General features: G+C 69.0%; 124 protein-coding genes, 1 tRNA gene and 1 riboswitch (1 of these 126 only partly in view). Of the genes, 52 read left to right on the forward strand and 73 right to left on the reverse strand.

The window, feature by feature from the left end; genetic code table 11:
- Nucleotides 1–49: 49 nt before the first annotated feature.
- Genes fliQ through B2515_RS09170 form a run of 14 tightly spaced genes read right to left on the reverse strand, consistent with a single transcriptional unit; the run spans nt 50 to nt 13018 of the window.
- Complete coding sequence (gene fliQ, locus B2515_RS09105) at nt 50–319, reverse strand: flagellar biosynthesis protein FliQ (protein ID WP_293875893.1); 270 nt, start codon at nt 317–319, stop codon at nt 50–52.
- Between the two features lie 10 nt (nt 320–329).
- Entirely contained in the window at nt 330–1229 is a 900-nt protein-coding gene (gene fliP, locus B2515_RS09110) for a flagellar type III secretion system pore protein FliP (protein WP_293875894.1), read from the reverse strand.
- The gene (locus B2515_RS09115; protein ID WP_163957265.1) at nt 1226–1483 is read right to left on the reverse strand and encodes a flagellar biosynthetic protein FliO; all 258 of its coding nucleotides are present in this window, start codon (nt 1481–1483) and stop codon (nt 1226–1228) included. Before B2515_RS09115 ends, fliP begins: the two co-directional genes overlap by 4 nt.
- Before the next feature lie 9 nt (nt 1484–1492).
- The gene (gene fliN / locus B2515_RS09120) at nt 1493–1792 is read right to left on the reverse strand and encodes a flagellar motor switch protein FliN (protein ID WP_293875895.1); all 300 of its coding nucleotides are present in this window, start codon (nt 1790–1792) and stop codon (nt 1493–1495) included.
- Complete coding sequence (locus tag B2515_RS09125; protein ID WP_293875896.1) at nt 1789–2727, reverse strand: flagellar motor switch protein FliM; 939 nt, start codon at nt 2725–2727, stop codon at nt 1789–1791. The genes fliN and B2515_RS09125 overlap by 4 nt, the downstream gene beginning before the upstream one ends.
- Nucleotides 2728–2731: 4 nt before the next feature.
- Nucleotides 2732–3352 carry a flagellar basal body-associated FliL family protein gene (locus B2515_RS09130; protein WP_293875897.1) on the reverse strand — a complete coding sequence of 207 codons (621 nt, stop codon included), beginning with the start codon at nt 3350–3352 and terminating at the stop codon, nt 2732–2734.
- A 22-nt stretch (nt 3353–3374) separates the two neighbouring features.
- Nucleotides 3375–6077 carry a flagellar hook-length control protein FliK gene (locus tag B2515_RS09135; RefSeq protein WP_293875898.1) on the reverse strand — a complete coding sequence of 901 codons (2703 nt, stop codon included), beginning with the start codon at nt 6075–6077 and terminating at the stop codon, nt 3375–3377.
- Between the two features lie 39 nt (nt 6078–6116).
- Nucleotides 6117–6548, reverse strand: a complete 432-nt coding sequence (locus B2515_RS09140; RefSeq protein WP_293875899.1) for a hypothetical protein — start codon at nt 6546–6548, stop codon at nt 6117–6119.
- Complete coding sequence (locus B2515_RS09145) at nt 6541–7866, reverse strand: FliI/YscN family ATPase (protein WP_293875900.1); 1326 nt, start codon at nt 7864–7866, stop codon at nt 6541–6543. Before B2515_RS09145 ends, B2515_RS09140 begins: the two co-directional genes overlap by 8 nt.
- Nucleotides 7866–8624 (reverse strand): FliH/SctL family protein, encoded by a 759-nt coding sequence (locus B2515_RS09150; protein ID WP_293875901.1) that lies wholly within the window; start codon nt 8622–8624, stop codon nt 7866–7868. The genes B2515_RS09145 and B2515_RS09150 overlap by 1 nt, the downstream gene beginning before the upstream one ends.
- Complete coding sequence (gene fliG / locus B2515_RS09155) at nt 8617–9642, reverse strand: flagellar motor switch protein FliG (protein WP_293875902.1); 1026 nt, start codon at nt 9640–9642, stop codon at nt 8617–8619. The genes B2515_RS09150 and fliG overlap by 8 nt, the downstream gene beginning before the upstream one ends.
- Entirely contained in the window at nt 9639–11321 is a 1683-nt protein-coding gene (gene fliF / locus B2515_RS09160) for a flagellar basal-body MS-ring/collar protein FliF (RefSeq protein WP_293875903.1), read from the reverse strand. The genes fliG and fliF overlap by 4 nt, the downstream gene beginning before the upstream one ends.
- A 3-nt stretch (nt 11322–11324) precedes the next feature.
- Nucleotides 11325–11687 (reverse strand): flagellar hook-basal body complex protein FliE, encoded by a 363-nt coding sequence (fliE, locus tag B2515_RS09165; protein WP_293875904.1) that lies wholly within the window; start codon nt 11685–11687, stop codon nt 11325–11327.
- Nucleotides 11684–13018, reverse strand: coding sequence for a sigma-54 interaction domain-containing protein (locus B2515_RS09170; RefSeq protein WP_293875905.1), 1335 nt, complete (start codon nt 13016–13018; stop codon nt 11684–11686). The genes fliE and B2515_RS09170 overlap by 4 nt, the downstream gene beginning before the upstream one ends.
- A gap of 271 nt (nt 13019–13289) precedes the next feature.
- Between B2515_RS09170 and B2515_RS09175 the strand changes: the two genes are divergently transcribed.
- The 4 genes from B2515_RS09175 to B2515_RS09190 all read left to right on the forward strand — a co-directional run bounded on the left by B2515_RS09175 (nt 13290) and on the right by B2515_RS09190 (nt 16229).
- Nucleotides 13290–14315: a flagellin gene (locus tag B2515_RS09175; RefSeq protein WP_293875906.1), complete on the forward strand. Its 1026-nt coding sequence runs from the start codon at nt 13290–13292 to the stop codon at nt 14313–14315.
- A gap of 227 nt (nt 14316–14542) precedes the next feature.
- Nucleotides 14543–15436: a tetratricopeptide repeat protein gene (locus tag B2515_RS09180; RefSeq protein ID WP_293876034.1), complete on the forward strand. Its 894-nt coding sequence runs from the start codon at nt 14543–14545 to the stop codon at nt 15434–15436.
- Nucleotides 15433–16059 carry an LON peptidase substrate-binding domain-containing protein gene (locus tag B2515_RS09185; RefSeq protein ID WP_293875907.1) on the forward strand — a complete coding sequence of 209 codons (627 nt, stop codon included), beginning with the start codon at nt 15433–15435 and terminating at the stop codon, nt 16057–16059. Before B2515_RS09180 ends, B2515_RS09185 begins: the two co-directional genes overlap by 4 nt.
- Nucleotides 16056–16229 (forward strand): Trm112 family protein, encoded by a 174-nt coding sequence (locus tag B2515_RS09190; RefSeq protein ID WP_293875908.1) that lies wholly within the window; start codon nt 16056–16058, stop codon nt 16227–16229. Before B2515_RS09185 ends, B2515_RS09190 begins: the two co-directional genes overlap by 4 nt.
- A gap of 3 nt (nt 16230–16232) precedes the next feature.
- On the opposite strand, the gene B2515_RS09195 is transcribed toward B2515_RS09190, so the two are convergent.
- Nucleotides 16233–16757 (reverse strand): hypothetical protein, encoded by a 525-nt coding sequence (locus B2515_RS09195; protein ID WP_293875909.1) that lies wholly within the window; start codon nt 16755–16757, stop codon nt 16233–16235.
- Nucleotides 16754–17968: a UbiH/UbiF/VisC/COQ6 family ubiquinone biosynthesis hydroxylase gene (locus B2515_RS09200; protein WP_293875910.1), complete on the reverse strand. Its 1215-nt coding sequence runs from the start codon at nt 17966–17968 to the stop codon at nt 16754–16756. The genes B2515_RS09195 and B2515_RS09200 overlap by 4 nt, the downstream gene beginning before the upstream one ends.
- 144 nt (nt 17969–18112) lie before the next feature.
- Here B2515_RS09200 and B2515_RS09205 point away from each other — a divergent pair, with 144 nt between their 5' ends.
- The 4 genes from B2515_RS09205 (at nt 18113) to ribA (ending at nt 23295) form a co-directional block, all read left to right on the forward strand.
- Complete coding sequence (locus tag B2515_RS09205; RefSeq protein ID WP_293875911.1) at nt 18113–20428, forward strand: DNA translocase FtsK; 2316 nt, start codon at nt 18113–18115, stop codon at nt 20426–20428.
- A gap of 136 nt (nt 20429–20564) precedes the next feature.
- Entirely contained in the window at nt 20565–21182 is a 618-nt protein-coding gene (locus tag B2515_RS09210) for a LolA family protein (protein ID WP_293875912.1), read from the forward strand.
- Between the two features lie 266 nt (nt 21183–21448).
- Nucleotides 21449–22240 (forward strand): exodeoxyribonuclease III, encoded by a 792-nt coding sequence (locus B2515_RS09215; RefSeq protein WP_293875913.1) that lies wholly within the window; start codon nt 21449–21451, stop codon nt 22238–22240.
- Complete coding sequence (gene ribA, locus B2515_RS09220; protein ID WP_293875914.1) at nt 22237–23295, forward strand: GTP cyclohydrolase II; 1059 nt, start codon at nt 22237–22239, stop codon at nt 23293–23295. Before B2515_RS09215 ends, ribA begins: the two co-directional genes overlap by 4 nt.
- 16 nt (nt 23296–23311) lie before the next feature.
- Here the strand turns inward: ribA and B2515_RS09225 are convergent, their stop codons facing one another.
- The 11 genes from B2515_RS09225 to B2515_RS09275 all read right to left on the reverse strand — a co-directional run bounded on the left by B2515_RS09225 (nt 23312) and on the right by B2515_RS09275 (nt 30331).
- Nucleotides 23312–23809 (reverse strand): MmcB family DNA repair protein, encoded by a 498-nt coding sequence (locus B2515_RS09225; RefSeq protein ID WP_293875915.1) that lies wholly within the window; start codon nt 23807–23809, stop codon nt 23312–23314.
- 62 nt (nt 23810–23871) lie between these two features.
- Nucleotides 23872–24555, reverse strand: a complete 684-nt coding sequence (locus tag B2515_RS09230; protein ID WP_293875916.1) for a cell wall hydrolase — start codon at nt 24553–24555, stop codon at nt 23872–23874.
- A gap of 153 nt (nt 24556–24708) precedes the next feature.
- A complete protein-coding gene (locus B2515_RS09235; protein ID WP_293875917.1) occupies nt 24709–25035 on the reverse strand; it encodes a DUF1491 family protein in 327 nt (108 codons plus the stop codon).
- Nucleotides 25036–25042: 7 nt separating this feature from the next.
- Nucleotides 25043–25498 (reverse strand): PaaI family thioesterase, encoded by a 456-nt coding sequence (locus tag B2515_RS09240; protein ID WP_293875918.1) that lies wholly within the window; start codon nt 25496–25498, stop codon nt 25043–25045.
- The gene (locus B2515_RS09245) at nt 25488–25952 is read right to left on the reverse strand and encodes a PTS sugar transporter subunit IIA (RefSeq protein ID WP_293875919.1); all 465 of its coding nucleotides are present in this window, start codon (nt 25950–25952) and stop codon (nt 25488–25490) included. Before B2515_RS09245 ends, B2515_RS09240 begins: the two co-directional genes overlap by 11 nt.
- Nucleotides 25953–26021: 69 nt before the next feature.
- A complete protein-coding gene (gene hpf / locus B2515_RS09250; protein ID WP_293875920.1) occupies nt 26022–26627 on the reverse strand; it encodes a ribosome hibernation-promoting factor, HPF/YfiA family in 606 nt (201 codons plus the stop codon).
- 50 nt (nt 26628–26677) lie between these two features.
- Complete coding sequence (gene dnaQ / locus B2515_RS09255; protein WP_293875921.1) at nt 26678–27370, reverse strand: DNA polymerase III subunit epsilon; 693 nt, start codon at nt 27368–27370, stop codon at nt 26678–26680.
- A 7-nt stretch (nt 27371–27377) separates the two neighbouring features.
- Nucleotides 27378–27983, reverse strand: coding sequence for a dephospho-CoA kinase (gene coaE / locus B2515_RS09260; RefSeq protein ID WP_293875922.1), 606 nt, complete (start codon nt 27981–27983; stop codon nt 27378–27380).
- A complete protein-coding gene (locus B2515_RS09265; protein ID WP_293875923.1) occupies nt 27980–28792 on the reverse strand; it encodes a shikimate dehydrogenase family protein in 813 nt (270 codons plus the stop codon). Before B2515_RS09265 ends, coaE begins: the two co-directional genes overlap by 4 nt.
- The gene (locus tag B2515_RS09270) at nt 28789–29382 is read right to left on the reverse strand and encodes a Maf family protein (protein ID WP_293875924.1); all 594 of its coding nucleotides are present in this window, start codon (nt 29380–29382) and stop codon (nt 28789–28791) included. Before B2515_RS09270 ends, B2515_RS09265 begins: the two co-directional genes overlap by 4 nt.
- A 130-nt stretch (nt 29383–29512) precedes the next feature.
- A complete protein-coding gene (locus tag B2515_RS09275; RefSeq protein ID WP_293875925.1) occupies nt 29513–30331 on the reverse strand; it encodes a pyruvate, water dikinase regulatory protein in 819 nt (272 codons plus the stop codon).
- 364 nt (nt 30332–30695) lie between these two features.
- Between B2515_RS09275 and hemE the strand changes: the two genes are divergently transcribed.
- The 4 genes from hemE (at nt 30696) to B2515_RS09295 (ending at nt 34444) form a co-directional block, all read left to right on the forward strand.
- Nucleotides 30696–31715, forward strand: a complete 1020-nt coding sequence (hemE, locus tag B2515_RS09280; protein ID WP_293875926.1) for a uroporphyrinogen decarboxylase — start codon at nt 30696–30698, stop codon at nt 31713–31715.
- Nucleotides 31715–32161, forward strand: coding sequence for a CopD family protein (locus B2515_RS09285; protein WP_293875927.1), 447 nt, complete (start codon nt 31715–31717; stop codon nt 32159–32161). Before hemE ends, B2515_RS09285 begins: the two co-directional genes overlap by 1 nt.
- A gap of 178 nt (nt 32162–32339) precedes the next feature.
- Nucleotides 32340–33596, forward strand: coding sequence for a transcription termination factor Rho (gene rho / locus B2515_RS09290; RefSeq protein WP_293875928.1), 1257 nt, complete (start codon nt 32340–32342; stop codon nt 33594–33596).
- A gap of 143 nt (nt 33597–33739) precedes the next feature.
- The gene (locus B2515_RS09295; RefSeq protein ID WP_414711381.1) at nt 33740–34444 is read left to right on the forward strand and encodes a TerC family protein; all 705 of its coding nucleotides are present in this window, start codon (nt 33740–33742) and stop codon (nt 34442–34444) included.
- Nucleotides 34445–34486: 42 nt separating this feature from the next.
- On the opposite strand, the gene B2515_RS09300 is transcribed toward B2515_RS09295, so the two are convergent.
- Nucleotides 34487–35209 carry a dienelactone hydrolase family protein gene (locus tag B2515_RS09300; RefSeq protein WP_293875930.1) on the reverse strand — a complete coding sequence of 241 codons (723 nt, stop codon included), beginning with the start codon at nt 35207–35209 and terminating at the stop codon, nt 34487–34489.
- Nucleotides 35210–35283: 74 nt separating this feature from the next.
- Between B2515_RS09300 and B2515_RS09305 the strand changes: the two genes are divergently transcribed.
- The 7 genes from B2515_RS09305 to B2515_RS09335 are packed head-to-tail and all read left to right on the forward strand — an operon-like array spanning nt 35284 to nt 41728.
- Nucleotides 35284–35517: a DUF6489 family protein gene (locus tag B2515_RS09305; protein ID WP_293875931.1), complete on the forward strand. Its 234-nt coding sequence runs from the start codon at nt 35284–35286 to the stop codon at nt 35515–35517.
- Complete coding sequence (gene mnmE / locus B2515_RS09310; protein ID WP_293875932.1) at nt 35517–36791, forward strand: tRNA uridine-5-carboxymethylaminomethyl(34) synthesis GTPase MnmE; 1275 nt, start codon at nt 35517–35519, stop codon at nt 36789–36791. Before B2515_RS09305 ends, mnmE begins: the two co-directional genes overlap by 1 nt.
- A gap of 54 nt (nt 36792–36845) precedes the next feature.
- Complete coding sequence (mnmG, locus tag B2515_RS09315) at nt 36846–38681, forward strand: tRNA uridine-5-carboxymethylaminomethyl(34) synthesis enzyme MnmG (protein WP_293875933.1); 1836 nt, start codon at nt 36846–36848, stop codon at nt 38679–38681.
- Nucleotides 38678–39295, forward strand: a complete 618-nt coding sequence (gene rsmG / locus B2515_RS09320) for a 16S rRNA (guanine(527)-N(7))-methyltransferase RsmG (RefSeq protein ID WP_293875934.1) — start codon at nt 38678–38680, stop codon at nt 39293–39295. Before mnmG ends, rsmG begins: the two co-directional genes overlap by 4 nt.
- A complete protein-coding gene (locus B2515_RS09325; protein ID WP_293875935.1) occupies nt 39292–40074 on the forward strand; it encodes a ParA family protein in 783 nt (260 codons plus the stop codon). Before rsmG ends, B2515_RS09325 begins: the two co-directional genes overlap by 4 nt.
- The gene (locus tag B2515_RS09330) at nt 40071–40982 is read left to right on the forward strand and encodes a ParB/RepB/Spo0J family partition protein (protein ID WP_293875936.1); all 912 of its coding nucleotides are present in this window, start codon (nt 40071–40073) and stop codon (nt 40980–40982) included. The genes B2515_RS09325 and B2515_RS09330 overlap by 4 nt, the downstream gene beginning before the upstream one ends.
- Nucleotides 40982–41728, forward strand: a complete 747-nt coding sequence (locus B2515_RS09335) for a dienelactone hydrolase family protein (protein ID WP_293875937.1) — start codon at nt 40982–40984, stop codon at nt 41726–41728. The genes B2515_RS09330 and B2515_RS09335 overlap by 1 nt, the downstream gene beginning before the upstream one ends.
- 2 nt (nt 41729–41730) lie before the next feature.
- Here B2515_RS09335 and holA read toward each other — a convergent pair whose 3' ends face one another.
- The 4 genes from holA to B2515_RS09355 are packed head-to-tail and all read right to left on the reverse strand — an operon-like array spanning nt 41731 to nt 46209.
- Entirely contained in the window at nt 41731–42750 is a 1020-nt protein-coding gene (holA, locus tag B2515_RS09340) for a DNA polymerase III subunit delta (protein WP_293875938.1), read from the reverse strand.
- Nucleotides 42747–43250 (reverse strand): LPS assembly lipoprotein LptE, encoded by a 504-nt coding sequence (gene lptE / locus B2515_RS09345; protein ID WP_293875939.1) that lies wholly within the window; start codon nt 43248–43250, stop codon nt 42747–42749. Before lptE ends, holA begins: the two co-directional genes overlap by 4 nt.
- The gene (gene leuS, locus B2515_RS09350) at nt 43247–45757 is read right to left on the reverse strand and encodes a leucine--tRNA ligase (protein ID WP_293875940.1); all 2511 of its coding nucleotides are present in this window, start codon (nt 45755–45757) and stop codon (nt 43247–43249) included. The genes lptE and leuS overlap by 4 nt, the downstream gene beginning before the upstream one ends.
- Nucleotides 45758–45765: 8 nt before the next feature.
- A complete protein-coding gene (locus B2515_RS09355) occupies nt 45766–46209 on the reverse strand; it encodes a DUF3576 domain-containing protein (protein ID WP_254288074.1) in 444 nt (147 codons plus the stop codon).
- Nucleotides 46210–46473: 264 nt separating this feature from the next.
- Here B2515_RS09355 and B2515_RS09360 point away from each other — a divergent pair, with 264 nt between their 5' ends.
- The gene (locus tag B2515_RS09360) at nt 46474–47151 is read left to right on the forward strand and encodes a hypothetical protein (protein WP_293876035.1); all 678 of its coding nucleotides are present in this window, start codon (nt 46474–46476) and stop codon (nt 47149–47151) included.
- Between the two features lie 22 nt (nt 47152–47173).
- Here the strand turns inward: B2515_RS09360 and B2515_RS09365 are convergent, their stop codons facing one another.
- Nucleotides 47174–47698, reverse strand: coding sequence for a thiamine phosphate synthase (locus B2515_RS09365; protein ID WP_293875941.1), 525 nt, complete (start codon nt 47696–47698; stop codon nt 47174–47176).
- A 21-nt stretch (nt 47699–47719) separates the two neighbouring features.
- Between B2515_RS09365 and B2515_RS09370 the strand changes: the two genes are divergently transcribed.
- Both B2515_RS09370 and B2515_RS09375 read left to right on the forward strand, forming a co-directional pair.
- A complete protein-coding gene (locus tag B2515_RS09370) occupies nt 47720–48388 on the forward strand; it encodes a YggS family pyridoxal phosphate-dependent enzyme (RefSeq protein WP_293875942.1) in 669 nt (222 codons plus the stop codon).
- Entirely contained in the window at nt 48385–49050 is a 666-nt protein-coding gene (locus B2515_RS09375; RefSeq protein ID WP_293875943.1) for an HAD family hydrolase, read from the forward strand. Before B2515_RS09370 ends, B2515_RS09375 begins: the two co-directional genes overlap by 4 nt.
- Before the next feature lie 26 nt (nt 49051–49076).
- Here B2515_RS09375 and B2515_RS09380 read toward each other — a convergent pair whose 3' ends face one another.
- Nucleotides 49077–49673 carry an ankyrin repeat domain-containing protein gene (locus B2515_RS09380; RefSeq protein WP_293875944.1) on the reverse strand — a complete coding sequence of 199 codons (597 nt, stop codon included), beginning with the start codon at nt 49671–49673 and terminating at the stop codon, nt 49077–49079.
- 62 nt (nt 49674–49735) lie between these two features.
- On the opposite strand from B2515_RS09380, the gene B2515_RS09385 reads away from it, so the two are divergent.
- Genes B2515_RS09385 through B2515_RS09395 form a run of 3 tightly spaced genes read left to right on the forward strand, consistent with a single transcriptional unit; the run spans nt 49736 to nt 51441 of the window.
- Nucleotides 49736–50332 (forward strand): SCO family protein, encoded by a 597-nt coding sequence (locus tag B2515_RS09385; protein WP_293875945.1) that lies wholly within the window; start codon nt 49736–49738, stop codon nt 50330–50332.
- 9 nt (nt 50333–50341) lie between these two features.
- Nucleotides 50342–50770 (forward strand): YcgN family cysteine cluster protein, encoded by a 429-nt coding sequence (locus B2515_RS09390; protein WP_293875946.1) that lies wholly within the window; start codon nt 50342–50344, stop codon nt 50768–50770.
- Nucleotides 50767–51441, forward strand: a complete 675-nt coding sequence (locus B2515_RS09395) for a M48 family metallopeptidase (RefSeq protein ID WP_293875947.1) — start codon at nt 50767–50769, stop codon at nt 51439–51441. Before B2515_RS09390 ends, B2515_RS09395 begins: the two co-directional genes overlap by 4 nt.
- Here B2515_RS09395 and B2515_RS09400 read toward each other — a convergent pair.
- From B2515_RS09400 to B2515_RS09420, 5 genes are read right to left on the reverse strand one after another with little or no spacing between them, the layout of a single operon-like run.
- Entirely contained in the window at nt 51417–53609 is a 2193-nt protein-coding gene (locus B2515_RS09400; protein WP_293875948.1) for a transglycosylase domain-containing protein, read from the reverse strand. The genes B2515_RS09395 and B2515_RS09400 overlap by 25 nt on opposite strands.
- A gap of 53 nt (nt 53610–53662) precedes the next feature.
- On the reverse strand, nt 53663–54058 hold the full coding sequence (gene msrB, locus B2515_RS09405) for a peptide-methionine (R)-S-oxide reductase MsrB (protein ID WP_293875949.1): 396 nt from the start codon (nt 54056–54058) through the stop codon (nt 53663–53665).
- Nucleotides 54059–54096: 38 nt separating this feature from the next.
- Nucleotides 54097–55179 (reverse strand): NAD(P)/FAD-dependent oxidoreductase, encoded by a 1083-nt coding sequence (locus B2515_RS09410; protein ID WP_293875950.1) that lies wholly within the window; start codon nt 55177–55179, stop codon nt 54097–54099.
- Nucleotides 55158–55847 (reverse strand): methyltransferase domain-containing protein, encoded by a 690-nt coding sequence (locus B2515_RS09415; protein WP_293875951.1) that lies wholly within the window; start codon nt 55845–55847, stop codon nt 55158–55160. The genes B2515_RS09410 and B2515_RS09415 overlap by 22 nt, the downstream gene beginning before the upstream one ends.
- Entirely contained in the window at nt 55844–56911 is a 1068-nt protein-coding gene (locus tag B2515_RS09420) for a type III polyketide synthase (RefSeq protein WP_293876036.1), read from the reverse strand. Before B2515_RS09420 ends, B2515_RS09415 begins: the two co-directional genes overlap by 4 nt.
- 244 nt (nt 56912–57155) lie before the next feature.
- Between B2515_RS09420 and B2515_RS09425 the strand changes: the two genes are divergently transcribed.
- A complete protein-coding gene (locus B2515_RS09425; protein WP_293875952.1) occupies nt 57156–57623 on the forward strand; it encodes a hypothetical protein in 468 nt (155 codons plus the stop codon).
- Nucleotides 57624–57688: 65 nt separating this feature from the next.
- Here B2515_RS09425 and B2515_RS09430 read toward each other — a convergent pair.
- Nucleotides 57689–57775, reverse strand: a tRNA-Leu gene (locus B2515_RS09430).
- A gap of 131 nt (nt 57776–57906) precedes the next feature.
- On the opposite strand from B2515_RS09430, the gene B2515_RS09435 reads away from it, so the two are divergent.
- Nucleotides 57907–59274 carry an MATE family efflux transporter gene (locus B2515_RS09435; protein ID WP_293875953.1) on the forward strand — a complete coding sequence of 456 codons (1368 nt, stop codon included), beginning with the start codon at nt 57907–57909 and terminating at the stop codon, nt 59272–59274.
- On the opposite strand, the gene B2515_RS09440 is transcribed toward B2515_RS09435, so the two are convergent.
- Nucleotides 59246–59995, reverse strand: a complete 750-nt coding sequence (locus B2515_RS09440; RefSeq protein ID WP_293875954.1) for an MJ0042-type zinc finger domain-containing protein — start codon at nt 59993–59995, stop codon at nt 59246–59248. The two genes, B2515_RS09435 and B2515_RS09440, sit on opposite strands and share 29 nt — an antisense overlap.
- A gap of 172 nt (nt 59996–60167) precedes the next feature.
- Between B2515_RS09440 and ftsE the strand changes: the two genes are divergently transcribed.
- The 4 genes from ftsE to B2515_RS09460 all read left to right on the forward strand — a co-directional run bounded on the left by ftsE (nt 60168) and on the right by B2515_RS09460 (nt 62980).
- Nucleotides 60168–60878, forward strand: coding sequence for a cell division ATP-binding protein FtsE (ftsE, locus tag B2515_RS09445; RefSeq protein ID WP_293875955.1), 711 nt, complete (start codon nt 60168–60170; stop codon nt 60876–60878).
- A 67-nt stretch (nt 60879–60945) separates the two neighbouring features.
- The gene (locus B2515_RS09450) at nt 60946–61764 is read left to right on the forward strand and encodes a cell division protein FtsX (RefSeq protein WP_293876037.1); all 819 of its coding nucleotides are present in this window, start codon (nt 60946–60948) and stop codon (nt 61762–61764) included.
- On the forward strand, nt 61761–62297 hold the full coding sequence (locus B2515_RS09455; protein ID WP_293875956.1) for a YdcF family protein: 537 nt from the start codon (nt 61761–61763) through the stop codon (nt 62295–62297). Before B2515_RS09450 ends, B2515_RS09455 begins: the two co-directional genes overlap by 4 nt.
- The gene (locus tag B2515_RS09460; RefSeq protein ID WP_293875957.1) at nt 62294–62980 is read left to right on the forward strand and encodes a lysophospholipid acyltransferase family protein; all 687 of its coding nucleotides are present in this window, start codon (nt 62294–62296) and stop codon (nt 62978–62980) included. Before B2515_RS09455 ends, B2515_RS09460 begins: the two co-directional genes overlap by 4 nt.
- A gap of 39 nt (nt 62981–63019) precedes the next feature.
- Here the strand turns inward: B2515_RS09460 and B2515_RS09465 are convergent, their stop codons facing one another.
- Together B2515_RS09465 and hisC are read right to left on the reverse strand one after the other, a co-directional pair.
- Nucleotides 63020–63925, reverse strand: coding sequence for a prephenate/arogenate dehydrogenase family protein (locus tag B2515_RS09465; protein ID WP_293875958.1), 906 nt, complete (start codon nt 63923–63925; stop codon nt 63020–63022).
- Complete coding sequence (gene hisC / locus B2515_RS09470; protein WP_293875959.1) at nt 63925–65019, reverse strand: histidinol-phosphate transaminase; 1095 nt, start codon at nt 65017–65019, stop codon at nt 63925–63927. The genes B2515_RS09465 and hisC overlap by 1 nt, the downstream gene beginning before the upstream one ends.
- Before the next feature lie 61 nt (nt 65020–65080).
- Between hisC and metX the strand changes: the two genes are divergently transcribed.
- From metX to B2515_RS09490, 4 genes are all read left to right on the forward strand, one after another.
- Nucleotides 65081–66196: a homoserine O-acetyltransferase MetX gene (metX, locus tag B2515_RS09475; RefSeq protein ID WP_293875960.1), complete on the forward strand. Its 1116-nt coding sequence runs from the start codon at nt 65081–65083 to the stop codon at nt 66194–66196.
- Nucleotides 66193–66636 (forward strand): GNAT family N-acetyltransferase, encoded by a 444-nt coding sequence (locus B2515_RS09480; protein WP_293875961.1) that lies wholly within the window; start codon nt 66193–66195, stop codon nt 66634–66636. The genes metX and B2515_RS09480 overlap by 4 nt, the downstream gene beginning before the upstream one ends.
- Nucleotides 66633–67223 carry a methionine biosynthesis protein MetW gene (gene metW, locus B2515_RS09485; RefSeq protein WP_293875962.1) on the forward strand — a complete coding sequence of 197 codons (591 nt, stop codon included), beginning with the start codon at nt 66633–66635 and terminating at the stop codon, nt 67221–67223. Before B2515_RS09480 ends, metW begins: the two co-directional genes overlap by 4 nt.
- 92 nt (nt 67224–67315) lie before the next feature.
- Nucleotides 67316–67723: a response regulator gene (locus B2515_RS09490; protein ID WP_293875963.1), complete on the forward strand. Its 408-nt coding sequence runs from the start codon at nt 67316–67318 to the stop codon at nt 67721–67723.
- A gap of 6 nt (nt 67724–67729) precedes the next feature.
- Here the strand turns inward: B2515_RS09490 and B2515_RS09495 are convergent, their stop codons facing one another.
- The 6 genes from B2515_RS09495 to B2515_RS09520 form a co-directional block, all read right to left on the reverse strand.
- Entirely contained in the window at nt 67730–69298 is a 1569-nt protein-coding gene (locus tag B2515_RS09495; RefSeq protein ID WP_414711379.1) for a sensor histidine kinase, read from the reverse strand.
- Nucleotides 69299–69318: 20 nt separating this feature from the next.
- Complete coding sequence (ssb, locus tag B2515_RS09500) at nt 69319–69900, reverse strand: single-stranded DNA-binding protein (RefSeq protein WP_293875964.1); 582 nt, start codon at nt 69898–69900, stop codon at nt 69319–69321.
- An 18-nt stretch (nt 69901–69918) separates the two neighbouring features.
- Nucleotides 69919–71778, reverse strand: a complete 1860-nt coding sequence (gene feoB, locus B2515_RS09505) for a ferrous iron transporter B (protein WP_293875965.1) — start codon at nt 71776–71778, stop codon at nt 69919–69921.
- 3 nt (nt 71779–71781) lie between these two features.
- Nucleotides 71782–72072, reverse strand: a complete 291-nt coding sequence (locus B2515_RS09510) for a FeoA family protein (protein WP_293875966.1) — start codon at nt 72070–72072, stop codon at nt 71782–71784.
- A 90-nt stretch (nt 72073–72162) separates the two neighbouring features.
- Entirely contained in the window at nt 72163–72816 is a 654-nt protein-coding gene (locus B2515_RS09515) for a COQ9 family protein (RefSeq protein WP_293875967.1), read from the reverse strand.
- Nucleotides 72813–73763 (reverse strand): DMT family transporter, encoded by a 951-nt coding sequence (locus tag B2515_RS09520; protein WP_414711380.1) that lies wholly within the window; start codon nt 73761–73763, stop codon nt 72813–72815. The genes B2515_RS09515 and B2515_RS09520 overlap by 4 nt, the downstream gene beginning before the upstream one ends.
- 52 nt (nt 73764–73815) lie before the next feature.
- On the opposite strand from B2515_RS09520, the gene B2515_RS09525 reads away from it, so the two are divergent.
- Nucleotides 73816–74889 carry an alkene reductase gene (locus B2515_RS09525; RefSeq protein WP_293875969.1) on the forward strand — a complete coding sequence of 358 codons (1074 nt, stop codon included), beginning with the start codon at nt 73816–73818 and terminating at the stop codon, nt 74887–74889.
- 41 nt (nt 74890–74930) lie between these two features.
- Here the strand turns inward: B2515_RS09525 and B2515_RS09530 are convergent, their stop codons facing one another.
- From B2515_RS09530 to B2515_RS09555, 6 genes are all read right to left on the reverse strand, one after another.
- Entirely contained in the window at nt 74931–75359 is a 429-nt protein-coding gene (locus B2515_RS09530) for a hypothetical protein (protein WP_293875970.1), read from the reverse strand.
- A gap of 7 nt (nt 75360–75366) precedes the next feature.
- On the reverse strand, nt 75367–75801 hold the full coding sequence (locus tag B2515_RS09535) for a TIGR01244 family sulfur transferase (RefSeq protein WP_293875971.1): 435 nt from the start codon (nt 75799–75801) through the stop codon (nt 75367–75369).
- 86 nt (nt 75802–75887) lie between these two features.
- Entirely contained in the window at nt 75888–77657 is a 1770-nt protein-coding gene (recQ, locus tag B2515_RS09540) for a DNA helicase RecQ (RefSeq protein ID WP_293875972.1), read from the reverse strand.
- Nucleotides 77658–77734: 77 nt separating this feature from the next.
- Nucleotides 77735–78301, reverse strand: coding sequence for a hypothetical protein (locus tag B2515_RS09545; RefSeq protein WP_293875973.1), 567 nt, complete (start codon nt 78299–78301; stop codon nt 77735–77737).
- Between the two features lie 2 nt (nt 78302–78303).
- Nucleotides 78304–78870 (reverse strand): ComF family protein, encoded by a 567-nt coding sequence (locus tag B2515_RS09550; RefSeq protein WP_293875974.1) that lies wholly within the window; start codon nt 78868–78870, stop codon nt 78304–78306.
- 89 nt (nt 78871–78959) lie between these two features.
- A complete protein-coding gene (locus B2515_RS09555; RefSeq protein WP_293875975.1) occupies nt 78960–80816 on the reverse strand; it encodes an ABCB family ABC transporter ATP-binding protein/permease in 1857 nt (618 codons plus the stop codon).
- Nucleotides 80817–80912: 96 nt separating this feature from the next.
- Between B2515_RS09555 and B2515_RS09560 the strand changes: the two genes are divergently transcribed.
- The gene (locus tag B2515_RS09560) at nt 80913–81143 is read left to right on the forward strand and encodes a hypothetical protein (RefSeq protein ID WP_293875976.1); all 231 of its coding nucleotides are present in this window, start codon (nt 80913–80915) and stop codon (nt 81141–81143) included.
- A gap of 8 nt (nt 81144–81151) precedes the next feature.
- On the opposite strand, the gene B2515_RS09565 is transcribed toward B2515_RS09560, so the two are convergent.
- The 6 genes from B2515_RS09565 to crtY form a co-directional block, all read right to left on the reverse strand.
- Complete coding sequence (locus B2515_RS09565; RefSeq protein ID WP_293876039.1) at nt 81152–82093, reverse strand: phytoene/squalene synthase family protein; 942 nt, start codon at nt 82091–82093, stop codon at nt 81152–81154.
- A 4-nt stretch (nt 82094–82097) separates the two neighbouring features.
- A complete protein-coding gene (locus B2515_RS09570) occupies nt 82098–82679 on the reverse strand; it encodes a TIGR00730 family Rossman fold protein (protein ID WP_293875977.1) in 582 nt (193 codons plus the stop codon).
- A gap of 51 nt (nt 82680–82730) precedes the next feature.
- On the reverse strand, nt 82731–83303 hold the full coding sequence (locus B2515_RS09575; RefSeq protein ID WP_293875978.1) for a septal ring lytic transglycosylase RlpA family protein: 573 nt from the start codon (nt 83301–83303) through the stop codon (nt 82731–82733).
- Entirely contained in the window at nt 83300–83695 is a 396-nt protein-coding gene (locus B2515_RS09580; RefSeq protein ID WP_293875979.1) for an endonuclease domain-containing protein, read from the reverse strand. Before B2515_RS09580 ends, B2515_RS09575 begins: the two co-directional genes overlap by 4 nt.
- A gap of 74 nt (nt 83696–83769) precedes the next feature.
- Nucleotides 83770–85245: a phytoene desaturase gene (locus B2515_RS09585; protein WP_293875980.1), complete on the reverse strand. Its 1476-nt coding sequence runs from the start codon at nt 85243–85245 to the stop codon at nt 83770–83772.
- A gap of 25 nt (nt 85246–85270) precedes the next feature.
- A complete protein-coding gene (gene crtY / locus B2515_RS09590) occupies nt 85271–86437 on the reverse strand; it encodes a lycopene beta-cyclase CrtY (RefSeq protein ID WP_293875981.1) in 1167 nt (388 codons plus the stop codon).
- A 78-nt stretch (nt 86438–86515) separates the two neighbouring features.
- Here crtY and B2515_RS09595 point away from each other — a divergent pair, with 78 nt between their 5' ends.
- The 4 genes from B2515_RS09595 to B2515_RS09610 all read left to right on the forward strand — a co-directional run bounded on the left by B2515_RS09595 (nt 86516) and on the right by B2515_RS09610 (nt 89193).
- Nucleotides 86516–87022 (forward strand): GNAT family N-acetyltransferase, encoded by a 507-nt coding sequence (locus tag B2515_RS09595; protein ID WP_293875982.1) that lies wholly within the window; start codon nt 86516–86518, stop codon nt 87020–87022.
- Nucleotides 87023–87073: 51 nt separating this feature from the next.
- Nucleotides 87074–87889: a sterol desaturase family protein gene (locus B2515_RS09600; RefSeq protein ID WP_293875983.1), complete on the forward strand. Its 816-nt coding sequence runs from the start codon at nt 87074–87076 to the stop codon at nt 87887–87889.
- On the forward strand, nt 87828–88244 hold the full coding sequence (locus tag B2515_RS09605) for a DUF2141 domain-containing protein (protein WP_293875984.1): 417 nt from the start codon (nt 87828–87830) through the stop codon (nt 88242–88244). Before B2515_RS09600 ends, B2515_RS09605 begins: the two co-directional genes overlap by 62 nt.
- 67 nt (nt 88245–88311) lie before the next feature.
- The gene (locus B2515_RS09610) at nt 88312–89193 is read left to right on the forward strand and encodes a MipA/OmpV family protein (RefSeq protein ID WP_293875985.1); all 882 of its coding nucleotides are present in this window, start codon (nt 88312–88314) and stop codon (nt 89191–89193) included.
- A gap of 57 nt (nt 89194–89250) precedes the next feature.
- Here the strand turns inward: B2515_RS09610 and B2515_RS09615 are convergent, their stop codons facing one another.
- Both B2515_RS09615 and B2515_RS09620 read right to left on the reverse strand, forming a co-directional pair.
- Nucleotides 89251–89985 carry an anti-sigma factor gene (locus tag B2515_RS09615; RefSeq protein ID WP_293875986.1) on the reverse strand — a complete coding sequence of 245 codons (735 nt, stop codon included), beginning with the start codon at nt 89983–89985 and terminating at the stop codon, nt 89251–89253.
- A gap of 10 nt (nt 89986–89995) precedes the next feature.
- Nucleotides 89996–90544 (reverse strand): sigma-70 family RNA polymerase sigma factor, encoded by a 549-nt coding sequence (locus B2515_RS09620; RefSeq protein ID WP_293876040.1) that lies wholly within the window; start codon nt 90542–90544, stop codon nt 89996–89998.
- 250 nt (nt 90545–90794) lie between these two features.
- Between B2515_RS09620 and B2515_RS09625 the strand changes: the two genes are divergently transcribed.
- The 5 genes from B2515_RS09625 (at nt 90795) to thiC (ending at nt 97425) form a co-directional block, all read left to right on the forward strand.
- Complete coding sequence (locus B2515_RS09625) at nt 90795–91808, forward strand: ferritin-like domain-containing protein (RefSeq protein WP_293875987.1); 1014 nt, start codon at nt 90795–90797, stop codon at nt 91806–91808.
- Nucleotides 91809–91821: 13 nt separating this feature from the next.
- Nucleotides 91822–92931 carry a ferritin-like domain-containing protein gene (locus B2515_RS09630; protein ID WP_293875988.1) on the forward strand — a complete coding sequence of 370 codons (1110 nt, stop codon included), beginning with the start codon at nt 91822–91824 and terminating at the stop codon, nt 92929–92931.
- A 227-nt stretch (nt 92932–93158) separates the two neighbouring features.
- Entirely contained in the window at nt 93159–94274 is a 1116-nt protein-coding gene (locus B2515_RS09635; protein WP_293875989.1) for a ferritin-like domain-containing protein, read from the forward strand.
- 54 nt (nt 94275–94328) lie between these two features.
- Nucleotides 94329–95312 carry a ferritin-like domain-containing protein gene (locus B2515_RS09640; protein ID WP_293875990.1) on the forward strand — a complete coding sequence of 328 codons (984 nt, stop codon included), beginning with the start codon at nt 94329–94331 and terminating at the stop codon, nt 95310–95312.
- Between the two features lie 73 nt (nt 95313–95385).
- Nucleotides 95386–95476: riboswitch (TPP riboswitch) on the forward strand.
- 50 nt (nt 95477–95526) lie between these two features.
- On the forward strand, nt 95527–97425 hold the full coding sequence (thiC, locus tag B2515_RS09645; RefSeq protein WP_293875991.1) for a phosphomethylpyrimidine synthase ThiC: 1899 nt from the start codon (nt 95527–95529) through the stop codon (nt 97423–97425).
- A 52-nt stretch (nt 97426–97477) separates the two neighbouring features.
- Here the strand turns inward: thiC and B2515_RS09650 are convergent, their stop codons facing one another.
- From B2515_RS09650 to B2515_RS09680, 7 genes are read right to left on the reverse strand one after another with little or no spacing between them, the layout of a single operon-like run.
- The gene (locus tag B2515_RS09650; protein WP_293875992.1) at nt 97478–97636 is read right to left on the reverse strand and encodes a DUF3892 domain-containing protein; all 159 of its coding nucleotides are present in this window, start codon (nt 97634–97636) and stop codon (nt 97478–97480) included.
- Between the two features lie 56 nt (nt 97637–97692).
- Nucleotides 97693–97977, reverse strand: a complete 285-nt coding sequence (locus B2515_RS09655) for a DUF427 domain-containing protein (RefSeq protein ID WP_293875993.1) — start codon at nt 97975–97977, stop codon at nt 97693–97695.
- A 57-nt stretch (nt 97978–98034) separates the two neighbouring features.
- Nucleotides 98035–98724, reverse strand: coding sequence for a uracil-DNA glycosylase (gene ung / locus B2515_RS09660; protein WP_293875994.1), 690 nt, complete (start codon nt 98722–98724; stop codon nt 98035–98037).
- Nucleotides 98725–99033 (reverse strand): alkylphosphonate utilization protein, encoded by a 309-nt coding sequence (locus tag B2515_RS09665; protein WP_293875995.1) that lies wholly within the window; start codon nt 99031–99033, stop codon nt 98725–98727. It abuts the gene before it with no gap.
- 27 nt (nt 99034–99060) lie between these two features.
- Nucleotides 99061–99492 (reverse strand): pyridoxamine 5'-phosphate oxidase family protein, encoded by a 432-nt coding sequence (locus B2515_RS09670; protein ID WP_293875996.1) that lies wholly within the window; start codon nt 99490–99492, stop codon nt 99061–99063.
- Nucleotides 99493–99535: 43 nt separating this feature from the next.
- Entirely contained in the window at nt 99536–100285 is a 750-nt protein-coding gene (locus tag B2515_RS09675) for a sulfite exporter TauE/SafE family protein (protein ID WP_293875997.1), read from the reverse strand.
- Nucleotides 100286–100339: 54 nt separating this feature from the next.
- Entirely contained in the window at nt 100340–101602 is a 1263-nt protein-coding gene (locus B2515_RS09680; RefSeq protein ID WP_414711382.1) for a S41 family peptidase, read from the reverse strand.
- A gap of 354 nt (nt 101603–101956) precedes the next feature.
- On the opposite strand from B2515_RS09680, the gene B2515_RS09685 reads away from it, so the two are divergent.
- Nucleotides 101957–102472, forward strand: a complete 516-nt coding sequence (locus B2515_RS09685) for a ferritin-like domain-containing protein (RefSeq protein WP_293875999.1) — start codon at nt 101957–101959, stop codon at nt 102470–102472.
- Between the two features lie 45 nt (nt 102473–102517).
- Here B2515_RS09685 and nadB read toward each other — a convergent pair whose 3' ends face one another.
- Both nadB and B2515_RS09695 read right to left on the reverse strand, forming a co-directional pair.
- The gene (gene nadB / locus B2515_RS09690; RefSeq protein ID WP_293876000.1) at nt 102518–104110 is read right to left on the reverse strand and encodes an L-aspartate oxidase; all 1593 of its coding nucleotides are present in this window, start codon (nt 104108–104110) and stop codon (nt 102518–102520) included.
- Between the two features lie 24 nt (nt 104111–104134).
- The gene (locus B2515_RS09695) at nt 104135–105058 is read right to left on the reverse strand and encodes an ABC transporter ATP-binding protein (protein ID WP_293876001.1); all 924 of its coding nucleotides are present in this window, start codon (nt 105056–105058) and stop codon (nt 104135–104137) included.
- A 109-nt stretch (nt 105059–105167) separates the two neighbouring features.
- Between B2515_RS09695 and B2515_RS09700 the strand changes: the two genes are divergently transcribed.
- From B2515_RS09700 to B2515_RS09720, 5 genes are all read left to right on the forward strand, one after another.
- The gene (locus B2515_RS09700; protein WP_293876002.1) at nt 105168–105401 is read left to right on the forward strand and encodes a zinc-finger domain-containing protein; all 234 of its coding nucleotides are present in this window, start codon (nt 105168–105170) and stop codon (nt 105399–105401) included.
- An 18-nt stretch (nt 105402–105419) separates the two neighbouring features.
- On the forward strand, nt 105420–106850 hold the full coding sequence (gene tldD, locus B2515_RS09705) for a metalloprotease TldD (RefSeq protein WP_293876003.1): 1431 nt from the start codon (nt 105420–105422) through the stop codon (nt 106848–106850).
- Between the two features lie 23 nt (nt 106851–106873).
- The gene (locus tag B2515_RS09710; protein ID WP_293876004.1) at nt 106874–107080 is read left to right on the forward strand and encodes a putative signal transducing protein; all 207 of its coding nucleotides are present in this window, start codon (nt 106874–106876) and stop codon (nt 107078–107080) included.
- 134 nt (nt 107081–107214) lie between these two features.
- Nucleotides 107215–107553: a P-II family nitrogen regulator gene (locus B2515_RS09715; protein WP_262828981.1), complete on the forward strand. Its 339-nt coding sequence runs from the start codon at nt 107215–107217 to the stop codon at nt 107551–107553.
- A 13-nt stretch (nt 107554–107566) separates the two neighbouring features.
- Nucleotides 107567–108934, forward strand: coding sequence for an ammonium transporter (locus B2515_RS09720; RefSeq protein WP_293876005.1), 1368 nt, complete (start codon nt 107567–107569; stop codon nt 108932–108934).
- A gap of 417 nt (nt 108935–109351) precedes the next feature.
- Here the strand turns inward: B2515_RS09720 and ribH are convergent, their stop codons facing one another.
- On the reverse strand, nt 109352–109574 hold the 3' portion of the coding sequence (gene ribH / locus B2515_RS09725) for a 6,7-dimethyl-8-ribityllumazine synthase (RefSeq protein ID WP_293876006.1). Its footprint extends 197 nt past the window's final position; 223 of the gene's 420 nt are visible here — the last part of the coding sequence; its start codon lies off the right edge, out of view; it ends in the stop codon at nt 109352–109354.

A 109574-nucleotide genomic window follows, 5' to 3' on the forward strand; every position in this document is an offset into this window, starting at 1 on the left:
GGCTGCGCCGGGCGGGCCCCTTCCCTCTCCCGGTGGGAGAGGGAGATGGTCACTTCACCAGATCCGGAATGCGCTCGAACATGCCGACCGTGAAATCCGTCAGCAGCCCGAGGATCAGGCTGCCGAAGACCATGATCGAAAACGCGACGACCAGCAGCTTCGGCACGAAGCTCAGCGTCTGCTCGTTGATCGACGTCGCCGCCTGGATCATGCCGAGGATCAGGCCGGCGAGCAGCGCGGGGATCAGGATCGGCGCACTGGCCAGCGCCAGCACCCACATCGTCTGGTTGGCGACGGTGAGGAAATAGTCTGCATCCATGACGATATCCTCAGGTCGCGAACGAATTGGCGAGGCTGCCCATGGTCAGCGCCCAGCCGTCGACCAGCACGAACAGGAGCAGCTTGAATGGCAGCGAGATGATCGTCGGCGACAGCATCGCCATGCCCAGGCTCATCAGCACCGTCGCGACGACGAGGTCGATGACGATGAACGGCAGGAACATCAGGAAACCGATCTGGAACGCGGTCTTCAGCTCCGACGTCACGAAGGCGGGGAGCAATACTGCAAAAGGAATGTCGTTGGACGAGGCATAGGGGCCGGACTTCGCCATTTCGGCGAACATCGTCACGTCCTTGATCCGCGTCTGCTTGACCATGAAGGCGTGGAGCGGCGCACCAGCGCGCTCGATCATCTGCGTGCCGGCGAGCTGGCCGGCGGCATAGGGCTGGATCGCCTGGCTGTTCATCTGGCTGATCGTCGGCGCCATGATGAACAGCGACAGGAACAGCGCGAGGCCGATCAGCACCTGGTTCGGCGGGGTCTGTTGCAGGCCCAGCGCCTGGCGCAGCACCGCGAGCACGATGACGATCCGGGTGAAGCTGGTCATCATCAGCAGGATGCCCGGCAGGATCGTCAGCAGGCCCATGATGATGAGGACCTGCAGCGACAGCGACAGCGGCGCTGCCTGCGTGCCGCCACCCGATGCCGCGCCCGCGCTCAGCTGGCCGAGCGCGCGATCCACCGCATCGCCGACGCCCGGTGCGGGCGCCGCCGCCGGTGCGGCCGCGGGTGCGGCCTGCGCGAAGGCGGGCATCGCGACCAGCAGCGCGAGCGCGATGGCGAGGATCGCCCACATCCATTTATAGCCCCGCGTCGACGCGGCGGGCGCCCGGCGCGCGGGCTTGAACAGCGCGGGGCCGTGGCCGCGCCGCGTGATCGTCGGTGTCACTGGTCCACCTTGTCGATCAGGTTGACGCCGCCGCGCCCGACCGAGACGAGCAGCCGCTTGCCTTCGAAGTCGAGCACCGCGAGGCGCAGGCCGGGCGAGATCATCATGGTTTCCTTGACCGCGATCAGGCGGTTGGTCGGCTTGCCGCCGGGCATCCGCGTCTCGAGCTTCCGCCAGGCGTAGAGGCAGCCGATCATCAGGCCGCAGACCAGCGGCAGCAGGATGACGAGCTTGAGAATATAGGACCAGAGCATGATCGCGCCTCAGTTCCGGCCGGCGGACTTGTCGGGCGTGACCAGCTCGGTCATCCGCACGCCGAAGCGGTCGCCGACCGTCACCACCTCACCGCGGCCGATCAGCGTGCCGTTGACGAACACGTCGAGCAGCTCGTTCGCCTGGCGATCCAGCTCGATGACGCTCGATTCGCCGAGCGCGAGCAGTTCGCGCAAGGTCAGCGAGGTCGAGCCGATCTCGACCGTCAGCTTGACGTCGACGTCCTGCAGCAGCCGGAAATTGGCGGCCACTCCGGCATCTAGCGGGAAGCCGCCGGTCATGTCGTTCATGCGTCAGGTCCTTCGTCGTCGAATCGGGCAAGGGAGGTAAGGCGGACGGCGGCATGGCCGTTGGAGGTGCCGACGGTGCCGCGGCCGAGGCAGTCGTTGCCGACCATCACCGGCACCTGCGCGTCGAAGCTGATCGGGATCACGTCGCCCGCCTTCAGGTTCATCAGCAGCGCCAGCGGCACCACCGGCTCGGCGAGCACCGAGCGGATCGGGAAGCGGACGTTCATCGCGGCGCGGGTCAGCGACGTGCGCCAGGCGGGGTCCGCCTCCTGCTTGTCGAGCACCTTGCCGGTCAGCGTCGGCGCATGCGGCTTGAGCGCGGTGACCGGATAGAGCAGGTCGACGAACACCGGGGCATCCTCGCCGGCGGCGATGCCGAAGCGGGTGACGATCATCGCATCGTCGCTATCGGCCGCCAGCATCGCCGCGTTCGATTCGACATGCGTCGGGGTGAAGTCGATCCGCGCCAGCGGCTCCCAGGCGGTGCGCAGCGGGCCGGCGAGCGTCTGGCCGATCTTGGTCACCATCGCGTCCGCCGCGGGCGAGAATTCGGTCGGCATCAGCAGCGGCGTCGCGCCGTTGCCGCCGAAGAACAGATCGAGCAGCTTGAGGACGAAGACGCCGTCGAGCACGCACAGCGCGCTGGCGCCCTGCGGCGACATCGTCATCGGCAGCCATGCGGTCAGCAGGTCGCCCTTCTCCGAGCGATAGTCGCCGAAGCGCTGGACGACGAGCGGTTCCGCCCAGGCGCGCACCTCGTGCCGCAGCAACGGCTCGAACACGCCGCGCAGCGACCGCGCGAGGCGCGCGGACAGATGCTGCAGCGTGTGCAGGTCGCCGAACGGATTGAGCTTGGTCGCATCGAGCCCCACCGCATGCGCGGCGGGCTGGCGATCCCGCGTCCGTCGATCAGAGGTTGCCCCGGCGTTAACCATGACCTCACTGAACAACGAAATTGGTAAAGTAGACGTTACTAATGCCGCCGAATCCCTCTTTTTGCTCGAGAACGGCGTTGATTGCCTTGGTCAGCCGCTGCTGCATCTGCAATTTGCCCGCCGAGGTGAACACCTGCTCCTCGGGCGTGTCGCCCAGCGCCAGCAGCACCGCCGAGCGCACGGCGATGTCGTTGGTCTTCATGTTTTCGATGACCGTGTCGTCGTAGGGCGTCGACACCGCGATGCCGACCTGGACGACATGGACCGAATCCTGGAGGTTCGAGGTGAATTGCGGGTCCATCGTGTAGTAATTGGACGCGAACTTGTCGCCGTTCCCGCCCGACGGCACGTGCTGGCCGCCGCTGCCGGCCGATTCGCCGCCGCCATGGCCGCCTTCACCCTCGCCGCCTGCGGCGGCGCGCTTCTGTTCGGATTTGGGCACCAGCTTGGGGCCATGGTCCTCCGGCGCCGACGCATGGCCGCCGCCGATCAGGCCGCTGCTCGCCGCATAGACGCCGGCGCCGACGCCGCCGCCGACCAGCACCAGCAGCGCGACCACCATGATGATGATCTTCATCTTGCCGCCCTTCTTCTTGGGGGCGGCGTCTTCGGGTTTGTCGCTCATCGTCGTGGGTCCTCAAATGACATCAGGCGATACGGCCGTTGGCGGCCGCATCTTTATCGGGGGTGGGGGCGCGGGCCGCGCCGGCCGGCTGGCGCCCGGTGGCGGCCTGCTGCTGCGGCTGCTGGCGCGGTTGCTGCTGGCCCGCCTGCGCCTGCGCCTGGGCGGAGGCCTGCTGCTGGCCGTTGCCCGCGGCCGACTGGCCGGTGCCGGACTGGCCGGCATGCGCCTGGCCGGCGGCGGGGGCGGGCTCGACGATCGTCTGGCCGATCTTCAGCCCGCGCTCCTGCGCGATCTCGGCGAGCCGCGGCTGCGCGTCCTCGATCATCGTGCGGGTGACCGAATCCTCCGCGGCAAAGCGGACGTGGATCGCGTCGCCCACCGTCCGCACCGCGATATCGATCGCGCCGAGCGCATCGGGGACCAGGCGGATGCGCGTGTCGTTGGCGTTGGCGGCATCGCGCAGCGCCTCGATGTGATCGACCATATGCGTCGGCCAGCCGCTCTGGCGCATGTCGAGCGTCGGCGCGCCGGCATCGGCGACCGCCGCCACCTCGCGCACCGGCGCCGCCACCGCCGTGGCGGTGATCGCCGGATCGATCGGCTCGGCACGGACCCGATCCTCCTTGCCGGCCGCCGCATGCATCGCGGCACCGAACACCTGCGCCGCCGGTGCGGTCGTTCCGGCCACCGGCTGCACGGATGCCGCAGCCTGCGGGCGCAGCGCGACGGTCTGGCGGGCGTTGCCCGACACTTCGCGCATGAACGTCTGGCGCGGCTCGACCGGCGACGGCGCGACGTCCGCCACCGCAGGCGCGACCGTCGCCGGCGCATCGATCACGGGCGCGGCCGCGACCAACACCGGCGCCGCGACGGCGATGACCGGCGTCACGATCGGCGACGCGGGCGCGACGACGGCCTCAGCCCGAACCGGGGCGGGCGCGGCCGGCACGGCAGGCGTAGCGTTCGGCGCGCTGACCGGCGCGGCACCGGTATCGGCCGCCGTGGCAGATCGCTGCGCGCTCGGGCGTATCGGAGCGACCGGAAGCGGCGGCGCCGTGAGCGCAATGGCCTCGGGCAGGAGAGGGCGTGCATCGGAGCGCGGCGGCGCAGCGACCGGCGCAGGACCGACGTCTTCCCCATGCTGCGACGGACGCGACGCCCGGATCTTCGACGCCCCGCGTGCGATCGGCACCGCTGCGGGCTCGACCATCGCTTGCGGCGCCGTCGATACTGCAGCCGGCTGCGCATCATCGGCAACCATTGTCGGTGCAGCAGGCGGCGGAGCGATGGCCACCGCGGGAGAATCGGACCGGCCCGGCGTGCGCTCACGGGCCCTGCCCGCAGTGTCCGACCGGGCGGACACCGCGGCGTCGCGCGCGTCCTGTATCTCGGGATCGGCAATCGGCGCGGCACCGTCGGCCGGAACGGCCGTGGCGAACGATGGCGACAAGGCGTCGACCGACACGCCCTCGGCCACCACGGGCGCAACCGGAGCCCGCGACGCCGCGATCCCGACCACCGGCGCCGCGTCGACCGCATCCGGTGCCGCGCGCACTGGCGCGGTGGGCGCTACGGGGCGGTCGATCGGCAGTGCGACGGGTTGCGGAGCGAGGGCAAGGATCGCCGCTCCGGGATCGGGCTGGACGAGCGGCACGATCTCTGACGCATCCCGCATATCATCCTCGTCCGATTCCACGGCCGGCGAATCAGCCTGCAGCGGCTCTGCCACCGACCGGCCGACCGGCTGCGCGGCAAGTGCGTCTCCCGCGACCTTGCGCGGAGCGGTCGCCTTGCCTGCAGCGACGTCGCGCATTATCGGCGCAGGAACGTCCGGGTTGGCATCGGCCACGACGGGGGCCAGCGGCGACGCGACATCGCCCGCGACCGGCGCGGGCAAGGTCGCATCATCGACCATCGGCCGGATGGTGTCCGCCGGAACCGCCTGACGCCCGGCAGGCCGGCCCGGAACATCCGGCGCATCCGCCATCAACAGGTCCCGCACTGGCGCCGGATTCGGGCGCGGATCGACCGATGCATCCGCGATCACCGGCGCCGTCGAAGCCACCGGCTCGCCGCCGATCGCCGGACTGACCTGTCCATCGGACTCCGGCAGGCCGTACGGGTCCGCAACGACGGACGGCACCACCGACCGGGACGGATCGCGGACGATCGCGGCATCCTGTGCAACACCGTCCTCCGCCACCACCGGCGCGGCCCCGCGCGAAGGAACCGGCACCCGCGTCACCGACTCCCCGGCAACGGCCGCATCCGGCTGCACCCCGTCCGCCGACGGCACCGGCGTGGGTCGCACCGCCGCTGCGACGACGGGCGCGGCCGTCGCCACCGCCAATGCCGCCACCGCCGTCCCGCGCCGCAGGACGGGCGCGGACACGACCGGTGCAGGAACCGTCACGACCTTCGCCAGGGCGGGCGGCACCTCCATCGGTGCGGGTATCGGAATATCGACCGCGGGCAGCCACGCGAGCGCCGGATCGATCGCCGGTGCGGCGGCGGTCGGCAGCGTCATGCCGGGGGCGGCAAACGGTTGCCGGGCCAGCGCGTCGCCGGTGTCGGCCATGGCGCCCTCCCCCGCCCCGACCGCCATCATCGACAGCGCGAACAGGTCGCCAGCGGCCGGCGATCCACCCTTGGCCGGCTGGCCGGGTACGGTCGGGGAGACGGCAGGGGCAGCGGCAGAGGCGGCGGCGGCGGCGGCGGTTATCATCGGGCGGGTCTCGTCAGGAACGAAGGTGTCCCGCGACGATTAGCAAGGATCGTGCCGTTTTGCCTTCAACGGGGACACGGGCGGCGTATCCTCCAGCGCCCGCATCTCCTTGACGAGTGCGGCGCGGCGCGCCCGCTCGAGCAGCTTCTCGATCGCGCTCTGGTCGCGCTTGGCGGAGCGGGTCGCCTCGGCGGCGCGGTTGACGAACATCTCGGCCGACTGGACGCGCATCTGCGCCGCGGCGGAGGATTGGTGGAGCCGTTCGCGGAAATGCGCCTGCGCGCCCAGCGTCGCGGCGCTCGCCATGCTGGCGGGCGTCGGCGACACCGCATCGGCGAGCGCCTGGATTCGGTTGGCGAGCGTCGTCTCGCTCGCGAACTTCTCGTGCGCCCGCACCTCTTCGGCGCGGGTCAGGCCCAGCTGCAGCGTGCGCACGCGGTGGATGCGTGCGAGCTTCTTCGCGTCAGGCACCGAACACGCCGGTCAGTTCGGCGATCGCATCGCCCAGCGGGACGTTCTCGTCGCTGCCCTGCTTGATATATTCCATCACTGCCGGATGAGCGGCGATCGCGGCGTCGATCGCCGGATCGGCACCGGGGCGATAGGCGCCCATCAGCACCAGGTCGCGATTCTCCTCATAGGTCGCAAGGTGGCGGCGCAGCACGCGCGCGGCATGGACGTGGTCGGGATGTGCGATATCGGTCATCACGCGGCTGACCGAGGGACCGATGTCGATCGCCGGATAGACGCCGCGCTCGGCCAGATGGCGGTTGAGCACGATATGCCCGTCGAGGATCGAGCGCGCCGAATCGACCACGGGATCGTTGCCGTCGTCGCCGTCGGCGAGCACCGTGTAGATCGCGGTGATCGACCCGCCGGTGCGCACGTCGGTGCCGGCGCGTTCGATCAGATTGGGCAGCATCGCGATCGCCGACGGCGGATAGCCGCGCGCCGATGCCGGTTCGCCCAGCGCCAGCCCGATCTCGCGGCCGGCATGTGCGACGCGGGTCAGGCTGTCCATGATGAGCAGCACCTTCTTGCCTTCGTTGCGAAAGGCTTCGGCGATCGCGGTGGCGCGCAGCGCGCCGCGGATGCGCAGCACCGGGCTGTGGTTGGCGGGCACCGCGACGACGACCGCGCGTTGGCGCGCCTCGCCGGCGACCTTGGTTTCGAGGAAGTCGGCGACCTCGCGGCTGCGCTCGCCGATCAGGCCGATGACGATCACGTCCGCCTGCGCCGCGCGCACCATCATGCCGAGCAGCACCGACTTGCCGACGCCCGAGCCCGCCATGATGCCGACGCGCTGGCCCTGACCGATCGTCAGCAGCCCGTTGATCGCGCGCACGCCGACGTCCATCGGCTGGAGCACGCGACCGCGGTCGAGCGGCGATTGCAGCTTGCCGGCGAGCGGCCAGGTCTGCGCGCCGCGGATCGGGCCGAGCCCGTCGATCGGCTTGCCCGCGCCGTCGACGACGCGGCCGAGCAGCGCATCGCCCACTTCCGCCTCGCCCGGAGGGCCGACGGGACGGACCGGGGCACGCGGCAGCAGCGCGGCGGGACCCCCGAGATTCATCAACAGCGTCCGCCCGTTGCGAAAGCCGATCACCTCCGCCTCGACCTTCGCGCCCGGTTCGCCGATCTCGCAGATCGTCCCCACCGGCAGCGACAGGCCGACGGCCTCCATCAACAGCCCGTCATAGGAGGACAGGCGCCCCGACACCTTGGGCGTCGGGCGGAAATCGGCGACGCCCAGCGTCTCGAGATAATCCGCGGTGAACCGGTTGAGCATCAGCGCGGCTCCAGCGGCGGCACCGGCACGCGGTCGATCGCCGCGGCGAGCTGGCCGAGCCACAGCTCCGGCCCGTCCTCGACCAGGGTCGAGGCGCTTTCGAGCACGAAGCTGCCGCGCGACAGCGACGCGTCGCCGGCGGCGAAGATCGATTTGGGCAACGATCCGTCGACCAGCGGCAGGTCGTCGGGGTGGAGCCGCAGCAGCGCCGATTCGCTGGCGTCGGCGAGCATCTCCGCCGCGACCTCGATCCGGCCGTTGAGCACCGCGGGCGCGACCCCGCATTCGCCGACCAGCCGGCCGACCAGCAGCAGCACCGTCTGGCGCAGCTGCCCGGCGATCCGGTCGCGGTCGAGCTGGTGGCCGTTGGCGAGCGCCGCGGTCAGTTCGGTGAGCAGCGCCCGGTCGCGGTCGCCGCTCTCGCGCGCCGCCACCGCCGCTGCCGCCAGCCCCTCGGCATAGCCCGCCGCATGCGCGGTCTCGACCGGATCGATAAACCCACTCGGCTCCACCTGCGTATCAAGCGGATCCCAGCCGTGGGTCGGCTTCTCGCCCCCCGGATCCGCGGGGCTGAAATGCTTGGGACCGCCCGCGGACGCGGGACGGCTGCGAGCCTCCTCGCGCTCGCCGCCCATCGCGCGTTCCAGCGTCGCCCACATGTCGCGCGGCGTGAAGCCGGCGGGCGGGGCGAATGCCGCCTGGAGCAGGTTGGCGGCGGTATCGTGACGGGCGGCGAACCCTGCGACGAACTCAGACATAATCGTCGTCGCTCGCACCCATCACGATCGTGCCGTCCTTGGCGAGATTGCGGGCGATGCCGATCATCGCCTTCTGCGCCTCCAGCACCTCGGCGAGCTTCATCGGCCCACGCGCCTCCATCTCGTCGCGGATGCCGTCGGCGGCGCGCGCCGACATGCAGCCGAGGAACCGGCCGCGCGCATTCTCGTCGACGCCCTTGAGCGCGCGCGACAAAATGTCGCCGTCGACGTTGCGGATGAGCGTGCCGAGATTCTTGTCGTCCATGTCGAGCAGGTTGTCGAAGACGAACATCGCCTCCTCGATCGCCTTGGCGACGTCCTTGTCGATCTTGAACAGCTTCGGCATTACCCGCTGCTCCGTCGCCTTGCGTGCGCCCTGCAGGATTTTGGCCGCCTCGCGCGTGCCGCCCAGCGTCAGGCCGTTGGCCGACGATCCGCCGCCGCGCCGGTTGGCGAGCACCGCCTTCAGCGTCTCGACCGCATCGGGGTTGATCGGCCCAAGCCGCGCGATGCGGTGAAGAATATCGGGCTGCACCGCGTCGGGCAGCAGTTCGAGCACCTGCCCGCCGACCGTGGGGTCGAGGTTGGCGATCATCACCGCCGCGATCTGCGGATGCTCCTTCTCGATCATCTGCGCGATCTCGCCGGCCTCGAGCCAGTCGAGGATCTCGAGCTCGCACGCCGCTTCCGGCGGGGTGATGCGGGCGAGCACGCTCTCCGCCTTTTCGGGGCCGAGCGCGCGGTTCATCACCGCCTCGATCCGCGGCCTTGGCTCGAAAGTGATGCCGGTCCGTTCGCGCGCCTTGCCGACGAAATCGTCGAGCACGTCCTCCATCTCCTGTTCGGAGACGTCGGCGACCGCGAACATCGCCGAGCCGAGCTGGCGCACCTCCTCGGGATCGAGCTTCTGGAGGATGGCCGCGGCCTCTTCCTCGCCGACCAGCATCATCAGCACCGCGGCGCGTTCGACGCCGGTATAGGTGCGCGCGGCGACGATCGGGGTGGTGACCGCGTTCACTTGGCGTCCGCCTTTATCATGTCGCGGATCGCGAGCGCGGCGCGGGCGGGATTGTCGCGGGTGAAGCCGCGAACCGCGCCGATCCGGTCGTCGACCGTCTGCGTCGCCTCGAGCCGGTCGAGGCTGACCGATTCATGCACGGTGATGCCATCCGCCGCCGGGCTGCCCGCCGGACCGGCAAGCGCCGTCGCCGACGGTTCGGTCGCATCCTCACGCTTCTTCATCAGACCCTTGGCCAGCGGCCGCACGCCGAGCAGCAGCACCAGCAACGCGATCACGATCGCCGTTGCGTTGCGAGCGAGTACCGGCAACCAAGCATTGTCGTACCAGGCCGGGCCGTCCGCATCGCCGGCGGCATCGGCGAACTTGCGGCTGATGACCGTCACCTGGTCCTGTCGCGCCTGGTCGAAACCGACCGCGCTCTTCACCAGATCGGTGATCTGGCCGATCTCCATCGCGGTACGACGCGACTTGTCGGGATCGCGCAGCAGCACCGCGACCGACAGGCGCTTGACCGAACCCGGCGTCTGGCGCGTCACCGACACTTCCTTGCCGAGGTCGTAGGCGCGCTGGAAGCTGTCGCTCTGCTTGTTGGGGTTGGGCGCGGGGCCACCGGCGACCGGCGTCGGCTCGGCAGCGGGGGCACCGCTGGCGCCGTTGGCGGCCTGCGGCGTCTGCAGCTGGCTGGCGGGCGGCGGGGTGTTCGACAGCGCGCCGGGGATGCCGCCGGGCGTTGCCGGGCCACCGGCCTGATTGCCGACCCAATTGCCGGTCTCGGCACGCAGGGCGCCCTGCTTCTCGTAGCTTTCGCGCGTCGCCTGCGTCTCGTCGAGGTTGATGTCGGCCTGCACCTCGGCGGTGAAATTGCCGGCACCGACCAGCGGCGTCAGCAGCTGGACCAGCTGCTGGCGGACCTTGTCCTCGGTCTTGCGCTGCATCTCGAGCCGGGCATCGCCGGTCGCATCGGCTCCGCCGGCGCCGGGCTTCGACAGCAATGCGCCCATCTGGTCGACGATCGTCACGCTCTCGGGCTTCATCCCCGGAACCGAGCTGGCGACGAGGTTGATGATCGACTGGACCTGCGCCTGGCTGAGCGCGCGGCCGCCCTGCAGCTTGACGACCACCGAGGCGGACGGCGAGGCGTTGTCGCGCACGAACACCGAGGCTTCGGGCGTGGCGAGATGGACGCGCGCCTCGGCGACCGCGTCGATATCCTCGATCGAGCGGGCAAGCTCGGTTTCGCGCGCCTGGCGCAACCGCTCGCCCTCGACCGCGCGGCTGACGCCCATCGGCAGCTGGTCGAGGATGGCGTAGCCGCCGGGCGCCTGCTTGGGCAGGCCCTGACCGGCGAGCAGCATCCGCGCCTTGCTGAACTGATCCTCGTCGACGGTCAGCGCACCGGTGCCGTCGTCGATATGGCTGGAAATGTTGGCCTGCGTCAGCGCGGAGGTGACCGCCTGCTTGTCGGCATCGGTCAGCCCGGTGAACAGCGTCTTCTGCGTCGGCGTCGACAGCGTCATCCACGCGAGCGCGGCGGCACCGATCAGCGCGACGAGCATGGCCATCGGCAGGCTGCGGCGGACGGCGGGCTGCGCGAGCACGCCCTTGATCTGCAACAGCGGGTTGGCGAATTTCTCGGGCAGGGCCGAGGGCGATGTGGTGGCGAGTGCAGTGCTCATCGATTACACCGGCATGCTCATGATGTCCTTGTAGGCGGACAGCAATTTGTTGCGGACCTGCAGCGTCGCCTCGAACCCGACCGAGGCCTGCTGGCGGGCCAGCATGACCTTGGCGATATCGACCGTCTCACCGCGTTCGTAGCTTTCGGACAGCGCCGACGCCTTGGTCTGCGTCGCGTTGACGTCCTTCAGCGCATCCTGCAGCGTGTCGGCGAAGCTGGTCGGCTTCGTCGCGCCGCCCGCAGGCGCAGCCGTCTCCGGCGCGCTCGCCCGGCTCAGCGCCTGGTTGCGCTCGAGGATCTGCGCGCGCAGCTGCATCACCCGGTCGACGCTCATCGCGCCGCCGACCCCGCCGATCGCGCTCATGCCGAAACTGCCCAGGCGGTATCGGCGCCGTACGGACGGGCGAGATCCTCACCCTGTTCGCGCGCCTTGGCGAGGCGGTAGCGCAAGGTGCGCTCGGAGATGCCGAGGCGACGTGCGGTCTCGATCCGGCTGCCGCCGCAGGCCGCCAGCATTTCGCGGATCGCCTGGAATTCGCTCATCTGGACGACGTTGCCGAGGGTGACGGGCGCCGCTGCCGCGGGCTCGGCCGGCGCGGCGGACGGGAACAGCTGCGTCACCGGCGCGGGATCGCGGTGGAAGGTGAAGCTGATCGGCCGGTCGAAGACGATGTGGCTCGCCTCGATCGTGTCGCCGCCGGCGAACAGCAGCGCACGCTGGATGACGTTTTCCAGCTCGCGGACGTTGCCCGGCCAGTCGTGGCGCATCAGCAGCTCGACCGCATCGGCGGTCGGCCACGGCACCAGCGCGCGCGTGCCGGCATGGCGCAGGATCATCGTCGCGGCGAGTGCGGGGATATCCTGCACACGCTCGGCGAGCGGCTTGGTCGACAGCGGAAAGACCGACAGGCGGTAATAGAGATCGGCGCGGAAGCGGCCGGCGGCGACTTCGCCCTGCAGGTCGCGGTTGGCGCAGGCGATGACGCGGACGTCGATCTTCTGCGGCACCGATGCGCCGATCGGCACCACCTCGCGCTCCTGCAGCACGCGCAGCAGCTTGGCCTGGAGCTGGAGCGGCATCTCGGCGATCTCGTCGAGCAGGATCGTGCCGCCGTCGGCTGCGCGGAAGAAGCCCTCGCCGCCCGAGGAGGCGCCGGTGAACGCGCCCTTCTGGTGACCGAACAGCAGCGCTTCCAGCATCGTCTCGGGCAGCGCGGCGCAGTTGATCGCGATGAACGGGCCGGCCTTGCGGGGCGAATTGTTGTGGATCGCGCGGGCCAGCACTTCCTTGCCGGTGCCGGTGGGCCCGTTGATGAGGACGGTGATGTCCGCCTGCGCAACGCGCTCGGCCAGCGCGAGCAGCGCCAGCGATTCGGGATCGGCCGCGGTCGGCATGTCGGGACCGGCGACGAGCGCGCGGGCGAAGCCGTTGCCGACCGCCGCATCCTGCGGGCCGAAGGCGATTCGCGCCGGGTTGCCGTCGCGCGACGGGATGACGTGCCGCGAGTCGCCGTCACCGATGATAACGGTCCGCGCCGGCGCCGGCGGCGCCTCGCCCTCGGCGATCAGGAACAGGTCGCCCGGGCCGGGCTGGCCCGTCTCGAACGAACCCACGCCGAACCCCTGGGCGCGAAGCCCCGACACGAGCGCATATTTGCGCTGCGACACCGCAGCGGAAGGAAAAATCGAACGCATGGTTATCCCCCAAGGACAGCCTGCACATGCGGCAAGAAGGGTAAACGCCGTGTTAAAACGCTTGCCGCCCGGCAAAATATTTCCGGGCGCGGCCCGCTCGCAACGCGCGCGCGCGACGCCCCCGTACGAGGGGCCCGGATCGGCGGATTGCCGCGCCATCCGCCCGCAATTTTCCGCTTAAGCCGCCGCGGGCCGGGCCGTTACCCCATTTGGCGGCTCGGCCCTCCGCTCTGGGGGCGGCGGGGAGCGCCGCAGCAATTGGAGAACCCTCATGACCGTCATCGGCACCAACATCGCCTCGCTCCGTTCGGCGAATGCTTCCACCTCGGCAAACATGCAGCTGTCGTCCGCCATGGAGCGCCTGTCGACCGGCAAGCGCATCAACTCGGCGAAGGACGACGCCGCCGGCCTCGCCATCTCGACCTCGATGAACGCGCAGGTTCGCGGCATGAACCAGGCGATCCGCAACGCCAACGACGGCATCGCCCTCGCCCAGACCGCCGACGGCGCGCTGAGCGAAGCCACGAACATCCTGCAGCGGATGCGCGAACTGGCGGTCCAGTCGGCGTCGGGTACCTATTCGACCGACGACCGCAGCAACATGAAGACCGAAGTCGCCGAGCTGCAGAAGCAGCTGATGAACATTGCCGACACCAAGTTCAACGGCGTCAAGCTGTTCGACACGGCGAACGACTCGTCCGTGAAGATCCAGGCCGGCGCGGGTTCGTCGGATCAGGTCAACCTGAAGATCAGCAAGCTCGACATGACCGGGGTCAGCGGCGTCGCCGGTGCGACCGTCGCAGCCGGTCTGGCAACCGTCGCGGCCGGCGCGCTGGTCGGCACGACCCGCACCGTCACGATGGAAGACGTGGCCTATGGCGCCAAGAAGACGGGCGGCACCGTCGCCTTCGTCACCGCCGACATCGGTTCGACGACCACGCTGGCGGCCAACGACACCTATTACACGGCGGCGACGACGGGTGACCCGACGGGCGGCGTCGACATCAGCAGCGACACCAACGCAAAGCTCGCGATCGACAAGATCGACACCGTGCAGAAGTCGGTCAACACGACCCGCGCGTCGCTGGGTGCCGGCCAGAGCCGTCTCCAGTCGGTCGTCAACAACCTGACCACCAACGTCACCAATCTGACCGACGCGAAGAGCCGCATCGAGGACGCCGACTTCTCGGCGGAAACGACGGCGCTCGCCAAGGCGCAGATCCTGAGCCAGGCCTCGACCGCGATGCTGGCGCAGGCCAACCAGAGCCAGCAGGGCGTCCTGAAGCTCCTCCAGTAATCCGGTTATCGGCGCTGGCGCTGCCCCCCAAGGGCGTTGGCGCCGACCGAGCTCTTCCCCCAAGGTCGAGCAAAGCCAGAACCCCGGTGGCCCATGGCCGCCGGGGTTTTCGGCGAATCGAACATGCGCGACTCGTCCGACGCCCGCAAAAACCTTGGCGTCGGCGTCCTGCTGCCCCACATGGGCGGCAACCGATCACGAAGGAGCATGACTTGGCCACGCTAGGAATGTCGCCAGCCGAAAAGCAGGCGGTCGAGGATTTCCGTCGCGACGTCGTCGAACCGTCGATGACGTCGCTCGTCATCATCGATTTCTGGGCGGAATGGTGCGGGCCGTGCAAGGCGCTGGGCCCGACGCTGGAAAAGGTCGCCGCCGCTTATGCGGACAAGGGCGTCGTGCTGGCGAAGATCGACACCGACAAGAACCAGTTCATCGCCGCGCAATTCCAGATCAAGTCGATCCCGACCGTCTATGCGATGTTCCAGGGCCAGCTGGTCGCGGACCTGACCAGTGCGCGTACCGAATCGCAGCTGCGCGTCATCCTCGACCAGTTGCTCAAGCAATTGCCGATTGCGGCGCCCGGCGCGGACGCCGCCGCCGAGATCGAGCCGCTGATCGCGATGGGCGAGGAGGTGCTGGCCAGCGGCGACACCGAGCGCGCGCTGTCGATCTTCGACCAGTTGGTCGAGATGGCGCCGGACGATCCCGCGGTTCTGTCCGGCCGTATCCGCGCGCTGGTCGCCGCCGGGCTGACCGACGAGGCGCAGGCGGCGATCGACGCGCTGCCCGCCGATCTCCGGGATGCCGGCATCGACCGGGCGAAGGCTGCCCTCGCGCTGGCGCAGAGCGCACCGCCGGTCGAGGATTTTGCCGGCCTGCAGGCCGAGGTCGCCGCCAGTCCCGACGATCACGAGCGCCGCTTCGCGCTCGCCAATGCGCAGATGGCGGCGGGCGACCGCGAAGGTGCGGCCGACAACCTGCTGCATATCATCGCCGCCGACCGCAGCTGGAACGAGGATGCGGCGCGGCAGCAGTTGCTCAAGCTGTTCGGGGTCGTCGGGCTGGAGGACCCCTGGGTGTCCGCCCAGCGCCGCCGGCTGTCGGCGATTCTGTTCGGATGACGACGCCCACCCGCCTCTCGATCTTTCCGCTGCCGGGGGCGTTGCTGTTCCCCGGCATGCACCTGCCGCTGCACATCTTCGAACCGCGCTATCGGGCGATGGTGAGCGATGCGATGGCGCGCGACCGGCGGATCGGCATGATCCAGCCGATGACCAAATCCGCCGCCGGTGCCGATGCGCCCGCGCTCTACGACATCGGCTGCGTCGGCAGGATCGCCGAGGTCGAGGCGCTGGATGACGGCCGCTACAATCTCGTGCTGGAGGGCGTCGCCTTGTTCCGCGTGCTGCGCGAACTCGACGTGACGACGCCGTTCCGCCAGGTCGAGGCCGAACTGCTGCCGATCGATGCCGACGATGCGCTGTCGCTCGGCCGACGATCGTCGCTGGAGCTGGAATCGCGCCGATTCGCCGATTCGCAGGGCTATACGGTGGACTGGGAAGCGGTCGGCCGGCTGGACGACGAGAGCCTCGTCAACGGCATCGCCCAGATCGCCCCGTTCGACACCGCGGCGAAACAGGCGTTGCTCGAGGCCCCCGATATCGAGACGCGGGCGGAGCTCATCATCCAGCTGATGCAATTTTTCGGCCGCCACGACGGCGAGGACAAGGTGACGCTGCAATGATCGACCCGTGGCTGCTCGAACGGCTCGTCTGCCCGGTGACGCGGCAGCCGCTGCGCTATGATGCGGCGGCGCAGGAGCTGGTATCGGACGCGGCGGGGCTGGCCTATCCGGTCCGCGACGGCGTGCCGGTGATGCTGCCCGAGGAAGCCCGGCGGCTCGCGGCGGACTGATCGCTACCGGATCAGCGCCACCGCCGCCATCAGCAGCGCCGCGACGCTGGGATAGAAGGTGAGCGCGAAGCCCAGCGCACGTGCCTCCGCGCCATCGCGATAGCCCGTCCAGAACAGCAGCCGCCCGGCGGAGAAACAGGCGGCGAACAGTGCCACCGGCACACGCGCATGATCGCTCAGCAGCGTCAGCGCGGTGTACGCAAGTCCCGCCAGCAGGACCTGCTCGGCCGTGTTGCGCAGGATCGCATTGCCCGCATCGACCCGCGGATCGACCCGGTCGCCACCGTCGATGGCGGTGTTCGACGCGAACCGCCGGCGTGCGACGACGCCGATCGCCGCCGCCAGCCACAGGCCGAGCACCAGCACGGCGATGCCCAGCGTGGCGACGCGGCTTTCCAGAGTCGCCGCGGCGCTGCGACTGTAGCCGATGATGACCGCCGCGATCGTCAGGCCCAGGCCGATGCCGATCCCGCGCGCGACGCCACCCTGTGCCTTGCGCAACGGCGGATGCGCCACCGGCTCGCTCACACCATCAGGCCCTGCAACAGCTTGGGCAGCGTCCCGCTTTCGCCGCGCGCTTCGGCCATGAACCGGTCCTTCAATGGTGGCAGTCTGTCGACCGCACTGATCCCGAACCGGCGCACCGCGCTCGCGGTTCGGCCGGGAATGCCGAACAGCCGGGTCAGGGTGTCGGTTGCCGCCGCGACCATGAACGTGTCGAGCCCCCGCCAGCGCTGGTAGCGTTCGAGCAGCGCCGGATCGCCGAGGTCGAGCCCCAGCCGCTTGCCGTCGACCAGCACCTCCGCCAGCGTCGCCGCATCGCGCAGGCCGAGGTTGAGCCCCTGCCCCGCGATCGGATGGATGCCGTGCGCGGCGTCGCCGACCAGCACCAGCCGCTCCGCCGTGATCCGCGCCGCATGGTGGAAGCCCAGCGGATAGCTCGCACGCGGGCTGGCGGCACTGAGTTCGCCAAGGAACCCGCCCATGCGCTTGGTCGCCTCCGCGAGGAAGGCGCGATCGCCCAGCTTCATCATCGCCGGACCGTCCGCGCCCTTCACCGACCAGACGATCGCCGAGCGATGGCCGATTTCGTCGTCGGGCAGGGGCAGCAGCGCGAACGGCCCCGCCGGATAGAAGATCTCATAGGCGATATCCTCGTGCGGATAGGCGTGGTGGAACGCCCCGACGATCGCGGCATGATCGTATTGCCAGCGCGCGACGGTGATCCCCGCCGCCTCGCGCGTCGGCGAATTGCGCCCCTCCGCCGCGATCAGCAGCGGCGCGCGGACGGTGCTGCCGTCGTCCAGCGTCGCGACGACGCCGGCCGGGCCGCGCACCATGTCGGTCGCGCGCGTCCGCATGCGCAGGTCGACGTGGCGCGCCGCGCTCGCCGCCTCGAACAGCGCCTTTCGCAGCAGCTTGTTCTCGTACATCGTGCCGAGCGCGCCGTCGCCCTCGTCGGGCCGGAAGTCGAGCTTGCCCGGCGCCAGCCCGTCGCTGACGCGGATATGGCGGATCGCACACCCCTGCCCCGCCAGCGCGGCGCCGATCCCGATCGCATCGAGCATCCGCCCGGTCGCGCTCGCGATCGCCGAGGCGCGCCCGTCGAACCCCGGCGCCAGCATCACCGCCGGATCGGCGGGATCGACGACGGTGCTGGTGACGCCATGCGCGTCCAGTGCGAGCGCCAGCGTGGCGCCGACCAAGCCACCGCCCAGGATGATGACGTCTGTGTCCATATCGCCTCCCTACAAGCGCAACGCATGCGTGCCAACGGCCGGTCCACATCCGGTCGACGCCCGATCCACTGCAGCCGCCTTGACGTAACGCACGCGCGGCCCGATGATTCCGCGGCATTTTCGCGACATTGAAGGGATCGGGCGATGGCGAGCCGTGCGCAGCCAGGCTTGTTGCGTGAGACGGTGAAGGCGGGGGCGGTACGCGGCGGTGCGCTGATCGCGTCGATCGCGCTGTTCCTCTTCACCCTGCTGATGGTGCTGGCGCTGGCGAGCTATCGCGCCAGTGACGCGGCGCTCAACACCGCGTCGGGCGGGCCGATCCAGAATCTCGCCGGGCCGCCGGGTGCGTGGTTCGCCGATCTGGCGCTGACCGTGTTCGGGCCGGCGGTCGCCCTGCTGCTGCCGATCGCGCCGATCGTCGCTGCGCGGCTGTGGCGCGACCAGCCGCCGGGGCGCTGGCTGGCGATGCTGCGCAATGCCGCGATCGGCGTCGCGCTGATGGCCTCGGCGCTCGCCTTCGTCTCCGATTCCTCGGTCCTCGCCCTCCCCGCCGGCTGGGGCGGCGTCGTCGGCCTGTCGGTCGCGCATCTCGTCGAATGGGGTCTCGCCTTCCTCGGCCAGCCCGGCGCCGAACGCTGGGCGGCGCGCGGCATCGGCCTGATCGTCGGCGTCGCCGGCATCATCATCTGGGCGAAAAGCCTCGAAATCGATCTCGGCGATCGCCGCTTCCGCCTGCGCCGCCTGCGCGCCGACGGCGACGACATCGCCGACGCCTATGACGATTTGGACGAAGACGAGGAGGAGGAACCGCTCCAGCTCGCGCGCAAGGTCATCGAGCCGCGCGCGGTGGCGGAGCCCGATCCGCGCCCTGCCCCGGTCATCGCCGATCGCAACCTCGCGCCCTCCGCCGCCCGGCAGAAGCCGCGCCAGCAGAGCCTCGACCTCGGCCACACCTTCGCGCTGCCGTCGATCGACCTGCTGACCCCGGCCCCGCCCGTCCCCAAGGGGACGATCGACAAGGCGGCGCTGGAACGCAACGCCCGCCTGCTCGAGAACGTGCTCGACGACTTCAAGGTACATGGCGTCATCAACGAGGTGCGCCCCGGTCCGGTCGTAACGATGTACGAACTGGAACCCGCGCCGGGCATCAAGGCGAGCCGCGTCATCGCGCTCGCCGACGATATCGCGCGCAACATGTCGGCGGTGTCGGCGCGCGTCGCGGTGATCCCGGGCCGCAACGTCATCGGCATCGAACTGCCCAACGCCAAGCGCGAATCGGTGTCGCTGCACGAACTGGTCGGCAGCCAGACGTTCGAGGATCAGGCCGCGCAGCTGCCGATCATTCTCGGCAAGAACATCGCCGGCGATCCCGTCATCGCCGACCTTGCGCCGATGCCGCACCTGCTCGTCGCCGGCACGACCGGTTCGGGCAAGTCGGTCGGGCTCAACTGCATGATCCTGTCGCTGCTCTACCGGCTGACGCCGGACCAGTGCCGGATGATTATGATCGATCCCAAGATGCTCGAACTGAGCATGTACGACGATATCCCGCATCTGCTCTCCCCCGTCGTCACCGATCCCGCCAAGGCGGTGCGCGCACTGAAATGGGCGGTCGAGACGATGGAGGACCGCTATCGCCAGATGTCCTCGGTCGGCGTGCGCAGCCTCGCGGGCTTCAACGACAAGGTCCGCGCCGCCAAGGCCAAGGGCCAGCGGCTCGGCCGCCGCGTCCAGACCGGCTACCATCCCGACACCGGCCAGCCGGTCTATGAGGAGGAACAGCTCGACTACGAACCGCTGCCGCAGATCGTCGTCATCGTCGACGAGCTCGCCGATTTGATGATGACCGCGGGCAAGGAGGTCGAATTCCTGATCCAGCGGCTCGCGCAAAAGGCGCGCGCGGCGGGCATCCACCTCATCATGGCGACGCAGCGCCCGTCGGTCGACGTCATCACCGGCGTCATCAAGGCGAACCTGCCGACGCGGATCAGCTTCCACGTCACCAGCAAGATCGATTCGCGCACCATCCTTGGCGAACAGGGCGCCGAACAGCTGCTCGGCAAGGGCGACATGCTCTACATGCCCGGCGGCAAGGGCATCGTCCGTGTCCACGGCCCCTTCGTCAGCGACGACGAGGTGCGCGGCATCGCCGATCACTGGCGCGCGCAGGGCCAGCCCGATTATATCAGCTCGGTCACCGAAGAGCCCGAGGACGGCTTCGCACTCGAAGGCGCGCCGGAGGGCGAGGATTCGGCGGAGGACCAGCAATATCGCAGCGCGATCCAGCTGGTGTGCGAATCGCAGAAGGCCTCGACCAGCTGGCTGCAACGCCAGCTGCGCATCGGCTACAATTCCGCCGCACGGCTGATCGAGAAGATGGAGAAGGACGGCATCGTCAGCCGCCCCGACCATGTCGGCCGCCGCGAGGTGCTGCGCGATACCGAAGGGCATGCGATCTAGCGTATCCCGCCTGCCCTGACCCTGCTTTCCCCTCTCCCGCCGGGACAGGGAGAGACGCCGAAGGCTGCGATGGGCGAGGGTGACGGGAACGCTCCGGTTCAGCAGGCATTCAATGCGCAAAATCCACAGGACCCCCATGATCCGACATGCCTTCGCCCTCGCCGCCGCACCGTTCGTCCTGGCCGCGCCCGCCGTCTTGCCCGCGCAGGCGTCCGGCGATCTGGCCGCGGTGCAGCGCCATCTCCAGTCGGTCGAGACGATGACCGCCGACTTCACGCAGACCGATCGCAACGGCAAGGTGCTGACCGGCACCTTCACGCTCAAGAAGCCCGGCAAGCTGCGCTTCCAATATGAGAAGGGCGTGCCGATCCTGATCGTCGCGGAGGGCGGCGCGCTGACCTTCATCGATTATTCGGTACGGCAGGTGCAGCGCTGGCCGATCCGGAATTCCCCGCTGGGCGTGCTGCTCGATCCGTCGCGCGACATCACCCGCTATGCCCGGCTGGTCCAGACCGGCAACGACCGGGTCGTCTCGGTCGAGGCGAACGACCCCAAACACCCCGAATATGGCAAGATCACGCTGATCTTCGCCCGCGATGGCGCCGCGCCGGCCGGACTCGCGCTGCAGGGCTGGGTCGCGCTCGACAGCCAGAACAACCGCACGACGATTCGCCTGTCGAATCAGCGGTTCGGCGTGCCGGTGAGCGACGGAACGTTCAAATGGAACGACCCGCGACGGCCGAACGTCCGCTGACCGATCGGCCATTCATCCACGCGACAGGTTTGCTGGCCTAGAAGGCTCGTGCGGATGTGGGGCGTCCGGGATTTTTCCCCCTGTTGCCCGGACGATAGTCACCACTTCCCGCCTGCGTGACGAACGCTAGGTCGGCCCTCGCTCCATGCCCCCGGAGCGGGGGCCTTTCTGCGTCGGCGTGTCGTGCAGGCGCGTCCGGCGACATGGGCTTCGCCCGTGCCCCGTGCCGATCGCCCGACCTTGCCCGCCCCCCGCGCCCGACCTAGATGCGGCCTGTGAAGATCGTCTCCTGGAACATCAATTCGGTCCGCTTCCGGATCGCCATCGTCGAGCAGTTCCTGCGCGAGGCCGAACCGGACATCCTGTGCCTGCAGGAAACCAAGGTGATCGACGCCGACTTCCCGTTCGAAACCTTCCGCGCGCTCGGCTACGAGCATATCGTCATCCACGGCCAGCGCATGCACCACGGCGTCGCGATCCTCAGCCGCGTACCGATCGTCGCCGACGACCGCTTCGACTGGCAGGCCAATCGCGAGGCGCGGCATGTCGGCATCCGCCTGCCCAACGGCGTCCGTCTGGAGAATGTCTACGTCCCCGCCGGCGGCGATGTGCCGGACCGCGACGTGAACCCGAAGTTCGGGCAGAAGCTCGATTTCGTCGAACGGATGACCGCCTGGTCGCAGGATCTGGCGGTGCCGACGATCCTGACCGGCGATTTCAACATCGCGCCGCTGCCGAGCGACGTGTGGAGTCACAAGGCGCTGCTCAAGGTCGTCAGCCACACCCCGATCGAGGTCGCGGCGCTCGACCGGTTGCAGGCGTCGAACGACTGGGTCGATCTCGGCCGCCACTTCCACCCCGCCCCAGCCCGGCTCCACACGTGGTGGAGCTATCGCTCGCCCGACTGGACGAAGAACGATCGCGGCCGGCGCCTCGACCATATGTGGGCGACCGGCGACGTTGCCGCGCAGGCGGTGGCCCACACCGTCTTCGAAGATTGTCGCAGCTGGCTCAAGCCGTCGGACCATGTGCCGATCATGACCGAGTTCGCCTTTTGACCGCGGCGCGGGACGTCGCGCGCGCGATCGACGCGCTGCGCCGCGGCTGGCCGATCGCGATCCAGGCGCCGGGCGAGGCCCCCCTGACCCTGCTCGCGGTCGAGACCGCCGATCCGGTCGGGCTGGCCGCATTCGCGCCCGACGGCTTTCCGCTGCTGATCTCGAGCGGGCGGGCGGCGACGTTGAAGCTGACCAACCAGCTCGCCGCCGCCGATCCGGATACGCCGGTGGTGATCGAACCGGCACCCTGGCTCGACTTCAACACCGCCGTGGCGCTCGCCGATCCGCAATTCGATCTCGCGACGCCGCTGAAGGGCCCGTTCCGCACCGCGGCGGTGACCCGGCCCGTCGCGAGCCTTGCCGCGATCCGGCTGGCGCGGATCGCGGGGCTGCTGCCCGCCTTCGTCATCGACGGCGCGGACCCCGAACTGACGATCACCCCCGCCGGCATCGACGGGCATCAGGACGCCGGGACATTGCGCCTCGCCACCCGTGCCCGCCTGCCGGTCGACGGTGCCGAGGATGCGGAGATCGTCGCCTTTCGCGCCGCCGATTCGAGCGACGAGCATGTCGCGCTGCTGATCGGCCAGCCCAACGGATCGCCGCCGCTGGTGCGGCTGCACAGCGAATGCCTGACCGGCGACGTGCTCGGCAGCCTCAAATGCGACTGCGGTCCGCAACTGCGCGCCGCGATTCAGGCGATCCGCGCCAACGGCTGGGGCATCCTGCTCTACCTGCGTCAGGAGGGGCGCGGCATCGGCCTCGTCAACAAATTGCGCGCCTATGCCCTGCAGGATCAGGGCTTCGACACCGTCGATGCCAACACGCGGCTGGGATTCGCGGTCGACGCCCGCGATTTCGGCGTGGCGGCGCGGATGCTCGACCTGCTCGGCCAGCGCGACGTGCGGCTGCTGACCAACAATCCCGCCAAGGTCGCGGGACTGGAAGCCGCCGGCGTGCACGTCGCGGAGCGGGTACCGCACGCGCTGCCGCCCAATCCGCACAACGAACGCTATCTCGCAACCAAGCGCGACCGCACCGGCCACCAATTGTAGCCGCTCGCGCCGGCGTTCAGGCCGACAGCGCCAGCGCCTCCGGATCGATCAACCCCGTCAGCCGTCGCGCCGCCCGCCGGGCGAAGGCCAGCGTACAGCGTTTGCGCACATGCGCCGGCAGCGGCACGGTATGCGCCTCGCGCACGATCGCCGCATCGTAGCGATCGGCGACGATCACCCCGGTCCGTTCGGGCAGGAAAGCATGGCCGTCGAGCGGCGTGGTGTCGAACCCGGCCGGCACCGCCCAGTAATAGCGATCGCAGGAGCCCAGATAATCGGGCCATTTGCCGTCGCCCATCAGATCGGCGCGCGACACCTTGATCTCGACGATCACCAATTGCCCGCGCGCGTCGATCGCCATCAGGTCGGCGCGGCGGCCGCCCTCCACCGGGACTTCCGGGATGGTGGTGAGGTCGTGGCGGAGCAGCATCCGCGTCACGCCGCGCGCGACATCGGCGGCACAAATGGCGGGATCGCCGCCATCCAGACACGAAACGGGGGCCATGTCCAACATGACCCCCGCTTAGGAACATTCAGCGAACGGAGCAAGAGCCCCGCCGGTATTCGTGTTCGAAATCAGCGATAGAAAACGTGGTTGCCGATCATCGCGATCTTGGTGACGTTGCCACCCGGGCGACGATCCGGCGTGTTGAAGAACAGCGCCTTGGGAGCGGGGCTGTCCCATTCCGCATCGAGCGCGACGCGAGCGACGGCCAGCGCGGTGCGCCAGGCGGTGCGACCCTCGTCGATCGACGGGATTTCGCCGCCGCGCACGAAGCTGAACTGGCCGCGCTGCTTGACGACCGAGCAGACGTCGGACGGGAAGCGGCCCGACTTCGAACGGTTGATGATGACGTTGGCGACGGCGAGCTGGCCCGCGAGCGGCTCGCCCTTGGATTCGAAATAGATCGCGCCGGCGAGGCAGCGCTGCGTCGCATCGACCTGCGCGCTGTCCTGCGCTGCAACGGCTTCGGCGAGGCTGTCGTAATCGTCGTCTTCGGTCATCGCGACCGCGGGGAGGGGCTGCACCACCGCCTGGGCGGGGCCGAACTGCGGCGTGACGCTGGCAGCAGGGGCGGGGGCGTCAAGTGCGGGAACCGATGCGGGGGCCGCCGGGTTGTTACCCTGAAGAGTCGAGGTCGGGGCCGGAATCGCACCGCGATTGAGGTCCGAGGCCCGGACTGGCGAGCTGTGGCTGATGAGGCCCGCCAGAGAGAAAGTCATCACCGCGATGGCCGCGGCGCGCTGCATAATCGTCATTAACGTATTCGATATGCGGTTGGACCACGGACCCGATCGGCTGGCCGATCGTCCGGGCATCCCCCCGACTGCGTCACCGACCCGGATCGCACCCAGGCGCGGCACAACGCGCTTTCACTGTGCGCGAGGCCATCGTCACAGCAGCGTCATGTGTCAATTCGACAGGATCGTTTCAGCGGCGAACCGTTCGGCTTCCGGGATGTCCAGTTCCACGACCCACAGATCGGGATCGTTCATCCGCCGCCGCCGCCAGTAGGATTCGGCGCCGTCGGAAGGGACCGAATCGGTCAGGGATATTGCTCCATCCATGCCGATCGTGCGTTCCAGAACCCGTACGGGACCTGAACGATCCTCGATCAGCACCAGGATCGCGCCACCCTGCGGGTCGCCCTTGGCGCGGACCATCGCGATGCCGCCGGCGTCGTTGACCCGCCGCAGGAGCACGCCAATGGTCAGGTGCGTCGGCAGGCGGGCGGTCATCGCCCGGTCACGCGGGACGATAGCCGGGCAGGCCGGACAGCGCGATCTGCGAGCGCATGAAGGTGCCGGTGCCGCGCGCCGCTTCCTCGCCATCCGCATCGATCAGCCGCGCATCCGCGACATAGACGCGCCGCTTGCCGCTGATCCAGCGACCCTCGGCAACGACCGGCCCCGCCTTCAGCGGACGAGTGAGCAGCAGGTTGAACGCGGTGGTCAGCAGGAACCGGTCGGTGACGAGGCTGTTCGCCGCGTAAAAGGCGGCATCGTCGAGCATCTTGAAGTAGCTGGTGCCGTGGACCGCGCCGGCGGCATGATAATGCCGTTCGTCGAGGTTGAAGTGGATGCGCGCCACGCCGGCCTCGACGATCTCCAGTCGGGAATCGAACAGGCGGTTGATCGGTGCTGCGGCGTAGAGCGATTCGAGGCTGCGGAAATGCGCGCTCGCGCCGGCGTCAGGCGGCATCGCGCGCAGCATCGGCGGTGAACAGCGCATAAAGCGCATCCGGCGACCCCGCGCCGCGCAGCTTGGCGAGAAACGTCCGGTCGCGCAGGCGGCGCGAGACGCGCGCCAGCGCCTTCAGATGCTCCGCCCCGGCATCGACCGGCGACACCAGCATGAAGACGAGGTCGACCGGCAGATCGTCGACCGCGTCAAATTCGATTGGCTGCGCGAGCCGCATGAACACGCCGGTGACCGTATCGATATCCGGCAGCCGCGCATGCGGGATGGCGACGCCGCCGCCGAAGCCGGTCGACCCGATCTTCTCGCGCGCCGCCAGCCGTTCGGCGGTGAGCCGCCCGTCGAGGCCGAGCGCATCGGTGGCGGTGCAGAGCTGGACGAACAGCGCCTTCTTATGGGCGACGGCGACGTCCTTGTAGACCGCCTCCGGGCGCAGCAGATCGCTGAAGTCGTTCATGGCTGACTCGAATTTCGAAGAAAAGGACCCCGCCGGACCCCGTAGACGATCCGGCGGGGTTGCGACAGATCAGCTGGCGGCGGGCTGCTGGACCTGCTGGCGCTGCGGTTCGACCCAGCCGATGGTGCCGTCGCCGCGGCGATAGACCATGTTGTAGGCGCCGGTGCCGGCATTCTTGAACAACAGCGCAGCGGTGTTGCGCAGATCGAGCATCATCACCGCATCGGACACGCTGGCATCGGGAATGTCGACGCGGGTTTCGGCGATGATAAGCGGCGCGTCGCCGACATCCTCCTCGCTGACCGTCTCCTGGAACAGCGTATAGCCGGCATTGTCATAGCCCATATCCTCCTGGATCGCCGCCGCCTCGCTGGCATGCCGATCCTTCAGGCGGCGCATGTAGCGGCGCAGCTGCGTCTCGATCTTGGCGGCCGCGCCATCGAAGGCGAGATGCGCCTCCTGCGCCTGATGGCTGCCCTTGAGCACCAGCCCCTTCATGACGTGGACGACGATGTCGCATTTGAAGCCGACGTCGTGCGGCCCCTTGCCGAACGTCACCTCTGCCGAGAGGGCGCGGGCGAAATATTTCGTGGCGATACCCTGAAGCCGGTCGCTCACATGATCCTTGAGCGCGTCGCCGGTCGCGACCTGATGACCAGAGATCCGGATATCCATTGTCTTCTCCATTGATGTGGGCTGGCCTGTTGGCCTTCACCCGATTGGCGTTATTCGAACGCCGCGACCCCCCAAAGCGGATCCTGCAATTTCGAAACAAATGCCGCATGCGCCGCAAGTTCCGTATCGGACGGCCGGAACGTGCGCGGCGGCCGCACCGTCACCGGGCGGCGCACGACGATCTGCGCCGATTCGACGACCGGCGCATCGTCGACCAGCCCCAATCCGATCTGGCGGCCGCCGAGCAGCTCGACATAGACCTGCGCGAGCAGCTGCGCGTCGAGCAGGGCGCCGTGCAGCACGCGATGCGACCGGTCGACGCCGAACCGCGAACACAGCGCGTCGAGCGTATGCTTGGCGCCGGGGTGGCGGCTGCGCGCGATCTGCAGCGTGTCGACCATGCGGTTGATGTGGACGATCTGCCGCCCGCAGCGGGTCAGCTCGCCGTTGAGGAAGGAAAAGTCGAATCCGGCATTGTGCGCGACCAGCGGCGCATCGCCGAGGAAGTCGATCAGATCGTCGACCGCCTCGGCGAACTTCGGCTTGTCGCTCAGAAACGCTTCGGAGATGCCGTGCACCGCCTGCGCCTCGGCCGGCATGTTGCGTTCGGGATGGTAATACGCGTGGAAGGTGCGGCCGGTTTCGACCCGGTTGACCATCTCGACGCAGCCGATCTCCACCAGCCGGTCGCCCCCGGCGAAGCTCAGGCCGGTGGTTTCGGTATCGAAGACGATTTCGCGCATGCCACCTCTATCCGCCTGTGGCGGGCACCATGCAAGCGATCACATGGCGGACGGTGTCGCGCGTCCGGTCGAGCGACACGTCGGTGGGGATGACGAAGTCGGCACGCGCGCGCTTGTCCGCGTCCGGCAGCTGGCGGGCAAGGATCGCGTCGAATTTCGCGGGCGTCATGGTGGCGCGCGCGAGCGTGCGGGCGCGCTGCACCTCCGGGGCGGCGGAGACGACCGCAATCCGGTCGACCGCGCGGTCGCCGCCGGTTTCGAACAGCAGCGGCACGTCGAACACGACCAGCGGCGCGGCGGCGTTCGACGCGAGGAAGGAGGCGCGCTCCTCGCCCACCGCGGGATGGACGATCGCCTCAAGCCGCTTCATCGCCGCATCGTCGCCGAGCACCGCAGCGGCGAGGGCAGGGCGGTCGACGCCGCCCGCGCCGGTGGTGCCGGGAAACGCCGCCTCGATCGCGGCAACGACCCGGCCGCCGGGCCCTTGCAGGCGATGGACCGCGGCATCGGCGTCGAACACCGGCACCCCCTCGTCGGCGAACATCGCCGCGACCGTCGACTTGCCCATGCCGATCGATCCGGTCAGCCCCAGGGTAAGGGGACGTCCGGTCATGCCAGCAGCAGGTCGCGCAACTCGTCGTCGCGATCGCGCGGTGGCGCCGCACCGAAGAACAGTTCGAACGCGAGCGCCGCCTGCCCGATCAGCATCTCCAGCCCGTCGACCGTCTCCAGCCCGCGCGCCCGCGCGGCGGCGAGCAGCGGCGTCTCCAGCGGCGAATAGACGATGTCGTAGACGACCGCCTCCGCATCGAGCGCGCCGAGATCGAGGTCGAGCGGCGGCTGGCCGGCCATGCCGAGCGTGCTGGCGTTGACCAGCAGTGCCGATGGCGCCGCCGCCGGCTGCAGCGGCAACGCCTGCCCCTTGAGGCCGAAGGACGACAGCAGCACGCCGGCCTTCAGCGTGTTGCGGTTCATGATCGTCACCGGGCCGACGTCCATCCGCGCCAGCGCGAACAGGATCGCCCGCGCCGCACCGCCCGCACCGATGACCGTCACCGGCTTGCCGGCGAAGTCGAAGCCGGCGAGCGGCGCATAGAAGCCGCCGGCATCGGTGTTGGTGCCGACCGGCGTGCCGTCTTCGGCACGGAAGACGGTGTTGATCGCGCCGATCCCGCCGCGTACGTCGCCGCGGTCATCGACATGGTCGAGCGCGGCGAGCTTGTGCGGCATGGTGATGTTGCAGCCGCGCCAGTCGGGGTCTTCGCGGCGCTGCGTGAAGAACGCGGGCAGTTCCTCGGCCGTCACCAGCGTCTTGCGATATTCGGCGTCGAGCCCGAGCTGGTCGAGCCAGAAGCCGTGGATGACCGGCGATTTGGACTGGACGATCGGATCGCCGATCACTTCGGCATAAGGACGGGTCATGCGGGGATCACTTTGCGGACGCGGAGATAGTCGAGGACGTTGAGCAGCGGCAGGCCGAGCACGGTGAACTGGCTGCCGTCGATGCGACTGAACAATTGCGCGCCGGGGCCCTCGATCCGGTAGCAGCCGACGCAGCCGCTGATTGCCGGCCATTCCCGATCGAGATACGCATCGATGAACGCGGGCGAGAGCGGACGGACGTGCATCCGCGCCGCCTCGACATGCCGCCAGACCGGGCGACCGCCCTCCGCGATCACCGCGGCGCTCCACAGGTCGTGGCGCGCGCCGGACATGCGGGCGAGGTGCTCGGCGGCCTGTTCCCGGCTTTCCGGCTTGTCGAGCAACGTACCGTCCGTGAGCGCGACGACGCTGTCGCTGCCCAGCACGAGCCGGCCCGGCTGACGCAGGCTGACCTTCACCGCCTTCAGCTCGGCGAGCGCATCGGCGAGGTCGCGCGGCTTTGATCCGGCGAGTGCCGCCTTGGCGGCATCTTCGTCGACGCCCGCCGCGGTCGCGTCGAACGGCACGCCGGCGGCGGTGAGCATCGCGCGGCGGGATGCGCTCTGCGAGGCGAGGAGCAGGGGGGTCATGCTAATGTTTCCTCGTCATCCCCGCGCAGGCGGGGATCCAGACTGGCTGACGGCAGCGATGGATACGATGCGTTCGCGCCTATGGATCCCCGCATGCGCGGGGATGACGGAATTGGAAGACGGCAGTCGATCACACCACGCCCGCCTTGCGCTGGTTGGCGAGCGCGATGATCGCCGCCGCGGTTTCCTCGATCGAGCGGCGGGTGACGTCGATCACCGGCCAGCCGTTGTCGGCGAACATGCGGCGGGCATAAGCGATCTCGCGCGTCACCGCCTCCTCCTCGACATAGGCGGTGTCGGGCATCTGGTTGAGCGACAGCAGCCGGTTGCGGCGGATCTGGATCAGCCGGTCGGCACTGGTGGTCAGGCCGACGACCAGCGGGTTCTTCAGCCCGAACAGGATGCGCGGCGGCGGGCTTTCGACGACGATCGGGATGTTAGCGGTCTTCCAGCCGCGATTGGCGAGGTAGATCGAGGTCGGCGTCTTCGACGAGCGGGAGACCCCGGCGAGGACGATCTCCGCCTCCTCCCAATCCTCCGACGCGATGCCGTCGTCATGCGCGATCGTCCACTGGATCGCATCGACCCGCGCGAAATAGGCGGCGTCGAGCGCGTGCTGGCGACCGGGACGCGCCTTCGCCTGCTGGCCGAGCAGCCCCGACAGCGCATCGTTGACCGGATCGAGCGGCGCGACCGCGGGCAGGCCAAGGGCAAGGCAGCGCTGTTCGAGGATGCGGCGGGTCGCGACGTTGACCAGGGTGAAGATCACCAGACCCGGGTTCTGCGCGATCTCCTGCAGAATGCGTTCGAGATGCGCCTCGGTGCGGACCATCGGCCAGAAATGACGGACCGTCTCAACGTCGTCATATTGCGCGAGCGCCGCCTTGGCGATGTTCTCCAGCGTCTCGCCGGTGGAATCCGACAGCAGATGGAGGTGGAGGCGCATCATATCGCCCGCCCTCCCGCGCAGGGCGCGGTGCCGGCCCGCGTCCTCAACGAGGGTTCTGACGACAGGCACGGTTCTGTGGATAACATGGGCGGAACGGATAGGATAAGTCGGCACCCTCGCCAACCCGCCGTCGCGCCGTGGACAACCCGCATATTGTCCACATTTGCGCTCACAGGGCATGGTTTTATCCACAGCCTGTGGATGATGGGGACGGGCAATCCCGAATCCCCGCGGAATCGCCGATCCTTGCCGGTCAACCTGTGGGTGGTTAGGGCATGAAACCGCTTATCCCGTTATCCACGTGCCAACCACTGCATCATCCTTTCTCAAGATTCTTTTATAGGAAGAAGCCCTGTCCGATCCTGTGAACAAGCCGCTCCTCGCGACGTTGCGCGGTGCGAAACCGGCCGTGCCACCGATGTGGCTCATGCGTCAGGCCGGACGCTACCTGCCCGAGTATCGTGCGCTGCGGGCGGAGAAGGGGGGCTTCCTCGCGCTCGCCACCGATCCCGATGCGGCGGCGGAGGTGACGGTCCAGCCGATCCGACGCTTCGGCTTCGACGGGGCGATCCTGTTCTCGGACATCCTGATGGTGCCTTGGGCGCTGGGGCAGGACCTGACCTTCGGGCCGGGCGAGGGACCGCGGCTGACGCCACCGCTGATCGATACCGCACTGAACGCGCTGCAACGCGTGCCTGAGCGCCTCGAGCCGGTCTATGGTACCTGCGAGCGGGTCGCCGCGGCTTTGCCGCCAGAGACCAGCTTTCTGGGCTTTGCCGGCTCGCCGTGGACGGTGGCGACCTATATGGTCGCGGGCCAGGGATCGAAGGACCAGCATGAGACGCGCGGCTTCGCCTATGCCGACGAGGGCGCGTTTCAGGCGATCGTCGATGCGATCGTCGCGATGACGGTGGAGTATCTGGCGCGCCAGATCGCCGCGGGGGTGGAGGCGGTGCAGCTATTCGACAGCTGGGCGGGATCGCTGTCGCCGGCGCAGTTCGAACGCTGGGTGATCGCGCCCAATGCGGCGATCGTCGCGGGGTTGCGCGCGCGCTGCCCGGACGCCTGCATCATCGGCTTTCCCAAGGGCGCGGGCGGCAAGCTGCCCGCCTATGCGCGCGAGACCGGGGTGGATGCGATCGGACTGGACGAGACGGTCGATCCCGTCTGGGCCAATGCGGTGCTGCCGGCCGGGCTGCCGGTGCAGGGCAATCTCGACCCGCTGGCCCTGATGGCCGGCGGTGCGGCGCTCGACGACGGCACCGACCGGGTACTGGCGGCGTTCGCGGACCGGCCGCATGTCTTCAACCTCGGCCATGGCATCGGCCAGTTCACGCCGATCGCGCATGTCGAGCAACTGGTCGCGCGGGTGAGGGGATCGTGATGGACGTACTGGCGGGTGCCTATCTGTGGATCGTCGCGGCGCATGTGATCTTCGTCATCTTCTGGATGGCGGGCCTGTTCATGCTGCCGCGCTACCTCGTCTATCATCAGGAGGCGCTGGTCGCGGGGCGGAGCGAGGAAGCGGCCTTGTGGGTCGAGCGAGAGGGCAAGATCCGCGCGATCATCCTGACCCCCGCGATGATCGCGGTGTGGCTGCTCGGCCTGCTGCTCGCCACCATCGGCCAGCATTGGGGCGAGGGGTGGTTGCATGCGAAATTGCTTTTCGTGCTGCTGCTGTCAGGCTATCACGGCTGGGCGGTCGGCTATGCGCGCAAGCTCGCGAAGGGCGTGATGCGGTTCGACGGGCGGCGATTGCGCATGCTCAACGAGGTCCCGGCGCTGGCGGCGACGGTGATCGTCGTGCTGGTGTTCGTAAAGCCGTTCTGACGGCGGATCATCTGACCCCGCGCGCCAATCCGCTTGACGAACCGGCCGCCCCCTCTTACCTCCTGCTCTCGCGTAGAGCGGCCGTCCGGCCGCTCCGCGTTTCCTCTCCAGCTTTTCGTCGCTGCGGTTCCTTCGCCGACCCAAGCTATCTCCCCCGACTACGCATTCGGATTTTTCCATGCATCTCAAAGACTTGAAGAAAAAGACCCCCGCCGAGCTGGTCAGCATGGCCGAAGAGCTGGGGGTCGAGGGCGCCTCGACGCTGCGCAAGCAGGACCTGCTGTTCGCGATCCTGAAGGTGCAGGCCGAAAATGGCGACCAGATCATGGGCCTCGGCACGATCGAGGTCCTGCAGGACGGCTTCGGCTTCCTGCGCAGCCCGGAGGCCAATTATCTCGCCGGACCCGATGACATCTACATCTCGCCCAACCAGGTCCGCAAACACGGCCTGCGCACCGGCGACACCGTCGAGGGCGAGATCCGCGCGCCCAAGGACGGCGAGCGCTATTTCGCGCTGACCAAGCTCATCACCGTCAATTTCGACGATCCCGACGCGGTCCGCCACCGGGTCAACTTCGACAACCTCACGCCGCTCTATCCGGAATCGAAGCTGACGCTCGATCCCGCCGATCCGACGCAGAAGGACAAGTCGGCGCGTGTTATCGACATCGTGTCGCCGCAGGGCAAGGGCCAGCGTACGCTGATCGTCGCGCCGCCGCGCGTCGGCAAGACGGTGATGCTCCAGAACATCGCCCGCGCCATCTCGGACAACCATCCCGAGGTGTTCCTGATCGTGCTGCTGATCGACGAGCGGCCCGAGGAAGTGACCGACATGCAGCGGTCGGTGAAGGGCGAGGTCGTCTCCTCGACCTTCGACGAACCCGCGCAGCGCCACGTCCAGGTCGCCGAAATGGTGATCGAGAAGGCCAAGCGGCTGGTCGAGCACAAGAAGGACGTGGTGATCCTGCTTGACAGCATCACGCGTCTCGGCCGCGCCTACAACACCGTGGTGCCGTCATCGGGCAAGGTGCTGACCGGCGGCGTCGACGCCAATGCGCTGCAGCGGCCCAAGCGCTTCTTCGGTGCGGCGCGCAACATCGAGGAGGGCGGTTCGCTCTCGATCATCGCCACCGCGCTGATCGACACCGGCAGCCGCATGGACGAGGTGATCTTCGAGGAGTTCAAGGGCACCGGCAACTCGGAAATCGTCCTCGACCGCAAGGTCGCCGACAAGCGCGTCTTCCCGGCGTTGGACGTCGGCAAGTCCGGCACCCGCAAGGAAGAGCTGCTGGTCGACAAGGACAAGCTGTCGAAGCAGTGGGTGCTGCGCCGCATCCTCATGCAGATGGGGACGATCGACGCGATGGAGTTCCTGCTCGACAAGATGAAGAATTCGAAGACCAACGAGGATTTCTTCGACTCGATGAACCAATAGCCGGCCCGGACGGCGGGCCGGCGCCGCCGCCCCCCTCCGACGACAAGGCAAGCCAACAACGCGCGGGAGCCCATGGCTTTCGCGCGTTGCTGCGTTATGGACCTGATCGTCAACCGGGAGTGTGAAACGTGTCCATCATCGCCATGCTGAGCGCCGCCGCCGCCAGCGGGCCGGGGTCTCCGGCCGAGATCTGGCAGCATATCGTCAACGATTTTTCCAACATCACCAGCCCCGCCGCGCTGTCGGCCTTCTTTCAGGTGCTGATGATCGACATCGTGCTGGCCGGCGACAATGCGATCGTCGTCGGCGCACTGGCGGCGGGCCTGCCGATCGACCAGCGCAAGAAGGTCATCCTGATCGGCATCCTCGCGGCGCTGGTGCTGCGGATCATCTTCGCGCTCGCGGTCAGCTGGCTGCTCGGCGTCATCGGCCTGATCTTCGCCGGCGGTATCCTGCTGCTGTGGGTGGCGTGGAAGATGTGGCGCGAGCTGCGCGAAAACCACAATGCCGGATCGCCCGAGATCGACGGGGACGAAACCGCCGGCCTGCGTCCGGCCAAGAGCTTCGCCGCCGCCGCTTGGGCGGTCGCGGTCGCCGACGTGTCGATGAGCCTCGACAACGTGCTCGCCGTCGCCGGCGCGGCGCGCGACCATCCCGGCATCCTCATCATCGGCCTGCTGCTGTCGGTGGCGCTGATGGGCATCGCCGCGAACCTGATCGCCAAGTATATCGAGCGCTATCGCTGGATCGCCTATATCGGCCTGCTGGTGATCCTCTACGTCGCCGGCAAGATGATCTACGAAGGGGTCGTCGATCCCAACGTCGGGGTCATGAAGCTGTTCGGATAAGGGAAGGGGGGCCGTCGAGCCCCCCTTTTTCGTTCTGATCGATCAGCCGAGATGCTCGGCGAAGAAGGCGCCGGTACGGGCGTCCGCCTGCTCGGCAGCGGCATCGGAGCGCCGATCGCCGAACTCCGTCGCGAAGCCGTGATCCTCGCCCGGATAGTCGTACAGCGTCACCTTGGGGTGATCGTCCAGCCCGGCGTGCATCGCCGCCTGTGCTGCCTTGTCGACGAAATGGTCCTCCTCCGGCACGTGGAGCAGCACCGGCCTGGCGATGGCATGTGCCTCGCGCAGCAGGCCGTCGATGCCCACGCCGTAATAGCCGACCGAGGCATCGACGTCGGTCCGCGCCGCGGTCATGAAGGCGAGGCGCCCGCCGAGGCAATAGCCGACGACGCCGACCTTGCTGACGAGGCCGGTGCCGGCGAGCGCGTCGTTGAGTAGGCCGCGCGCGGTGCGGATCGTCGCTTCGATATCGCGGATGCCGGCATCCTGGTTGAACTTGCCCATCAGCCCGAGCGCCTGCTGCATCTCGTCGGGCACGTCGGGATCGAGCTGGATACCCGGAGCGATCGGCCAGAACAGGTCGGGAGCAAGCGCGAGATATCCTGCCGCTGCCAGCGAATCGCACTTGCTGCGGATTCCGGCGTTCACCCCGAATATCTCCTGGATGACGACGATCGCTGCTTTGGGAGTGCCGGCCGGTTCGGCAACATAGGCGTCGAACGTGCCGTTGCCGTCGAGTGTCTCGATCTGGATGGTCTTGGTCATGGGGGGTCCTCTCGCGCGTCGGGGCGTGCTGGGCTATGCAATGCGCCACAGGGCTGCTCAAGGGGCGATGCGCAATGAAGGTGACGGTGGATATCGATCTGACCCCGGAGGAGGCACGCCGCGCGATGGGCCTGCCCGACCTCACGCCGTTGCACGAACGCTATATCGCATCCCTGCTCGAAACGATGAACGGACAGGTTCGCCCGGAACTGCTCGAGAACATGATGAAGAGCTGGACGCCCATGAGCGAGGCCGGTTTCGCGATGTGGCGGCAGATGTTCGAACAGGCGACGAAGACCGGCAATTGATGGACACGATCTTCGCGTTGTCGAGCGGCGCGGCGCCGGCGGGGATCGGGGTGATCCGGGTAAGCGGCCCGCAAGCGTTCGCCGCCGTGACGCGGATTGCCGGATTGCTGCCGCCGGTCCGCAGCGCGCGGGTGCGGGCCTTGCGCGACGATCGGGGCAATCTGCTCGATCGCGCGCTGGTGCTGGTCTTTCCCGGTCCGGCGACGGCGACCGGCGAGGATCTGGCCGAACTGCATTGCCATGGCGGGCGCGCAGTGATCGCTTCGGTGCTCGCGACGCTGGCGGCGCAGCCCGGCCTGCGACCCGCCGTCGCCGGTGAGTTCACCCGGCGCGCGCTGGCGAACGGGCGCATCGATCTGGCCGAGGCATCAGGCCTTGCCGACCTGCTGTCGGCGGATACCGAACGGCAGCGGATCGCGGCGCTGGCCGCGGCCGAAGGGATCGTCAGCCAGCGAGTGCGCGACTGGCTCGATCAGTTGGCGATGCTCGCCGCGTTGATCGAAGCGCAGCTCGACTTCGCGGATGAGGACGATGTCGCCGGTGACGATGCGGCGCTCGCGTCCATCCGTGTGGGCAAGGCGGCGCTGGCCGCGGAATTGCGCGCGGTGCTCGCCAATCCATCGGTCGAGCGGCTGCGTGACGGCGTGCATGTCGTTCTCGCCGGCCCGCCGAACAGCGGCAAGTCGACGCTGGTCAATCTGCTCAGCCAGCGCGAGCTGGCAATCGTGTCGCCGATCGCGGGGACGACACGCGACCGGATCGAGGCGACGGTGACGCGGGCGGGGCTGGTCTACGTCCTTACCGACACCGCCGGACTGACCGAGAGCGACGATCCGGTCGAGCGGATCGGCGTGACGCGGGCCGAGGCATCGGTCGCACGGGCGGACCTGTTGCTGTGGCTCGGGGACGCGCAGCCACCGCGACCCGATGCGGTCTGGGTACGCGCGCGGGCGGATCAGCCGGACCGTCAAGCCGTGCCGGACGCGGAGGTGAGCGTGTCGCAGAACGACTTGGCCAGCATCGAGGCGCTGTGGAATATCATCGCCGATCGCGCGGAACGGCTGTTGCCGCGGGGCGACGCGATCACCTTTCGCGAGAGCGAGCGGGACGCATGCCGGCACGCCCTTTCGGCCCTGGAGGAGGACGAGGGCGATCCGCTCATCATCGGTGAGCAATTGCGTCTCGCCACCCGCGCGCTGGGGCAGATCCTTGGGATCGATGCGACGGAGGCGATGCTGGACAATCTGTTCGGCCGCTTCTGTATCGGCAAATGATGTTCCACGTGGAACAGTTTTGACCTGACCGCACCACTCGCTTAGGCGCAGATCATGTATGACGTGATCGTCGTCGGCGGTGGCCATGCCGGCACCGAAGCCGCCGCAGCCGCCGCGAGGCGTGGAGCCAATACCCTGCTCATCAGCCACGACCGCCGCTATATCGGCGCGATGTCGTGTAATCCCGCGATCGGCGGGCTGGGGAAGGGGCATATCGTCCGCGAGGTCGACGCCTTCGATGGCCTCATCGGCCGGGCCGCCGATGCCGCGGCGATCCACTATCGCATGCTCAACCGCAGCAAGGGCGCGGCGGTTCACGGCCCGCGCGTGCAGGCGGACCGGCGGCTTTATGCCGGTGCGGTCCAGCGGATGCTTGCGGCCCAGCCGTGCCTGACGATCGGCGAGGGGGATGTCGATGCGCTGGTGCTGACCGGCGATCGCGCAACCGGCGTCGTGCTGGCGGACGGAAGCCATATCCACGGCCGTACCATTGTCCTCGCCACCGGCACGTTCCTGGGCGGCCGGATGTTCCGTGGCGACGAACGGCACGAGGGCGGGCGAATTGGCGAACGGCCGGCACGCAAGCTCGCCGAACAGCTCCGCGCCTTGGCGCTGCCGCTGGAACGGCTCAAGACCGGCACGCCGCCACGGCTTGACGGCCGCACGATCGACTGGGGTCGACTGGAGGAACAGCATTCCGATCCCGAGCCCTGGACGATGTCGCCGATGGCCGGGCGGCGGCTGTTGCCGCAGGTCGCCTGTGCGATCACCCGCACCAATGCGGCGACCCATGATGCCATCCGCGGTGGCCTCGATCGGTCGCCTTTGTTCGGGGGCGCGATCGAGGGGCAGGGGCCACGCTATTGTCCGTCCATCGAAGACAAAGTCCATCGCTTCGGCGACCGCGATGGCCATCAGGTCTTCCTCGAACCCGAGGGGCTGGACGATGCGACCGTCTATCCGAACGGACTATCCACCTCTCTGCCGACCGACGTCCAGGCGGCGATGATCCGCAGTATCGCCGGGCTCGAACGCGCCGCGATCACCATGCCCGGCTATGCGGTCGAATATGACTATCTCGATCCGCGGGCGCTGGACGCGCGACTGGCGCTGGCCGCGATCCCCGGTGTCTATTGCGCGGGCCAGCTCAATGGCACGACCGGCTATGAGGAGGCAGCCGGACAGGGGCTGATCGCCGGGCTGAACGCGGCCGCCGAGGCGTGCGATCTCGAACCCTGCGTACTCGATCGCGCGTCGAGCTATACCGGGGTGATGATCGACGATCTGGTGCTTCAGGGCGTGACCGAACCGTATCGCATGCTCACCGCGCGTGCTGAGTTTCGGCTGTCGCTGCGCGCCGACAATGCCGAAACCCGGTTGGGCGAGACGGCGGCGCGGTTGGGCTGCCTCGGTGGCGAGCGGCTGGCGCACCAGCATCGTCGCGCCGGGGAACGATCGCATGTGCGCCAGCTGTTGGCAGCGGAGCGTACGGCTTTGGACCTTGCCCGGCTGGGCGTGCAGGTGGCGCAGGATGGCAGCCGGCGTACGCTGTACGACTGGCTGCGGATGCCATCGGTGATGCTCGAGGTCGTGGCGCTGGACGTGTTCACCGTAGCGGGCGACGCGGTGCTGACTGAAATTGTCGAGGATGCGCGTTATGCGCCCTATCTCGAGCGGCAGGCGGAAGAGGTGGCGCGGATGCGGCGGGAGGAGGCTGTCCCGCTCCCCGACGGGCTGGACTATGCCGCGATACCGGGTCTGTCGAACGAGATGATCGATCGACTGACCGTGGCACAGCCGGGGTCGCTGGGGGCGGCTTCGCGGGTGCGCGGGGTCACGCCGGCAGCGCTGTCTGCCATCTATCTCTATGCACAGCGGCGGGCGGCATGACCGAGGACGAAGCCAGGGCAAAGATCGCCGACCGGTTCGGCGACCGGAAGACGGAGCGGGTGGCGGCATTCCTCGACCTCGTCCGCGAAGAGAATGCACGGCAGAACCTGATCGCGCCCTCCACGATCCCGATGATCTGGGCACGGCACAGCCTGGACTCGGCACAGCTATTGTTTCACGTGGAACAATCGATCGGCGCATGGCTGGACATCGGCACGGGCGGCGGCTTCCCCGGCATCATCGTTGCGCTCCTGCGCGACGGGCCGGTCACGATGGTCGAACCGCGGAAGAAGCGCGCCGACTTCCTGCAGGATTGCGTCGACCGGCTGGGCATTTCCAATGCGGTCGTCCTCGCCAGCAAGGTCGAAGCGGTATCAGGGCGTTTCGCGGTTATTTCGGCGCGTGCGGTCGCATCCGTCGAAAAGCTTTTGCAAGCGGCAGGGCATTGCGCCACACCGGACACGCGGTGGATATTGCCTCGGGGGCGGATCGAGCCGGACCAGCTCGACATTCTCCGACGTGACCGAACCCGATTGTTCCACGTGAAACATTCCGTGACCGATCCGGATTCTTCGATCCTGATCGTCGAGCGCAGCAGGGGACCTGCACGATGACGACTATTGCGGTGGCCAATCAGAAGGGCGGCGTCGGCAAGACGACCAGCGCGATCAATCTCGCCACGGCGCTGTCGGCCACCGGCAAGAGCGTGCTGCTGATCGATCTCGATCCACAGGGTAACGCCTCGACCGGCCTTGGCGTCGGCCACGCACAGCGCGGTCGGTCGAGCTATCACGTCCTCGTCGGCGAGGCGGAGATCGCGGATGCGGTCATCACCACCCGCGTTCCCCGGCTCGATCTGGTCCCCGCGACGCAGGACCTGTCGGGTGCGGAGATCGAACTGGTCGAGTTCGATCACCGCACCCACCGGCTCGACCGGGCGCTGGCACAGGTGAAGGGGCGGTGGGACATCATCCTGATCGACTGCCCGCCGTCGCTCGGTCTGCTGACGATCAACGCCATGGTCGCGGCGGACAAATTGCTCGTGCCGCTGCAGTGTGAATTCTTCGCGCTGGAGGGGCTCTCGCAATTGCTGACCACGGTCGAGCGGATCCGCGAACGGTTCAATCCCGGCCTCGCCATCCTCGGCGTTGCGCTCACCATGTACGATCGCCGCAACCGGCTGACCGAACAGGTGTCGGCCGACGTGCGCGCGGTGCTGGGGCGGGTCGTGTTCGACACGGTGATCCCGCGCAACGTGCGACTGTCCGAAGCGCCGAGCCACGGGCTGCCGGCCCTGATCTACGATCACCGCTGCTCCGGCTCGCAAGCCTATATCGATCTCGCGCGCGAGCTGATCGCGCGCCTGCCGCAGACGACGGCGGTGGCGGCGTGAGCGATGCGACGAAGCGGGCCGGCCGGCCGGGCGGGCTCGGTCGCGGGCTGAGCGCGCTGCTCGGCGAGATGGCGAGCGAAGCCCCCGTCGCACCGGGCACGAAGGGCAGCGTCCCGACCGGCGTGCGGATGCTGCCGGTCAGCGCGCTGTCGCCGCATCCCGACCAGCCGCGCCGGCATTTCGACGATGCCCTGCTCGACGAGCTGGCGGCATCGATCGCGTCGCGCGGGCTGATCCAGCCGATCGTCGTTCGCCCGCACGGCCACGACTATCAGATCGTCGCCGGCGAACGCCGCTGGCGCGCGGCGCAACGCGCACGATTGCACGAGGTGCCGGTCGTCGTCCGCGACTTCGACGATGCGCAGACGCTCGAGATCGCGCTGATCGAGAACATCCAGCGTCAGGACCTCAACGCGATCGAAGAGGCGCAGGCCTATCAACGGCTTGCCGGCGATTACGGCCATACGCAGGAGGCGCTGGCCAAGATCGTCCACAAATCGCGGAGCCATGTCGCCAACCTGTTGCGATTGCTGGAACTTCCGGCGGCGGTGCAGGATCGGGTGACCGACGGATCGCTGTCGATGGGGCATGCCCGCGCGCTGCTCGGCGCCCGCGACGTCGAGACGCTGGCGGAGCAGGTGGTCGCGCGCGGCCTGTCGGTGCGCGAAACCGAAAAGCTCGCCAAGGGTGCCAAACCCGAACGGGCAGGGGGCGGTGGCAGCCGCCACCCCGCACCCGCCGCGGCGCCGGATGCCGATATCGCCGCGCTCGAACGGCAATTGTCCGATCTGCTCGGCCTGCACGTCCGTGTGGCGCATAGCGAGAAGGGCGGCACGTTGACGCTGACCTATGCGACGCTCGACCAGCTCGACATGGTCTGCCAGCGCCTGACCGGCGATACGATCTGATGATCCTGCGATCGGACGAACATGACGACCTGCCCGCGGGTGACGGCGTCATGCGGGTACATTGGTTCCGCCCGGCGGACGCGGGCCGCTATCCGGGGCTGGTGCTCTATTCGGAGATCTATCAGGTCACCGCGCCGATCCGGCGACTGGCGGCCTGGTTCGCGGGCCATGGCCATATCGTCGCGGTGCCGGAGGTCTATCACGATTATGAGGCGCCGGGGACGGTGCTGGCCTATGATGCTGCAGGCACCGATCGCGGCAATGCGCTGAAGTTCGCCAAGCCGGTGGCGGCGTTCGATGCCGATGCCACGCGCACGCTGGATGCGCTGGCGGCCCATCCGGCGTGCAACGGCCGGCTGGGGACGGTCGGCGTCTGCCTCGGCGGGCATCTCGCCTATCGGGCGGCGCTCGATCCGCGCGTCGCGGCGGCCGCGCTCTTCTATCCGACCGATATCCACTCCGGCACGTTGGGCGAGGGGCAGTCGGACGACAGCCTCGCCCGCATGGCCGAATTGCAGGCGGAAACCCTGTTCGTCTTCGGGCGGCAGGACCCGCATGTGCCCTTCGCCGGCCGCGAGGCGATCCGCGCGCGGCTGGAGGCGGTCGGCGCGACCTATCAATGGCATGAGGTCAATGCGCAGCATGCGTTCCTGCGCGACGAGGGGCCGCGTTACGACCCGGCGTTGTTCGCCGAGGCGACGGGCTGGGCGCTGTCGCTGTTCGCGCGGGTGTTGACGCCGCGCTGATCTCAGCCGCGGCGCTCGACGCCGCGGGTCAGCTCGGTCAGCGCATGGTCGGCCAGCACGCTGCCGGCATTGCCGCTGGCCATCACCGCGCGCTCGGCATGGCGGACGCGGGTGAGGGCGGTCGACAACATCGCCGGATTCCAGCGGCGCAGCGCCTGCGCCATGCTCTGCTCCTCGCGGAAGAAGATGCGGTGGCGCTTGAAGACCGTGTCCTGCGTCGCGCCTGCGTCGATCTCCGCCTTCATCTCGGCGAGCGTCATCAGCTTGCGGGCCAGCAGCCGCAACCAGGGGATGGGGGAGGTGCCGGCCTCGCCCAATTTTGCAAGTTCGGCGCCGAGCATTGCGGTGTGGCCGGTGACGACCGCATCGACGACCTGACTCATCTCCGCCTCGCCCAGATCGGCACCGATCGCGTCGAGCGCGGCATCGTCCAGATCGTGCGGCCGGTCCGGTGCGGCGTCGAGGAACAGCGCGAGCTTCTCGACCTCGCGTGCCAGCACCGCGCGATCGCCGCCACAGGAGACCGCCAGCCGCGCCGCGACGCTACCGCCGGGGCGCAGGCCGTGGTCGCGTGCCATCCCGGCCGCCAGCCGCTCCAGATCGGCGGCACTGGGCTCATAGGCGGCAAAGGCCATCGCCCGGCGCGAATCGATCGCCAGCTTGACGATCTTTGCGGTCGATTTGACCGTGGGGGCGAGCGCAACCACCGGGTTGCCGGCGTGTTCGGCCGCCAGCAGCGCGGTGAACGCCTCCAGACATTCCTCGCCAGCGGCGGCGACGCGGATATGCCGCGCGCCGCCGAACAGCGACAGGGAGGCCGCCTCGTCGGACAGGCGCGCCGGATCGGAGCGCAAGACCGCGCCGTCGAGGTCGACGCGTTCCGCCTCCGGCCCCATCGCCCTGGCGAGGATGCCGGCCAGTTCGGCGGTCGCGGACCCGTCGGGACCGTGGAGCAGATAGAGGCGGATGTCGGGGGAGGGGCGTTCGAGCGCGGACCGTATGTCGCGCGCATTCGCCTTCACCGCGGGGCCTCGGGGGTGCCGCGGCGCTGCGCATAGAGAGCGAGGCGGGCGACGATCTGGTCGGCGACGATCCCCGCGAGCCGCTCCAGCGCGGTATTCTCCGCCGCGATCGTCGCATATTCCGACTGGACGACGTCGATCCCGGCGTCCGACCCGGCGGTCGCATCGATCAGCACGCTGCCGTCGGTCAGGTTCACCAGCTGATAGCGCGCGCGCAGCGTGCGGCGTTCGCGGGTGACGCTGTCGTCGCGGCGGACGCCGAAGCCGGCGATCCGGTCGTCGAGCCGCACGTCGAGCCGGTATTGCGGCGTGCCGCTCGCCGCCAGCCGGTCGCGGAGCGCGTTGCTCATCAGCCAGCCCGACTTGCCGTCGATCGGCGCGACCTCGACATTGGCGAGCGTGGCGGCGACCGCCCCGCCGGCGCCGCCGCCGTAGAGCGGCTTGAGGCCGCAGCCGGCGAGCGCCAGCGCGAGCGGGGCGAGGAGCAGCAGCCGCCTCATGCGACGATATTCACCAGACGTCCGGGCACGACGATCACCTTCTTGGGGGCCTTGCCGTCCAGGATACGGACGATCTTGTCGGACGCCATCGCCAGCGCCTCGAGTTCTGCGCGCGGCAGGTCCTTCGGCACGGTCAGCGTGTCGCGCAGCTTGCCGTTGACCTGGATCGCGATCGTCGCCTCGTCCTCGACCAGCAGCGTCGGATCGACCTGCGGCCAGGCGGCGTCGGCGATCAGGCCGTCGAAGCCGTTGGCGGCCCAGGCTTCCTCGGCGACGTGCGGCACCATCGGCGAGACGAGCAGCATCAGCGTGTGGATCGCGGTGCGGCGCGATGGCGAAGGCGCGGCGCGTTCGATCGCGGTGCAGAGCTCGTAGATCCGCGCCACCGCCTTGTTGAAGGCGAGCGCCTCGATATCCTGTTCGATGGCGCGGATGGTCTGGTGGAGCTTGCGGTCGAGCGCAGGGTCACCTGCGCCGGAGCCCTCGGCGCCGGGTTCGGCACCGTCGCCGTCGAACAGACGCCACAGCCGCTGGACGAAGCGCCACGCGCCCTCGATCCCCGACTCGCTCCACGGCAGGTCGCGTTCGGGCGGGGAATCGGACAGCATGAACCAGCGCGTCGCGTCGGCGCCGTATTGATCGACGATCGGTTCGGGATCGACGGTGTTCTTCTTCGACTTCGACATCTTCTCGACGCGGCCGATTGTGATCGGGTTGCCGGTCGCGACCTCGATCCCGTCACGGACGTCGTCGGGCGACAGCCAGCGGTTGTCCGACGATTTGTACGTCTCGTGCGTCACCATGCCCTGCGTGAACAGGCCGGTGAACGGCTCGGCGATGTCGAGCAGGCCCAGATGTCGGAGCGCGCGCGTCCAGAAGCGCGCGTAGAGCAGGTGGAGGATCGCATGCTCCACGCCGCCGATATATTGCCCGACCGGCAGCCAGCTTTCGGCAACGGCGCGGTCGAACGGCCGGTCCTTGGGCTGGCTGGCGAAGCGGATGAAATACCAGCTCGAATCCGCGAACGTGTCGAGCGTGTCGGTTTCGCGCACCGCGGGCTTGCCGCAGGACGGGCAATCGACATGCTTCCACGTCGGATGGCGATCGAGCGGGTTGCCGGGCACCGCGAAGGACACGTCCTCGGGCAGGACGACGGGCAACTGGTCCTTGGGCACCGCGACCGCGCCGCAATCGGCGCAATGGACGATCGGGATCGGGGTCCCCCAATAGCGCTGGCGGCTGACGCCCCAGTCGCGCAGGCGGAACACGGTCGAGCCCTTGCCCCAGCCGCCCGCCTCGGCGCGGGTGATGACCGCACGCTTGGCGTCCTCGACATCCATGCCGTCGAGGAAATGCGAATTCACCAGCGCGCCGGGACCGGTATAGGCCTCGTTGCCGGCGAACAGGGCATCGGTCGTATCCCCGTCGGAGACGACGCGCTGTACGGCGAGGCCATATTTGCGGGCGAAGTCGAGATCGCGCTGATCGTGCGCCGGCACGCCCATGACCGCGCCGGTGCCATAATCCATCAGCACGAAGTTCGCGATGTAGATCGGCAACCGCCGGGTTGCGTCGAACGGATGCGCTGCGGTGAGGCCGGTGTCGAAGCCGAGCTTTTCCTGCGTCTCCAGCTCGGCCGCGGTGGTGCCGCCCTGCTTGCAGAGCGCGATGAACGCGGCGACCTCGGGACGGTCGGCGATGGCTTGCGCGATCGGGTGGTCGGCGGCGATCGCGACGAAGCTGGCGCCGAAGATCGTGTCGGGCCGGGTCGAGAAGACCTCGACCGTGCCGCCGTCCGAGACGGCGAAGCCGAAGGTCAGGCCCTGACTCTTGCCGATCCAGTTCTCCTGCATCAGCTTGACCTTGTCGGGCCAATGTTCGAGCGCGCCGAGCCCCTCGATCAGTTCGTCGGCGAAGTCGGTGATCTTGAGGAACCACTGGCTGAGCTTGCGCTTCTCGACCAGCGCGCCCGATCGCCAGCCGCGGCCGTCGATCACCTGTTCGTTGGCGAGCACGGTCATGTCGACCGGGTCCCAGTTGACCGCCGATTCCTTGCGATAGACCAGCCCCGCGGCGAACATGTCGAGAAACAGCGCCTGTTCGTGGCCGTAATAATCGGGCTTGCACGTCGCCAGCTCGCGCGACCAGTCGAGCGCGAAGCCGAGGCGCTTCAGCTGCGCCTTCATCGTCTCGATATTGGCGAGCGTCCAGGTGCCGGGGTGGACGCCCTTTTCCATCGCCGCATTCTCGGCGGGCATGCCGAACGCGTCCCACCCCATCGGGTGGAGCACCTCATAGCCGCGCATCCGGCGGTACCGCGCCAGCACGTCGCCCATCGTATAGTTGCGGACGTGGCCCATGTGGATGCGCCCCGACGGATAGGGGAACATCTCCAGCACGTAGCTCTGCGGCTTGCCGCTATGATCGCGGGCGGCAAAGGTCTGGCGGTCGTCCCAGACCCTCTGCCAGGTCTGGTCCGCCTTCAGCGCGTTGAAACGCGTAACCATAATGGCGCTTATCCGGCGATCGAGGCGCGGCGCAGGTCGCGGGCGCGGGTGAGGATGACGTCCTCCAGCTTCTGCGTGGTGGCGGCGGCGACGGGGGCGGACACCCACTGACCGCCACGGTTGACCTCGCGCAGCGCCGCGACGCGCACGGCGTCGGCGCGCAGGTCCTGGTCGAGGATCGACACGGTGACTTTCATCCGCTCGGACGGGACCTGCGGATTGACGTACCAGTCGGTGACGATGACGCCGCCGTTGGAATCGGTCTGCACCAGCGGCATGAACGACAGCGTGTCGAGGCTGGCGCGCCACAGATAGGCGTTGACGCCGATCGTCGTGACCTTGGAGGCGGCGAGGTCGGTCTTGGCGACAGCATTGCCGCCGCGGCCGCCGCAGGCGGCGAGCGGCAGGGCGATGGCGGCGACCATGAGGGCGGTGCGCAACGAGCGGATCATGGGCGAAACTGTCCTGCGATAAAAAGGGCGCTCTCGCTCTATAGATGCGGGGGGGCACCCGCAAGCGACGCTTGGTGGCAGACACCGGTGGCGCGACGTTCCAGAATCTGTGTGCCTATTGCAACAGTCGGACAAAATGATGCGTCGGGCAGCAACGCTTCCATATTGGCACGGGCCGGAATCGTGTTAGGCGCGTTGCAGCGGGAGTCGAGGGGACTGCTAGTGTTTGCCGAGCGTGCCGTGGGGCGTGCAGTGACTGTGATGATGGCGGGAGCGCTGGTCGCTACCGGTGTCGTCGTCGCGCCTGCCTTCGGTGCCAGCGAACGCGCACAGCCGGCCAAGCGTCCGATCACGGCGCGAATCGCCGGATCGTTCACCCCGGCCGCCGCCGATCCGCGCCTCGCCGCGGCGATCGCCCGTGGCGGCCTCGACGGCGCCGATTTCCGCTTCACGCCTGCAGAGGCCCGCGACAAGCGCGCGGTGACCGTCGCGGTCCGCGCCCGGACCAACCGCACGGCGCTGGTCGATGCCAGCCGTACCGGCGCAGCCACGGCACCGACCGTCGGCATCCAGCCGATCGCCTATAATCTGGGCGTGTCGGTGGGCTGGAAGCGCTTCGCCGTATCCGGCGCGGTCAACCGCGTCGATCTCGGCCCGATCCCGGGCAGCCGCGAATCGACCGACGTCGCGCTCAGCTATCGCACCGGCCGCGCGAGCAGCCGCATCGTCGCGGTCGCCGATCGCCCGCTCGAGAACACGCCGAAGCTGACGCAGGAACTGCCGAGCTATTCGGTCGACGTCAGCAGCTCCTACGCGCTGACCCGCAACCTCGATGTCACCGCGGGCATGCGCTATCGCTCCGATCGCGAGCGGCTGGCGCGGCTCGACGACACCCGACGCGACAGCCAGTCGGTCTACGTCGGCACCGCCTTCCGCTTCTGATCCGGCGGATCGTAGGTCGCGTCTAGCGGCGGGCGACTACCAGTCCGTCGATCGCCGCCCAGCCGACGAAGCCATAGCGGCGCAATCGCAGCCAGCGTTTCGCGGTCATGCCCCCCATCGCGATACGCTCGGCCCGCAACCCGCGGGCGATCGGCAACGCCCGGCGCACCCCCAGCGGCGTCGCACCGACGTGCGATCGCGTCGCGAACAGCGGCGATACGAACAGCCAAGTCGCGCCCGCCCGCATCGCCGCCACCGCCTCGCGGCGATCGTGCGCCGCATGGGTGAGCGCGCGCCGGCCGTTATGCGCGCCGGCCCCCGGCAGGCCGCCCGCGACGCTGATCCGCAGGCCGCGCGCCTGCGCCAGCCGCCGCACGCGCAGGAACAGACGATGCCGCTCCGCGCGCGGCACATCGTAATGGCGGAACACCACACCCGCCCCCGGCGGCAGCGCCAGCAGGGTCGGCAGCAGCGCGTCGCCGATCCGCGCATCGGTCATCAGCCAGGCGTGGCGGCGGGGCGCGCAATTGCGGTTCAGATTGGCCACCGGGCCGCTATAGCGGCGCGCATGACCGCTGCCACTCCCCCGACCCCGCTCGACGCCGTCACCGCCGGCATCGCCCACGCCGCCCGTATCGCCGGTCGCGAACCCGCCGGGGTGACGCTGATCGCGGTGTCGAAAACGCATCCGGCCGAGGCGATCGCGCCGCTGCTCGCGGCGGGCCAGCGCGTGTTCGGCGAGAACCGGGTGCAGGAAGCGGCGGCGAAATGGCCGGCGCTGCGCGAGTCCTACCCCGATGCGACGCTCCACCTGATCGGCCAGTTGCAGTCGAACAAGGCGGACGAGGCGGTCGCCCTGTTCGATGCGATCCACGCGGTCGACCGTGCGTCGCTGGTCGATGCGCTCGCCGCGGCGATGGCGAAGGCGGGGCGCCGGCCCGATTGCTTCCTGCAGGTCAATATCGGTGCCGAAGCGCAGAAGGGTGGCTGTCCGATCGCGGACCTGCCGGCACTGCTCGATCGCGCGCGCGCCGCGGACCTGCCGGTCGCCGGGCTGATGTGCATCCCGCCCGCCGACCTCGAACCCGCACCCTATTTCGCCTTGCTCGCGAAGCTGGCGCGCGACGCCGGGCTGACCGGGCTCAGCATGGGCATGTCGTCGGATTACGAGACCGCGGTGACGCTCGGCGCGACGCATGTGCGCGTCGGCAGCGCGCTGTTTGGAGCGCGGGCATGAGGTTTCGCGGACTGCTCTTCGATTTCGACGGCGTGCTGATTGAGAGCGAATATGCCGGCAATCGCCAGATCGCCGAATGGCTGACCGCGGCGGGGCATCCGACCACGCCGGAGGATTCGATGGCCAATTTCATGGGGCTGGCCGGCGCCGATTTCCGCGCGGCGATCGAGCGCTGGATCGGCGGCCCGCTGCCGGCCGGGTTCGAGGCGGCGCGCGAGGCGGAGGATGCGCGCGCGATGGCGGCGGGGATCGATGCGGTGGCGGGCGCGGCGGCGTTCGTCCGCGCACTGCCCGCCGACCTGCCGCGCGCGGTGGTGTCGTCCAGCCCGACGCGCTGGATCCGGCGGCATCTGGAGCATATCGGGCTGGCCGACGCGTTCGGCGACCATATCTACAGCGGTCGCGAGCATGTCGCAAAGGGCAAGCCCGCCCCCGATCTCTACTGGCACGGCGCGCAGGCGATCGGGGTCGACATCGCCGATTGCGCGATCATCGAGGATTCGCCGGTCGGCGCGACCGGGGCGGTGGCCTCGGGCGGCTATGTCATCGGCCTGTGCGCGGGCACGCATTGCGGCATCGGCCACGATGCGCGGCTGCTGACGATCGGCGTCGACGCGGTCGCGGCGGATTTCGCGGACGTGGCGCGGCTGGTCGGGGTCTGAGGCGCCCCGACTGTACCGCCGGCCGGTCAGAACTTCGGGCCGGACACCTGCGCGCGAACCTTCTTGGGGGCATCCTTGAACAATGCGACCATCACCGGGTTGCGCGAATCGCGCAGCGCATAGTCGCGCGCCGACAGGCCGGCCATATTGTCGGTCTGGTCGGGATCGGCGCCCTTGGCGATCAGCGTCCGCGCGATCGCCTCGTTGCGGGCGTTGACCGCGAGGATCAGCGCGCTCTGGCCTGAGGAATTGGCGAGGTTCGGATTCGCCTTGTAGGTCAGCAGCAGGTCGACGAGGTCCTCGCGCCCCGCCATCGCCGCCAGCATCAGCGGCGTGTTGCCCTTGGCGTCGCGGATGTTCGGATCGGCTTTGTGCTGCAGCAGATACTGGACGTACATGCTGCCCGAATGACCGACGAGAATGTGGAGCGCGCCCTTGCCGGTCGTCACCGCCTTGGTGTTGATGATCGTGCTGCCCGGCGTCTCGATCATCGTGGTGACGGCCTTGCCGTCCTCCTTCTCGATCGCGGAGAGGAATTTGTAGCTTTCCGACTGCTGCTGCGCCGCCGCCGGCACCGCGAGCGTGACGAGAGCGAGGGCGGAGAGGAGGTGCGGGCGGATCATGGTCGGTCCCTCAAAGACGAAACTTGCAGGCCTGTCGGTAACAGATCACAGCTGGCGCGGTCATGAACATTCTGCGCCTCGCCCCGTTCGCCGTCCCCGTCACCATCGTCGTCGCACTCGCCGCCTGCCAGCCCGCCGCGACCGAAGCGCCGCCGCTGGCGGGCGCGAAGATCGGCGGGCCGTTCACGCTGACCGACCAGAACGGCCGCACCGTCACCGACCGCGATTTCGCCGGCCGCTACCGGATCATGTATTTCGGCTACACCTTCTGCCCCGACGTCTGCCCGACCGACGCGGCGGCGATCGGCAAGGGTCTGGCGATGCTCGACGCGAACGATCCCGCATTGGCCAAACGCATCGTGCCGGTCTTCGTCAGCGTCGATCCCGACCGCGACACGCCCGCGGTGTTGAAGAGCTTCGTCGCCAGCTTCCACCCGCGCATGGTCGGGCTGACCGGCACGCCGGCGCAGATCGCCACGATATCCAAGGCCTATGCGGTGTTCGCGGGCAAGGGCGAGGCCCAGCCCGGCGGCGGCTATCTGGTGAACCACAGCCGCACCACCTATCTGATGGACCCGGACGGCAAGCCGCTCGCGCTGCTGCCGTCGGACAAGGGGCCGCAGGCGGTGGCCGACGAGATCAGGCGCTGGGCGAAATGACGACACACCATGGTTAGATTCTGGGAGCTGCCGATCGAGCAGCTCGACCGCGGCCAGTGGGAAGCGCTGTGCGACGGCTGCGGCAAATGCTGCATCCACAAGCTGGAGGACGAGGACACCGGCGAGGTGGTGGCGACCAACGTCGCCTGTCGCCTGCTCGACCGGCGCAGCGGCTTCTGTTCGGACTATAAGCATCGCCGCGCCTATGTGCCGGAATGCGTGCGGCTGACCGCGGGCAACGTGCGCGGGATCGACTGGCTGCCCTCGACCTGCGCCTATCGGCTGCGCGCCGCGGGCGAACCGTTGCGCGACTGGCATTACCTCATCAGCGGCGACCGGGAATCGGTCCACACCGCCGGCATCTCGGTGCGCGGCTGGACGGTCAGCGAGGACGACGTCGGCGACCTCGAAAACCATATCGTCGACCGCGAATTGTGAGCGCGCCGTTCGAGGTCGTCCGCCATCCGACCGCGCGGCGCATCCGGCTGTCGCTCGATCCGGCGAGCGGCGTCGCGCGGCTGGTGGTACCCAAGCGTGCGGCGCTGAAGCCGGCGCTCGCCTGGGCGCAGGGCAAGGTCGCATGGATCGCCGAACAGCGCGCCCGCCTGCCGCAGCCGCGCCCCTATGGGCCGGGCATGGTGCTGACCGTCGCCGACCGGCCGCTGACGATCGTCTGGGAGCCGGGCAGCCGGCGGCGGGTCGAGGTGATCGGCGAAACCTTGTCGCTGTCCGGGCCGCTCGATACGCTGCCGCGACGTGTCGAGACGTGGCTGAAGCGGCAGGCGCTCGACCGGCTCGCCGCGGAAACCGCCGCTTATGCCGCCAAGGCGGGCGTGACGGTCAGCAAGGTCGCGATCGGCGATGCGCGCGGGCGCTGGGGCAGCTGCGCGCATGACGGCGTCATCCGCTACAGCTGGCGGCTGATCCTCGCGCCCGGCTGGGTGCTGCAGGCAACGGTGGCGCATGAGGTCGCGCATCGCGTCCATATGAACCACGCGCCTGCGTTCCATGCGCTGGTCGAGCGGCTGTACGGCAGCGATCCGACCCCGGCGCGCGCCTGGCTGCGCACGCACGGGGCGGGGCTTCACTGGATCGGGCGATCGTCCTGAACGGGCCGTTGCAGCGGCTGGCGGAGCGGCGCGTTCGGGTCGCGGCGGTCGTCGCGCGTTAGCGGCTGGCGACCCGGGACCCCCGGGTCGCGCCGATCGTCCCGACGCTCGTCGCGGCGATCGGTGCCGGGCTGGTCGCGGCCGGTGACGCGATCGATCAGCTCGTCGAGCTGCTGTTGCGGCTGGGCGGCGGGGGCGGGGGCGGGCGGCGCGCCGGTGTCGTCCTGCAGCTGCTGTTCCTCGTCGCGCGACTGTTGCGGGATCGGATTGCCGTCCTCGTCCACCATCATCCCGCCATTGTCGGGCTGGCCGAAATAGCTCTCCTCGTCCGGCTCCAGCTGCCATTCGGGCAGCGTCACCTGCGTCTCGAACTGCTCGATCGGCCGGCTGGCGGTGGCGGGCTTCATGAACGCGGCAAAGGCGCGGGCCGGGGCGGTGCCGCCGTGCAGGCCGCTGATCGGGCGCGCATCATCGCGGCCCATCCACACCCCGGTGGTGAGGCCGCTGGAAAAGCCGAGGAACCAGCCGTCCTTGGACGAACTGGTGGTGCCGGTCTTGCCCGCGACCGGGCGGCCGATCTGCGCGGCGCGGCCGGTGCCGGTGTTGACCGCGGTCTGGAGCAGGTCGGTCATCTGCGCTGCGACATAGGGCGCGACGAGCACGCGGCTGCGATCGACCTCGTGCGTGTAGATCGTCTGGCCGTTCGCGGTGACCTTGGTGATGCCATAGGGCGTGATCGCCACGCCCTTGTTCGCGACGCTGGCGAAGGCGCGGGTCATGTCGATCAGGCGGACGTCGGAGGTGCCGAGCACCATCGAGGGGTGCGTGTTGACCGGCGTGGTGATGCCGAAGCGGCGCGCCATGTCGGCGACGGTGGTGAAGCCCACCTCCTGCCCCAGCTTGGCGGCGACGGTGTTGAGCGAATAGGCGAAGGCGGTGCGCAGCGTCACCGATCCGGAATTGCGGCGCGAATCGTTGCGCGGGCTCCAGCCGTCGATCGTCACCGGCTCGTCGACCACCGTATCCTCGGGCTTGTGCCCCGCCTCCAGCGCGGCGAGATACACGAACAACTTGAATGCCGACCCCGGCTGCCGCTGCGCCTGCGTCGCGCGATTGTAGATCGAGGACACGTAATCCTTGCCGCCCACCATCGCCTTCACCGCGCCGTCGCGGTCGAGGCTGACCAGCGCCCCTTGCGCGCCCGCGGGCGCATTGGCGCGGACCGCGGCATCGGCGTCGCGCTGCATGCCGAGGTCGAGCGTCGTCCACACGTCGAGCGGTGCTTCGGTCTCGTCGATCAGCGTATCGAGCTGCGGCAGCGCCCAGTCGGTGAAATAGCGCGCGCTGTTCTGGCGCGGTTCGGGCGCCAGCGCGAGCGACGTGGGATTGGCATCGTCGGCCTGACCCTGCGTGATCGCGCCATAGCGGACCATCGAATCGAGCACGACGCCGGCGCGCCCGACCGCGGCCTGCGCATCGGCGGTCGGCGAGTAGTTGGACGGCGCCTTGACCAGCCCGGCGATCACCGCCGCCTCGGCAAGGCTCAGCCGTTCGGCGCCATGGCCGAAGAACTTGCGGCTGGCGGCGTCGATGCCATAGGCGCCGCCGCCGTAATAGACCTTGTTCAGGTAGAGTTCGAGCACCTGTTCCTTGCTGAACTTGCGCTCCAGCGCGAGCGCGAGGATCCATTCGCGGAATTTGCGGCCGAACTTCTTCTGGTTGTTGAGGAAGACGTTGCGCGCCAGCTGCTGGGTGATCGTCGATCCGCCCTGGATCCAGCGGCCGCGTTCGTAGCGGACCATCACCGAGCGCGCGATGCCGAGCGGATCGACGCCGGGGTGGCTGTAGAAACGGCGATCCTCGACCGCGACGGTGGCGTCGCGCATCACCCGCGGGATCTGGCCGTAGGCCAGCCATTCGCCATAGCTCGGCCCCATCGACACGATCACGCTGCCGTCGGCGGCATGGACGCGGATCATCTGGCCGTTGGGCGAGGATTTGAGCTCGTCGAAGCTCGGCAGCTGCGATCGCGCCACATAGACGGCGATGGCGAGCGCGCCGAGCGCGAGGACGCCGAGGCCGATCAAGATTTGCAAAGTGACGATGATCCGCCGACGCCAAGGCGAGCGGCGAACGGGAGCGGAGCGGGGGGTACGCGCACGGGCCATGAAGACCGTGGCGATTACCGGTTAACCGCGCCCGCTACAAGCGGCGGGCGCCCTTACTTGCGGGCGTGGAACTCCAGCGCGATCGAATTCATGCAATAGCGCAGGCCGGTCGGCGGCGGGCCGTCGGGGAAGACATGGCCCATATGGCTGTCGCAGCGGGCGCAGCGCGTTTCCGTCCGCGTCATGCCGTGGCTGGTATCGGTGTGATCCGCGACGCGGTCGGCCGCGACCGGCTGGGTGAAGCTCGGCCAGCCCGACCCGCTGTCATATTTGTCGGCGCTGTCGAACAGCTCGAGATGGCAGGCGGCGCAGGCATAGGTGCCGTCCGCCTTGTTGTCGGTGAGCGCGCCGGCAAAGGCGCGTTCGGTCCCCGCTTCGCGCAGGACATGATATTGCGCCGGCGTAAGCCGCTTGCGCCACTCGGTTTCCGAAAGGTTCAACTGATCCATAACGCCAATCTTGGGAGGGGAGGGGGCTGCGTCAACCATCATGGGGTCATTCGGGTCGCATGGGCCATGACCTGGATCAGTCGCGCCGGCATGATCGCCACGACGGGCGCCGACCAGCGGCTCTCGGCGATCGCGCGCACCGCGCCCGCGACCGCCATCGGCCGGGCGAGACGGCGCGCGAACCGCGCCTGCCACGCCGTCGCCGCGGCCGGACCGCCGACCCGCCACGCCTCGGCGGCGTCGATGCCGCTCGCCAGCGCGATGCCCATCCCCTCGCCCGCCAGGCTGGGGATGACGCCCGCTTGGTCGCCGAGCCGGAACAGCCCGGGGCTGCCGCTGCGCTGCCGCCAGCCATAGGGGACGTTGGCGATCGCATCGACGGGCGCGTCGACGGCGAGATGCGCGATCCGCTCGCCGAACCGGGGCAGCTCGCGCCCCAATGCCGCGAGCAGCTCCGCCGGGGTGCCGGCCGCGTGCAGCCGCGACCGGTGCACCGCCATGCACAGATTGGCGCTGCCGTCCTCCTGCAAGGCGATGCCGGCATAGCCCGATTCGAACAGGTGCAGCTCGATCCGCCCGGCCAGCAGGCGGCGCAGCGCCGGAGCGGGCGACAGGCGGACGCGGATGCCGAGCGTCGGATCGGGCCCGCGCGCCGCGGCCGGGCGCGCGAGGCCGCGCAGGTCGTGCTTGCCGGTGGCGAGGAACAGCGCCTCTGTGGCGATCGCGGCACCGTCGGCGAGATGCGCGGTCAGCCCCTCGACGTGGCGGACGGTGACGCCGGTCTCGATCGCCGCGCCGCTGCGCCGTGCCGCCTCGCGCAGCAGCGTGTCGAGCCGCCGCCGCGAGACGCCGAGCGCCGGCCGCGGCAGCGCCGCCTCGCGAACGCGGCCCCGGGCGAAGATCGTCACCTGCGTCAGCCGGTCGCGGTTGAGCGCGTCGGGATCGACGCCCAGCCCCGCGATCCGGTCGAGCGTCCGCCAGCTGACGAACCCTCCGCACAGCGCATCGGCGTCAGGATGGCGCTCGACCAGCAGCGGCCGCGCACCCGCCGCGGCGAGCCGGATCGCGGCCGCCGACCCCGCCGGGCCGCCGCCGACGATCAGCGCAGCCGTTCGACGCACAGCCGGAACGGAAAGGCGCGGAACACCCGCGCATCGGTGACGCCCGCCGCGGCGAGCAGCGGCGGCCATTCGGCGGGGCGATAGGCGCGCGCGATCGACAGCCGGCCGTCATGGCGCACGATCGGATGCCAGCGCGCCAGCGTGGCGAGCAGCGGAAAGCCGGCATGCGCGAAGCGGTGGCGGTGCAGGTCGTTGACCAGCCAGCCGCGCGCCGCCTCCGCCTCCATGAACCGGAGGAAGGCGACGAGCTGCGCCTGCGTCATGTGATGCGCGACGAGGCTGGAGACGATCGCATCCCAGCCGCCGCCGGCGAGGTCGGCATAATCGCCGGTCCGCCACGTGATCGCGGTGCCGGGCGGCGTGTGCGCACGCGCCGCCGCCTCGCTGCGCGGATTGAGGTCGATGCCGGTAAGCTCCGCCGCGATGCCGCGCCGCGCCGCCCAGCGCGCGATCCGGCGCAGCATGTCGCCGTCGCCATAGCCGACGTCGAGCAGCCGCAGCGCCGTCCGTCCGCGCGTCACCCGGTCGAGGAAGGCCAGCGTCGGCCGCGCCGCCAGCGTCACGACGTTGACGCGGGCGAGGTCGGCGACGACCGCGGCATAGGTGTCCGCGGGCAGGTCGTCCGCGTCCATCAGCTCCTCGGCCTGCGCGCGCGTGGCGAGCGTCATGTCGCGAACCGCAGCGCAAGTCCCTCGGCGGCGAGGCCGGGACCGAAGGCGAGCGCGACGCCGCTGCGCGCGGCGGGCGGATCGGCGAGCAGGCGCGCGAGCACGAACATCAGCGTCGCCGACGACATGTTGCCATTGTCGGCGAGCACGCCGCGCGACGCCGAGAGCGCATCGACCGGCAGCGCGAGCGCGGATTGCACCGCATCGAGGATCGAACGGCCGCCGGCATGGACCGCCCAGAACAGGTCGGCGGGCGGCGTGCCCCCGGTGACCGTGGCGACGAACCCCGGCTCGGTCAATGCGGTGCCGATTCGCCCCGGTACCGCGCCGTCCAGATGCATCGCGAAGCCGGTGTCGGTGATCGTCCAGCGGATCAGCGCGGCGCTGTCGGGCAGGTTGGCGGCGAACGGGCGGCCGAGCGCGATGCCGCTCGCCTCCGCGCTGACCAGCGCCGCGGCGGCACCGTCGCCGAATTGCAGCATCGCCAGCAACGGTTCGACCGCATCCTCCTGCTGCAGGTGGAGCGACGACAGTTCGACCGTCACCACCAGCACCCGCGCGCCCGGGTCCGACCGGACGATATGCCGCGCACTGCGCAGCGCGACGATCGCCGCGTAACAGCCCATGAAGCCGATCAGCAGCCGTTCGACGGCGGAGGAAAGTCCCAGCCGCGCGGCGATGATCTGGTCGATGCCGGGGGCGACGAAGCCGGTGCAGCTGGCGACGACCAGATGGGTGATGCCGTCGAGGCCGACCTGTTCGCCCAGCGCGCCGATCGCGGCGAGCGCCAGCCCCGGCGCCGCCTCCGCATAGATCGCCATGCGCGCGGCGGTGCCGGGCATGCCGTCGGCGTAGAAGCCGCCGGCCTCGACCGCGCTCGCCCCGCCGACGCCGGGCAGCACCGACCAGCGATGTGCGATCCCGGCACGCGCGGCCATCCGCGCGAACAGCGGCCGTGCGCGGTCGTCCACCCGGTCGCTCGCCCAGGCGATGAAGGCGTGGTGCACGTCATGGGGCGGCACGGCGGTGCCGACGGCATTCAGGTGAGCGATGTCGGCGGGCAGCAGACTGGTCCTTGCGGTCCGCGGGGCAGGTCCGCGGGATAGGGGAGGATGAGCAACGTTCGACGGCCTGACAAGGATGCAGCAGGGGATGCAGCAGGGGATGCAGCACGGGATGCGGCAGGCACGGGGCGGGCGATGGGGCCGCACCGATAGGACCAAAGCTGCCATATACCCGATATGCTTGTGTTTTTTGGCGACCGAATGATAAGTTCGCCGCCGCCAACGACGCGACGGGGAATGCGACGTGCCCAATGAGTCCATTGCCGGTCTGGTCAAGGACCTCACTACGCAACTCTCTGCCATTGCCGTGGAATTCGGATCGCGCGCCGATCGGCTGACGCTGGAGCCGGATGCGGGCGTGCCGATGGGGACCGCGGCGCTCGATCCGCGCGAACTCGCCAAGCAGCTGCTCGCGCAGCGGATGGCGCGGTTCGATCACTTTCCCGCCGAACTGTTCCACGAACCCGCCTGGGACATGCTGCTCGCGCTGTTCGTCGCGCAGGAAGAGCGGCGGACGATGAACGTCAAGACGCTGGTCGCCAGTGCGCATGCGCCGGTGACGACGTCGCAGCGCTGGATCGACCATCTCCACAAGCTGAAGCTGATCGACCGGGTCATCGACCCCGTCGACCGTCGGCGCATGGAAATCTCGCTGAGCGATCAGGGCTGTACCGCGGTCACTGCCTATCTGCGAAGGCTCGGCGCCGCCTGACGCCGGTCGGGCCTCCGCGCCCGGGAGAGGCGCGGTAGCGGATGATCCGTTCCGACTGAAAAAAGTGGTGCGGCCGAGAAGACTCGAACTTCCACGGGCTTTCGCCCACAACGACCTCAACGTTGCGCGTCTACCAATTCCGCCACGGCCGCACGTGTGAGAACGCCGGGCTGGGCCGGCATCTGGCAGGCGCAGGCCCCTAGCAAAGCGTTTCGGGCTCCGCAACGTCCCTTTTCGTGCAATCGCGCTTTTCGTCGTCGCGGCGAACGGTTAGCGCCCCGCCATGGCCGGCCCGCATCCCACCCTGACGACGCGCGCGGAGACGTGGCGGCTGCTCGCGCTCGCCTGGCCGGTCATGCTGACCAGCCTCAATTGGACGCTGTTGCAGGTGACCGACGTCATGGTCGTCGGCCTCGTCTCGACCGAGGAGGTGGCGGCACTGGGGGCGAGCCGGGCGCTCGGCTTCGTCGGGATCGTCACCGGCCTCGCGTGGCTGTCGGGGGTGCTGGTGATGGCGGCGCGCGCGGACGGCGCGGGCGATCTGCCGCGGACCGGCAGCGTGCTGCGCGAGGGGCTGTTGCTCGGGCTGATCCTGGGGCTGGCGATCGGCGGCATCTTCCTCGTCTTCGCCGAACCGCTGCTGGCGCTGCTCGGCGTCGCCGCCGACCGGATCGACGAGAGCGCGCGCGTCGTGCGCGCCTTTTCCATCGCCTATCCGTTCCAGCTGGTGAATGTCGCCGCCGCCTTCTTCCTCGAAGGGGTCAGCCGGCCGCGCCGCGTGACGGTGGTCAATCTGTCGGTGCTGCCGGTCAACGCATTGCTCGCCTGGGCCCTGTCCGCCGGGCATATGGGACTGCCGGCGCTGGGCGCGGTCGGCGCGGCGCTGGCGACGAGCATCGCCTCGCTGCTCGGCGCGGCGGGCATGGTGGCGAGCGTCGTCACCCTGCCGCGTGCGCGCGACCGCGGCGTGCTGCGCCTCGATCGCGCCGCCTGGATCGCGGTGCCGCGCGGGGCGTGGCGCCTTGCCGTCTTCGGGATCGTGCCGGCGGTGGCGTCGGGGCTGGAGCTGGCCGGCTTCTCGGTGCTGATCGCGCTCTCGACGCAGCTCGGCGATGCGGCGGCGCACGGCTTTCAGATCGTCTTCTCCGTGCACAACGTCACCTTCGCGGTCGCGCTCGGGCTGGGATCGGCGGCGGGCGTGCGCGCCGGCAATGCGGTGGGCGAGGGGCAGCCGGCGGCGGCGGTGCGGCGGACGCTGATCGCGGTGGCGCTCGCGGCGGCGGCGCTCGGGCTGGGGGCGGCCCTGCTCGCGGCGGGGGCGGGGGATATCGTCGCGCTGTTCCCGGCGACCGCGGAGGTGCACCGCATCGCTGCGACGATGCTGCCGCGCTGGGCGCCGTTCGTCGTCTTCGACGGTATCCAGATCGTGCTGGTCTATGCGCTGCGCAGCCTCGGCGACCAGGTGGCGGCGGGCGTCAACAGCATCCTCGCCTATTTCGTCGTCACCGGCGGGGTGGGCTGGTGGCTGGTCCATGCCGGCGTCGGGCCGATCGCGCTCGTCTGGGCATCGGGCGCCGGCATGCTCGCCGCCGCGATCCTCCACGGCGCGCGATTCGCGCTGGTCAGTTCGCGGCTTCTCCGGCGAAGCTGAGCTCCAGCCGCTTCGAATTGGACGGCACGTCGAGCTTGGCCGAATTGAAGTCGATCGACCCGCCGGGGTTGAGCGTGCGCTGCTGCGGCGTGATCGTCCAGCTGTAGACGATCCGGCCCTGCGCATCGCGCAGCTCTGCGCGGATGTCCGGCACGCGCTGGCGCTCGCCGGAGGGATTGGTGACCCGGCCGCTGACCGCGAACAGCTCCGATCCGTTCTCCAGCTCGCGGCGCTCGATCGGATTGTCCTTCAGCCGCAGCGGCGATTCCTCCGTGCCGACCGGCAGGCCGATCCCGGCGAGCAGGCCGGGGGCACCGAGGAACAGGATCGCGCCGACGCCCGCGATCATCAGCAGCCCGGCGAGAATCGCGATCACCGTCCAGCGCCGCGACGTGTTGCGGCGGTTCCGGAACGGCGGGCGATGCGCGAAGGCGTCGAAGCCGCCCGGGGGCGGGACGATCACCGGCTCCGGCACCGGCGCGGCGCGGGTGGAGGGAATTGCGGCGGGCTCGAGGAACGGCGGCACGCCGTCCTCGTCCTCGTCGATCGCCGGATGCGCGGGTTCCGCCGGTGCGGGCGGCGGTGGCGGCGCCTCGGGCAGCGGCGGGTCCTGGAACCAGCTGTGCCGGCAATTGGCGCAACGGACGGTGCGTCCTTCGGCCCCGATCGCGCTATCGGGCACCAGGTAGCGGGTGCTGCATTCGGGACATTCGAGGATCATGCGCAACGCTTCACGGACGGGTCGCGGAACGATGACCGCAACGCGGGCGATTCTAAGCACGTGAGCCGCCATGCTGGCAAGCTTGAAGCCGCGCGCCGCGCATGCGAAGGCAGTCGGCAAGGCCGGGAGCTTGCCCTCCCGGCGTCCTGTTGGAGCGGTCGCGGCCACGTTCATGGCAAATATCGTGCAGTTCGAAAACGTTGGGCTGCGGTATGGCACCGATCAGGAAACCCTGTCGGACATCAGCTTCACGCTGGGCAGCGGCGCCTTCTATTTTCTGACCGGCGCGAGCGGCGCGGGCAAGACCTCGCTGCTCAAATTGCTCTATCTCGCGCAGCGGCCGAGCCGCGGGATCATCCGGCTGTTCGGCGAGGATGCGGTGACGATGCCGCGCAGCCGCCTGCCCGGATTCCGCCGCCGGATCGGCGTGGTGTTCCAGGATTTCCGGCTGGTGCCGCATTTGTCCGCCTGGGACAATATCGCGCTGCCGCTGCGCGTCGCCGGCATGCCCGAGGCGGATATCGAACAGCCGGTGCGCGAGATGCTGGCCTGGGTCGGCCTCGCCGAACGCGCGCGCGCGCGCCCGGCGACTTTGTCGGGCGGCGAGCAGCAGCGCGTCGCCATCGCCCGCGCGGTGATCGGCCGGCCGGAGGTGCTGGTCGCGGACGAACCGACCGGCAACGTCGATCCCGACATGGCAGACCGGCTGATCCATCTGTTCGAATCGCTCAACAAGCTCGGCACCACCGTCGTCGTCGCGACGCACGATTTCCAGCTGCTCAACCGCGTGCCGGGGGCGCAGATGATGCGGCTCGACAAGGGCCGGCTGCACGATCCGACCGGGTCGCTGCGCTATCCGCCGCCGCCGCGGGGGCAGGCATGAGCGGAAGGCCGGCGGCGTGAGCGGGGCGGACCGGCGCGTCCTCGACGAGGCGGGTGGCCTGCGCGCGATGACCTGGGTCATGGCGATCATGCTGTTCCTGACGCTGCTCGCCGCCGCGCTCGGGCTCGGCACGCGCCAGTCGGCGCAGGCGCTCGAACGGCAGCTCGCCGGGCGGCTGACGGTACAGGTGGTGGAGGGCAGTCCGGTCGCGCGCGATGCGCTGGCGGCGCGCACGCTCGGCGTGCTGCGCGCGCTGCCCGGGGTACGGCGTGCCACGCCGGTGGATCGCGCCGCGCTGCAGCGCCTGCTCGAACCGTGGCTGGGCAGCACGGGCGCCGATGCCGACCTGCCGGTGCCGGCGATGATCGACGTTGACCTCGCCGCCGGCGCCGATCCCGATCCGGTCGTCGCCGCGGTGAAGCGGATCAGCGGCCAGAGCCGCGTCGACCGGCACCAGCGCTGGATGTCGCCGGTCGGCGATTTCCTCGATACGCTGACCTGGCTGGCGCTCGGCCTCGTCGTGCTGATGCTCGCCGCCACCGCCGCGGTCGTCGTGCTGGCGGCGCGCGCCGGACTCGAGACGCATCGCGCGACGATCGAGGTGATGCACATGCTCGGATCGACCGACCTGCAGGTCGCGCGGCTGTTCCAGCGGCGGATCGCGCTCGACGCCGCGATCGGTGCCGCGGCGGGCGGCGCCGCGGCGCTGGCGGTGCTCGCCTTCCTCGGCACGCGGCTGGCGGCGCTGGGGTCCGAACTGCTCGGCGGCATCACGCTGGGGGCGGGCGACTGGGCGCTGCTGGTGCTGCTGCCGGTCGGCTTCGTCGTGCTGGCGACCGCGGCGGCGCGGATGACGATCGTCGGCGCGCTGAGGCAGGCGCTATGATGACGCGGCTGCTCGGGCTGGTCGCTTTGGTGTGGTGCCTCGGCTTTGCCGTGTTCATGCTGCTGCTGCCGCGCCCGCTGGAGGGCAACACCACCGATGCGATCGTGGTGCCGACCGGCGGCGCGGGCCGGATCGACCGCGGCATCGCGCTGCTGCAGGCGCATCAGGCGCGGCGGATGCTCGTCACCGGCGTCGCGCCGGGGGTGCGGCCGATCGACCTCGCGCGCGAATATCGCACGCCGGCGGCGCTGTTCGCCTGCTGCATCGATCTCGGCGCGGATGCGGTCGACACGCGCTCGAACGGCGAGGAAACCGCCGCCTGGGTCAAGACCCACGGCTATCGCACGATCCGGCTCGTCACCTCCGACTGGCACGTGCCGCGCGCGCGGATGGAACTCGGCGCGGCGATGGGGCCGGGCGTGCGCGTGCTCGGCGACGGCGTGCCGAGCACGCCGCGGCTCGGCACCCTGGTCAACGAATATAACAAGCTGATCCTGCGGCGCGTCGCGCTGTGGCTGGGAGTGGGTGGATGAACCGGTTGCGGACCCTGATCTTCACGATCATGTTCTATGGCCTCTCCGTCCCGATCGTCCTCACCGTCCCGGTGTCGGCGCTGTTCGGGCGCGCCGCGGTGATGCGGCATGCGCATGTCTGGGCGCGGATGCACCGGCTGCTGTACCGCACCGTCATGGGCATTCGCGTGGTCGTCGAGGGGCAGGTGCCGGACGGCGCCATCTTCTACGCCGCCAAACATCAGGCGATGTTCGAAACGCTGGAATTGCAGCTGGTGCTCGGCGGCCCGGCGATGGTCATCAAGCGCGAACTCAGCCGGCTGCCGTTCTGGGGCTGGGCGGCGATGCGCTACGGCGGGATCGTCGCCGATCGCGAAGCCTCGGCGAGCGCGCTGCGATCGATGATGCGCGCCGCCAAGGCGCTGAAGGCGGAGGGGCGGTCGATCCTGATCTATCCGGAGGGCACGCGCGTGTCGCCGGGCGAGCAGCCACCGCTGCAATCGGGGTTCGCCGGCCTGTATCGCGCGCTGGGCATGCCGGTGGTGCCGGTGGCGCTCGACACCGGCGTGGTGTGGCCGAAGCAGGGGGCGAAGCGGCCGGGCGTGGTGACGATCCGGCTGGGTGACGTGATCCCCGCCGGCCTGCCCCGCGCCGAGATCGAGGCGCGGGTCCACAGCGCGATCAACGTGCTCGATCGCGGCTAGAAGTGCGTCGACCGGTCCGGCACGGACGCGCCTGTCGCGTCAGTGGCTGCGGCCGAAGTCCGGCTTGGCGTCGTCCTGACCCTGTTCGATGATCGACCGGCGGATCGCGCGGGTGCGGGTGAACAGGTCGAACAACTGCTCGCCATCGCCCCAGCGGATCGCGCGTTGCAGCATCGTCACGTCCTCGGTCAGCCGCTGCAGGATCTCCAGCACCGCCTCGCGATTGTTGAGGAAGACGTCGCGCCACATCGTCGGATCGGAGGCGGCGATGCGGGTGAAGTCGCGGAACCCGCCGGCGGAGAATTTGATGACCTCCGACTGCGTCACCTCCTCGAGGTCGCTGGCGGTGCCGACGATCGAATAGGCGATGAGGTGCGGCACATGGCTGGTCACCGCGAGCACCAGATCGTGATGCTTCGGGGTCATCACCTCGACCTGCGCGCCCAAAGCCTCCCAGAAGGCGCGCAATCGCAGCACGGGCGCGTCGGGCGTGCCGTCCTCGGGCGTCAGGATGCACCAGCGGCCGCGGAACAGCGTCGCGAAGCCCGCCTCGGGGCCGCTGTGCTCGGTGCCGGCGACCGGGTGGCCGGGGACGATCGTCGCGTCGGGCAGCACCGCGCGCAATGCCGCGAGCACGCTCTCCTTCGATCCGCCGACGTCGCTGACGATCGCGTCGGCGGGCAGGTCGTCGACGAACTCCGCCGCGACCGCGCCCATCGCGCCGACGGGGACGCAGAGCATGACGAGGTCGGCGTCGATCACCGCCGCACCGGCGCTGTCGGCGATGTCGTCGGCGAGGTCGATCCGGTCGGCGATCGCGCGCACGTCGGGATCGGCGTCATAGCCGGTGATCCGCACCGTCGGCATCGCCGCCCGCACGCCGCGCGCCACCGACGATCCGATCAGGCCTAGCCCGATGATGGTGACGCGCGCGAAGGGCAGCATCAGGCGGCCCGTTCGACCTCGGCGCGGAGCACGGCGACGACGTCGCGCATCTCCGCCTCGGTGCCGATCGTGATCCGCAGGCCGTGCGGCAGGCCCTGGCCCGGCAGCCAGCGGGTCGCATAGCCCGCCGCCATCAGCGCCTTGTAGGCGACCTCCGCAGTCAGCGCGCCCTCGAACAGGACCAGCACGAAATTGGCCTTGCTCGGCACCGCGCGCAGGCCGGGCAGCGCGTCGACCTGTTCGGCGAACCAGCCGCGCCAGCAGTGGTTGTGGCTGCGGCTGTGTTCGACGAAGGCGGCATCGCCCAGCGCGGCGATCGCCGCGGCCTGCGCACCGACGCTGAACGCGAAGGGCGCGCGGATGCGGTGCATCGCGTCGATGATCGCGGGCGCGGCATAGCCCCAGCCGACCCGCTCCGACGCCAGCCCGAAGATCTTCGAGAAGGTGCGCGTCACCAGCACGTTCGGCTGCGTCCGGGCGAGCTCCAGCCCGCCGTCGTCGTCTTCGGGATCGAGATATTCGGTATAGGCCTGGTCGAGCACCAGCAGAACGGACGAGGGCAAGCCGGCGTGCAGCCGCGCGATTGCGTCGCGGGTCGAATAGGTGCCGGTCGGGTTGTTCGGGTTGGCGACGAAGACGATCCGGGTCCGCTCGGTCACCGCCGCCAGGATCGCATCGACGTCGGTCGCATAGTCGCGATCGGCGACCACCACCGGCGTCGCGCCGACGCGCCGCGTCGCGATCTCGTACACCGCGAAGCCGTAGCGGACGTGGATGATCTCGTCCCCCGGCCCGGCGAAGGTGCCGGCGGCGAGGTGGAGCACCTCGTCCGATCCGGTGCCGTAGATCAGCCGCTCCGCCTCGACCCCGTAATGCGCGGCGAGCGCGGCGCGCAGGTCGATCGCGGCGGCGTCGGGATAGCGTTCCAGATGCATCGCGGCGTCGCGATAGGCGCTGCGCGCGGCCTCGGGCGTGCCGAACGGATTCTCGTTCGACGACAGTTTGGCGACCTTGCGGCCGTCTTCGCTGGTGGCGCGGCCGGGAACGTAGGGGGCGATGCCCATGATCCAGGGCTTGGGGGCAGGTACGGTCATGACGCGGCCTTAGCGGGCGGGTGCTTGCGTTGACAAGAAGAGCGCCGTAGCGACCCGGGCGATGAGCGACGATCAGCGGTTCGGAACCGGGCGCCACGTCACGCTGCCGGGGCCGCTGCGCCTCGACGGCGGCGTGCTGCTGTCGCCGGTCGAGATCGCCTACGAAACCTATGGCACGCTCGCGCCCGACGGCGGCAATGCGATCCTCGTCTGCCATGCGCTGACCGGCGACCAGCATGTCGCGTCGGATCACCCGCGCACCGGCAAGCCCGGCTGGTGGACGCGGATGATCGGGCCGGGCAAGCCGATCGACCCGGCGCGCGACTTCGTCGTCTGCAGCAACGTCATCGGCAGCTGCATGGGCTCGTCCGGCCCGGCGAGCGTCAACCCGGCGACGGGGCGGCCATGGGGCATGGCGTTCCCGGTCATCACCATCCGCGACATGGTGCGCGCGCAGGCGATGCTGCTCGACCATCTCGGCGTGACGCGGCTGAAGGCGGTGGTCGGCGGATCGATGGGCGGCATGCAGGCGCTCAGCTGGGCCGCCACCTTCCCCGACCGCATGGACGCGCTGGCGGTGATCGCCTCCACCGCGCGCCATACCGCGCAGAACATCGCGTTCCACGAGGTCGGGCGGCAGGCGATCATGGCCGACCCGAAATGGCAGGGGGGCGATTATTACGGCGGCGAACCACCCGCCGCCGGCCTCGCCGTGGCGCGGATGGCGGCGCACATCACCTATCTGTCCGAGGCGGGACTGACCGAAAAATTCGGCCGGCGGCTGCAGGCGCGGGAGGCCAAGAGCTTCGGCTTCGATGCCGATTTCCAGGTCGAAAGCTACCTGCGCCATCAGGGGCTGAGCTTCGTCGACCGGTTCGACGCCAACAGCTATCTCTATATCACCCGCGCGATGGACTATTTCGACCTCGCCGAGGAACATGGCGGGATGCTCGCCAACGCCTTTCGCGGCACCGCCGCGCGCTTCTGCCTCGTCAGCTTCGACACCGACTGGCTGTATCCGACGGTCGAATCGCGCAGCATCGTGCAGGCGCTCAACGCCGCCGGCGCGCCGGTCAGCTTCGTCGAACTGTCGAGCCCCTATGGCCATGACGCCTTCCTGCTCGACGCGCCGGAGCTGAACCGGGTGGTCGACGGATTCCTGAAGGGGGGCCGATGATCGCGCTGGACGACGACCGCGCGCGGCTGGATGTCGCACGGATTCATGGCTGGCTGGCGTCGAGCTACTGGTCGCCCGGCATCGACCGCGCATTGGTCGAACGCGCCATCGCCGGATCGCATTGCCTCGGCGCCTATCGCGACGACGCGCATGGCGGCGAACAGGTCGGCTTCGCGCGTGCGATCACCGATCATGCCACCTTCGCCTGGATCGCCGACGTCTGGATCGACGAAGTCGCGCGCGGGCAGGGGCTGGGGCGGCGCATGGTCGGCTGGTTCGTCGACCACCCGGCATTCGCCGGCATCCGCCGGATCGCATTGGTCACCGCCGATGCGCATGGCGTGTACGAGGCGCTCGGCTTCCATGCACCGCTGCGCCCCGACCGCTACATGGAGCGGCTGTCGGCGGAGGCGGCGGCGATGCTGCGGGCGGCCCGATGAGCCTGCTGCGCCCGGACCTCGCGGTGATCGCCGACCATGTCGCGCCCGGCGCGCGGGTGCTCGACGTCGGCTGCGGCGACGGCGCGCTGATGGCGGCGCTGCGCGACCGGCGCGGCTGCGATGCGCGCGGGCTGGAGATCGACGCCGGCAACGTCGCCGCCGCGGTCGCGCGCGGCCTGTCGGTGATCCAGGGCGATGCCGACGTCGATCTTGCCGGCTATCCCGATCGCAGCTTCGACTATGCGATCCTCAGCCAGACGTTGCAGACCGCGCGCGCGCCCGATCTGGTGCTCGACCATCTGCTGCGCATCGGCGCGCGCGCCTTCGTCAGCTTCCCCAATTTCGCGCAATGGCGCATCCGGTTGTCGCTGCTGTGGGGCGGCCGCATGCCCGTCACGCGGCAATTGCCCGAACAATGGTATGACACGCCCAACATCCACCATGTGACGATCGACGATTTCCGCGCCTTCCTACATGCGCGGCGGGTCGTCGTGGAGGACGCCTGGTTCCTGTCCGGCGACCGCCAGCGCAGCTCCGCGGCGGCCAATCTACTCGCGCAACATGCGGTGTTCCTGCTGCGCCGGTAGTCGTTGGAATGTCCGTTCCGAACTTTTTTAGCTTAACATTCCGGAACCAAAGTGATTGATCTGTGTTTGGCAAGGCCAAGCCTAGGATCACCATGACCAAGACAGCCTTAATCGTTGAGGACGAGATTTTCGTAGCCCTCGACCTTGAGCGTATCCTGATCGATGCGGGCTATCACGTCGCCGCGATCGCCGCCGACAGTGCCAGCGCGATCGAGGCGGCGCCGGGATGCGGCTTCGCCTTCGTCGACGTCAACCTGCGCGACGGCGCCACCGGCCCGGGCATCGCCGAGCGCATGGCGCGCGATTACGGGGTCAAGGTGGTGTTCGTCACCGCCAACCCGTCGCAGATCGACTGCGATGGCGATTGCGCGATCGGCTATATCCGCAAACCGTTTAGCGAGGCCGCGATCCTGGCGGCGGCAGCGATGGCGAGCGACGATGCCGGCCTCGCCGCGCCGGCCAATGACGATATCGTGCTGCTGCGGCCGACTGCGGGCTGATCGCCCTCAGGGGCGGCTGAACGCCGTCAGCGGGATCTGCACCGTCATCACCAGTCCCTCCGGCTGCCAGTCGCGTGACACCGTCCCGCCGAGCTGGCGCACCGCCGACAGTTCGATCAGCTGGCTGCCGAAGCCCTGCGGCCCGGTCGGCGCGACCACCGCAGGCCCGCCGCGCTCGCTCCAGCGCAGCGTCGCGCGGTCGTCGTCGCGGGCGATCGCGACCTCGACTTCGCCCTCATCCGTCGACAGCGCGCCATATTTGGTCGCGTTGGTCGCCAGCTCGTGGAACAACAACGCGAGCGGCGTCGCCGACCGGTCGTCGATCGCGATTTCGTCGCCGACGATGGTCAGCGGCTGCCGGTCGCTGCGGCGATAGGGTTCGAACAGTTCGCCGAGCAGGCCGTGCAGGCTGTCCTGCTGCGCCGACGGCCGCGACGCGGGGCTGTGCGGGCGGACGAAATCGTGCGCGCGGCCGAGCGCGGTGATCCGCTGGCGCAGATCGGCGGCGATCGGCGCGAAATCGGGCCGGCTGCGCGCCGCGAACGAGATCAGGCCGGAGATCACCGCGAAGATGTTCTTGATGCGGTGCGACAGCTCCTGGCTGATGACCTCGCGCTCGTGCAGCGCCAGCTTCTGCTCGTGGATGTCGGTGCAGGTGCCGAACCAGCGCGTGATCTGGCCGTCGGCATCGCGGATCGGCAGCGCGCGGCCGAGCACCCAGCGATAGGTGCCGTCGAAATGGCGCAGCCGATATTCGATCTGATAGGGGTCGCCCGTGGTCAGCGAATGCCGCCACACGCCCCATGCGCGCTCCTGATCCTCGGGATGGAAGACGCCGTTCCAGCCCTCGCCATCGGTCGATCCTTCCGGCGTGCCGGTGAATTCGTACCAGCGCGCGTTGTAATAATCGTGATAGCCGTCGGGCAGCGTCGACCAGACCATCTGCGGCATCGTGTCGGCGAGCGTGCGGAACCGGTCCTCGCTGTCGGACAGCTGGCGGCGGGTGTCGCGTTCAGCGGCGCGCCATGCGGCGGCGTCGCGGCTGTCGCGCAGCCGCGCCATGACGTTGTCGGCCAGCGTCGCCAGCCCCTGCAACTGCAGCGGCGTCAGCCCCTCGCGCGGTTCGGTATCGATCACGCACAGCGATCCCAGCGGGATGCCGTCGTCCGACACCAGCGGCGCGCCGGCGTAGAAGCGGATGTGCAGGTCGCCGGTGACCAGCGCATTGTTGACGAAGCGCGGATCGTGCGTCGCGTCGGGGACGACCATGATCTCGTCCTCCAGCATCGCATGCGCGCAGAAGGACGTCTCGCGGGAAGTCTCGGTGAGGTCGAGGCCGGTGCGCGAGATGAAGGTCTGGCGCGATTCCTCGACGAGGCTGACCAGCGCGACCGGCGTGTCGCACAGCGCCGCGGCGAAATCCGTGATCCGCTTCAGCGCCGCGCTGTTGCGCAAGGATTCGAGGTCATAGGTCTGCATCGCGGCGGTGCGCACCGCCTCGTCGACCTGCCAGCCGCGTGCGACCGGCGACGGCGCCGCTACGGCGCTGCCGCACAGCAGGTCGGGATCGAGCATCGGGGTGGTCGGCGGCGTGCTCAGAACGGCACGTCGTCGTCGAGATCGTCGGCGAAGCCTCCACCCTGGCCAAAGCCGCCACGGCCTGCGCCGCCGCCCGCCGGGGCGCTGCCGCCGCCGGACCGGCCGCCGCTGCCGCCGCCGCCATAGCCGCCACCGGACGAGGCGCCACCGAAGTCACCGCCGCCGCTCCAGTCGTCACCGCCGCCGCGCGCGCCGCCGGCACCACCGCCGCCGCCCTGGCCGCCGTTCGGGCCATCGAGCATCGTCAGCACGCTGTTGAAGCCCTGCAGCACGATCTCGGTCGAATATTTGTCGTTGCCCTGCTGATCCTGCCATTTGCGGGTCTGCAGCGCGCCCTCGATATAGACCTTCGACCCTTTGCGCAGGAAGCGTTCGGCGACGTTGGCGAGCCCTTCGTTGAAGATCGCGACCGAATGCCATTCGGTCTTTTCCTTGCGCTCGCCGGACATCTTGTCCTTCCACGATTCGGACGTGGCGATGCGCAAATTGACGACCTTGCCGCCGTTCTGGAACGCCCGCGATTCGGGGTCGCGCCCCAGGTTGCCGACGAGAATGACCTTGTTGACGCTGCCCGCCATGACTTGCCCCGAAACTGTCTAGAGGCCGGCGAACACCGCCAGCCAGTATGTGATCCCGGCCATGATGTAGGCGGCGGCGAACAAATAGCCAACCATGAACAGCGGCCATTTCCACCCGTTCGTTTCCCGCCGGGTGACCGCGATCGTCGAAATGCACTGCGGCGCGAACACGAACCACATCAGGAAGGCGAGCGCGGTTGGCAGCGTCCAACGGCCGCGGATCTGGTCGGTGATGCGGTCGGCGCCGCTGCCCTCGGCATCGTCGATCGCATAGACGGTGCCGATCGCCGACACCGCGACCTCGCGCGCCGCCATCGCCGGCAGCAGCGCCAGCGCGATGTCGCGGTTGAAGCCGATCGGCTTGACGACATATTCGATGCCATGGCCGATGCGCCCGCCGATCGAATAATCGACCGGGCTGATCCCGCTGCCCTCGGGGGGCTTGGGAAAGCTGAGCAGCAGCCACAGCACGATCGTCGTCGCGGCGATGATCGTGCCGGCGCGCTTCAGGAAGATGATCGCGCGCTGCCACAGGCCGATCAGCACGTCGCCGATCCGCGGCACCTGGTATTTCGGCATCTCCATCATGAAGCCGGACGAGGCGCCCTTGGTAACGGTGCGGCGCAGGATCAGCGCGGCGACATAGGCGCCGGCGATGCCGATCACGAGCAGCGCGAACATCACCACGCCCTGCAACCGCACGAACGGCAACAGCGGCGTGTTGGGGATCATCGCACCGATGATGAGCGTGTAGACCGGCCAGCGCGCGCTGCACGTCATCAGCGGCGCGATCAGGATCGTCGTCAGCCGGTCCTTCTCGTCGTCGATCGTCCGCGTCGCCATGATCCCGGGAACCGCGCAGGCGAAGCTCGACAGCAGCGGGATGAACGCGCGGCCCGACAGGCCGACCGTCGCCATCAGCCGGTCCATCAGGAAGGCGGCGCGGACCATATAGCCCGACGATTCGAGCACGAGGATGAACAGGAACAGGATCAGGATCTGCGGCAGGAAGACGATCACCGCGCCGACGCCGGCGATCAGGCCGTCGGTCAGCAGCGAGCGGACGAAGCCGTCGGGCATCGAGGTCTTGATCGCATCCTGCAGCCAGCCGAAACCGGCATCGATCGCGTCGGCCGGCACGCTCGCCCAGGTGAACACCGCCTGGAACATCACGAACAGGATGGTGACCAGCAGCAGCGGCCCCGCCACCGGATGCAGCGCGACCGAATCGAGCATATGCGCCCAGCGTCGCCCCGCCGTCTCCGACACGGTCGCCGCGGTGGCGATCTGGCGGGCGCGGCGCTGCAGGTGGACGATGTCGTCCTGCGTCCCCGCGCCGACGTCGGGCGTGCGGCGCGCACCGCCGGCGAGCGCATCGTCCAGCGCCGCGCGCAGCGCGTCGAGACCGCGCTTGCGCACCGCGACGGTCGGGATGACGGGCACGCCGAGCTCGCGCGCCAGCACCGCCGCATCCAGCGTCAGCCCGTCGCGCTCGGCAAGGTCGACCATGTTGAGCGCGACCACCACCGGCAGGCCGAGCGCGATCAGCTGCAGCGTGAAGCGCAGATGGTTGTCGAGATTGGCGGCATCGACCACCACCACCAATGCGTCGGGCAGCCGTTCGAGACTGCTCGCGCCGGTGACGACGTCGCGGGTGACGCGCTCGTCGGGGCTGGACGGTTCGAGGCTATAGGCGCCGGGCAGGTCGATCAGTTCGACCGGGCGACCGTCGTCGAGCACCAGCCGGCCCGAATGGCGCTCGACGGTCACGCCGGGATAATTGCCGACCTTCTGCCGCGCGCCGGTCAGCGCGTTGAACAGCGCGCTCTTGCCGGCATTGGGATTGCCGACCAGCGCGACCAGCGGGGATGCGTGCACCGGTTATTCGGCGGGTAGCGCCGGGGCGACATGGATCGCACCCGCGACCGCACGCCGCAGCGCGACGGTCATCCGGCCGATCCGGCAGGCGATCGGCCCGCCGCCCAGCGAGGCGCGGTGCAGCACCTCGACCGGCACGCCCTCGTCGAACCCGAGTTCGCGCAGGCGCCGCGCCTCGGGCAGCGCCAGTCGGGTCCAGTCGATCGCGGCGACGGTCGCCGGCTGGCGCCGCGGCAGCGACACGAGGTCGAGGACGGTGTGAGCGGCGGGCACGACGGTACGCGACATATCCATGCTGCGAGTGATTATCATTTACGGTCGTGGGAGTAAAGCCGCACCGGCTCGCTTCGCCGCACGCCCGTACGACCGGTTTAGACGACCGGCCTAGACGACCGGATACCGCAGCCGGCCGACGAAGCGCGACAGGCTGGGGCGATGCTCGTAGCGCTTCACGAACGCCGTCTTGCCCTTTTCGAAGCGCATGATCCCGTCGATCCGCCGCGACAGGAAGGCGCGCGTGTCGGCATGGCCTTCGCTGTCGTCGTCGAGGAACACCGTCACCGTCGCGCCATAGACGCCGAGCAGGATCGTGCGCTTGGTGTAATGGTTGTAATCGGTCGCGGTGTCGCCGGCCATGCGCCACATCAGGTCGACGCTGCGCCAGCCGAGCCGCGCCGCGCGCGTCAGGTTCTGCGGCAGCGCGAGGATCGCGACGGCCCGGCGCAGCGATTCGCGGTTGATCGCCACCGCATCGAGTCGCGCCTCGACCAGCGCGGTGATCCGCGCGCGGATCTTCATCGCCGCCAGGGTTTCCGCCGGCAGCCGCTCCGCCATCTGCCGGTCGATTCCGGCGAACCACGCATCGATCATGTCGACCGCGCCGTCCGGGAAGGCGAGCCGCGCCACGTCGCGATCGATCCCGGCCGCGTCCGCCGCCATGTCGCGTGCCGCGTCGCCCCAGCCGTCGAACGCCGCATTGTCGGCGATGCCGGGCGCGAGGGCATCGCGGATCTCGTCGAGTGTCAGGTCCTGCGTCATGATCCCACCTCCTGCGCTACCGTCCTCGCCGGCGCAACCTCGGCGCGGCGCACCAGCACCAGCGCCAGTGCGACCAACGCCACGCCGACCCAATCCGGTCCCTGCAACCGTTCGCCATATTCGATCCAGCCGACCGCGCCGGCGACGATCGGCTGGACCAGCAGGCCGATGCCGACGACCAGCGGCGACAATTGGCCGAGCGCGAAGATCATGCAGCCCTGGCCCAGCACCTGGCTGACCAGCGCCAGCCCGAGCAGCGGCGTCCAGTGCTGCGGCGTCACCTGTTCGTGCAGCAGCAGCGCGAACACCAGCAGCGGCAAGGCGGTGGCGGCGCTCGCCAGCGCCAGCGCCGGCAGCGGCCGCATCGTCGCGCGCACCTGCGCCATGACGATGAAATAGACGGTGTAGAGAATGCCCGCGACGATACAGAGCAGGTCGCCGGCGAAGTTGCGCGGGTCGACCTGATACGACCGCCCCATCAGCAGGCCGGCGCCGATCGCGGCGAGGGCCAGTGCGATCCCCTGCGCCCGCGTCGGCCAGCTGCGCGCGGCGAGGAAGCCGTAAATCGGATAGATCAGGATGGCGGCATTGCCGAACAGCGTCGCATTGGTCATCGTCGTGCGCAGGATGCCGAGGTGCCAGCTGGCGAGATCGGCGGCGAAGGCGACGCCGCCGATCGCCAGCATCGCCCACATGCCGCGCGTCATCGCCACCGGCCGCGCGCCCCGCGCCAGCGCCAGCGCGGCGAGCAGGGGCATCGCCAGCGTGATCCGCCAGAATCCCGCCGCCACCGGCCCGACATCGGCAAGCCGGACGAACCACGGCCCGAACGCCAGCGCGACATTGCCGATCACCAGGGCCAGAAACGCGAGACCGACGGTTGCCGTAGCGTCAACCGCCACGGTTGCCGCCGGGACAGTTTTTCTTGGGGTCCGTGGCTGATGCATGCCGCCCTGTAGCCCCCTATTTCCCGTTCGTCAGGCCACTTACGGAGCAACCATGCCGAGCCTTTTCGATCCCATCCAGCTGGGCGACATCCCCGCCGCCAACCGCATCCTCATGTCGCCGCTGACCCGCGGTCGCGCCACCGACGATCACGTGCCGACCGACATCATGGTCGATTACTATCGCCAGCGCGCCGGCGCCGGGCTCATCATCAGCGAAGGCACCGGCATCAGCCGGCAGGGGCTCGGCTGGCCCAACGCGCCGGGCCTGTGGACCGAGGCGCAGGTCGAGGCATGGAAGCCGGTGACCGCGGCGGTGCACGAGGCCGGCGGCCGGATCGTCGCGCAGATCTGGCACATGGGCCGGCTGTCGCGGCCCGACGTGATCGGCATGACGCCGCTGTCGTCCTCGGCGACGCGCGCGCCCTATCACAAGCCCGAAAACCCCTATGGCGAGGCGCAGGCGGCGACGCTGGACGACATCAGGCGCGCGCAGGACGATTATGCCTCCGCGGCGACCAACGCGATCCGCGCCGGCTTCGACGGCGTCCAGCTGCACGGCGCCAATGGCTATCTGATCGACCAGTTCCTGCGCGACGGCACCAATCTGCGCGACGACGATTACGGCGGCAGCCCCGAAAACCGCATCCGCTTCATGCGCGAAGCGGTGGCGCGCGTGATCGACGCGATCGGCGCGGGCCGCACGAGCATCCGCCTGTCGCCGAACGGCGAGACGCAGGGGGCGGACGACAGCGACCCCGTCAGCGTCTTCGTCCCCGCCGCCGCGGCGCTCGATGCGCTTGGCATCGCCTTCCTCGAGCTGCGCGAACAGGCACCCGACGGCACCTTCGGCAGCAGCGACGTGCCCAAGCTCAGCCCCGCAATCCGCAAGGTGTTCAAGGGGCCGCTGATCCTCAACCAGGATTACAGCCGCGACGCCGCGCAGGCGGACCTCGATTCGGGCGTCGCCGACGGCATCGCCTTCGGCCGCAAGTTCATCGCCAACCCCGACCTCGTCGAACGCTTCCGCCGCGGCGCCCCGCTCAACGCGGACGATATGAAGACGTGGTATTCGACGGGTCCGGAGGGTTACACCGACTATCCGGCGCTCGAAACCGAAGCGGCGTAACGACCGACCTGCCCCTCTCCCGTTGCGGGAGGGGGGCAGGGTCAGGCGCGGCGCAGTTCCGGGACGAGCCGCTTGAGGTCCGCGGGGGCGAGGCGGCGGACGTCGAGCGCGTCGACGCCGGCGACCAGGATCTCGCCCAGCCGGCGTTCGCCGGTGTCGATCAGGATGCCCTCGGCGGTGGAGCGCAGCGCGACCCAGGCGACCTCGCGCACCGCCATCCTCTTGCCGTCGCGCTTCATCACCGCGACGCGGCCGGCACGGTCGACCGCGAGCGCGCCGCCGCCATCGGCACCGACCACCGCGCCCTGCGTCGCAAAGCCGGCGAGCGCCTGTTCTGCCGCGTCCGCCGCCTCTTCGGGGCTGGCGATCCGCGTCGTGCGACGTCCCAGCAGCCGCCACGCGAGCGCAACGGCGGCCAGCACCGCGACCACGCCCGCCGCAATGCCGATAAGGAGCATGTCGTCGGTCACGTGGGGCTCACTGCCCGCCGGCCAGCGCGTCCAGCGTCGGCCGCATCCCCGACAGGTCGTAGCCGGCGGCGCGGGCCTGGCCGACCAGCAGGTCGGGATTGCGCCCGGCCTTGGCCGCGGCCAGCGCCCACAGGTTGCAGCTGCGCGTGCCGGAGCGGCAATAGGCGAGCACCGGGCCGTCGGCCGCGGTCAGCGCCTGCGTCATCGCGTCGATCTGCGGGTGCGAGAATCCGGCATGGGTGATCGGGATCGCGACATAGGCGAGCCCCGCCGCCTCTGCCGCCGCGCGGATCGCATCGCCGGCCGGCTGGCCCGCCTCTTCCTCGTCGGGACGGTTGTTGACGATCGCGACGAACCCCGCCGCCTTGATCGCGACGATGTCGTCGACGGTGATCTGCGGAGCGACGCTGACGGATTCGTTGATGGTGCGGATGTCGGCCATCCGGTGCCGATACGCGATCAGCCGTGGCGCGTCAGCTGTTTTGGTCGGCTTTGGATGGCTTTGCGACAGATCGTATGGCGCCGGCCTCAGCCCGTGGCGCGGATCACGTCGAGGAAGGCATCGCCATAGGCGTCGAGCTTGCGCGCGCCGATGCCCGACAGGTGCATCAGCTCGGCGCGGCTCGCCGGCCGCTGCGCCGCCATGTCGCGCAGCACCGAATCGTGGAAGATCACATAGGGCGGCACCCCCGCCGCCTTGGCGAGGTCGCGGCGGCAGGTGCGCAGCGCCTCAAACAGCGGATTGTCCGCCGGATTGGCGGCGACGCCGGCATCGCGCTTCCGCGACCGCGTCCGCTTCGGCGGCAGGACCAGCGTCACCCGCGCGCCCTCCTTCAGGATCGGGCGCGCGCCCGGGCCGAACTCCAGCCCGCCATGCGCATTGGTGCGCAGCGCGTCGCGCAGCAGCAACTGCCGCGCCACCGGCTTGACCAGCGCCGCCTCCTCGCCCTCGACGATCCCCCAGACCGACAGCGTCTCATGGCCGCGATCGACGCTGCGCTCGGTCGACTGGCCGAGCAGCACCTGCTCGATATAGCCCGCGCCGAACAACTGCCCGGTGCGGAACACCGCCGACAGGAATTTCATCGCGGTCTGCGTCGCGTCGACCGCATCGGGACTGCCGAGGCAATTGTCGCAATTGCCGCAATCCTCCAGCCGGTCCTCGCCGAAATGCTTGAGCAGGATGCGGCGGCGGCACCCCGCCGTCTCGACCAGCGCGCCGAGCGCGGCGAGGCGCGTGCGCTCGCCCGCCTGCCGCTCGGGCTCGACCTCGCCGATGCGCTGCCGGGCGCGGGCGAAATCCTCCGCGCCCCAGAACAGGTGCGCCACCGCCGGATCGCCGTCGCGCCCGGCGCGGCCGGTTTCCTGATAATAGGCTTCGATCGATTTCGGCAGGCCGGCATGCGCGACGAAGCGGACGTCGGGCTTGTCGATCCCCATGCCGAACGCCACCGTCGCGCAGATCACCATATCCTCGCTCGCGACGAAATCGGCCTGGTTCTTCTGGCGGATGTGCGCGTCGAGCCCGGCATGATAGGCCCGCGTCGGCCGCCCGGTCCGTGCCAGCGCCTCGGCCAGCTTCTCGGTCGCGGCGCGGGTCTGCGCATAGACGATGCCGGGGCCGGGCGTCGCGGCGATGACGTCGGCGATCTGCTTCGACGTGTTCGCCTTGGGGGTGATCGCATAGCGGATGTTAGGCCGGTCGAAGCCGGAGACGATCAGCCCGTCCTGCGGGATGCCGAGCTGCTGCAGGATGTCGCTGCGGGTATGCTCGTCCGCCGTCGCGGTCAGCGCCAGCCGCGGCACGTCCGGAAACGCATCCATCAGCGGCGCGAGCAGGCGATAGTCGGGGCGGAAATCATGGCCCCATTCGCTGACGCAATGCGCCTCGTCGATCGCGAACAGGCTGAGCTTCGCGCTGCCGAGCAGCTCGCGGAAATGCCCGGTCGAGGCGCGTTCGGGCGCGATATAGAGCAGGTCGAGTTCGCCCGCCCGGAACCGCGCGATCGATTCGGCGCGATTCTGGTCGGCGCTGGTCAGCGTCGCGGCGCGGATGCCCACCGCCTCGGCGGCGCGCAGCTGGTCGTGCATCAGCGCGATCAGCGGGCTGACGACGACGCACGTCCCCTCCAGCATCACCGAGGGCAATTGGTAGCAGAGCGACTTGCCCGCGCCGGTCGGCATCACGCCCAGCGTCCGCTCGCCCGCCAGCACCCGCTCGACCACATCCGCCTGCACCCCGCGAAAACCGGGAAAGCCGAAGACGCGCGACAGGGTGGGCAGGGGATCGGGGATCATCGTTCGGGCATGTAGGCGCGAGGGGCGGCAGCGTCGAGGCTCGGTTACCGGTGGCTCATGACGGTCGCTATCGATCCTCAGAAGGTGAGTGCACCCTGCTGATGTCGGAGAGCCGAGATCTTGTTGGTCAGACGAATTTTCTGTTCCGCCTTATCCCTCGCCGTGGCGGACATCATCGCGATCAACCGGTCAAGACCGTCGAGGTCGGAAACTCTGACAAATTCCTTGTTCTTATTCACGAACACGACGGATTTCTTGTTCGCGCCCAGCAATTCGATGACATTCGATAGCGTTCCGGTGCTGCGCGAATCCCAGATCATGAGACCGTAGTCGGCAGCCTCGGCCATCGCGAGATCTTTGGCCGTAAACCAACGACGCGTGCCTGATGGGGCGTCGGGATATATGTGCTCCACCGGCCAGTCGCCGATGTTGTTGCGGGGCTTGTCACCACTGCAATAGACGGTGACAGATGCGGTTTGCAGGTCTGCCAGAACGCGCTGGATCGCGGTGTCGGCACCATCCGCATCGCCGACGACGACCGCCATGTCGCGGTCGACGGCATTGGTGATGCGATCGCATACGACCGGATGCAGCCGGCTGATCGCGATCGATCCTGCGATGAACACCGTCCCGCTGGTCGGCACCGTTACCTCCAAGTCAATACGGCCACATACACCATTCTGATCTTGTGCGATGTCCGCAGGGCATCGCAAGCGGCGTCGAGAGAAGCGCCGGTATGGATCAGATCGTCGATAAGTAGCACGTCAAAATGCCCGTCGCCGAGGCTGTCGTCTTGAATCGAGAAGGCATCGGTCAAGACTGCATCCTTAGCTTGCCGATCGTTAAGGTTCTTGAGTTGCGGTGTCGCGGATTTTTGGATCACTCCCGCATCCATCCGAACGCCGATCCGCTGACTGACTTCGCGCGCTAGCTCCGTGACCGGTTGACGCGATCGCAGCGCGGATGCCGGCATCGGGACGATCAGGTCGATACGCCCCAACACCGAACGTATCTGGTGTGCCATGGCGTCTGCCAGATCCGGCAGCTGCTTCCAGCCGTCACGGTATTTGAGCTGGAACAAAGCCTCGCCGATGTCAGTCCGCGTCGTGTCGAACTGAGGGTGCCCATTGTCATCGTCCCCGATATAGACGCTCGACAACGTGTGCTTGTCCAGCGCAAAGCCTCGGTCCCAGCGACCTTCGATTATTTTCACGTCACACCTCCCCACCCGTTCCTGGCCGGAATGTGTATGTGGGTCAGTCTGGCGACACTAAACTCGCTTCTAATCCATTCTGGAGGCGTCTATTCCGCCGCCAGCGCGCCCCGTTCGTCATTGGCGCTCGCGCCGGGCACGTCGTCGTCGCGCTCCTGCGCCTGCCGCGCCCACATCTCGGCATAGAGGCCGCCCAGCCGCAGCAGGTCGCCATGCGTGCCGCGCTCCGCGATCACGCCGCCGTCGAGCACGACGATCTGGTCTGCGTGCACCACGGTCGACAGGCGGTGCGCGATGACGATCGTCGTCCGCCCGCGCTCGATCGCCTGCAGCGTCGCGAGGATGTCCGCCTCGGTCCGGCTGTCGAGCGCGCTCGTCGCCTCGTCGAGGATCAGGATCGGCGGGTTCTTGAGCAGCGTCCGCGCGATCGCGACGCGCTGCTTCTCGCCGCCCGACAGCTTGAGGCCGCGTTCGCCGACGCGGGTGTCATAGCCTTCGGGCTGGCGCTCGATGAAGCCCGCGATCGCCGCGCCCTGCGCCGCACCCTCGATCTCGGCGCGGCCGGCGCCCTCGCGGCCATAGGCGATATTGTAGCCGATCGTGTCGTTGAACAGCACCGTGTCCTGCGGCACGATGCCGATCGCGGCGCGCAGCGAGGCCTGCTGCACGTCGCGGATATCCTGCCCGTCGATCGTGATCCGGCCTTCGCCGACGTCGTAGAACCGGTACATCAGCCGCGCGAGCGTCGACTTGCCCGCGCCCGACGGCCCGACCACCGCGACGGTGCTGCCGGCGGGGATGTCGAGGTCGAGTCCGTGCAGGATCGCGCGCCCGGGATCGTAGCCGAAGCGCACCTTCTCGAACCGGACATGGCCCTTGCCCACCGCCAGCGGCGCGGCGCCCGGCGCATCGACCACCTCGGCCGGCGTATCGATCAGCGCGAACATGCTCGCCATGTCGATCACCCCCTGGCGGATCGTGCGATAGACCATGCCGAGCAGGTCGAGCGGGCGGAACAGCTGCGCGAGCAGGGTCGAGACGAACACGACGTCGCCCGCGGAAAACCGCCCCTGGCTCCAGCCCCAGGCGACATAGGCCATGCCGCCGCCGAGCATCACGTTGGTGATGAGCGCCTGCCCGACGTTGAGCCACGCGAGGCTGTTTTCCGACTTGGTCGCGGCGGCGGCATAGGCGGAAATCGCCGCATCGTAGCGCTTCGCCTCGCGCTCCTCGGCGCCGAAATACTTCACCGTCTCGAAATTGAGCAGCGAATCGACCGCATGCGCCACCGCGCCGGTGTCGAGGTCGTTCATCCGCGCGCGCAGCGCGTTGCGCCAGTCGGTCACCTTCTGCGTGAACAGGATATAGACCGCGACCATCGCCACCGTCGCCGCGACCAGCGGCCAGCCGAAGCTGTGCCAGAAGATGCCGAGCACCAGCGCCAGCTCCAGCACCGTCGGCGCGATGTTGAACAGCAGGAAATACAGCATCGTATCGATGCTCTTGGTGCCGCGCTCCACCACCTTGGTCACCGCGCCGGTGCGCCGCTCCAGATGGAAGCGCAGCGACAGGCCGTGCAGGTGGCGGAAGACGTTCGCCGCCAGCCGCCGCGTCGCATCCTGCCCGACGCGTTCGAACACCGCGTTGCGGGCATTGTCGAACAGCGTCGTCGAAAAGCGCGATGCCGCATAGCCGACCACCAGCAGGATCACGATCGTCGCCAGCCCGCGATCCCCGACCGCCATGCGGTCGACCGCATATTTCAGCGTATAGGCGGCGCCAAACACCTGGACGAGCTTGCTCATCACCACCAGCGTCATCGCGCCGACGATCCGCGCTTTCAGCCCGGCCTGACCCGCGGGCCAGAGATAGGGGAGGAAGCGGCGAAGGGTCGGCAGCAGCGGCTGGTCGGCGCGGGTGTGGCTGGTCGGATCGGCGGGAGGCATTGCACCGCATGTAGGGGCGTCCGGCCCGCGGCGAAAGCGAGCGCGCGGAACATAATGCCACCCCCGCGGATTTTACCGCGTGAGAGTGAGGCGCATATGGAACCCCTGTTCTACGTCATGGCGATCATGGGCTGCGCGGACGGCAACGTCCAGTGCAGCGAGGCTCGGATCGTCCCGACCCGCTACCAGTCGATGGCGCAATGTCGCGCGGCGCTGCCCGATCAGCTCGCCCGCAACACCGACGTTCCCTATCCGATGATCGGTGCCGCCTGCCGCACCGCGGGCGCGCAGATCGCGAAGGCGGACGCGAAGGTGCGCACGCTCTGACGATCGGCTCAGGCCGGCCGGCGCCATAGCGTCGGATCGCGCCGCACGTCGGCCAGTGCATTCCGGCCCCGCGCATTCCGCCACGCCTGCGCGATGAAGCGCAGCTTTTCCGCCTTCGACGTCGTCACCCGCCGGTCCCATGCCGCCGCGCCACGACCGGCGACCTTGCGTCCGATCGTGCCATAGATATCGGCGGCGGCAAGCACCGCCCAGGCCGAGCGGAACGACAGCGCGCGTGTCCCGATCCGCGCGCTCGCCTCGAACTGCGCGGCGCGGTCGGTCAGGCGCATCGCCAGCACGGCGAGTTTCGCCGGGTCGGCCATGATCGCGTCGGGCGCGATATCCATCTCCGCCAGCCAGTCGGTCGGCAGGTAGCAGCGCCCCGCCGCCGCATCCTCGGCGATGTCGCGGGCGATATTGGCCAGCTGGAACGCCAGCCCCAGGTCGCAGGCCCGGTCGAGCACCGCCGCATCGTCCGGGTCGACGCCCATGATGACCGCCATCATGCAGCCGACGACGCCGGCGACATGGTAGCAATAGGTGAGCAGATCGTCCTCGGTGCGCGGCCGCCAGTCCTCCGCATCCAGCCGGAATCCCTGGATCAGGTCGTGCGCGTAGCGCGCCGGCAGCCGCGTCTCGCCCGCGACGATGCGCAACGCGTCGAAGGCGGGCAGGCCGATCGCCCGGCCGGCGAGCGCCGCATCGGTCAGCACCGCCATCGCCGCGATCCGCTGCGGCGCATCCTCGACCACCGACATGGTGTGGCCATGGTCCTGCCCGTCGGCGATATCGTCGCAGGCGCGGCACCAGGCATAGAGCAGCCAGGCGCGCTCGCGCGTCACGGGATCGAACAACAGGCTCGCCGCGGCGAAGCTCTTCGATCCGCGCGCGATCGATTCGTGCGCGGTCGCGACGATGGCGTCGCGGGAGGGCGCGTCGCGGGAGGGCAGCGCCTCAGAGGTCAGACGTCTTCATCCGTACGATCGGCTGGGTCGGCACATGCGCCGCCATCTTCGCCAGCAGCCCGTCGAGCGTGTCGTCGACGATCAGCAGGTCGCGATGCTGCGGCCGCAGGAAGCCGACCTCCGCCGATTTGTCCCAGAAGGCGATCAGGTGATCGTAATAGCCCGCGACGTTGAGCAGGCCGACCGGATCGGCGTGATAGCCGAGCTGCGCCCAGCTCAGCGCCTCCCACAATTCGTCCATCGTGCCGGTGCCGCCGGGGATGGTGACGAAGCCGTCGGCAAGATCGGTGAAGGCGGCTTTCCGCGCATGCATGCCCGAAACGACATGGAGTTCGGTCAGGCCGCGGTGCGCGACCTCGGCATCGACCAGTGCCTGCGGGATGACGCCGATCACCTCGCCGCCCGCCGCCAGCGCGCTGTCGGCGATCGCGCCCATCAGGCCGAGGCGGCCGCCGCCATAGACGACGCCGATGCCGCGCTCGGCGAGCGTGCGCCCGATCGCACGGGCGGAGTCGATATAGACGGGGTCGGCGGGCGTGGCGGAGCCGCAATAGATGGCGAGGCGTTTCATGTCCCCGCCGCTACGCCGATGAACCGGCGCGGGCAAGATCGCGGTACCGCGTCAGCGCGCATCCGTCCGCCAGCGATCGCGCAACGCGGCGAGGTCCGCGGCCGTGGCATCGGGCCGCGCGGCGGCGGCCTTGCCGTCGCGCAACCGGGCGCGGTCGCGCTCCGGCGGATCGACCCGCCGCACCCGCACCGCCGCGGTACCGGCCGCCCGTATGCCGAGCAGCTCGGCCGCCCCGCGCGACAGGTCGACGATCCGCCCGCGCGCGAACGGTCCGCGATCGTTGACACGGACGAGGATCGTCCGCCCGGTGGCGAGCGACGTCACCTCGACATAGCTCGGCAGCGGCAGGGTGGTATGCGCGCCGGTGATGGCCTTCACGCGGAATTTCTCGCCATTGGCGGTGCGGCCGCCGGACTCGTTGCCGTACCAGCCGGCGAGCCCGAGCGCGTCATACGCCGGCGCGGCGGCGGGCGTATAGGTGACGCCACGGACGGTGTACGGCCGCCCGATCGTAACCGGGAAATCGCTCACCGGCCGATACCGGCCACCGCAGGCCGCGAGTGCAAGCGAGAGGGCGAGGGCGAGGGCGAGGGCGGGGAGACCGAATTTATGCCTGAGCGTCATGCGTCCCTTCTTCTCCCCTCCCGGGAAGGGAGGGGTCGGGGGTGGGGTGGCCCGCCATATTCCTCGACGGCTGCCAGAATCGCCGCTGCCACGCCATCCGGATTGCCCACCACGTCGGAATTCCAGAAGCGGATGACACGCCAGCCGAGGCCCTCCAGAAACGCCGTCCGCGTCGCGTCGGCCGCATTGTCCGCATGCTGGCTCCCGTCGAACTCGACCGCCAGCTTCGCGCTGCGGCAGGCGAGATCGACGATGTGGCGCCCGACCGGAAGCTGCCGGGTGAACCGCGGACGAAAGGACCGCAGGCGCAGCCATATCAACCGCTCCGCTTCGGTCGCGTTGGTGCGCAGCGCGCGGGCATGGGCGGTCATGCGAGGGGCGATCCGCGGCATCGCCCAAGGCTGGCCGATCGCGATGCGGAGGGCAACCCACCCCCGGCCCCTCCCTTGTCAGGGAGGGGAGGCCATCACCGCCCGCCCAGCATCAGCGCCGCGGTCGCCTTGGCGCTGCCCACCACGCCCGGAATCCCCGCGCCCGGATGCGTGCCCGCACCGACGAAATACAGGTTTGGGATCGCATCGTCGCGGTTGTGGACGCGGAAATAGGCGCTCTGCGTCAGCACCGGCTCGAGGCTGAACGCGCTGCCCAGATGCGCCTTCAGGTCGGTGGCGAAATCGTTCGGCGCATAGCTGAACTTGGTGACGATCCGCTCGTGGATGTCGGGGATCAGCCGCCGGCCGACCTCGTCGAGGATGCGCTTTTCGAGGATCGGGCCGACCTCGTTCCAGTCGACCGGGAACTTGCCCATGTGCGGCACCGGCGCCAGCGCATAGAAGGTCGAATGCCCCTCGGGCGCCATCGACGGATCGGTGACGGTCGGGTGGTGGAGGTAGAGCGAGAAATCCTCCGACAGCACGCCATGGTCGTAGATGTCCTCGAGCAGCCCCTTATAGCGCGGGCCGAACAGGATCATGTGGTGCGGGATGCCGGGCCAGGTGCCCTTGATTCCGAAATGAACGACGAACAGCGACGGCGAATAGCTCTTGCGCTCCAGCCGCGCCTTCGTCCGCTGCGCGCTGCGCGAGGTCGACAGCAGGTCGCGATAGGTGTGCATGATGTCGCTGTTCGCCGCGACCGCATCCGCCTCGCCGCTCCAGCCGCTCTCACAGCGGATGCCGGTCACCCGGTCGCCCAGCGTCTCGATCGCGGTGACCGGATCGCCGAGGCGCAGCGTGCCGCCGATCCGCTGGAACTGCGCGACCAGCCCGGCGACCAGCCGGTTGGTGCCGCCCTTGGCGAACCAGACGCCGCCGTCGCGCTCCAGCTTGTGGATCAGCGCATAGATCGCGCTGGTCGTCATCGGATTGCCGCCGACCAGCAGGGTGTGGAAGCTGAGCGCCTCGCGCAGCTTCTCGTTCTGCACATATTTGGACACGATCGAATAGACCGACCGCCACGCCTGGTATTTCGCCAGCGCCGGCGCCGCCTTTATCATCGACGCGAAGTCGAGGAAGGCGACATGGCCGAGCTTCTCATAGCCCTCGCGATACACGCCCTCGGCATATTCGAGGAACTTGTGATAGCCCGCGATGTCGGCCGGGTTGAGCTTGCCGATCTCGCGCTGCAGCAGCGGTTCGTCGTTGGTATAGTCGAAATTGGTGCCGTCGGGCCAGTTGAGCCGGTAGAAGGGCGTCACCGGCTGCAGCGTCACGTCCTCGGCCATGTCGCGCCCGGTCAGCGACCACAATTCCTGCAGGCAGGCGGGATCGGTGATGACGGTGGGACCGGCGTCGAAGGTGAAGCCGTCGCGCTCCCAGTAATAGGCGCGGCCACCCGGTTTATCGCGCGATTCGACGATGGTGGTCTGCACCCCTGCCGATTGCAGCCGGATCGCCAGCGCCAATCCGCCGAATCCCGCACCGATGACGATCGCCGACTTCATATTCGTTTCCATCCCTGTCGGTGGCTCAGCGCCACGCCGTCGTCCGCAACACCCTGATCGCGCTGGCCACCGGCACCGGTGGCTTGCCCGTCAGGATGCGCGCCTTGTCCTTGAGGCTCGACCGCCCGGCATAGAAGCGGGTGATGAGCATCGGGTCCAGCCGGTAGAAGCGCTCGATGATGCGCCAACGTTCCGCCGGATCGCCGGCGCGGAACATCATCGCGTTGAGCATGCGGTAAAAGGCGCCACGCCGCCACGCCGCCCGCGCATGGCCATAGGTGAATCGCGCCAGCGCCGCACCCGACAGATCCGCCTCGCCCGCGAGCCCGATCGCCAGCCGCACCGCGTCGGGCAGCGAATAGCCGGTCGCCGGCTGGAACAGCCCGGCGCGCATCCCCGCCTTGGCGACGTTGGCGCCGGTCGAGCGCCAATAGGCCTCGAAATCGCCCCCCAAGGTGATCGGCAGCACGCCCGCCTCGCCGCGCACAACCGCCTCGACCTGCCAGCCCCGGCTGCGCGCATAATCGGCGATCCGCCCGCCGATCGCGGTGCCGTCCAGCCCCGGCGTGTCGCTGTAATAGGTGTCCTCGACGAACATCCGGGTCTCGGCGAAGGGCAGGCAATAGACGAAGCGATAGCCGTCGATCTGCGCGACGGTCGCGTCCATCACCCGCGGCCCGGTCTCGCCATGCGGCTGCGCCAGCGCCAGCTCCTGCCCGACGAACTTCTGCCAGCCGAGGTCGAGCACCGACAGGTCGCCCGGCCCGCGGCAGTCGATCACCCCCTTCGCCTCGATCCGGTCGCCGTCGGCGAGCACCACCGCGGTCGCCGACGCCGCCAGCACCTTGCGGCCCGTCATCACCGCCTGCGCCGGCAGCGCCGCGCGCACGACCGCGTCGAACCGTTCGCTGGTCAGCGAATAATAGGTCGCGTCGATCTGCCGCGTCAGGTTCGGAAAGGCGACGTCGTAGCCGCGCCACGCATGCACCACCAGCGGCGACACCAGCCAGCGGTCGGCCGCGTCGACGTCGCTGCCGAAGAACGACCAGACGTGATCGCCGCCCAGCGTCGCCCCGCCCTCGACGATCCGCACGTCGAGATCGGGGCGCTTCGCCCGCAGCGCGAGCGCGATCAGGCCGCCCGCCAGCCCGCCGCCGACGATCGCCACGTCGCAAGGGATCGTCCTACCCATCCTGGTCGCGCCTAGCCCAAAGCGCTCCGTGCGAGAACCGGGTTTCGCATGCCCGCCGCACGACTTAGACATGGAGCCATGACCGTGCCGATCCTCCGCACCGACCGCCTGATCCTGCGCGGCCACGCGCCCGGGGACCTCGACGAGCTGACCGCGATGTGGGGCGACCCGGCGGTCTATGCGATGATCGGCGGCGTGCCCCGGTCGCGCGAGGACGTGTGGCTGCGCCTGCTCCGCTCGGTCGGCCAGTGGCAGCTGTTCGGCTATGGCAGCTGGGTGCTGCGCAATGCCGACGGCGTGCTGGTCGGCGAGGCGGGGCTGCTCGAATCGCGCCGGGCGATCGATCCGCCGCTGGCCTGGCCGGAGATGGGCTGGGCGCTCGCCCCGGCGGCGCACGGCAAGGGCTATGCGGCCGAGGCGCTCGCCGCGATCCTCGCCTGGGCGACGGGGCAGGGGATCGCCCGCACCACCTGCATCATCGATCCGGGCAACGCGCCCTCGCGGCGGCTGGCGGCGCGGCTCGGCTATGTCGAGGTGCGCGAGGCGCGCTATCGCGATCATCCGACGCTGGTGTTCGAACGCTGACCCGCCGGGCAGCGTGTATCCCCGCGCGCCGAACTCGGCTAAGCCCGCGCCATGCTGATCGCGATCACCCTGTCCGCACTGGCGATGACGCTGATCGTCGGCGTGCGCTATCTGATCGTCTCAGGCGCGTTCGCCGCGGCGACGCGGGTGCGCCATCCCGGCCTCTACACCGGGCTCGACGCGCAGATGCGGCGCGAGGTGGCGTGGAGCCTCGCCTCGGCGGCGATCTACGGCATCCCCGCCGGCGTGCTCGCCTGGGGGTGGAAGGCGCACGGCTGGACGCGGATCTACGAGGACGTCCACGCCTTCCCGCTCTGGTATCTGCCGGTGTCGGTTGGCATCTACCTGTTTCTCCATGACACCTGGTTCTACTGGACGCATCGCTGGATGCACCGGCCGGCGGTGTTCCGCGCGGCGCATGCCGTCCATCACGCCAGCCGCCCGCCGACCGCCTGGGCCGCGATGGCCTTCCACCCGCTGGAGGCGGTGACCGGGGCTGTGGCAATTCCGCTACTGGTGCTGGCAATTCCGATCCACGTCGGCGCTCTGGGCTTCGTGCTGGCGGTCATGACCGTTATGGGCGTAACCAATCACATGGGTTGGGAGGTTTTCCCGAGGTTCATGTGGCGGGGGCCATTGGGGGGATGGCTTATCACCGCCAGTCATCACCAACGCCACCATGAACAATATGGATGCAATTATGGGCTCTACTTCCGTTTCTGGGATCGTTTGTGCGGCACCGATCGCGGCATCGGCGACTTCGCACGCACGCACGCCCGGGCGGCGGCACGCCATGGCGTTGCGGATGACCGCGCTGCTGCCGGCGGCGGCGCTGGTCCTCGGCGCGGCGCCGATCGCGCGGCTTGACGTCGGCGTCGACCATATGCGCTCGGCCAGGGGGATGCTGCGCGTCTGCCTGACCGCGGACCCGGACAATTTCCCCGCCTGCGTCGACGATGCCGATGCCGTCACCCGCTCGGTCCCGGCCGGCGCGCATGCGATGCGCTTCGACGGCCTGCCGCTCGGCAATTATGCGGTCGCGGTGATCCACGACGAGAACGGCAACGCCAAGCTCGACACCTTCGCCGGCATCCCCAAGGAAGGCTTCGGCTTCTCGCGCAATCCCGCGATCCGCTTCGGCCCGCCGCGCTTCGCCGCCGCCCGCTTCGCGGTGACCAGTGATGCAAATCAGCAACAGATCACGATGCGTTACATCTTCTGACACAATCGGTCGGATAATAACGGACCTGACCGCGTTACGGCCTCGTAACAGGTTTGGAGCCTCTCCTTTGTCCGTCAAGATTGTCCTGCCGCTCGCGCTCGCGGCCGCCGTTTCTCTCGTTTCGCCCGCGCTCGCGCAGGACGTCCCGCCCGGCACCGGGTCGGTGGCGAGCACCGCGGCGGAATTCGACCTCGACCGCGATTCGGTCACCATCGGCGCCGCCGGCGTCTACCTCACCGATTACGAAGGCTCGAACGACTATCGCTGGACGCCGGCCCCCGCCGCGATCGGCTCGATCAAGGGCTTCGGCTTCACGCTCGCCGGCAACCGCCTGAGCGTCGATCTGATCCCCAACCGGCCGGGAACGACCTGGGACCTGCAGGCAGGCCCGATCGGCGTCGTCAACTTCAACCGCAACAGCCTCAAGAACATCGACGATCCCCGCGTTCGTGCGCTCGGCAAGGTCGATACCGCGATCGAACTCGGCGGCTATGTCGGCATCGGCAAGACCGGCGTCATCACCAGCCCGTACGACAAATTGTCGGTGACGGTCAGCTATCGCCATGACGTCAGCAACGCGCACGACAGCGGCATCTGGCAGCCGAGCGTCAACTATATCACCCCGCTCAGCACCAAGGCGGCGGTGGCGCTGTTCGGTACGGCCGAGCGTGCCGGCCGCGGCTATGCGACCACCTATTTCTCGGTGTCGCCGACGCAGACGATCGCCAGCGGCCTGCCGACCTACAATGCGCGCGGCGGCTGGAAGAACTATACGCTCGGCGGCCTCGCCACCTATTCGCTGACCGGCAATCTGCTGAAGGGGTTCAAGGTCGTCGCCGGCGGCACCTATCGCCGCATGCTCAACGACTTCGCCGACAGCCCGCTGGTCGGCATCGCCGGGTCGAAGAACCAGTGGCTCGGCGCGGTCGGGCTCGCCTACACCTTCTGACCGACGACGGGGCGGGGGCGGATCGACGCGCCCTCCGCCCGGTCGTCCCCGGTCACGTCACCCGCTGAGCTTGCCCGCCGCCACCACCGGCCCGGTCGGTGCCCCGGTCGGCGAGCCGCCGGCCGGCTCGATCGAGATCGCCAGCACCGCATCCGCCCCGATCACGCCGCGCAGCGCGGCGGGTACGGTCAGTTCGGCCCGCGTCGCATCCGCGACCACGCCCAGCGAGCGCGGCGCCTCGGTCCCGCGGATCACCCACAATTCGGCCGATCGCCCGGCCGGCACGTCGACCGCGCCGGCGATCCGCACTGTCCCGCGCGCGGGATCGTAGGCGGCCGCGACCGGTGTGCCCGCGCCGGTCGGCGCCATCGCCGCGATCAGCGGGGCCGGTCCGGCGACCGGCACGGGGATGCGCACCGGTGCCGGCGCCGGCCGCAGCGCCAGCATCGCCGTCACCGCCAGCAACAGGCACGCCGCGATGCTCGCCGCCAGCGCCAGCATCCGCCAGCCTCGCTGGTTGTCGTTCGCTGCCGCCGGGTCGCCCGCCACGCCATGATTCTGCGACCGGTCGATCGACGCCTCGATCCGCGCCGCCATCCCGGCGGGGGCATCCACCGCCGGCCAGTCCGCGAACAGCGCCGCCAGCCAGTCGCGCCACCGCTCGACCGCCGCGGCGAACATGGGCTCGTGCACCAGCCGCCGCAGCGCGACGGCGAGCTCGTCGCCCTCCAGCACGCCCAGCGCCAGTTCGGCCGCCATCATGTCGGGATCGGGCATATCGGGATCGGGCATGGCGGGGTCTTCAGGCGCCGGCATCGAGGCACCCCCGCAACGCCAGCAGGCCGCGCCGCACCCAGGATTTCATCGTCCCCAGCGGCACCGCCTGCCGCTCGGCCAGTTCGGCATAGGTCAGCCCGCCGAAAAACGCGCTGCGGATCGCGCCGCGCTGGCGGCTTTCGATCCCCTCCAGGCATTCGTGCAGCCGCGCCTGCGCTTCCTCGGCGAGCAATGCGTCATCCTGCCGCGGCGCGCCGTCGGCGATCGTGTCTGCCTCGTCCAGGGGGGCCGCCCGCCCGCGACCCTGTCGCCGGCGCCAGTCGATCGCGCGGTTGCGCGCGATCGTCGCCAGCCAGGAAATCGGGCTCGCGCGTCCCGGCTGATAGCCGTCCGCCCGGTTCCAGATCGTCAGATACACGTCGTGCAACACGTCCTCGGCACCTTGCCTGTCGACGCAGATACGCAGGCAGATCCCGAAAAGCTTCGCCGACGTCATCGCATAGACGTCGCGGAAGGCGTCGCGATCGTGCCGGCCGGTGCGGATCAACGCCTCGACCAATGCCGCACGGGCCATGTCGAGACGGGGCTGATCGGGGTGCTGCACGGTTGAAAGACTAGCCGCAGTTCTGCCGGGTCGCAATATATCGTCCGGTCGACGCCGATATTTGTTGCGTTGCAACGCGTTGAGATCAAGGTTTTTCTTTTTGTTGCTGGCATCCTTTCCCGCATCCGGAACGTAGCTGCCGGAGGTTTCCCGTGGATCGTCTCGTCAGCGTGGCGGAACGACGTCGGTGCGGCCGACAAGGTGAGGGAGGTTGCTGACCATGACCCAGACGGATCAGATCATCGAGGCGTTCGACGCCCGGGCGAGGCGGCGCGAAGAACGCCGCGGTTTCTTTACGAACGTGATGGGCATGGCGGCGGTGGCCACTGCCGGTGCCGCGGCGATGTCGCTGGCCAGCGAAGCGCAGGCGCAGACGACCGGCCCGTCGGAGGTCGACGTCCTCAACTTCGCGCTCAACCTCGAATATCTCGAGGCGCAATTCTACAGCTACGCCTCGACCGGACAGGGGCTGCCCAACAACCTGCTCACCGGCGGCGTCGGCACGCAGGGTGCGGTCGTCACCGGCACCGGCACCGGATCGGCACGCCGGGTCAATTTTACCGACCCCGCGATCGCCGCCTATGCGCGTGAGATCACGCAGGACGAGATCGCGCACGTCACTTTCCTGCGCGCCGCGATCCGCGGCACCGGCACCAGTGACGCGCTGATCGCCGCGCAGCCGACGATCAACATCTCGGGCGCCGCCGGCGGTGCCTTCGCGGCCGCGGCGGCCAGCACGACGCCGGCGCTGACCGGCTTCGATCCCTATGCGGACGACAACAGCTTCCTGCAGGCGGCCTTCATCTTCGAGGACGTCGGCGTCACCGCCTACAAGGGCGCGGCCGGCGCGCTCATCAACAACAAGACCTATCTGGAGGCGGCCGCCGGCATCCTCGCGGTCGAGGCCTATCACGCCGCGATCGTCCGCACCGCGCTCTATGCGCGCGGGCTGACCGTACCGGCGCTGCGCACCAATCCCGATGCGATCTCGAACCTGCGCGATTCGGTCGACGGCACCACCGATCTCGATCAGGGCATCTCGCCGACGACCGTGTCGGGCCAGACCGTGTCGAACATCGTGCCGCTCGATACCAACGGGCTCGCCTTCAGCCGCACCCCGGCGCAGGTGCTCAACATCGTCTATCTCAATCCCCGATCGGTGACCGCGGGCGGGTTCTTCCCCAACGGCATCAACAACGGCAACACTGCGATCCGCTCCAGCGGCGCGAACTGAGGGGAGCGCGATCATGACCCACGAGACATCGATCCTCGAGATCATCGAAAAGACCACCGCCCGCCGCCACGCGCGCCGAGCCTTCATGAAGACCGCGGTCGGTGGCGTCGCCGCCGTCGGCGGCCTGTCGCTGCTCGCCGCCTGCGGTGACGACGACGCCATGTCGACGCCCTTCCCGACGCCGACGCCCACGCCGGCGGTCAGCACCGACGTGGCCGTGCTCAACTTCGCGCTCAACCTCGAATATCTCGAGGCGCAATTCTACAGCTATGCCGCCTTCGGCACCGGCCTGCCGGCCGCGTCGCTGACCGGGACGGGCACGCAGGGGTCGGTGGTGACCGGGTCGGGCGCTGGCTTCCCGCGCGCGGTCGACTTCACCGGCGATCCGCTGATCGGCCAATATGCGCGCGAGATCGCCTATGACGAGATCGCGCACGTCAACTTCCTGCGGACCGCGCTCGGCAGTGCGGCGGTGGCGCAGCCGGCGATCAACATCTCCGGCACCGTGGACGGCGCCTTCTCGGCGGCGGCGCGGGCGGCGGGGGTGATCTCGGGCGCGACGGCGACGTTCGATCCCTATCTCAACCCGACCAACTTCCTGCTCGGCGCCTACATCTTCGAGGACGTCGGCGTCACCGCCTACAAGGGCGCATCGCCGGTCATCTCGGCGATGTATCTCGAGGCGGCGGCGGGGATTCTTGCGGCGGAGGCCTATCACGCCGGTCTGGTCCGCACGATCCTCTACGCCCGGGGGGTCACCAACCGCGACCTCATCACCCAGGCGCAGCAGATCTCGAACCTGCGCGACGCCGCCGACGGCACCGCGACGGGGACGCTGGCGGGCGGCACCACGCCGACCGCGGGCAGCGCCTCGCCGGACGGCACCACCGCCAGCACCGGCGATACCGACCAGGGGATCGGCGGCACCAACATCGGCGTCCTCGCGACCGGCGTGTCGAACATCGTCCCAACCGACGTGAATGGCCTCACCTACAGCCGCACCACACAACAGGTGCACAATATCGTGTACCTCAACGCCACCGGCGCCAACCGCACCAGCGGCGGCTTTTTCCCGGCCGGCACCAACAATCCGAACCCGGCCTTTACCGTCGGTCTCGGCTGATCCTCCCCGCCTTCGGCGCGCCACCCTCCTGGCGCGCCGATGATCGATCCTCCTTCGATGCCCTTACGGGCGTCGGGGGAGGATTTTTCATTGGCGGTTCCTCCGCTTGGTCCGTCCGATCGGCCGATTCCGGCGCGGTCGGGGTTGACGCACCGGGCGGGATGCGGAACGGCAGGGCTATCCTGGGCGGCGCGCAAACCGCCCGCGCGATGGGGAGAACCCGAGTAATGACCGCCCGTACCGATATCGACAGCGCCATCCTGACCGCGGCGCTCGACGCCCGCGTCGCGCGTCGCGAACAGCGTCGCGACTTCTTCAAGACCGCGATCGGCGCGATGGCGGTCACCGCCGCCGGGGCGTCCGCGCTGACGCTGGCCGATCAGGCGCGGGCGCAGACGGCGACCCCCACGCCGACCCCGACCCCGGTCTATACCGATCCGGACATCCTCAATTTCGCGCTCAATCTCGAATATCTCGAAGCGCAATATTACGCCTATGCCACCACCGGCGCCGGCCTGCCTGCCAACCTGCTGACCGGCACGGGGACGGCCGGCGCGGTGCGTGGCGGGGCGCAGGTGCCGTTCAGTGATCCGGTAATCGCGCGCTACGCCCGCGAGATCGCCGCCGACGAACTCGCCCACGTCACCTATCTGCGCAATGCGCTCGGCAGCACGGTCGCGGTCGCGCAACCGGTGATCGATATTTCGGTCGGGCCGAACAGCGCCTTTTCCGCCGCTGCGGTCGCCGCCAAGCTCATCAGCGCCGGCCAGACCTTCAACCCCTATCTCAACGACGAGACGTTCCTGCTCGGCGCGTTCATCTTCGAGGACGTCGGCGTCACCGCCTACAAGGGCGCGGCGCCGTTGCTGACCAGGACTTATATCGAGGCGGCGGCCGGTATCCTGGCGGTCGAGGCCTATCATGCCGCAACGATCCGCACCGAATTGTACCGCAAGGGCATCGTGACGGGATCGACGCTGATCGCGCAGGTCCAGTCGATCTCCGACGCGCGCGACAGCCTCGACGGCGGGACCGAGATCGACCAGGGCATCACGCCGGGCACCAGCGCCGCGCCGGGCCAGGTGACGCCTACCCCGACGCCGACCGCGACCGCGACCGCGACGCCGACGCCCACACCGACCCCAACGCCCACCGCGACCGCAACGCCGACGCCGACCTTCGCGGTGTCGAACATCATGCCGACCGACGCGAACGGCATCGCCTACAGCCGCAGCCCCAACCAGGTGCTCAACATCGTCTATCTGAACGCCGCGGCGACGAGTGCGGGCGGATTCTTCCCGTCCGGCCTCAACGGCACGATCAAGGCGGCCACCGTCTCCTGATCCGGCGCCGATCCGCCAGCTGCGTCCTTCAAAGCATTCAGGGGATTGAACCCGATGACCGACCTTCCGACCGACACCGTCCTCGACGCGATCGCCGCCCGCCGTGCCGAACGCCGTAACTTCCTGCGCTATGCCGGTGGTGCCGCCGCCTCGGCCGGCGGCCTCGCGCTGCTCGCCGCCTGCGGCAGCGACGGCGACGACCCGACGCCGACGCCGACGCCCAGTTCGACGGCGACGTCGGTCGCCGCGGATGCCGACATCCTCAACTTCGCGCTCAACCTCGAATATCTCGAGGCGCAGTTCTACAGCTGGGCAGCGTTCGGCCAGCCGCTGTCCGCAGGGCTGACCAGCGGCGTCGGCACCGTCGGTACGGTCACCGGCGGCGCGGCGGTGCCCTTCTCCGACCCGATCGTCGCGCAATATGCGCGCGAGATTGCGCTCGACGAGGTGCAGCACGTCACCTTCCTCAAGACCGTCCTTGGCGGCTCGGCGGTGGCGATGCCCGCGATCAACATCGCCGGCGACGCGACCGGCGCCTTCACCGCGGCGGCGCGCGCCGCCAACGTTGTGGGGTCGAGCGACGTGTTCAATCCCTATGCCAACGACATCAACTTCCTGCTTGGCGCCTATCTGTTCGAGGACGTCGGCGTCTCCGCCTACAAGGGCGCCTCGCCACTGATCGGCAACAAGACCTTCATCGAGGCGGCGGCCGGCATCCTCGCTACCGAAAGCTATCACGCCGGGCTGATCCGCTCGGTGCTGTACCGCAAGGGAATCGATGCCCCGTCGATCTTCACCAACGCCCGCCTGATCTCGGACGCGCGTGACAGCCTCGATGGCGGCAGCGACGTCGACCAGGGCATCGGCGACGCGACCACCGCCAACATCGTTCCCACCGATACGAACGGGCTCGCCTACAGCCGGTCGACGGGGCAGGTGCTCAACATCGTCTACCTCAACAAGGCCGCGGTCGCCGCGGGCGGGTTCTTCCCCTCCGGCATCGCCGGCAACATCCGCACCTCCGCCGCCAGCGGTTGAGCGATGAAGGGCCGCCCCACCGGGCGGCCCTTTTTCATTGGCGTGCAGGCGCCAAGCGCGTACAACCCCCGCATCCCCGGGGGAGCGTTATCGCACGCTTGAGAGGAAGGCCGCAGCCTTCGACCCGCTGAACCTGATCCGGTTGACACCGGCGGAGGGAGGGAGCGGTCGCCACCCGTGATCCGTCCTCGCTCCGATACTGGAGAGACGACACATGGCCGACGTTCCTGCCCGTACCGAAATCGGCGTCACCACCGGTCCCATTCGCGGATCGAAAAAGGTCCATGTCGGCCCACTCGGCGTCGCGATGCGCGAGATCCATCTCGACCCGTCGTCGGGCGAACCCCCGTTGCGCGTTTACGACCCCTCGGGCCCCTATACCGATCCCGATGCCCGCATCGACATCATGGCGGGCCTGCCGCAGCTACGCCGGCAGTGGATCGAGGCGCGGGGCGACGTCGAGGCCTATGACGGCCGCGAGTTGCGCCCCGAAGACAATGGCCAGCTCGGCCCGGACCGGTCGGGCGGCGTGCCGCAATTCCCCAACACCGTCCGCCGCCCGCTGCGCGCCAGGGCGGGCATGAACCTCAGCCAGATGCATTATGCCCGCCGCGGCATCATCACGCCCGAGATGGAATATGTCGCGACCCGCGAAAATCTGGGGCGCGAGATGCTGAAGGATTACAAGCGCGACGGCGAAAGCTTCGGCGCGTCGATCCCCGATTACGTCACGCCCGAATTCGTTCGCGACGAAGTGGCGCGCGGTCGTGCGATCATCCCCAACAACGTCAACCATCCCGAATCCGAACCGATGGCGATCGGCCGCAACTTCCTCGTCAAGATCAACGCCAACATCGGCAATTCCGCGGTTGCCAGTAACGTCGCGGCAGAGGTGGACAAGCTCGTCTGGTCGATCCGCTGGGGCGCGGACACGGTCATGGACCTCTCTACCGGGCGCAACATCCACGACACGCGCGAATGGATCATCCGCAACAGCCCCGTGCCGATCGGCACCGTCCCCATCTATCAGGCGCTCGAAAAGGTCGGCGGCATCGCCGAGGATCTGACGTGGGAGATCTTCCGTGACACGCTGATCGAACAGGCCGAACAGGGCGTCGACTATTTCACGATCCACGCCGGCGTCCGCCTACCCTACATCCCGATGACGGCGAAACGCGTTACCGGCATCGTGTCGCGGGGCGGCAGCATCATGGCAAAATGGTGCCTCGCGCATCACAAGGAATCGTTCCTCTACGAGCGCTTCGACGAGATCACCGAGATCATGAAGGCCTATGACATCGCCTACAGCCTCGGCGATGGCCTGCGCCCGGGATCGATCGCCGATGCGAACGACGAGGCGCAGTTCAGCGAGCTCTATACGCTCGGCGAGCTGACCCATCGCGCCTGGGCGCAGGACGTGCAGGTCATGATCGAAGGGCCCGGCCATGTGCCGATGCACAAGATCAAGCAGAACATGGAAAAGCAGCTCGAAGTGTGCGGCGAGGCACCCTTCTACACGCTCGGGCCGCTCACCACCGACATCGCGCCGGGTTATGACCATATCACCAGCGGCATCGGCGCCGCGATGATCGGCTGGTACGGCACCGCGATGCTGTGTTACGTCACGCCCAAGGAGCATCTCGGCCTGCCGGACCGCGACGACGTCAAGGTCGGCGTCGTCACCTACAAGCTCGCCGCCCATGCCGCCGACCTCGCCAAGGGCCACCCCGCCGCGCAGATGCGCGACGACGCGCTGTCCCGCGCCCGCTTCGACTTCCGCTGGCGCGACCAGTTCAACCTGAGCCTCGATCCCGACACGGCCGAATCCTACCATGACCAGACTCTGCCGGCAGAAGGCGCCAAGACCGCGCATTTCTGTTCGATGTGCGGCCCCAAATTCTGCTCGATGAAGATCACGCAGGAAGTCCGCGACTTTGCCGCGAAGCAGAACGCCCCGGCGGACACGTTCCTCGCGGCGGACGAAGCGGACGCGGACCGCGCGCTGTTCGCGAACGGCAAGGGCTCGGTGGCGGACGCCGAAGCCGGCATGGCGCAGATGAGCGAGCGGTTCCGCGAGAAGGGGAGCGAGGTTTACCTGCCCGCGGCGGAGTGACGCATTGCGGCCCCGTCGTAAAGACGGGGCCGCTCTGGAAATCAATCGTCTATTATGGGCATTCCGGCAGGCTGAGCAGATTGTTAGGCTGCTCCCCGTCGCTCTGTGTCTTGAGATATTTATTGCCCGACACGCTGCGCGCTACAATTACCTGAACGGTACTGCCATGGCAGCATGCCGGAAAGGTGTTCAGAAGCCCGACAAATACCAAGGGGCGCTACTCTCGCATGTATGACCGCCCCGGCCGCGCCCATATAGAACGTGGTATCAGCCCCGCACGTCGACGCCCTTCCAGAACGCCACCCGCCCGGTAATCTCCCGCGCCGCGTCCTTCGGTGTCGGATAATACCACGCCGCGTCGCGGTTCTCCGCGTCGTCCACCGCCAGCGTGTAATAATGCGCGGTCCCTTTCCACGGGCAGACGCTGGTCGTCGCGCTGTCCCGCAGCACCGCCGCATCCACCGCAGCGAGGGGGAAATAGGCATTGCCCTCCACCGTCACGATGTCGTCGCTCGCAGCGATACGCGTACCGTTCCACCAGGCTTCGGTCATGTCCGTCTCTCCTTGTCTCTGCGGGTTTAACCCCCGGCATGGCGCGAAGGATGCGGGTCACGGCGCCGGCGGCAGCGCCCAGTCGATCGGTGGCGCGCCATGCGCGATCAGGAAGGCATTCGTCTGTGAGAAGGGGCGGCTGCCGAACCAGCCCTTGTACGCCGACAGCGGCGAGGGGTGGGGGGCGCTGAGGACCAGATGCGCGCCACCCTGATCGATGCCGCGCACGAACGCCGCCTTGGCCTGGGCGTGCGCACCCCATAGCAGGAACACGACCGGTTCCGGCCTCGCGGCGACAGCGCGGATGATCGCGTCGGTGAAGGCCTCCCAGCCGCGCCCGCGATGCGACGCCGCCTCGCCGCCCTCGACGCTCATCACCGTGTTGAGCAAGAGCACGCCCTGTCGCGCCCAATGTTCCAGACATCCGTGCCCGACCGGGGCAATGCCGAGGTCGGCATGCAATTCCTTGTAGATGTTGGCGAGGCTCGGCGGCACCTTCACACCCGGGCGGACCGAGAAGCTGAGGCCATGCGCCTGCCCGGGGCCGTGATAGGGATCCTGTCCGAGGATCACGACGCGCACCGCGTCGAGCGGCGTCAGTTCCAGCGCGCGGAAGCGATCCTCGGCCGGGGGGTAGATCGCCTTGCCCGCCCCGGCCTCGGCGTCGAGGAAGGCATTCAGCGCCGGCAGCCGCGCCAGCGCCTCGGCCAGCGGCGTCTCCCAGCTCGGATCGATCCTCGGCCGCATTCAGCGCTTGCGCACGAATTCGGCGCGCAGGACCAGTCCCTTGATCCCGTCGAACTTGCAGTCGATCTCCTGCGCATCGCCGGTCAGGCGGATGCTCTTGATGAGCGTGCCGCGCTTCAGCGTCTGCCCGGCGCCCTTGACGGTCAGGTCCTTGATGAGCGTCACCTGATCGCCATCGGCCAATATGTTGCCGACGGCATCGCGCACCTCGACCCCCGTCCCGGCAGACGCGGCCGCCGCAGCAGCGTCCGCCGCGCTGATCCACTCGCCGCTCGCCTCGTCGTACACGAAGCTGTCGTCATCCTGCATCGCAATCCCCCTTTCGAAAGGGGCGCCCTACAGCGAAATCTCGCCCTCGTCTTCTCCATCCCAGTAATGCAGGCGGGCGGCGCGGACGTGGATCATGACGAGGCCGGGGGTGTCGGTGCCGCGTTCGAACCAGCGGTCGAGATCCGGCGACCAATGTTCCTCGAATGCCGCCGTGTCGCGGACCAGATCGCCATGGCCCTCGACCGCGACGAAGAACGGGCGCATCCCCAGCAGGCCGCTCTTGCCGAGGAAGCTGAGGCTGACCTGCGGATCGCGGGTGATGTCGGCGACGGTGCGCGTGTCGTCCATCGTGAAATAATAGCTGTCGCCATCGTAATCGACCTGCTGGTTGTTGCTCATCGGCCGCGCCGCGATCGCGCCGCCGTCGGTATGGGTGGAGAGCATCGCGAAATCGATGTCGCGCATCGCCTTCGACAGGTCGGCCAGGGTTTTCGTCACGCATCCGCTCCTTGTGGTTGCAGGTATGAACGCGCCGGATCGCTCAGCCGATCCCGTCCCATAGCAGCTTCGCGCCGAGCAGCACCATCAGCAGATAGACGAGGACGTAGAAGCGCGCCGGGCGCATCCGGCGGATCAGCCAGACGCCCGCCAGCGTGCTGAGGATCGCCAGCGGCAGCAGCGCCGCGGATACGGTCAGCGTCGCACGGTCGAACGCACCGAGCGCCAGATAGGCTGGCACCTTCGCCCAGTTAACGATGGCGAACAGGATCGCACCGGTGCCGACGAAGCGTTCGTGCGGCAGCTTGCGCGGCGCCACCCACATCTGGAACGGCGGCCCGCCGGCATGGGCAATCTGGCTGGCGAAGCCCATGCCGATCCCGAACAGGCTGCCGACCCAGCCCGGCGAGCGCGAGGCGGCGACCGCGCGCCCGCCGCGTTCGATCCACAGCCGCCACGCGCCGAAACCCGCGGTGATCGCGCCCAGCATCGCCATCACTGCCTGCGCCGGCAGCACCTCCGCGAACGTCCAGCCGCCGAGGATGCCGAGCAGCGCACCCGGGAGCATCCAGCCAATCACCCAGCCGTCCCACGTCCGCCGGAACGCCCAGACGCTCACCGCATCCTGCACGACGAGGATGGGGAGCAGGATCGCGGCGGCTTGTACCGGTGCGACCGCCAGCGCGAGCAGCGGCGTTCCGAGCGCGCCCAGTCCGGACAGCCCGCCCTTGGCGAGGCCGACGAGGATCACCGCCGTCGCGGCGACGATCAGGAACAGCGGGTCGTGGAGCATGATCGCCGCGCTAGCCGCTCGCCGTGCCGGCGTCACCTCATGCGACCGCCGTCGTCAGAACAGCCCCGGCACCTCGCGCTGCGCGGTCGACATCTCGCCGGACGGGGTCAGCGCGACGCGGGTCACCGGCGCCGACAGCGCCCGCGCCTCCGCACTGGCAGACGCGCCGATCCGCGTGCAGCTCTTGCCCTGCAGGAAATCGAGCGCGGAACGCGTCGACGCCTCGCGCGGATCGCCCATCGGATAGGCGAGGTCGTCCGCCGCGCGGCAGCTCGCCTCCACCGTATTCGCCAGCCCGTCATAATAGGCCCCCTGGCGCGCCGCATTCTGCAACGCGAAGGCGATCACCCGCAAACGGTCGTCGCACGCCGCCCGGTCGAGTGCGATCTGGCCGACCGGCTTGCCATAGGTGTTGGTGCCGATCAGCGCCGCATTGGCGTGAAGGTAGGGGATGAAGGCGTTGATGACGAACTCGCTCGCCGAGGCGGTGCCGCCGGTGCCGATAAAGGCGACCCGGGTCGGAGCGACCGATTGCGGCTGCGGCGCGAAGAAGGTCGTCGAATTTTCCGCCGATTTCTCGCTGCGGAAGGTGGTGTAGCTCATCACCTCCGACGTGTTGCGATTGGCACCCAACAGGTTGCTCATCAGCTCGGCGGTGCGGACCAGCCCGCCGCCGTTGTAGCGCAGGTCGACGATGATGTTGGTGATCCCCTGCGCCCGGAACTGCGCGAAGGCGGAGCGCAGTGCGGGATCGGCGGTATCGATGAAGGTGCGCAGGTTGACATAGCCATAGCGCTGGCCGCCGTCGGCAATGACCTGCACGCCATAGCGGCTGGACACCGGCGTCAGCGTGAAGTCGGTCTTGGCGACCGAGACGGTGCGCGTGCCGGCGGCGTCGCGGATCTGGAAGCTGCGGGTCGTCCCCGTCGTGTCCGGCCCGAGCGCATCGGCCAGCGCGTTGCCGCCGGCGTTGTACAGGCTGCCGACCGTCCGCAGGTTGCTCGCCGAGGTGCCGATCGCCAGGATTTCCGCCCCGCGATCGATTCCCGCCGCCAGCGCCGGTGCGCCCTCGAACGCCTCCGTCACGTACAGCCGCGTGTTGCTGTCGAGGCCGAGCCGCCAGCCGAAGCCGGCGCTGGAGCCCGAGGTGTAATAGGCCGTCTCTTCCTTGATCGACGTCAGATAGGTGAAATAGCGATCCTTGCGCTGCGCCCGGGCGGTCGCGGTCAGCGCGTCGAGAAAGGTGTCGACGCTGCCGTACGGCGTCGGGTCGAGGCTGGTGGGCAGGGTATCGGGGAACAGATACCATTCGCGCATCTGCGCCGCGACCCAGTCCTGCCGCTCCCTGAGCGTGCAGCCGGCGGCGACGGTCGGGGTCGGCGTACCTGTGGTCGGCGATCCGCCGGTTGCGGTGGCGCCCGACGATCCACCACCACCACCACCGCCGCACCCCGCCAGCAGGGCAGTCACCGCAAGAAACGCCACCGAACGCCGTACCGCCACCGATTCTCTCCCGCACCCCGGAGCGGTGAACCTATGCCCGCTCCGGCCGGACGGCAATCACCTCGGGTCGAACGCCAGCACTAATGTGGATCATCTGTTTTTTCAGCAACTTGCGGGAGCCGCCGCTCGTTCGACAGATTCACGTTCCAACATCATCGGAGACAGATCATGGGCTTGTTCAGCAAGGATATCGCGACGTTCCAAGACCTGTATGTCCATCAACTCGAAGACCTTTATTATGCCGAGCAGCAGATCACCAAGGCGCTGCCCAAGATGATCGACAAGGCCACCGACGTTCAGCTGCGCCAGGGGTTCGAACAGCATCTGCGCGAGACGGAAGGCCAGATCGAGCGCCTGCGCCGCGTGTTCGAGATCGAGGGCATGCAGCCCAAGGGCGTCACCTGCCCGGCGATCGACGGCATCATCAAGGAAGCGAACGAGGTCGCCGGCGAGGTGAGCGACAAGGCGGTGCTCGATGCGGCACTGACCGCGGCGGCGCAGGCGGTCGAGCATTATGAGATCGCCCGTTACGGCACGCTCATCACCTGGGCGAAGCAGCTTGGCAAGACCGAGTGCGCCGCGATCCTGCAGCAGACGCTCGACGAGGAAAAGGCGACCAACGACAAGCTGACGCAGCTCGCCACCGGTGGGATCAACGCACAGGCGGAACTGGCCACGGCCTGATCATTTCGCGCACCCGGCGGTTTGTCGCCGCCGGGTGCAACGCGGTCAGGGCACCAGCACCGTATCGACCGCCTCGGCCAGCGTCTCCGGGTAATCCAGCGTATAGTGCAGCCCGCGGCTTTCGTGCCGGTGCAGCGCGGACCGCACGATCAGTTCGGCGGTCTGGAGCAGGTTGCGCAGCTCGATCAGGTCGGGCGTGACGCGGAAATGGCCGTAATAGTCCGCGACTTCGCCGGTCAGCATTTGGATACGGTGTTGCGCGCGCTCCAGCCGCTTCGTCGTGCGGACGATGCCGACGTAATTCCACATGAAGCGGCGGATCTCGGTCCAGTTCTGCTTGATGACGACCTCTTCGTCCGAATCGGTGACGCGGCTCTCGTCCCATGGGCGGATGACCGGCACCGGCGGCAGCGTGTCCCAATGCGCCGCGATATGATCCGCGCACGCCTCGCCGAAGACGAAGCATTCGAGCAGCGAGTTGGAGGCGAGGCGGTTGGCGCCGTGCAGCCCGCTTTCGGTGCATTCGCCGGCGGCATAGAGGCCGGGCAGGTCGGTGCGGCCGTCGCGGTCGATCACCACGCCGCCACAGGTGTAATGTTGCGCCGGCACGACCGGGATCGGCTGCGTCGTCATGTCGATGCCGAGGCCGAGCAGTTTGTCGTGGATGTTGGGGAAATGGCCCTTCACGAAGTCGGCGGGCATATGGCTGATGTCGAGATGGACGTAATCGAGACCGTAGCGCTTGATCTCGGCATCGATCGCGCGCGCCACCACGTCGCGCGGCGCCAGCTCCATCCGCTCGGCGTCATAGTCCGACATGAACCGCCTGCCGGTCGCCGGGTTGACGAGCCGGCCGCCCTCGCCGCGCACCGCCTCGGTGATGAGGAAGTTCTTGACCTCGAGATTGTAAAGGCAGGTCGGGTGGAACTGCATCATCTCCATGTTGGAGACGCGCGCACCCGCCCGCCACGCCATCGCGATGCCGTCGCCGGTCGCGCCGCGCGGGGCGGTGGAGAAGAGGTAGGTGCGACCCGCGCCGCCGGTGGCGAGGATGGTGGCCCGCGCGGTGTAGAGATTGACGCGGCCGGTGTTGCGATCGACCGCATAGACTCCCCAGACGTTGCCTGCGCCCGAATAGCGCTGCTCATGGCGGCTGGTGGCGAGGTCGATCGCGACCTGATCGGGGACCAAAGTGATGTTGGGATGCGCCTCCGCGGCGCGTTGCAGCGCCTCCTGCACCGCCCAGCCGGTCGCGTCGGCGACATGGACGATGCGGCGGTGCGAATGGCCGCCCTCGCGGGTGAGGTGGAGCGCTCCCTTGCCGTCGGTGCCCTCGGTGGCGAAGGGGACGCCGAGCTGCGTCAGCCGCTCGATCGCGGCGGGGGCGTTCTCGACCACGAATTCGACGATATCGCGGTCGTTGAGGCCCGCGCCGGCGACCATCGTATCCTCGACATGGTTGTCGAACGTGTCGCCCGGTTCGAGGACGGCGGCGATTCCCCCCTGCGCCCAGGCGGTCGACCCTTCGTTGAGCGCGCCCTTGGCGAGCACGGTGACGCGGAAACGGTCGGCGAGGTTGAGCGCCGCGGTCAGGCCGGCCGCACCCGAGCCGACGATGAGGACGTCGGTGTTGCTCATCGGCGCCCTCCCGTCCGGGAGGCGTCAGACATTGGACGCGCGCGTCAGGCTGAGGAACACGTCTTCCAGATCAGGTTCCTTCGTCGTCACGTCGACGATCCCGAAGCCGTCGTGCTGCACCGCCGCCAGCACCTCGCCCGCGTTGACGCGGTCCTTGGCATAGGTGATCTCGAGCGTGCGGGCGCCCTTGAGAACGATCCTGCCGAAGCAGGCGTTGCTGGGCAGCGTCGCGACGTCGCGGTCAACGGTCACCGCGACGACCTTTTCCTGCGCCTTGCCGACCAGTTCGCGGGTCGGTTCGTTGGCGATCAGGCGGCCGTGGTTGATGATCGCGATCCGGTCGCACAATTCCTCGGCTTCCTCGAGGTAATGCGTGGTCAGCACGACCGTGACGCCGGCGCGGTTGAGGTCGCGGACATAGGCCCAGAGCTGCTGGCGCAATTCGATGTCGACGCCCGCGGTCGGTTCGTCGAGCACCAGCACCGGCGGCGAATGGACCATCGCCTTGGCCACCATCAGCCGCCGCTTCATGCCGCCCGACAGCGTGCGGGCATAAGCGTTGGCCTTGTCTTCGAGATGCACCGCGCGCAGCAGTTCGAGGCTGCGGCGTTCGGCCTTGGGCACGCCGTACAGCCCGGCCTGGATGTTGAGCGTCTCGATCGGGGTGAAGAAGGGATCGAACAGGATTTCCTGATTGACGATGCCGATCGACGCCTTGGCGTTGCGCGGATGCGCGTCGATGTCGAATCCCCAGATCTCGGCCTGTCCCTCGGTCTTGTTGACCAGCCCGGCGAGGATGTTGATGAGCGTCGACTTGCCGGCGCCGTTCGGGCCGAGCAGGCCGAAGATCTGGCCGCGCGGCACGTCGAAACTGACCCCGTCGAGCGCGCGCTTGCCGCCCTGATAGGTTTTGCAGAGGTTCTGGATGCGGATCGCGGCCTCGGTCATGGTCGCGGAATACGCCGATCTTTCCCGGGCGCAACACAATCCTCCCCCGATATCGCCCCCGCGCCGGGAAGGATTGAAGCGGGTGCCGGGCCTTGCTATCCGCAGCCGCATGATCCCGCCGCCCGAAACCGTCCGCGTATCCCAGCGTCGCGTCGCCTGCGACGGCGCCACCGACATTCCCGGCGGTGCCGCGCTCGGCCATCCGCGGGTGTTCCTGCAGATCGACGAGGAAGGCTATGTCGACTGCGGCTATTGCGACCGCCGCTTCGTGCTGATCGGCGGGCCGGCCGACGGCGTCGATCCATCCATGCTGCCCGATCATCCGGATGGCGCGAGCGTTTAACGCGCCTATATTGGCGGGATGACATCTGCAGCCGATCCCCGCTCGTTCCTGTACCGCGACCAGCTTTCGCCCGAGGCGGCGCTGCGCCTCACCGCCGATGCGCTCGGCCGCGCCGATGACGGCGAACTCTACCTCCAGTACCGCAAGGCGGAGGCGTTCGGCTTCGACGACGGCCGGCTGAAGACCGCGAGCTACGACACCAACGCCGGCTTCGGCCTGCGCGCGGTGTCGGGCGAGATGACCGCCTTCGCCCATGCCAACGAACTGTCCGAGGCGGCGATCCGCCGCGCGGGCGAAACGATGGCGCTGATCGACCCGACGAGTGCGGCCAAGGCGCCGCCGCCGCAGGGCAACAACCGGCACCTCTATACCGACGCCGATCCGCTCGACCTGGTGCCGTTCGCCGACAAGGTGAACCTGTGCCAGACGATCGATGCGGCGGCGCGGGCGCGCGATCCGCGCGTGGCGCAGGTGTCGGTGGGGCTCAGCGGCACGTGGGGCGTGGTCGAGGTGGTGCGGCCGGACGGCTTCGTCGCCACCGACGTGCGGCCGCTGGTGCGGCTCAACATCCAGATCGTCGTCGAACAGAACGGCCGGCGCGAGACCGGGACGTTCGGGATCGGCGGGCGCTATCTCTACGACCGGCTGTTCGACCCGGCGGTGTGGAACCGCGGGATCGACGAGGCGCTGGCGCATGCCCTGGTCAACCTCGATTCGGTCGCCGCGCCGGCGGGCGAGATGACGGTGCTGCTCGGGCCGGGCTGGCCCGGGATCGTGCTGCACGAGGCGATCGGCCACGGGCTGGAGGGCGACTTCAACCGCAAGGGCACCAGCGCCTTCTCCGGCCGGATCGGCGAGCGGGTGGCGGCGCCGGGGGTGACGGTGGTCGACGACGGCTCGATCCAGGATCGCCGCGGCTCGCTGTCGATCGACGACGAGGGCACGCCGACCGGCGAGACGGTGCTGATCGAGGACGGCATCCTCAAGGGCTATATGCAGGACCGTCTCAACGCGCGGCTGATGGGCGTCGCGCCGACCGGCAACGGTCGCCGCGAAAGCTTCGCGCATGCGCCGATGCCGCGCATGACCAACACCTTCATGAAGGGCGGCAAGGACGATCCCGCCGAACTGCTCGCCCGGGTGAAGCGCGGCATCTTCGCCAAGAGCTTCGGCGGCGGGCAGGTCGATATCGTGTCGGGCAAGTTCGTGTTTTCCTGCACCGAGGCCTATCTGATCGAGGACGGCCGCATCGGCGCGCCGATCAAGGGCGCGACGCTTATCGGCGACGGCCCGACGGTCCTGACCAAGGTCACCGGGATCGGCAACGATTTTGCGCTGGACGAGGGGATCGGCGTGTGCGGCAAGGGCGGGCAGAGCGTGCCGGCCGGCGTCGGCCAGCCGACATTGCTGGTGGACGGGCTGACGGTGGGTGGAACGGCGACGGCCTGAACGCGGTAACGGAAGCATCTTTGATGAGCCTCGTCGAACTCGGTCGCTATGACCGCAATCTCGCCAACATCATCGTCGGGCGGCTCGATGCCGAAGGGCTGGATGCGATCGCCTTCGATGGCGGATCGAGCATCGCCGACGGCAGCTATCTGCTGATCCCGGTCCGCGTGATGGTGGACGAGGACGACCTGCCCGCTGCGCAGGCGATCGTCGCTGCTGCTGAAATTTGAGGCAGCCGCGCGCGGCTGCTCATTATTCTATCGTTAATCCGCGTTCCACCGCCGCACTCGCCCGCCGGACCGCGTCGTTTCGCGAATGGCATGATCGTTGCGAAGGGCCCTCTCGTACAATCGAGGGGGCAGGGATGAAGCTGGTCATTGCGATCATCAAGCCGTTCAAACTGGACGAGGTGAGGGAAGCGCTCACCACGTTGGGCGTGGCGGGGATGACGGTTACCGAGGTCAAGGGGTTCGGCCGCCAGAAGGGCCAGACCGAAATCTATCGCGGCGCCGAATACAGCACCAACATGGTGCCCAAGATCAAGATCGAGGTGGTCTGCGCCGCCGATCTCGCCGACCGGGTGGTCGAGGCGGTTCAGGCGTCGGCGAACACCGGCGCGATCGGCGACGGCAAGATCTTCGTGCTCGACGTCGGCCAGGCGGTGCGGATCCGCACCGGCGAAACCGACGATTCGGCGCTCTGAGGGGGGAATAGGGATGAAGCACGCTTTGAAGATCGCGGGCGCCGCGGGGCTGACCGCCCTGGCGTTCGCCGCCATGCCCGCCTGGGCGCAGGATGCCGCCCTGCAGGCGCCGCCGGCCGCGGCAGCACCCGTGGTGGCGACCGTCAACAAGGGCGACACCGCCTGGATGATGACCTCCACCGTCCTCGTCATGATGATGATCCTGCCGGGTCTGGCATTGTTCTACGGCGGTCTCACCCGCTCGAAGAACATGCTGTCGACGATGACGCAGATCGGCGCGGTCGCGTGCCTCGCGATGCTGCTGTGGGTGATGTACGGCTACAGCCTCGCCTTCGGACCTGACCTGACCAGCGGCTTCTCCAACGTCATCGGCAGCCTCGACAAGGCGTTCCTGAAGGGCGTGACGCCCGCATCGCAGGCGGCGACCTTCACCGCCGGGGTCGAGATTCCCGAATATGTCTTCATCTGCTTCCAGATGACCTTCGCCGCGATCACCGTCGCGCTGGTGCTGGGATCGGTGGTCGAGCGGATGAAATTCTCCGCCGTCATGGCCTTCGCCGCGGTGTGGCTGACGATCGTCTATTTCCCGATCGCGCACATGGTCTGGGCGTCGTCGGGCTTCTTCTTCAAGGCGGGCGCGCTCGACTTCGCCGGCGGCACCGTGGTGCACATCAACGCCGGCGTCTCGGCGCTGGTCGCCAGCATCATGCTCGGCAAGCGCATGGGCTATCCGACGACGCCGATGCCCCCGCATTCGCTGACGCTGACCGCGGTCGGCACCGGCCTGCTGTGGGTCGGCTGGTTCGGCTTCAACGCCGGCTCGGCGCTGGAGGCCAATGGCTCGGCGGGTCTGGCGATGATCAACACCTTCGTCGCCACAGCATCGGGCGCGCTGTTCTGGATGCTGGCGGAGCGCCTGCGCGGTCACAAGGGGTCGGCGCTGGGCTTCTGCTCGGGCATCGTGGCGGGCCTCGTCGCGGTGACGCCGGCGGCCGGCAACTCGGGTCCGTTCGGCGCGATCGTGCTGGGTGCGGTCGCCTCGCTGGTCTGCTTCTTCGCCGTCTCGGTGCTCAAGCCGAAGCTCGGCTATGACGATGCGCTCGACGCCTTCGGTGTCCACGGCATCGGCGGTATGGTCGGCGCGATCGGCACCGGCATCGTCTATGCCCCGTCGCTCGGCGGGCCGGGCGCGGCGGACTATGCGATGGGCGCCAAGCTGCTCGTCCAGGTCGAGGCGGTGGTCGTCACCACCATCTGGGCGACGATCGGCACCGTCATCGCGATCCTGATCGCCAAGGCGCTTACCGGCCTGCGGGTCGCTCCCGAAGTCGAGCAGGAAGGCCTCGACCTCGGCGAGCACGGCGAGCGCGCCTACAACTGATCCTCTGATCGGGCGCGGGGGCAGCAGACCCCCGCCCCCCACGACGTTCCTCCTGCGGACGACCTCGACCCGGTACGGCGACGTACCGGGTCTTTTTTGTCGGGTTCACACGAAGGCGCGAAGACGCGACGTATCGCGTCCTGGACAGGCATGGCCTGCCTTTATCGCAGCGGGGGGGCGAGCGGGCGGGCGGCGCAGCTACGCCACCTCTTCGCGTCGTCGCGGCTTCGCGCGAATCAGGTTTGCGCGCAGAGGCGCGGACGGTGCAGAGATGCTACGCCTCGGAACCGATCGCCCCGGTACGAACGCGCAAAATATACGAGGCGGAGCAACTATTGCTCCCCTCTGCGTTCTCCGCGCCTCTGTGCGAACGCGTTCAAGACGCTGCGCGCACGACTCCCGAGGTGCGGGAGGTTCTCAGCCCAACCGTTCGCGCAGGGCGAGCATTGCCAGCGCCGCTTGCGCCGCGCCGCCGCCCTTGTCGAGCTGCGCCGGGTCGGCGCGCACGATCGCCTGCGCCTCGTTCTCGGTGGTCAGGATACCGTTGCCGATCGCGAGCCCGTCCAGCGTCAGCGCCATGATCCCGCGCGCGCTTTCGTTGGAGACGATCTCGAAATGATAGGTCTCGCCGCGGATCACC

Origin of the sequence: Sphingomonas sp. UBA978 (assembly GCF_002292295.1) — a bacterium.
Classification (GTDB): Bacteria; Pseudomonadota; Alphaproteobacteria; order Sphingomonadales; family Sphingomonadaceae; genus Sphingomonas.

Coding starts and splice junctions, on each gene's coding strand:
- fliQ (WP_293875893.1), bottom strand. CDS start 319: ATGGATGCAGACTATTTCCTCACCGTCGCCAACCAGACGATGTGGGTG.
- B2515_RS09115 (WP_163957265.1), bottom strand. CDS start 1,483: ATGCTCTGGTCCTATATTCTCAAGCTCGTCATCCTGCTGCCGCTGGTC.
- fliN (WP_293875895.1), bottom strand. CDS start 1,792: ATGAACGACATGACCGGCGGCTTCCCGCTAGATGCCGGAGTGGCCGCC.
- B2515_RS09125 (WP_293875896.1), bottom strand. CDS start 2,727: ATGGTTAACGCCGGGGCAACCTCTGATCGACGGACGCGGGATCGCCAG.
- B2515_RS09130 (WP_293875897.1), bottom strand. CDS start 3,352: ATGAGCGACAAACCCGAAGACGCCGCCCCCAAGAAGAAGGGCGGCAAG.
- B2515_RS09135 (WP_293875898.1), bottom strand. CDS start 6,077: ATGATAACCGCCGCCGCCGCCGCCGCCTCTGCCGCTGCCCCTGCCGTC.
- B2515_RS09145 (WP_293875900.1), bottom strand. CDS start 7,866: ATGCTCAACCGGTTCACCGCGGATTATCTCGAGACGCTGGGCGTCGCC.
- B2515_RS09150 (WP_293875901.1), bottom strand. CDS start 8,624: ATGTCTGAGTTCGTCGCAGGGTTCGCCGCCCGTCACGATACCGCCGCC.
- fliF (WP_293875903.1), bottom strand. CDS start 11,321: ATGAGCACTGCACTCGCCACCACATCGCCCTCGGCCCTGCCCGAGAAA.
- fliE (WP_293875904.1), bottom strand. CDS start 11,687: ATGAGCGCGATCGGCGGGGTCGGCGGCGCGATGAGCGTCGACCGGGTG.
- B2515_RS09170 (WP_293875905.1), bottom strand. CDS start 13,018: ATGCGTTCGATTTTTCCTTCCGCTGCGGTGTCGCAGCGCAAATATGCG.
- B2515_RS09175 (WP_293875906.1), top strand. CDS start 13,290: ATGACCGTCATCGGCACCAACATCGCCTCGCTCCGTTCGGCGAATGCT.
- B2515_RS09180 (WP_293876034.1), top strand. CDS start 14,543: ATGTCGCCAGCCGAAAAGCAGGCGGTCGAGGATTTCCGTCGCGACGTC.
- B2515_RS09185 (WP_293875907.1), top strand. CDS start 15,433: ATGACGACGCCCACCCGCCTCTCGATCTTTCCGCTGCCGGGGGCGTTG.
- B2515_RS09190 (WP_293875908.1), top strand. CDS start 16,056: ATGATCGACCCGTGGCTGCTCGAACGGCTCGTCTGCCCGGTGACGCGG.
- B2515_RS09200 (WP_293875910.1), bottom strand. CDS start 17,968: ATGGACACAGACGTCATCATCCTGGGCGGTGGCTTGGTCGGCGCCACG.
- B2515_RS09205 (WP_293875911.1), top strand. CDS start 18,113: ATGGCGAGCCGTGCGCAGCCAGGCTTGTTGCGTGAGACGGTGAAGGCG.
- B2515_RS09210 (WP_293875912.1), top strand. CDS start 20,565: ATGATCCGACATGCCTTCGCCCTCGCCGCCGCACCGTTCGTCCTGGCC.
- B2515_RS09215 (WP_293875913.1), top strand. CDS start 21,449: ATGCGGCCTGTGAAGATCGTCTCCTGGAACATCAATTCGGTCCGCTTC.
- B2515_RS09225 (WP_293875915.1), bottom strand. CDS start 23,809: ATGTTGGACATGGCCCCCGTTTCGTGTCTGGATGGCGGCGATCCCGCC.
- B2515_RS09230 (WP_293875916.1), bottom strand. CDS start 24,555: ATGACGATTATGCAGCGCGCCGCGGCCATCGCGGTGATGACTTTCTCT.
- B2515_RS09235 (WP_293875917.1), bottom strand. CDS start 25,035: ATGACCGCCCGCCTGCCGACGCACCTGACCATTGGCGTGCTCCTGCGG.
- B2515_RS09240 (WP_293875918.1), bottom strand. CDS start 25,498: ATGCCGCCTGACGCCGGCGCGAGCGCGCATTTCCGCAGCCTCGAATCG.
- B2515_RS09245 (WP_293875919.1), bottom strand. CDS start 25,952: ATGAACGACTTCAGCGATCTGCTGCGCCCGGAGGCGGTCTACAAGGAC.
- hpf (WP_293875920.1), bottom strand. CDS start 26,627: ATGGATATCCGGATCTCTGGTCATCAGGTCGCGACCGGCGACGCGCTC.
- dnaQ (WP_293875921.1), bottom strand. CDS start 27,370: ATGCGCGAAATCGTCTTCGATACCGAAACCACCGGCCTGAGCTTCGCC.
- coaE (WP_293875922.1), bottom strand. CDS start 27,983: ATGACCGGACGTCCCCTTACCCTGGGGCTGACCGGATCGATCGGCATG.
- B2515_RS09265 (WP_293875923.1), bottom strand. CDS start 28,792: ATGACCCGTCCTTATGCCGAAGTGATCGGCGATCCGATCGTCCAGTCC.
- B2515_RS09270 (WP_293875924.1), bottom strand. CDS start 29,382: ATGACCCCCCTGCTCCTCGCCTCGCAGAGCGCATCCCGCCGCGCGATG.
- B2515_RS09275 (WP_293875925.1), bottom strand. CDS start 30,331: ATGATGCGCCTCCACCTCCATCTGCTGTCGGATTCCACCGGCGAGACG.
- B2515_RS09285 (WP_293875927.1), top strand. CDS start 31,715: ATGGACGTACTGGCGGGTGCCTATCTGTGGATCGTCGCGGCGCATGTG.
- rho (WP_293875928.1), top strand. CDS start 32,340: ATGCATCTCAAAGACTTGAAGAAAAAGACCCCCGCCGAGCTGGTCAGC.
- B2515_RS09295 (WP_414711381.1), top strand. CDS start 33,740: ATGCTGAGCGCCGCCGCCGCCAGCGGGCCGGGGTCTCCGGCCGAGATC.
- B2515_RS09300 (WP_293875930.1), bottom strand. CDS start 35,209: ATGACCAAGACCATCCAGATCGAGACACTCGACGGCAACGGCACGTTC.
- B2515_RS09305 (WP_293875931.1), top strand. CDS start 35,284: ATGAAGGTGACGGTGGATATCGATCTGACCCCGGAGGAGGCACGCCGC.
- mnmE (WP_293875932.1), top strand. CDS start 35,517: ATGGACACGATCTTCGCGTTGTCGAGCGGCGCGGCGCCGGCGGGGATC.
- mnmG (WP_293875933.1), top strand. CDS start 36,846: ATGTATGACGTGATCGTCGTCGGCGGTGGCCATGCCGGCACCGAAGCC.
- rsmG (WP_293875934.1), top strand. CDS start 38,678: ATGACCGAGGACGAAGCCAGGGCAAAGATCGCCGACCGGTTCGGCGAC.
- B2515_RS09325 (WP_293875935.1), top strand. CDS start 39,292: ATGACGACTATTGCGGTGGCCAATCAGAAGGGCGGCGTCGGCAAGACG.
- B2515_RS09335 (WP_293875937.1), top strand. CDS start 40,982: ATGATCCTGCGATCGGACGAACATGACGACCTGCCCGCGGGTGACGGC.
- lptE (WP_293875939.1), bottom strand. CDS start 43,250: ATGAGGCGGCTGCTGCTCCTCGCCCCGCTCGCGCTGGCGCTCGCCGGC.
- leuS (WP_293875940.1), bottom strand. CDS start 45,757: ATGGTTACGCGTTTCAACGCGCTGAAGGCGGACCAGACCTGGCAGAGG.
- B2515_RS09355 (WP_254288074.1), bottom strand. CDS start 46,209: ATGATCCGCTCGTTGCGCACCGCCCTCATGGTCGCCGCCATCGCCCTG.
- B2515_RS09360 (WP_293876035.1), top strand. CDS start 46,474: ATGGCGGGAGCGCTGGTCGCTACCGGTGTCGTCGTCGCGCCTGCCTTC.
- B2515_RS09370 (WP_293875942.1), top strand. CDS start 47,720: ATGACCGCTGCCACTCCCCCGACCCCGCTCGACGCCGTCACCGCCGGC.
- B2515_RS09375 (WP_293875943.1), top strand. CDS start 48,385: ATGAGGTTTCGCGGACTGCTCTTCGATTTCGACGGCGTGCTGATTGAG.
- B2515_RS09380 (WP_293875944.1), bottom strand. CDS start 49,673: ATGATCCGCCCGCACCTCCTCTCCGCCCTCGCTCTCGTCACGCTCGCG.
- B2515_RS09385 (WP_293875945.1), top strand. CDS start 49,736: ATGAACATTCTGCGCCTCGCCCCGTTCGCCGTCCCCGTCACCATCGTC.
- B2515_RS09390 (WP_293875946.1), top strand. CDS start 50,342: ATGGTTAGATTCTGGGAGCTGCCGATCGAGCAGCTCGACCGCGGCCAG.
- B2515_RS09400 (WP_293875948.1), bottom strand. CDS start 53,609: ATGGCCCGTGCGCGTACCCCCCGCTCCGCTCCCGTTCGCCGCTCGCCT.
- msrB (WP_293875949.1), bottom strand. CDS start 54,058: ATGGATCAGTTGAACCTTTCGGAAACCGAGTGGCGCAAGCGGCTTACG.
- B2515_RS09415 (WP_293875951.1), bottom strand. CDS start 55,847: ATGACGCTCGCCACGCGCGCGCAGGCCGAGGAGCTGATGGACGCGGAC.
- B2515_RS09435 (WP_293875953.1), top strand. CDS start 57,907: ATGGCCGGCCCGCATCCCACCCTGACGACGCGCGCGGAGACGTGGCGG.
- B2515_RS09440 (WP_293875954.1), bottom strand. CDS start 59,995: ATGATCCTCGAATGTCCCGAATGCAGCACCCGCTACCTGGTGCCCGAT.
- ftsE (WP_293875955.1), top strand. CDS start 60,168: ATGGCAAATATCGTGCAGTTCGAAAACGTTGGGCTGCGGTATGGCACC.
- B2515_RS09450 (WP_293876037.1), top strand. CDS start 60,946: ATGACCTGGGTCATGGCGATCATGCTGTTCCTGACGCTGCTCGCCGCC.
- B2515_RS09455 (WP_293875956.1), top strand. CDS start 61,761: ATGATGACGCGGCTGCTCGGGCTGGTCGCTTTGGTGTGGTGCCTCGGC.
- B2515_RS09460 (WP_293875957.1), top strand. CDS start 62,294: ATGAACCGGTTGCGGACCCTGATCTTCACGATCATGTTCTATGGCCTC.
- B2515_RS09465 (WP_293875958.1), bottom strand. CDS start 63,925: ATGCTGCCCTTCGCGCGCGTCACCATCATCGGGCTAGGCCTGATCGGA.
- hisC (WP_293875959.1), bottom strand. CDS start 65,019: ATGACCGTACCTGCCCCCAAGCCCTGGATCATGGGCATCGCCCCCTAC.
- metX (WP_293875960.1), top strand. CDS start 65,081: ATGAGCGACGATCAGCGGTTCGGAACCGGGCGCCACGTCACGCTGCCG.
- B2515_RS09480 (WP_293875961.1), top strand. CDS start 66,193: ATGATCGCGCTGGACGACGACCGCGCGCGGCTGGATGTCGCACGGATT.
- metW (WP_293875962.1), top strand. CDS start 66,633: ATGAGCCTGCTGCGCCCGGACCTCGCGGTGATCGCCGACCATGTCGCG.
- B2515_RS09490 (WP_293875963.1), top strand. CDS start 67,316: ATGACCAAGACAGCCTTAATCGTTGAGGACGAGATTTTCGTAGCCCTC.
- B2515_RS09495 (WP_414711379.1), bottom strand. CDS start 69,298: ATGCTCGATCCCGACCTGCTGTGCGGCAGCGCCGTAGCGGCGCCGTCG.
- ssb (WP_293875964.1), bottom strand. CDS start 69,900: ATGGCGGGCAGCGTCAACAAGGTCATTCTCGTCGGCAACCTGGGGCGC.
- B2515_RS09510 (WP_293875966.1), bottom strand. CDS start 72,072: ATGGATATGTCGCGTACCGTCGTGCCCGCCGCTCACACCGTCCTCGAC.
- B2515_RS09515 (WP_293875967.1), bottom strand. CDS start 72,816: ATGACGCAGGACCTGACACTCGACGAGATCCGCGATGCCCTCGCGCCC.
- B2515_RS09520 (WP_414711380.1), bottom strand. CDS start 73,763: ATGCATCAGCCACGGACCCCAAGAAAAACTGTCCCGGCGGCAACCGTG.
- B2515_RS09525 (WP_293875969.1), top strand. CDS start 73,816: ATGCCGAGCCTTTTCGATCCCATCCAGCTGGGCGACATCCCCGCCGCC.
- B2515_RS09535 (WP_293875971.1), bottom strand. CDS start 75,801: ATGGCCGACATCCGCACCATCAACGAATCCGTCAGCGTCGCTCCGCAG.
- recQ (WP_293875972.1), bottom strand. CDS start 77,657: ATGATCCCCGATCCCCTGCCCACCCTGTCGCGCGTCTTCGGCTTTCCC.
- B2515_RS09555 (WP_293875975.1), bottom strand. CDS start 80,816: ATGCCTCCCGCCGATCCGACCAGCCACACCCGCGCCGACCAGCCGCTG.
- B2515_RS09560 (WP_293875976.1), top strand. CDS start 80,913: ATGGAACCCCTGTTCTACGTCATGGCGATCATGGGCTGCGCGGACGGC.
- B2515_RS09570 (WP_293875977.1), bottom strand. CDS start 82,679: ATGAAACGCCTCGCCATCTATTGCGGCTCCGCCACGCCCGCCGACCCC.
- B2515_RS09575 (WP_293875978.1), bottom strand. CDS start 83,303: ATGACGCTCAGGCATAAATTCGGTCTCCCCGCCCTCGCCCTCGCCCTC.
- B2515_RS09580 (WP_293875979.1), bottom strand. CDS start 83,695: ATGCCGCGGATCGCCCCTCGCATGACCGCCCATGCCCGCGCGCTGCGC.
- B2515_RS09585 (WP_293875980.1), bottom strand. CDS start 85,245: ATGAAGTCGGCGATCGTCATCGGTGCGGGATTCGGCGGATTGGCGCTG.
- crtY (WP_293875981.1), bottom strand. CDS start 86,437: ATGGGTAGGACGATCCCTTGCGACGTGGCGATCGTCGGCGGCGGGCTG.
- B2515_RS09595 (WP_293875982.1), top strand. CDS start 86,516: ATGACCGTGCCGATCCTCCGCACCGACCGCCTGATCCTGCGCGGCCAC.
- B2515_RS09600 (WP_293875983.1), top strand. CDS start 87,074: ATGCTGATCGCGATCACCCTGTCCGCACTGGCGATGACGCTGATCGTC.
- B2515_RS09605 (WP_293875984.1), top strand. CDS start 87,828: ATGACCGCGCTGCTGCCGGCGGCGGCGCTGGTCCTCGGCGCGGCGCCG.
- B2515_RS09615 (WP_293875986.1), bottom strand. CDS start 89,985: ATGCCCGATCCCGATATGCCCGATCCCGACATGATGGCGGCCGAACTG.
- B2515_RS09620 (WP_293876040.1), bottom strand. CDS start 90,544: ATGGCCCGTGCGGCATTGGTCGAGGCGTTGATCCGCACCGGCCGGCAC.
- B2515_RS09625 (WP_293875987.1), top strand. CDS start 90,795: ATGACCCAGACGGATCAGATCATCGAGGCGTTCGACGCCCGGGCGAGG.
- B2515_RS09630 (WP_293875988.1), top strand. CDS start 91,822: ATGACCCACGAGACATCGATCCTCGAGATCATCGAAAAGACCACCGCC.
- B2515_RS09635 (WP_293875989.1), top strand. CDS start 93,159: ATGACCGCCCGTACCGATATCGACAGCGCCATCCTGACCGCGGCGCTC.
- B2515_RS09640 (WP_293875990.1), top strand. CDS start 94,329: ATGACCGACCTTCCGACCGACACCGTCCTCGACGCGATCGCCGCCCGC.
- thiC (WP_293875991.1), top strand. CDS start 95,527: ATGGCCGACGTTCCTGCCCGTACCGAAATCGGCGTCACCACCGGTCCC.
- B2515_RS09655 (WP_293875993.1), bottom strand. CDS start 97,977: ATGACCGAAGCCTGGTGGAACGGTACGCGTATCGCTGCGAGCGACGAC.
- ung (WP_293875994.1), bottom strand. CDS start 98,724: ATGCGGCCGAGGATCGATCCGAGCTGGGAGACGCCGCTGGCCGAGGCG.
- B2515_RS09665 (WP_293875995.1), bottom strand. CDS start 99,033: ATGCAGGATGACGACAGCTTCGTGTACGACGAGGCGAGCGGCGAGTGG.
- B2515_RS09675 (WP_293875997.1), bottom strand. CDS start 100,285: ATGCTCCACGACCCGCTGTTCCTGATCGTCGCCGCGACGGCGGTGATC.
- B2515_RS09680 (WP_414711382.1), bottom strand. CDS start 101,602: ATGCGCGAATGGTATCTGTTCCCCGATACCCTGCCCACCAGCCTCGAC.
- B2515_RS09685 (WP_293875999.1), top strand. CDS start 101,957: ATGGGCTTGTTCAGCAAGGATATCGCGACGTTCCAAGACCTGTATGTC.
- nadB (WP_293876000.1), bottom strand. CDS start 104,110: ATGAGCAACACCGACGTCCTCATCGTCGGCTCGGGTGCGGCCGGCCTG.
- B2515_RS09695 (WP_293876001.1), bottom strand. CDS start 105,058: ATGACCGAGGCCGCGATCCGCATCCAGAACCTCTGCAAAACCTATCAG.
- B2515_RS09700 (WP_293876002.1), top strand. CDS start 105,168: ATGATCCCGCCGCCCGAAACCGTCCGCGTATCCCAGCGTCGCGTCGCC.
- tldD (WP_293876003.1), top strand. CDS start 105,420: ATGACATCTGCAGCCGATCCCCGCTCGTTCCTGTACCGCGACCAGCTT.
- B2515_RS09710 (WP_293876004.1), top strand. CDS start 106,874: ATGAGCCTCGTCGAACTCGGTCGCTATGACCGCAATCTCGCCAACATC.
- B2515_RS09715 (WP_262828981.1), top strand. CDS start 107,215: ATGAAGCTGGTCATTGCGATCATCAAGCCGTTCAAACTGGACGAGGTG.
- B2515_RS09720 (WP_293876005.1), top strand. CDS start 107,567: ATGAAGCACGCTTTGAAGATCGCGGGCGCCGCGGGGCTGACCGCCCTG.